Source organism: Oceanobacillus limi (assembly GCF_900111445.1).
Classification (GTDB): domain Bacteria; phylum Bacillota; class Bacilli; order Bacillales; family Amphibacillaceae; genus Ornithinibacillus; species Ornithinibacillus limi.
The window spans coordinates 1-115343 of sequence record NZ_FOHE01000007.1; the positions used below are offsets into that span (position 1 = coordinate 1).

Sequence of the window (115343 nt, forward strand, 5' to 3'; positions counted from 1 at the left end):
GGAATGAGGTTCCTCTCCTTCTTTGATGTGGATCGTGGTTCCGTTAAATGATATATAAACGATCAAATTAGGATTATAGTCTCCTAATACTGAACCTGATACTCGTCTAACATGTGACCGGAGTGTTTAAGTCCAGTCACAATCTCTATTTGGATGAAATCTATTTAATATATCTGTCATGAAGGAACGTCCTCCAACATACGTATATATTAACTAGATTAGAATGGAGGTTCGTGTTATGGGGGAGGCATCGACAATAACAGAAGAGGATATAAAACGATACTATGACTTAAACAATCAAAAAAAAGACATTGAACAAGAAATGAGATATTTAAAGAAAAAATTTCATGAGGTTTTAGATGATTCGTTTGGAAAAGAATCAAAAGGTGAAATCCAGCGAGGAAATTACAAAGTCCAGCGACAAATTCGTTCATCAATTCGGTATGATGATGAAAATACAATTCAAAAGCTTGAGGATTTAAATTTAAATGATTTCATTGTTGAAGTAAGGAGACCAGATACAGAAAAATTGGAATCAGCCATTAATTTAGGACTCGTTGAGGAGAAAGATTTTTCTGATTGTAAAAAATCAAAACTGACGCAAACCATTGTGGTAAAAGAAACCTATTCCAAATAATGGATCCAGAACATCCAAGTAGGCGTGATTTGCATTCGATGATAAACTTTACACCTGTTAATTATGAGCTCAGTAAATCTTCAACTCGGTATGAGAACAGTTTGAAGATGGAGTAGACAAATAGCGGAATGAGGAGTGTAGCTCTTCATTCCGCTAACGGCTCTTAGTTGGATTCCTTTTCCCTTTTCCCCACTATCCTTTCACAATTCGAACTCGTTTGATCGTCCTGCCATCAATACCTAATATGGAAAATGTTAACCCTTCCCTCTCAACAACTTCTCCTTCTTCTGGAAAGTAATTAAATTCTTTTAGTAAATAAGCTGCAAGCACGTCCTCATCTTCTGGGATATCGGTTTGTAACAAAGAATTTAGTCGATGCAATGTAATTTTTCCATTACAAATAATTTCTGTTTCTGTTAGCTTTTCTACAAGAGACTCACCAGCAAGGTCTGTTTCATCTTGAATTTCTAGGCCTATCATTGCTTCAATTATGTCTTCTTGCGTTAATATCCCCTCTGTACCTCCATACTCATCCATCACTATGGCCATATGTTTTTTCTCTTGCATCATTTTGCGAAAAACCATCTCAATGGAATGAAATTCATAAACAATTAATGGATCCATGTCAATAAAGGATTCTAAAGGTTTATTTGGTTCTGTCGACCAGATGATGAGAAACTTCGAATGAAATACACCGACAATACTGTCTAAACCATCTTCAAATACAGGGTATCTTGTGAATGGATGACGGATGACGATATCTCTCACTTCCTCATATGTCGCTTGAAGAGGAAGGGCGATTACATCCACTCTCGGAGTCTTTAATGCATCATTTACATTCAAATTATAAAAATCAAGAACTCCTTTAATCCGATGTGATTCTTCCTGTTTAAACGTACCTTCCGTACCAGCTATGTCAACCATTGCTCTTAGCTCTTCCTTTGATATTGTATTATTTTCTTCATCTCCCCTGGATAGAACTCGAACAATAAGACCTGTCATACCATTCAACAATATGGTAAGAGGTTTAAATAATAAAATTAAGAAACGAATAACCGGATAAATCATATAAGAAATCCGGTCAGGAAATGCTGCAGCAATTGATTTAGGGATAACCTCTGCGAAAATAATAATTACAATTGTTAAAACTGCGGAGGCAACAGCAACATTAAACCCATAATCAATTGCTACCATGGTTACTAAAGTTGGAAGTAATATATTTGCAATGTTATTTCCAATAAGTATCGTTGTAATAAATTCATCTGGCTTCGAAACAATATCCAATAGCTTTTTGGATTTTGTATCATTATTATTTGCTTTCGTTTGCAGCCTCATTTTATTGGTAGCAGTTAAAGCTGTCTCACTACCAGAAAAGAAAAGAGATACAAATAATAGTACGATAATTGCAACAACCACAAGAAAGCTCCTTTCTTAATTTGCCACGATCCCCTATTATTTTCCCCTATATTTCTGTTCCTATGATAAGAAGTATGGTTGAGGAATTAAAAATCCTTTCTGTTTACATGAGATGTATTTTTTCTTGAATTTAAGGTTAAATTATGATTAACGCCTTTCTTTAGGAGGATAGTTTTCATGGAAGGAACAAGCGAATTTGTCGCGAAGTTTAATGAGCGAAAACGAAAAAATGAACAAGTAAAAAGAAGGCAAGCGAGCGCAAACAAAGCGAAAAGACTACCGAACAAACGCCACTAAAGAAGATAAGCCATGGCCATAAACAGAGGCCATGGCTTATCTTCTTTCAATAATCAACAACTATAACCAAAAATTCCCCTGGATAAGAGAAATACACAAGCAAAAAATATAAATAACGGTGCCAGGCACCTTGGTGCCTGGCACCTAAGGGAGGGAATTTGGAATGGATAAGCATCGGGCGCAGGAAATTATGAGTTCTCCGACGATGATTAATGTTTCCTATCATGGAATACCTGTTTATTTACAAGAGGTTCCATTAAATGGCGATAAAGCGAAAGTATTTCCGCTTGATGAAATGCACAACGAACAAGAGGTTGATTTAAACGGTTTATTTGAGGAAGGACCGCATTAAAAAAATGGAGGTAAAGTTAATGATCAAGCAACGAGCTGAAGAAATCGCTCAATCTCCGGATATGAAAAATGTTTCCTACAATGGAAATCAAGTATATATTCAGCATGTAAACGAGCATAGTGACACCGCTCGCGTATTTAACTTGGATAACCCACAACATGAATACGACGCTCAACTTTCAAGGCTATACGAGAAATAAAAGTTAACCTCCTTTTTTGGAGGTTAACTTTAGTAAATATAAATCCATCTAACGAATACTTCGGCCCATTTCCGCTAATGCATAATGTATGCCGTGTTGAAGCGAATAAAAGCATTCGAAACCGGATAATTTCACCCCAGATTGTACCATGACCCTACTCAACGCTGGAGATATTCCAACCAGTATCGTTTGCATCCCAATTATAGATGTAGATGTTCCTAACTTCTCAATTAAACTAACTGTATGCTCGTTAATATCTTCATCCAAGCCTGTTAAATCTAACAGAAGGTAATCTGCGTCATGCTTCGGCAGTTTCTCTAATGTTTTTTGAACAAGCTCTTCTGAACGTTTCTCCTCATATTTCCCTAATAATGGTACGACAACTATCCCATCCAATACCGGGATAATTGGGGAGGATAATTTTGTAATTAGCTCTTCTAATTCCCTCGTTTTATCCTCAACTAGGGCTTCTAATTTCATAATCTCTTCTAATTCTTTTTGTCTTGATAGACGATGGATATTATCGTTTACTGTTATGTCTAAAGGAGCATAATGAACCACGGTTGAATCGTGACCATGTAGTTGGTATTTCTCCACATCGTACCAAATATTTGTGCCGAATAACTCTGTAAATATTCCAGCAAAATGTGCGGGGAGCAATATTCCACCATGATTTTTCCCTTTAGCTATATTTATCTTATGCTCCCAGCTATCCTTTAGATATACCGTGGCTGTACATTCTTCCATATTTAATTTACCAAGTTTGAAGTTGCCCCAACCCGCAGCTGCATATGTATTCGTAATAAGCCTTGCAGCTTCATTAACATCAACATTTTTCATTTTTTGAAAATACTCCCCAACGACAATCCCTTGACGATAACCAGTCGTCTCCAAAACTAAATTGGAAGCCTCTTCACCCGAAATTTCCTCTATTGATTCAATTAACGACCCCATCGCACTTTCGATCCAGAACAATACAGCATCGTCACCTTCAAACTGAAACTTACCATTCTCCATTTCCCAATAAAAGTCTAACCCATCTACTTGAATCCAATTCTTTTTATTGCTCAATCTAAAACACCTCTCAATCGTAAACCTTTCCAATGGGCTATAAATAATTATTTCAAAAATTAGGTTGATTTGCACGGATATAGTATAAAATACCACATGCATTTATTTTCCTTCACTAAAAAAGGAAAACAGCAAAGCGGCGAACCGCTCATCTATTTTCCTTTTTACGCCATCCATTTAGGTGGTGTGTTTTTATCCCAGTATATTTCTCCAATCGTATGGTGATTTTCGAAACCATCTTTACTTACATGATAATGAAAATTAAACCAATAACCTTCCTGCGGACGATTATCCCGTCTCACATGAAATCTAGCAATATCCTTTTTCGTCAGATGATCATAAACATTAAATATTTTCTCACCATATCCCTCTGTAAGCTGTTCGGTAACTGAATAATGTACCAATTGTTCCTCTCCAGCTTCCAACAGGATTGTTTGAAGTGCTTCTTCCATATTCGGCAATATTTGTGTCATAAACTCATTTTCAACTTTTTCAATAATTCGAGGTCCTAATTTAGCTATTGTTTGATCTCTAGCTATCTCGGTCATTGCATCTACATAGTCTCCATCAGCCGAATCAATATGTATATCTAATTGGGTAGAATCCTCTACACTAGAATCTATAGTGGATAGGCCACCATCATTTTCGCTAGGTGATATTACTTCATTACTTTCCTTATCCGCAATTAAATAGGTTGGCGTATAGATACCTAATGTCAAAATTGCTATGAGAACGACAGCTATTTTTCTTATCCAAAGCTTCATCATTTGCTCACCCTTATTAATCTACTTATTAAAATTTTATCATGTTTAGAAAAAATGTCCATAAGATTTTGAAAGTTTCATCAGAGGAATTTAGCTTATCTGTTCAACTACCTTCATTTTATTAAAAGCTCTCATCTGTATTCTACGTTTCTATCATGAAAGAGTTTCAATTTTACAGAACGTTTACATTCTCTATATATTCAATTAATACTAGAATACTATACTTGCAATTGAGAGAGGGGTCACCTCCTTTCCAGAAAAAACATAAACATAGGGAGGACAATTTAATGAAATTTAAAAAGTATCTCATGTTCCTTTTCGTAGCAGCTCTTGCAGTGATGCTAGTAGCTTGTGGAACAGACGCAGAGGAAAGCAATACAGATAGTAACGATACGGAGGAGACAGAAGATACATCTTCAGACAACACTAACGCAAATGAGGAAGAAAATAATGGTTCAGATGAGTTAGAGGGTAGTGTTGTTATTGATGGATCTGGTACTGTTTATCCGTTAATGTCTCGATTAGCGGAAGAATATATGATAAACGAACAACCAAATGTTTCTGTTGAAGTAAGCCGTTCTGGTACAAGTGCTGGTTTTGAAAAATTCCTAGTCGAAGATGGAACAGACTTTAACGATGCTTCTCGTTTCATTAAAGATGAAGAACAAGCTAAAGCAGATGAACTTGGAATTGAAGTAAAAGAGTTAAAAGTTGCTTTAGACGGTTTAACTTTTGTGACACATCCTGATAACGATTGGGCTAAAGAAATGACTCCGGAAGAGCTAAAGAGCATTTTTCTAGCTGAAGGCGGAGTTACAAACTGGTCTGATATCAATCCAGATTGGCCAGACGAAAAAATTAACACGTATGGACCAAATGAAAACCATGGAACATATGAATTTTTCTACGAGTCAATTTTGGAGGAACAAGACTTAGTTGATGATGTTAATTTACAACAAGAATATTCAACTCTAGTAACACTTGTTTCTGAGGATGTTAACGCAATTGGCTTCTTCGGTTTCGGATACTATGTTAATAACCAAGACCAACTAAATGCGGTTCATGTTGACTTTGGGGATGGACCAGTAGAACCATCTCTTGACACAATCGCTGAAGATGGTGACTATGCTGGATTTACTCGCCCAGTATTTACTTACTTAAATGTAAATAACGCAAAAGAAAAACCACAAGTTCTTGACTATGCAATCTATGTTATGGACAACACTATTGATTTTTCTGGAGAAACAGGATTTGCTCCAATCCCAGAAGAAGAAGCACAAACTTTAGTTGATGAACTAGAAGCTCTAAAATAACTAACATTGAAATGTAAATATACCGAATAAGATGAGGGCATGATGCTCTCATCTTATTCTGACTTATATGCTCTGGAAGGAGTGCCTGAATCATGGCATTAAACAGCAAGTTAGCCAAAGAAAATAATGTTCAAGTTAGAGAGATGATTGAGCAAAAGCAAAAAAGCAGAAGTTTTCTTACTATATTTGAGAAAATTATTCCCATACTCCTTTTTCTATTCGCCACGCTATCAATCATAACGACAATTGGAATTATCTATACACTATTAATAGAAACTATTCATTTTTTTAGTGCAGTGCCTATTTGGGATTTTTTCTCAGGGACGAATCTGAAACCGTTAAGCCAAAACCCTGAATTTGGTGTACTTCCATTATTAAATGGAACAATTATTTCATCGCTCATAGCTATGCTGGTTGCCGGTCCAATCGGATTAATGGCTGCAATTTACTTGAGTGAATATGCTTCTGATAAGGTAAGGCGTATCTTAAAGCCCCTTCTAGAAGTACTTGCCGGTATCCCAACCATCGTTTATGGATTTTTTGCTTTTACATTCGTTACTCCAGTCATTCGATCGATTTGGCCTGATGTAGCCGCAACAAACATTCTTAGCCCAGGAATTGTCATGGGGGTTATGATTATTCCGATGATCGCTTCTCTATCAGAAGATGCGATGAACGCTGTCCCAAATTCCATAAGAGAAGGCGCACTGGCTATGGGGGCAACAAAGCTAGAATCAACATTTAAAATCGTCATACCAGCTGCCCTATCAGGAATTATTTCTTCTTTTGTGCTTGGAATCTCCCGAGCTATTGGTGAGACGATGATAGTAACAATAGCAAGTGGAAGCTCAAAGAATTTCACATTCGATATTACACAATCCATGCAAACAATGACGGCATATATTGTTGAGGTTGCTGGGGGAGAAGCGCCTGCAGGATCAACGATTTATTATAGCTTATACGCCGTTGCAATGACTTTATTTGTATTTACACTAATTATGAATTTACTTGCTAGATACATCTCTCGTAAATTTAGGGAGGAATACTAAAATGAAATATGTTGATGCAGAACAAGTCAAAAAACGAATGAATGGTCGAATCATAAAAAACACCATTTTCAAGTCCTCCTTTCTAATCGCTACATTATTTGGGCTAGTTGTACTTACTATATTGATTTATCGTGTTTTTGCAGACGGTATCAGCTGGATAAACTGGGATTTTATTTCAGGAAAGCTTTCTACTGACGCAAATAGAGCAGGTATTATGGGAGCGATACTCGGAACATTTTGGGTTATGGCTGTAGTGGCACCAGTTACGATGATTATTGGAATTGGAACAGCCATTTATCTTGAGTTATATGCTAAGAAGGGTCGCTTGCAAGCTTTTATCCAAACTAATATTGCTAATCTGGCTGGGGTTCCATCAATTGTTTATGGAATTTTAGGTCTTACCATTTTTGTGCGTGCAATGGATTTTGGCAATATTGTACTCGCTGGTGGATTTACCTTATCCCTGCTTGTTCTACCAATCGTGATTGTCGCAGCTCAAGAAGCAATTCGTTCGGTACCAAGTCACTTAAGCGAGGCTTCGTATGGAATGGGCGCTACAAAGTGGCAAACGATCAAAAATATTATCCTTCCTGCAGCTTTACCAGGAATATTAACAGGTGCCATATTGGCTCTTTCACGGGCAATTGGTGAAACAGCTCCATTAACCGTTATCGGAATACCTGCACTATTAATTCCGTTTCCAGGAGGAATTTGGGATAAATTCACTGCGTTACCTATGCAAATCTATTATTGGACATTAGATTCCTCTTTAGTGGAGGAGTATGCAAATTTAGCCGCAGCTACCATTGTTGTCCTCCTATTATTACTATTTCTATTAAACTCAGCAGCAATCATTATTCGTAACAAGTTTCAACACCGATTCTAAAAAAGAATTTTATTATATGAGGAGTGTGTATCATGAGTCTTTCAGTAGCGAAAGAGAAAACGAACTTTAAAATGGATACAAGTGTTGTCCGACCTACAGCAATGCATGAGAATAGAAAAATAGTTTTCGATACAAAGGATTTAAACCTATGGTACGGATCCACCCATGCTCTAAAGGATATTAATCTATCCGTTTATGAAAAAGAAGTTACTGCTATTATTGGACCTTCGGGATGTGGTAAATCAACCTATTTAAAAACGTTAAATCGAATGGTTGAATTAGTACCAAGCGTTCACACATCTGGGATCATAACGTACAATGGCAGAGAAATTTTAAGCAAGAATTTCAAAGTAGAAGAATTGCGAACGAGTGTAGGAATGGTATTCCAGAAGCCAAATCCATTCCCTAAATCCATCTATGACAACATTGCCTATGGACCTAGGATTCATGGTATACGAAACAAGAAGATTCTTGACGAGATTGTTGAGAAAAGTTTACGTGGTGCTTTTATTTGGGATGAAGTGAAAGACCGTTTAAAAGAAAATGCATATGGACTTTCTGGTGGTCAACAACAAAGGCTTTGTATCGCTCGTACTTTAGCGATCGAACCAGATGTGATTCTAATGGATGAACCAACATCTGCACTTGATCCAAAATCCACCCATAAAATTGAAGATTTAATTCAGGAACTTAAACAGGATTACTCTATAATTATTGTTACGCATAATATGCAACAAGCCGCTCGGATATCGGATCGCACGGCATTCTTTTTAAATGGCGAAGTTGTTGAATATGATAAAACGGATACCATTTTCACGAATCCTTCTGACCGTCGAACAGAGGATTATATTTCTGGCCGATTCGGGTAAAACTAATTTTAAACGAAACTCCCTCCCCATTCTATATATTAAAAAGACCAGCTGTTTATTGGCTGGTCTTTTTATGTGTATTATCATTTAATAACACAACACCCCACAAATAATAACGAACTCCATCGCACTACCTAACGGATCAAACAATACACTAACTGTAAACACTCTGGTACTCATCAAATTCAGACAAGTGCCTGGCACCCATTCATTCATTTACATGAAAGGTTTTTGTGTGACTTGTTAATGATTTTGAGATTTCCAGTAACCTTACTCCAAGGGTATGGGTTGATTCCATTTGTTGTACCTGATTTTCACTGCTTGCTAACATCTCTTCTGTACTTGCAAGTGTTTCCTGAGATATGGATACAAAACTTTCGGTCCCTTGTTCTAATCCAGGCAGAATAGCTTCAAGCTGTTTTAACCCAATTTGCATTTCTTGTAACTCATTACTCACGTCGGTAATATTTTGCATTAATTGACCAATAGATTCTTTTGATTCATTCGACACTTCTAATGTTGATCTTGTTTTCGTCAACATAATTTCAAATTCGTTAGCTGCACTGCGTGTCATCGTTTCCATGCTTATTATCGAATCAGTTATTTTAACGGCTGCTTTGGATGATTGCTCGGCTAATTTACCTACTTCTACAGCTACTACTGCAAACCCTTTTCCAGCATCCCCCGCTCGAGCTGCTTCTATCGTTGCATTTAGTGATAATAGTTTTGTTTGTTCAGCTATTCCATGGATGAGACTAGTTAATTCACTAATTGACTTAGAGGTTTCCTGAACCTGATTAACCGTGTGTGTTAAATGGGCAAAATCCTGTTCAAATGTATGAATCGTACGGATCAGTTTTGAGGTATTCTTTTCTCCACTACTGGCAGAAACATTCATTTCTTCTGCATTTACGAACACTTCACCCATGCTAGAAATTAATTCCTCTATCTTTTGCTTCATTTCTCTAAAACTTTCCACATTATTTTCAGAACTACTTGCCGTTTGTTCTGCACCTTGTTTAACAACATGAATAGCATCAATAACATCATGACTAGATTCAAGCGTTCCTCTAGAAGATTGCTGCAATTCTTCACCTGTTGATTCTAATTTCAGTGTAGTTCCTTTTATCTCTTTCAAGATTATTTTCAAATGCTGAACCATTGCATTGTAACTTTTATTTAAAGAAGTAATCTCCGGAATGGTTGTTTGAATAGCTTCCGAATTCCTTAAATCTCCTTCTCGTACTTTTCGCATCGTTTCCCTCAGCTCTTTCAAAGGATTTGTTAAGCTCCTGACAAAAAAATAAATAACAACTGTGCATATGAGAATACTTAGCAAAACAATTCCAACCGTGAAATATGCCATCTGTTTTACTCCACTCATATAGGAAGTAGTAGGTACAAGTAACACATATACACCTTCGATTTCCTCCATCTCTTGAATAGTTAAGGTGTAATCTTCCCCATTAATGTTTTCGTGAATAATGCCATCCTTTAATTCCATAATTGTGGTTACTAAAGAATCAGAAATCGTTGGCAGTGAAGACTTGCTAGTAGAAAACGGGATTACTTCTCGATTACGAATGTAAAAATAATCAGAAGCTATTCCATCTTGATCTAGCTTCTCTTTTTGAGATTTAATATTCATGTCAAGTTGTTGCATAAAATATTCTTCATCACTTACATACGTGAATTTTAGATTACTAGCTATGTATCCCATTAATTCTCCTTCACGAAGTAAACGATTTTCAATGGAATCTATGGTTAACTCTTTGGCTTTCATATAGGATGTGACTCCAACAGCAACAATTGAAACAACTAATAAAAATATAAAGATCACTAACAACCTTGTTCGTAAACTAACACGGTGAAACTTACTCTTATCTATTATTTTATGTAGCAACCTTTGTCCCCCTCCACTATCCGTATAGGGAAATTATACCAACACAATATAAACCAACCGTAAACTGGCTGTGAATAATAATTTACAATGTTAAAAAAGGTGCCAGGCACTTGTCAAAGTTTGACAAGTGCCAGGCACCTTTTTTTGTTATTTTATTGATCTAAATACGAGGTAGAAGTATAGGGAGCCGACTAGATATAGGCCTGCAGTGATACTGAAGACGTGTGCATATCCCCAATAGGCTCCTGAAGCCAGTACAATAGATGTTGATACAGGTCCCATAAAAGCCCAACCAAGCTGGAAGACCATTTGGTTCACTGAGTTGGCTAATCCTTTCATCGAATCATCGACTTTTGACATCACTAAGGAGGCTTGAATTGGATTCCCCGCGTTCATTAATGCTTGCCTAAACAAAAATCCAATTGTTGCTAGCCAAAGATTTTGTGTGTATGCCGTAATCAATAAAAATGGCAATGAAAGAAGCTGTAACGTTACTACCGCTCGGACCTCACCAAGTCTTTTTACAACTAACGGACCAATAAACATCGCAATCGCCGTTGCACCTTGACCTAATGAGATAATAATACCAATAATAGAGTTAGATGCTTCAAATCGATCCGCAAAATATAAATTCAAATAAGGAACAACTAACCCGCTACCAAATCCGATCAATAGTTGTGCAAACGCGAATAAAGCAATCACCTTAAAGCCTGTTTTATTTTTTTCGAAAAATGCCTTTAGGTTAACCTTCTCTTTATTTTCAACAACAACCTTTTGCTTTTCTGTCATTTTCACAATCGGAATAAATGCTAATAGATAAAACATTCCCCCGATAATAAGCGTATACCGGATGCTTAGTAGGTCTGAAGTTACAAGCGCGAATAAATCCGTTAATGTCCCACCCAAAATACTTCCGATGACTTGCGCACCTGTCATAATAGCTGCATGCAAACTAAACAAGTGTACACGTTGCTTTGCTGTTGAATTCTCTGCCAACCACGGAATAGAAGATACTTGTAAAAACGCAACAAATAACCCTGTAGCAAAACCTGCCGCCAATAAGAAAGATTGAAATTCTACAATACTGCGAAAAATTAACACAGAGCCTGATAGAAGCACCCCAAAGATCATGACTTTTTTCCGTCCTAAACGATCACTTAAAATTCCTGCAGGTACAAGAATAATAGCTGTTGCTAGTGCTTGTAAGGAAATAACCTGACCGTTAACATCCTGACTCATTCCTAATTCACGAATATAAAAATTATATATAACCATAAACATTCCCAACCCAATTTGGGAAAAGAGATTTGCTAAAATCGCGAGTTTAATATTTTTATTATAAGTCTTAAACTGATCCGACCATTCTTTGAAGAATAGACTCATCGTTGATCGCCGCCTTTAATATTTCGTGCCCCTAAGTATCTTATTCCTATTTCACCAAAAAGTAAATAGAAAAGTTCTCCCATTTTAATAGGTTTTTTTCATCTATTACAATAGTAATTTCTACTAACTTAAAAATATTCAAGTTTTGATGTATACTTAATAATGGAATACAACAAGTAGCACATACTTGCTTACACATATTCAGAAAGAGAGTGTTATTTATGGGTCGTAAATGGAACAATATTAAAGAAAAGAAAGCGGCAAAGGATAAAAATACGAGCCGTATTTATGCTAAATTCGGTCGTGAAATTTATGTAGCTGCAAAACAAGGAGAACCTGATCCAGAAGCTAATCAAGCATTGAAAATTGTCCTGGAGCGTGCGAAAACATATAATGTTCCTAAGTCAATTATTGATCGTGCGATTGATAAGGCAAAAGGTGGAGATGAGGAGAATTTTGATGAGCTCCGCTATGAAGGCTTCGGTCCAAATGGATCCATGCTAATTGTTGATACGCTTACGAACAATGTAAATCGTACCGCAGCGGATGTTCGTGCTACCTTTGGAAAAAATGGTGGAAACATGGGAGTAAATGGTTCCGTTGCATATATGTTTGATGCAACAGCAGTGTTTGGAATTGAAGGAAAATCAGAAGATGAAATTCTTGAAATATTAATGGAATCTGATGTTGATGCGCGTGATATTTCCCAAGAGGAAGAAGTTGTTATAGTCTACGCAGAGCCTGATCAATTCCACGCCGTACAAGAAGCTTTTAAAAATGCTGGAATTACAGAATTTACAGTTGCTGAGCTAACCATGATTGCCCAAAATGATGTAACCCTTTCCGCGGATGACCAAGAGCAATTTGAAAAACTAGTAGATGCCTTAGAAGATTTAGAGGATGTACAGCAAGTTTACCATAATGTTGATTTAGGATAGAGCAAAGGCGCAAGCATCTGTGTACGAACTGGAACTGCGATTACTAGTTCCACCGAAAACCTTTTGCGCCGCGCTCATCCATAATGGGTGAATCGATTTACTAATCTTATTTATCCTATCTAGAAACGAAAGCAGACCATTCATCAAATGAAGGTCTGCTTTTTTCATATATTAGCCTAATAAATTTTGTATAAATAGTCGGACAACATCAGCACCGCCAATAAACGTCCCTAATGAACTACCAATATTGGCGAAGACAACAACAAGTAGAATTCGCGTTACTTTATTTCGCCAAAATCCTTTTACAGTAAAAGCATCTTCGGTTAGATTCTCAAAGTCCCTTACATTCGGTTTCATTATGTATGCTTGTACAAATCCAGCAAACCATCCTGCTGCTAATAATGGATTGAGAGAGGATATCGGTGCAATGATCAACGCTGTTAGAATAGCCAGTGGATGGCCTAAAGCTATCGCAGTACCTATTGCCGATAATCCCCCATTCCAAATCAACCAACTAAGGGCTTGTTGCATTCCCACCGATGGATTCGATAAAAAGGTGTACAAAATAATTCCTAAAATAATAAATGGAATGGACCAAGCGATTATTTTAGGCTTTTTGGATTTGGGTGGTAGTTGTGTCAGTTTCTTTAGATCATGGTCTCGTTTTATTTCTTCTTTAATTCCTGGAACATGGGCAGCTCCTAAAACAGCAACAACTTTCTTACCAGGCGCTTCTTTAATTTTCTGCGCCAAATACTGATCTCGCTCATCAATTAATGGCTTTTTTAATTTCGGAAATACTTCGGTAAATTCATGAAGCATGGAATCAATCATGTCTTGGGACTTCATCTTTTCCAATTCTTCTTCTGAAATTGTTTCTTTTGTAAAAATACTTCCCACTACCTGTGTAAGTAGCATGGCTTTTCCTTTTAGTCCAATTCCTCTCCAAATACGAGAAAATGTTACTTGAATATTTCGATCCGCCAAAACAAGCTCTGCATCAGCTTCTTTCGCAGACTCAATTCCTTGAATCATTTCTTGCCCAGGGCTAATTCCGAACTGCTTTGCCATTCTTTTCTGAAAGGATGATATGGCTAAATTCATTAATAACAAGGTAGCTTTTTTCTCCTTGATCACCTTAAATATATCCGTATCCTGCCATTTACTTCCTTCAGTTACGGATTTATACCGTTGCTCATCCAATTCTACACAGACCGAATCAGGGTTTTCTGTTTCAATAACTTCCTTGACTTGCTCGGCACTATTTTTCGAAACATGGGCAGTTCCAATCAAGATTAGTTCTTTACCATTTATCTCTAGTCTCGTTATATTTTCCTCCGACATAAACTACCTTCCTTTATATGAACATAACTGCAATTCTTTACATAGAACCGTACTCTATTACCATAATATACTAGAACGAAATAAAATGGAATGATTGGAAACCTTTTTATTACCCTTCCGCAATCTGTAAGTGGTTCATGCGAAACTTAATAAATTGCCTTTCTCGTGTTTCCCTTGGTAAGAACTGGCGAATATCATCAACGTGATAACCAACCTGTAGTCGTTTTTCGTCCATCATGATTGGACTTCTAAGCAACCTTGGATGGTCATGAATGAAAGCTAGTAGTTTTTGTAAAGGCAATGCATCAATGTCTAGGTCTAAATCTTTATATGTTTTTGATCTGGTTGAAATGATTTCTTCGGTTCCTTCAATCGTCATGCGAAGGATTGCCTGTAGTTCATGTACCGTTAATGGTTCTTTAATAATGTTTCTTTCCACAAAATCAATCTCGTGTTTCGTAAACCATTCTTTTGCTTTTCTAGTTGATGAACATGCTGCTCCAAAAATCATTACAGTCATTTTACATTCTCCATTCTATCTATAGATTTGCCCTTTTCATCAAATTCGGTATCTCCCTTATCGCCTTTTTATAAACTCTTTACACCGCTCCACAAAGTTGTCTGGTGATGATTTAACCGTATAGGAAAAGACACCTCTTTTTGTGTGTAAATATAGAAGTCCACCTTCTTGACCTAGCTTTCTATAGGAAACATCCATTATTTCTTGTATAGAAAACTCACGATGCTTCGAAATTATCCGGTCATTGTATAAATAAAGGGTTCGTTCATGTTCAATGTCAATCTGATCCACACTACTTATCCTTCGTTCCATCTTGTAGTAGGTTTGCTCAGCTATAATCTCTTGCATCGAAGACCTCCCAATCCCAATCTAGTTCTTGTTTCCAAACCATTGCTCTCTGTAAATTTGGTCCTCTTCTTTTAAAAACTTTATAAAATGTTCAACTGATCGTAATGGCTGTGTTCGTACACGAGCAATATAATCCTCTTTCCGATCATCTGGTACAATATCACTTTTGTTCATTCGCTTAATAATATAGTCACTACTTTTCTTCTGGATTTCCTTCCGCTGTAGCTTGGCTTCTTTCGATAATGCCATACCAAACGCCCCAAGAACTGCATAGAAGATAAGAACTGCTAGGACGCGTTCTTCGCTTGGAACGAAAAACAAGAGAAAAAACAAATTTATTACGGAAAAGGTGATTAATGGGAATGACCAAAATGCATACTTTGAAACCTTTTTCATAAAAGGGGATAATGTTTCTTCTAACTTTTCAACTTCTTTCCTAACAACAGCCGGCATATCTGTCATGGATAAATTCACTTTACTACCTTCTTTCTTCACTTTTTATTAAGATATTTCTCGATTACCCTTTTGACAGTGCAAAGAATTCAAGAGGAAGACGAAACTTCTCGTTATGAATATCCAATTCTTGTAAATCTTCCTCACTAGATATTTCCTTGTATTGATTCACTTCTTTATGAATCGACTCCATTTTTTCATCTAAATTTTTTGCTGTTTCCGCTGCATCTTTTAGTTCCTGTAACATTGTAGCAGGTACTTCTTTATCGTATTTATAATAAATTTTATGCTCTAAACTCGCCCAAAAATCCATCGCAATCGTTCGGATTTGAATCTCTACATAAATATTTTCTTCTCGATCGGACATAAATATCGGAATCTGAATGATCAAATGGAGACTTCGGTAACCATTTGGTTTTGGATTTTTTATATAATCCTTGCATTCAATTACAGTAATATCTTTTTGTTTCTGAATCATTTTACTAAGTTCATAGATATCGGAAATAAATGAACACGTCACTCGCACTCCAGCAATATCACGAATGTTCTCTTTGATCGCAGTCAAATTAAGATCTAGTCCCTTATGATGTACCTTTCTCAGAATACTCTCCGGTGATTTAACCCGCGATTTTACATGTTCTATCGGATTATAATCGTGTATATATTGAAACTCTTGTTTTAGGATATCTAACTTTGTATTTACTTCTTGTAAAGCAAATTTATACGAGACCATAAATCGGATTAAGTCTGTTTTCAATGCTTTCATTTGCTGCATATCACTTTTTTGTTTGACTTCCATGATGTCATATCCCCTTTTTTTAACAGACAGGTTATCGTCTATTAGCAAAAATCATAATGAATTTTAATAATTGTAGAACGGCAATTAAGGTGCTAGCTAAATAAGTTAATGCAGCTGCATTTAATACCTTTCCTACTCCTCTTTCTTCACGATTCGTGATCATCCCAAGTTCAAGTAGTTTGGTTTTGGCTCTACTGCTGGCATTGTACTCTACTGGAAGAGTTACAAGCTGAAAAAGAACAGCCCCAGCAAATAACACAATACCAATACCAATTAAGTTTCCTAGGTCAAGTAAAAATCCTCCAATTAATAGAAATGGTGCAAATTGCGAACCAATATTAGCAATCGGAAAGATTCGATGACGGAGTACTAACATCGAGTATTGGTTAGCATGCTGGATCGCGTGACCGACCTCATGCGCTGCTACAGCTAATGATGAGATCGAATTACTTCGATATACTGGTTCCGATAAACGAACAGTTTTAGCAGAAGGGTCATAATGATCAGAAAGTGCCCCACGACGAGATAACTCTATTTTAACGTCGGTTAACCCTTCACTATCTAATATTTTACGAGCTACTTCTAGCCCAGTCATTCTCGATGACGCTTGAACCTTTGCACCTTGCTGAAAACTCCCTTTAACTTTCGATTGGGCCCACATGGCCAATATAAAAGCTAGAATGATTAAAAAATCCAATGGATGAAAGAACATCTCGTACTCCTCCTATAATTAAACAAAGACAATCGTTAAGATTAACTTTTACAAGTATTGCCTATCTATATAGCAATTCATTCATCAACTTTTTTCGGTTTATTGCATAATGTTGCATTAATTCCTTTTGCTTGTAATTCATCAATTAATCGAACGATTACTTTCTTATACGTTGTATCCATCAATTTGGTTGCACCTCATTTCAGAGATTCCCTAATTCAATAAAAACACGCATTGAATATCGAGTATCTAAAGTATATAAAATGAATATGAACTGAATATGAATTATCTTCGGTAAACCATGGTTTTACAAGTGGAAAATCTGCTATAAGGTGACTCGTTCTAAAGTTTCCATGAAAAGGTATAAGAGGTGAAGTTTGCCGATGGGCTATCCAAACAATCCACAATGGCGGTCAAAGCACCAGGCGCACACATTAACAAAAAAAACCAAACTTATGATAAGTTTGGCTTTCTTTTGACTAGAACACGTTGGAGCCCAGAGTCAATAATCCTAATGATGAGTTGGTATTTTAACAGAAAAGGTTGATCCAGTTCCTTCCTCACTTTCAACTTCAATTTTGAAACCGTGGATATTCAATATTTTCTTTACGATGGATAGGCCTAAGCCATTTCCTTCTACGGATCGATTTCTTGATTGATCTACTTTGTAAAATCTACTAAATAGTTCTGGAATAGCTCTCTTCGGAATCCCAATGCCATCATCTTTGACGTTTACGCTTATTTCTTCACTGGTAATGCTAATCAACAAATGAATCGTTCCATCAGCATTTGTATACCGGATTGCATTGGTAATTAGATTTAGCCAAACCTGTTCCATTAAATCGGCATCAGCAAATATTTCAACCGGTTCAACATCTAACATGATATTCAGACCTTTTTTCTTCCATTGTGGTTCTGTAGTAAGTACTGCGTTCCGTAACTGTTCATCTAAACGATAGGAAGTTGGGTTGTACGGGTGGTGTTCGGAATCAAGCGAGGCAATCCGCAACAGATTGTCACTAAGTCTAGATAACCTCTCTATCTCTTGATAGATAATATCCAGATACTCTTTTTGATTCTCTACAGGTATAACATCATCCCTTAATGCTTTGGTAAACCCTTTTATCGAGGTTAATGGCGATTGGATTTCGTGTGATACATTACTTACAAAATCATCACGCATTTGGTCTATTTTCTCTAATTCGGATGCCATGTGATTAAAGCTAGTTATAAGCTCTCCAACTTCATCCTGATTTCGATTTCGCTTCTTTTCTACTCGTACGGCAAAATCTCCAGTCGCAACTTTTTTCGCAGCAACCGTTAGTTTACGAATCGGTTGTACTAAATAACGTGATGCAAGTAATATTAGGATACTCCCTACTAGAAGCACCAATAGTAACGAAATAAAAATTCCATGCTGTAAATCATCAAATTCATCCTTATAGTTAATCTGAATAAACATTGCTTGATTTGTGTCGTCAATATCTATCGGAATGCCAACAATACGAATCGGCTCCCTACCATGTTTTAAAATACGTGGTTGCTGTTTCGTTTGATTTAATATACGTTGAATTTCTTTTTCAGGAATACCCGTGGGCGCATGTTGTGACGCATAAAACACGGACGTACCATCCGTTATCAACACATCAAAATCTGTATTATCGAAGGTATCCATTAATTCCGGGATTTTTTCCGTACCTGCAATTTCTACAATGTCTGCAAATCCAGATGTTATTTTTGTTATTTCTTCTTTAAATACATCCTCTTGCTGAAAGGAATACGGCGTAATGAAGTAGGAAACAACGATACTAATAAGAACGACACTAATAAAAATACCAACAATTTTTAAGTATAAGCTTTTTTTGATCAATCCATTACCTCCAAGCGATAGCCTAAACCTCTTACTGTTGTAATAGACAATTCAGAAATAGATCCAAGTTGTTCTCGTAAACGTTTGATATGAACGTCTACTGTCCGTTCATCCCCTTCATAATCGTAACCCCAAATTTTCTCAATAAGCTGATTACGGGTAAATATTTTCCCAGGGGTATTCGCTAACGTAAATAATAGTTCACATTCTTTCTTTTTTAAATGGATCTCATGTTCCTTCGATTCTACAAGTAACCTATCTAGATCGATGGTGATTGAACCAATCTTTAGAGTTGAGTCCGACTGAATATGGTATCTTTTGAGCAATGCCTCAACACGTAGAGTAAGCTCTACCGGATCAAACGGTTTTACGACATAATCGTCCGTACCCGCTCGAAACCCTTTTACTTTGTCTTGGGACTCCCCTTTTGCAGTAACCATAAGAATAGGTATATCTAAAAAAGAACGAATATCCTCTGTTAACTCGTAGCCATCAATATTTGGCATCATCACATCAACTATGGCAAGATCAACATGTTCTTTTTCAAGTAAATCCAATGCTGCTTTCCCATCCTCTGCTTCCAAAACATGATAATTACTATTTTCTAAATATAACCGGATTAACTTTCGAATATGTGCATCATCATCTACGACAAGTATGGTATTCATTTGGTTCCCCCTAGCCTAAAATGGTTTGTTTTTAGTTTATCATTTCCCTAATGTGCTTGCCTTTTTGATGTTTTTTAATTTTGTATTAATCCGATAAATAATTTTTCCAAAAAAAGTGAAACTAAGTTAAAACATCTTAGAAAAGGAGCAATTGAAAATGCAACTTAAAAAATTTGTTTTACCTGTTATGTTCATTATGTTTGTCGTATTAGTAGCATGTACAAACGATGATGCTACCAACGATCGTAACAACGGTGATAATGGTAGGATTTCAAGCATCAGCACCAATTCACCTAATGAGGATTATGCACAAACCCAAAGACCTGATGGTTCTGGACAAGGATACGGCAATAATTTCAGCCCTATAGGAGCAAATACTGGTGATGCGGGGAATAACGAAAGACAAGCACCACAACAACCTAATCGCCAATATCCACCGATCCCGCAGCAACCACAGGAACAGGATCAAGATCAACAACAGCAACAAACACCACAACAAGATCAACAACCACAGCAACAAGAACCAGAAACAAATAGACCTAGCACACAAGGGCAAGGTTTAAATGATTTTGAGCAAGCTGTTGTCGAACTGACAAATGAAGAAAGAAGAAGTGCCGGATTAAATGAATTAGAGGTAGACGCCACATTAAGTGAAACAGCGCGAGCGAAGTCCGAAGACATGCAGGCAAACGACTATTTTTCACATAATAGCCCAACATATGGTTCGCCATTTGATATGATGTCTCAGTTTGGAGTTTCCTACCGATCCGCTGCAGAAAACATCGCTGCAGGGCAACAATCGCCAGAAGCAGTCGTTCAAGCATGGATGAATAGTGAAGGACATCGTGAAAACATTTTAAATGGTGGATTCACCCATATTGGAGTTGGCTTTGAGGACCAAGGAAACAATTGGACACAGATGTTTATTCGAAAATAGTAATGAATAGCTGAGGATAAAAAGTGTATAGTCAAAATAACCGAGTGGTTCAAAATTCTTCTATTACCAGATTTTGAATTCATTCGGTTTTTCTATTGTACTGTTTTTGCAATTTGTTGTTGTCGATTTTTACATAAAATGCGACGTAACATTTTGTTTCGACTTTCCATTACTAATGGATGTAGCTTTAGAATACCGCTACGGCAGAATGCTTCGCTTTCCGCGGGCACGGCCTCAGCCAGGGTACTACTTGAATATGCTTCTTTGTTCCCTTGCGCCGAGGAATTTGCTTCGAAGAGTTACTAGTAGACGTAGGCGCATCTGTACGGGGTCTTCGGACACGTGCTGTTCCCGCAGGATAAGGAATGCTTCGGCAGCTCCATCGCACGCAGAAAATTGGTTTGTATTTTCAAGGAGTTATAATGAACGAAACTAGCCCCTTATCGTAACAACGTGGATTAATTTGGTAATACTGCTTACTATTGAGAAATACCAAATCAGAGCCATAATACGAAAGGAGCTAATATTATGAATGATACCACAAAATATGTAGGTTTAGACGTATCAAAAGACAAAATTGCAGTAGCGGTTGCCGATGAGGGACCATTTAGCTATGAGCTTGGCACCCTTACTAGAAAAGTCTGCATTAATCGATTTAATCGTAAAAGAAAAATAACTTGAAGTCCCAAAATTTATTTTACTAATTTTGGGACTTTTTTTGTGCTTGTTCGTCTTTAATAATACAATCGATTGTAAGAGGATTATTCAAATGAGGTGGAGATATGAACGAAATGCTCGAATCCGCTACTTCCATCCACTCCTTAAATAGAGAGGATGCCATCGAATGGATCATGGAAGAATACGGAGAAGGTCTGAAACGCTTTATCTTTTTCTATGTTAAAAACCGTGCGCAGACTGATGATTTATTTCAAGAAGTACTTCTCACTGTCTACCAAAAGTTGGATACATATGAAGAGCGTGCTTCACTTAAAAACTGGTTATACCGGGTTACCGCAAATAGATGCAAAGATTATCTACGGTCTCCGATCCATAGACTGATCACTTGGAAGGATCAAATGAAGGAAAAAGCCGACGATAGTACACCAGAGCAAGCATACCTATTGGACGAACAAAAGCATACTGTCATTGAAGCGATTATAGAACTGCCAATTAAATATAGGGAAGTACTCATTTTGCAATACTATAAAGAATTTAGCATCCAAGAGATTAGTGATTTATTACATGTGAATCCCTCAACTGTCAAAACAAGAATTAAACGGGCAAAGGAAAAATTAAAATCAACCTTAAAGGAGGAATTTCTCCATGAGTAAATTATCAAAAAAAGACTTTGATAACTACCTTGGAAAGGATGCTTATTATTCCAATCAAGATAAAGAACGTTTTTATAATACTTTACATCAACCTACTGGATATAAAAAACATTGGTTTCCACAGTTGTTAACTGCCGCCTTTTTAATTGGCATATTAATAGTCGGCGTGCAATTTTTAAAAGATGATATTCCATCGCTATCAACCACAAGTAACCCTAATGGACCCGGTTATGACTTGGGAGAAGGGATATTATCTGTCCATTCACAAGATGAAGTGGACTCATTCTATCAAGAAAAAGTTCCTGGATTAAAACAGGCGGAGGAATTAGGTCTTCTAACTACTATTGACGACACCATATCATTAACGAACGATTCCAGTCTTCACATTGAAAAAATATGGTACCACTCTTTGGGCATGGAGATATTTTATAGCATAGATTTACCAGATGCAGATTTATCAAACAAAAAGCTAACAGCACCGGGTATTACGGATTTATGGATAAATGGAGATAGTGATGAAAATATTCCTAAACAATATGTAAGTATTACCGAAGATAGCCTATACCCAAGAGAAGGCGTCATTTATAACGGTCGTTTCTATCACCATATACGGACAAACAAAATATTAGGAAGTGGAGACCGGCAGTTAAACAAGATTGAGCAATCCGTTCAAACAAATTTAACCATTTATCTATTTGATGAAGAAATTACCTTAAACAATATAGAAATCCCAATTTACTATGACAAAGAAAATGATGAGCCAACAATCACAACTAGACTAAGTGAGGGAATCAAGGATGACCTAGTCTCCATAAAATTTAACCGAATGGATATTGGTATCAACTACAATCATATTTACGGGAATATTAATATCCCCGATAAATATAAACTAAATCGAATAACCGGTTCATATCTCAATGAAAAAGATAACCAATACCAGCAAATTCACGGAATACCGAATGAATTCGAACCTGATTCTTTCCGCCTTTCTATACCCGCTTTTGAAACAGTACCAGAAGAGCTAGAACTACGTTTGGGAAGTGTAGTACTTTCGGGAAATGAATCATTCGAATTTTCTTTAGACGTATCAGATTATCAAGATAACCTTTCGAAAACTACAAGCAAAAGATACGGGTATACAGAACCAAGAAAAGTTGGACAAATTCAAGATACAGCTATTTATTTAGAAAGCGCACTATATGATCATCGTGGGATCTTTTTAACACTAAGATATGATCCCTTAAACGAAAACCAAGAGTTATCCCTTTATGCTGATAAACCATCAACACCCAAAATTGACACAAATACATTGGATATGGATCAGCCCTTATTATTTACTGGAACGAATGAAAAAGGAGAAGAAGCTAAATTTGGAGAACGCGGTAAGAATAATGATAATAGTTTCTACATCCTCCTAAAGAAAGATTATGTAATGAATTCGGAAACAATAAATATTAAAGTAGATAACGTACTATATGAGAACAAGATTGATCAATCTTTATTACTTCGAATGCCATCCATGTAACACCTAAGAAGTTGAGTGTAGAAACTTGCTTATCAAGTATTGTTATTCTTTTTGATATAACTATCTTGCATTAATAAATCCCTACCTCAATTAAGAGGTAGGGACCTTTTTCTTAGATACATTTATTTTTTATCCTTCATTGTATCACTACTTCGCATTCCGATACTTAGCAAACATGATCTCACCATAATATTGCTCGTACCCGGCTAATCCTAATTCTTTCGCTGCTTCAAGTTCCGCTTCTCTATCATAAGGAACTCGAACAAATTGAATGGAGTTGGTTTCAAATGTAGCATCTAAAATAGCATAGGAAGCAGTTGTTAAATCAAGGGAATTCCCGACACTTCCAACATTACAAAGTGTCCCAATTTCATATGTTCGTAATAGGGTTGTATGAATATCCCCATAAAAAACAATGTCTGGCTTCGGATCACTATCAGTCGTATGCGTTGCTTCACTATTTTCAAACATAGATAAACACTTTTCCACCGGGTGGTATTCTGGTGCAATTCGTTCAAATTCACTTCTTGGGGAAGCGTGGATGCAACGTACAAGCTGTCCATTCACCTCCATATCAATATGGAAAGGTAAAGAAGCAAGATAGTTGTTATCCTCTTTTGTCAGACGATCCTGAAACCAATGAATAAATTCATTGTCCGTTTCTTCTCGGATAAACACATCCCAATTCCCACGAATAACCTTCTCGCAGTGCTCTTGAATTAACTGAATACATTCAGATCCCCTAGGGCCTTTTCCTACTAAATCACCTAAACAAAAAATTCGGTTAACCCCACGTTTATGTATATCATTTAATACGGCCTTTAGCGCTGTTAAATTACCATGTATATCTGAAATAAGTGCAACCTTGGTCATACTCAATCCCCCTATTTGTTTGTAGTATATATCCTACCAAAAAAATTATAAAAGTTATACAATTATGAAAATATTCTTTCGAAAAGGAGCGGAACATAAAAATACAACCTAGTACTTATTAAATTTTTCGAAAATTCATGGTAAAATCAACTTAGCTGTAGGAAGAGAGGGGAATTCTTGTGAAAAAGGAGCTAAAAATACACGTTTTCATCTCGATCATCGTTTTATTATTCTTTTGTACGTTATCAATTTTTACTGGCAATGGGGATTTTTATGGTGGAGCCTGTTTATGGTGTTTATGGTTAACATCATTACCTATTTCAATATTAGAGGGAAAAAAAGTAGTAAATACAGGGAGGACTTTTTATGAGGAATGTTCGGAGTGCGGAAAAATTCTTATTAATTGGTTATAGCATCGTACTTTTATTTATGCTTTTACATGATTGGGTACCACTTGGTCCCTTAAATGATGTAGAAGCAATAAAGGCAGCTAAGTCATCTGGCGAGTTAGTGACAACAACTTTAATCGGGGTAATACAAATTGTTTTGTTAATGACAATAATACTTATTTATATTGGTAGAAAATACCCTCTATGGATAAAACTCTGGTTAATGATTCACCCTTCTTGCATCTTCATTGGTGCTATCCTATCTTGGTGGGTACCTTATCTGTTTGGAATTGGGGCAGAAGTAAAGGTTGCAGACTATACGCTGATGTTTAGCAACACCCACTCCTTTCTACCAGTAATGAACGGGATTGTTCCAAATACGATTCACCTAATATTTCATCTGTCACTATTTCTTTGTATCTGCATAACAATCTATTTAAATATGACACAGAATAAGATAAAGAAAATTCAAAGGGATTCCATTGCTTAAGACGTGCTTTTACATATATTTCATAAAAAAGTAAATAATATCTCCTTATGAGGTTGTTTATTAGGAGGATTATGATTAATGGAGGAAAAAAGAATTCACCTTACTTCTGGTGAAATAAGTTCGCTATGGACTTCCTGTATGAATGATAGCCTGTCAAAATGCATATTAAGTTTTATGCTAAAACATATTGAAGATCCTGAAATAAAATCAATTGTTCACCTAGCCTACGACTTTTCGTCTTCACATGTTGATAAACTAACTACGATCTTTAAAAAAGAAAACTTCGCACAACCAAATGCTTTTTCCGATGAAGATGTAAATACCGAAGCGCCTTGGCTCTTTACCGACCTTTTCTGTTTATCTTATGTTAATCATATGGCTACCGTTGGCATGGTAGTAAATAGTGGATTTCTTAGTATGAGTACTCGTATGGACATAAGGGAATACTTCACTAAGTGCTTGACTGATGCTACAAACCTTTATAACGAGGCAACCAAAATCGCTGTTGAAAAAGGGGTCAATTCAAGACATCCATATATTGAGGTTCCAAGTGAAACAGATTTTATCAATAGTAAAGACTATTTAAGTGGGCTAAACCCTTTTAACGAAAAACGACCACTTAATTCTGTTGAAATTTCCCACCTTTATTTTAATACAATGACAAACTCCATTGGCATAAAATTATCATTAGCCTTCGCACAAACCTCTCCAACCGTTGAAGTACAGGAGTATTTAGTTCGTCTTAAAGAAGTTGCTAAGAAACACACAAAACTCTTTTCTAATACCCTCCTAAAAGATGATATAGAAACACCTAAACTGCCTGATGTGGGAGTAAGTAGTTCCACGACACAAACCTTTTCTGATAAATTAATAATGTTCCATATGTCTCTTTTGATGACATCTGGAATAGGTAATTATGCAACTGCTGCAGCTGTTAGTCAGCGCCTTGACTTAGCTGTTAATTATGAGCGATTGTCGATCGAAGTAGCAAGACTAGCAAAAACTGGAGCAGATATCATGATTAAGCACAACTGGTTGGAGCAACCACCAGGAACAAAGGACCGAGATAAATTAATAAGAAAAAAACACAATCCGTAGCTCAAAGTAATCCATAAAAGAAAACCGGCATGAAGTTTATAATCATCATGCCGGTTCCTTTTACGGAAAGAAATTTAACTCATCCATATATTTATTCGGATTTATTGATATAGACTTGATGTGGAAATGGTATTTCAATTCCATTTTTGTCAAGCGCTTCTTTTATTGCTTTTCTTAGCTTTCTTTCAACAGCCCATTGTTCCATATTCTTTGTTTTTGCAATAACTCGTAATACGACGTCAGATGAACCTAAAGCTTGTACACCTACTACATCAGGCCACTCTGTGATAACCTCTTCCTGTTGTGCTATCTCATCACAAGCTTGTTGGATCACATTAATAGCTTGATCAATATTGTCATTATAAGATATCCCAATATCAACTAACGCACGCATATTACCTCTCGAATGATTACTAACACTTGTCACCTCACGATTCGGTATATAGTGAAGGGTTCCATCAAATCCTCGAAGTTTGGTTGTTCGTAAGCCAATCTCTTCAATAATACCATCCTGACCAGACATGGTGACATAATCTCCAACATCCATTTGTTTTTCCAAAAGCAGGAAGAAGCCTGTGACAACATCACTTACTAATCCTTGTGCGCCAAAACCAATTGCCAGTCCTACAATTCCAGCTCCAGCTAAAAGTGCTTTGATATCCAGCCCAAACAGCTCAAATACAATTCCTACAACAACGAATAATAGGAAATAAGAAAATATATTTACACTGATGGATTGTAGTGTTTTGTTACGACCGGTCTCCAAATCATTTGTTTTCTTAAAAGCCTTTTGAATCGCCTTTTTCCCAATAGATTTGGCAATAAAATAGATAATTACGATAGCAATTAGACGTAATAATATGGTTCCCCAGTCAATGAGTAATGTCGACAAATCTATTTCTTCTAACCAATTTAACATAATTTCACCTCTTAAAATTTTTCCATTAGTATGGATTAAAATACCCTAAACCAATGATTATTAAACAATAACAGCACCATCATACCAAAATAAGTGAGCTTAATATAATCATTAAGCTCACTTTAAAGAATGTACTATTCTTCTGCTCCCTTTTCTGCCAAAGCATTACGATCAGCAGCTAGTGGCGGCTGTTCAAACCATCCCTGTTCAATCATGATATTTATTCCGTCTTCCGCGTATTTCATTATATCGATAATTAATTTTTCATACTTTAACGCCAAATCTCTCCTTTGCGATACAGCTAATGCTGCACCATAATAACCAGACGCTGCCGATATTAATGTTACAATATGGAAGAGCAATAGTTTATCACTAAAAGGGGATTGGGTAGATTTCGTAACTTCTGAATCCCATTTTTGAGGGTATGGTAAATTACTTTCTGATAAAATAGAAGCCAATAAGTTAAACTGTTTATCACATATTTTTTCTCCACGCTGAATGTACTTGCGAATTTGTTTCGATTGGACAACTTGACTAAACCCTATTTCCAATACAATTTTTACAATATTTTTTTGTAAGTTGTAATAAAGACCACTCAGCTCAATTGCACTCAACGGTCGTTTTCCTCCAAACCAACCGTTAAGAAACCGTTGTTCCTTGACAAAGTCAACCTTCTCATCTGGATGAAAGGTTGGTGGTTTTGTAATAATCCCCTTATCTAACATTACTTTTATAATCATCTTATATAATTTCATCGTATCTGTATTGCATTGAATAAAATAGTCCACTTGATCTTCCCGAGTAGAAGTCCCTACTGCTCCTGCATAGCCTGTCAGACCATGGAGTGTCATAATATGCATGTACACGAGAACAAATGTATCCGAAAACAATGGTGGTGCATCGTAATTCACATCGTCTTTTGTGAAGCCAACCGGAATTGGATAATTTTCCTGCTTATAATAGGTTTTAATTTGAGAAACATGAGACTCTGCTAAATTTAGACTGTATTTTAAAATGTCCTTTGTATCTTTATCCTTCACTGTTTTCAAAAAGTAACGGATAACACAAATGGACATTGTATCATTAATATATTGCGTCCAAAGATTAGCTAGTTCTGCTGAAGTTAATCTTATTCTCTGCTTTTTTCTATTCAAGCTTAAGTCCTCCTAGACTTTGTTCGTACTTGTTCTAGTTTGAACAGGTTTAGGAATTATATACGATTAGAAACTACCTAGTCATTATATTTACTCTACAGGTACAGGAGTCAATTTACTCCGCCTTTCTTGTATATGAAAGCCTATTTCTACTTTTATATTGTCTATATATCACTAAAAATTTATTTTTTTCATTATGATGCGATATTTTTGAACCTACATCGTCTAATAAAGTGAAGTGAATTGATGTCGCGTTTATAGTTGCCTGTCAGTTGTATGCGGGATATAGTTGCGAGTTCAATCAGAGGGGAAGTTTCGTACTATGGATAAAGAAAAAATTATCACAGACTGGTTTTACCAATATAGTGATGAAATGTATAACTTCTTCATCTATCGTCTTGGAAATACAGATGTGGAGGATTTAGTTCAAGAAGTTTTTATTCGTGCTATGAAAGGGATAGAAACTTTTCAAGAAAATTCAAGCCCAAGAACATGGTTATATAGTATAGCAAAAAACTTGGCAGTTGATGAAGTCAGAAGGAGAAATCGTAAGAAGTGGAAATCACTTATACCTTTTAGAGCTCATCATGAACCCAACACAGTGGAGACACCAGAACAGCTGCTACAACTAAAAGAAGAACATAATGAGCTATATGAAGCAATTCTATCCTTAAAAGCTAGCTACAGGGACGTACTAATCATGCGCGGAATTAACGTGTGTTCTGTGCAAGAGACAGCAGAAGCTTTAGGCTGGAGTGAAAGTAAAACACGCTCGACGTATTATCGTTCCAAAAAAGCATTAAAGAAAAGGTTAGGAGGCAAATTCCATGAATAAAGATAATCTGGATAAAGAGCTTGAATCCATGCCACAAACCAAAATAAAACCAGAGCAAAAAAAGAGAATGCTTCATTCTATTTTGCACCAACCAGTTAACCAAAAAAGAAACAATCGATGGAAGAAACATTGGATACTACAAACATTAACAGCTGCAATCGTCATTGGGTTATTTATCGTTGGAATTCAGATTTATCAAGGGGAATCTCCTTTCTTTTCCACAAGCGATGAGGAAGAAATAATAGATTCTAAACCAGAAGAAAATACAGATTGGTCCAACTGGATATCAGCAGAAAGTATAATTGATGTAGATGCCTTTTATCAATCCACTATTCCCGGATTGAGGATAGCTGAAGAATTAAATCAAGTAGTAGAAATCAATCAAAAATATCCGTTAAATAACGATGTTTTCCTCTACATCGATAAAGCCTGGTATCACGAAGATAAAATTCATTTGTTTTATAGCATGGATCTCTCGGATGATGAAATCGTAACAAATAATTTAGAAACTGGAGTTCTTTACGATTTCCTTTTACACAAGGAAAATGACTCCACAATAAAGCTAAAAACAGATTCCCCAAGCCCTTGGAGTGGCGTCGTTTTTAACGATGTGTTCAATAGTAAAGTCTATCGCGTATCAACAATTACGCTGGAGGATGCAAAGCAATTAGCAGGTCGAGAGCAATTAACAACAACCTTCTCAATTGACTTGTATCATAATGAGGTTACGTTACCTGAGATTCAATTACCTGTAGCTTATGGGAATCAGGAAATTTCTTCTTCCTATTTAAAGGAATGGAGAGAAACAATGAACTCCACGATCGTTTTAGAAAGATATGATAAAGGAGCCGATAAAGGGTATATTTACGGTTCGATTGAATCTGAAATGGGGCAGGAAATTGAGAACCTTCATGGTACAATAACATTGAACAACGGGGATAGGATTCCTATAAAAGAAAGAATTATTGACCTTCATGAAAATGAATTTGTAATAGAAATTACTGAATTAACGACAGAAAGTGTATCCATGGAATTCGACTATTTATCTATGATAGAAAAAGAAGACACAATTGATATACCTATTGATGTTTCGGAATATGAAGGAAGTGTTTTTGGTGATCCAGTTGAAGAAACCATGAAGGTAGGAGTTGACAATGTTTATAATACCAACATCATTTTAAGAAGCTTAACCTTTGACGATAAAGGATTGACTGTCGGTATTTCGACTGAAAAAGTTAATTCGAATGGTTCTTCTCAACTCAACATCTCTAGTATTACTCCCGAAAAGCACAATGAGAGGAGTGATTCCCTAAATATCATTTCTGCTGTAGATAATCATGGAGAATCTGCAAAAGAACACGACTTGCTTTCAGCAGAACATCATCAACTTTCTTCTGGTGATGAACTAGAAAATGACATCCTTACATTTGGAATAGCCAAAGGCTTTATAGAAGGTAAAGAAGAGATCACAGCCCATATTCGTAGATTATCAATTGGTGAGGAGTTTGAATGGAATGTAGAGATTCCAAAGCAAGAATAGGTCAAAAAGCTTAAGGTAAATAAGCTTTCCAGAACACCTGGTATAGCCAAGAGTTTTCAAAAAATAATGAGCCTCTCAAAAATGAGGGGCTTATTATTTTTCCCTTGCTACAAACCTTGGTTCATAATTTGAAATAACCTCGAATATTTCATCTCCGGTAATGTAAAGATGATGTTCGACTTCAGGAAAAAGTTCTCGGTTTGCAATAGGATTACTATCAAACTGTTTAATGTAATTAGAGTTCCTCATCTTACAAAAGTACGCAGATTTTTCATCTATTTTCTTATTTGTTTTATCAATTTCTGGCCGGGGTAAATGAATACTGCCACATTCCGTATTATGTCGGAAGCTCCAAACAAAATACTCTAAAGGACATACTTTGTCGGGATCATCATATATAACATCAACCTCATTGCCATGATTATCCTCTAAAGTAATCTTTAGATACTCGTTGTGCCTTAGTATCTCTTTAAAATGCATTCGATGTGTATACTCACTTTTTAATACTGTTGTTGGTTGCCATATTTCCAATACTTGATTGTTATTTTTATGGTGATTAATTAGCTTCTCCTCCTTCGCTTAGTATAAGTACTTAATTTTATTGCTCTTACTATCTATGTATCGATAGCTCAAAATCAAAATCGTAATCATTGTATAATACTCTATCATACGTTACTGATTTATTTTTAACTATCGTGGATTAACTACATTGTATCAAATTAGTGATGACGATGTATTTTATTTTGTAATGAGATTTTTATTATAGACTCACCCTAATCATTGGGTCTCTTCGTAAATGAATGACCAGATTATCATTGGACGTATGATATACAATATTACCTTCTTCTACCCTAAAAAACTCTTTATTTACCTCTTCTTCTGGTATTGTACGTATAGGTGCAACTTCATCTGCAATTTTCTTATCACCTTCTAAATGATAATCAAGTATGGAAACTAAAACAAACTGACTTGGGTACAATTCTCTTACTTCTTGCCATTTCATTTTGATTCCTCCTCTTTTCTTTTATTATACCATCATTTTAGTTATTTTTTGGTAATAAAAATAGAGCTTGATATAAGTGCTCAAGCTCTATTTATCCAACAAAACTTTATACATATAAATTCTAAAGCAACCTCCGATAAACCCTATCCCCATTATAAGAATACACAACCTCTTTATCATCCACAACCGTTTCCATATAAACCTTCCGTCCCCATAGCTTGTGAATATACTGCAACACATTTTCCAAATACTTCAGATCAAGCTCCGTTCCTTCATGATTGTGCTCTAAATAAAGCTCTCCATTTCGCATGTACGTTGAATCAGATGACCTGCCTAAACTAATGTAAAGAAATATATAGGTATATCAATATACGAATTTATATCCCATTTAAAATCGCCATTGAATCTGTTCATATTTAGTCTACTAACCTCAGTCGTTTGCTAAACATGAATAAATTCTTATTTTAACACAAGTTATACATGTTGATTACGATGTTATTTCCTTTACTACAAACCTTTGATATCAAATTTTTAGTGGAATGAAGTTAGCAGTTTTGGTGGATATTTTTCACAATAAAAACAATATTTAAACTATGGGGAAACCAGGATTACAAAATGTGGTTTTTAGTCGATTAATGGATCACAACTTTCCCAATACAAATAATGTATTTATAATGTTAAGGTTTAATTACATAACTAACAGTCACCCAGAATAAAAAATAAATGGGAGGAGACAGAGAGGCATTTCTATTAGTTTGAAAAAATAACACTAGAATACTTGGGAGAATAATTTTGAAGAAAAAAAATGTATTTTTAATCATTGCTTTAGGATTTTTATTTTCATTTCTGCAAACTCCTGTGCAAGCTGAACAAACTAAAGAGAAGAAAGAATTAATTGAGAGAGCAGACAAGTATTTTTCTACTAACCTAAACCAGCTTAAAGGAAAAATAACTGCATTGGAGAAAAGTAAAAAACAAACTGTTACTTTTGAAGACATCAAGGTATTAATTAATAGTTATTACAAAGATAATCCAATGCCTCAAGAAATTGACGAATCGAACTTATCGATGAAGGACATATATCCTGAAGACGTAGCTAGTTCTAAAAACAGAAGGAACACTCTAGTTGTAAACGATATTATGAAAGAAAAAAACATAATAACGTAAATTCAGAGGATGAATTTTTCAAAACCTTTGATACTGAAAACGGTACTATAGATTTGTATTTAGGTAAAGGCGGAATAATGATTTTGGAAAATAAAACAAAATCAATTAATAACATCGGACATACTAATTCCACAGATCAACTGCAAATTATGTCAGAAATTCCATATGAACATACACCGCTAAAAAGCACTACTGCTACTGCATATAACGGTGCAGGTGGAAAATTGTTTACCCTTGAAGCGGAAGGACAATGGCAATTTAATGGTTCAGATGTTCAAGCAACATTTGGAGATGGTGACTTTAAAAGACACTTTTGGGGATCAACATTAAATATAGATGTGGTTAACCGTGGAAGTGAACGACCACTTTTTATAGGTGGCTACAAATATAGTGAAATTTATACAAAGGCATATGTAGAAAGTGTATTTGGAATTAGATGGGCTGGTATTGTTTACAATTCATTTAATGCTGAAGTATATGTAGGTGCAACTCAAACTGGCAATATTTATGGTGCTGCAGTAGCCGATTAATTTATGTTAATTTAACATTTTTTGTTTAAATAAGCGAAATAAAGTATATATTTTATTTCGCTTATTTTCCTTAAGGAAGGGCGAGCAAGAACAATTTCTAACTGAGAACAAGTATTTACTTAAGCGGTGAGAAGAAATTTTATAAATAAGGGTCCGGAATCAAACAATTATTATTTCATTTTTATTACAAAAGAATACTATTATATTGTGTTACTATAGAAATATAAACAAAATAAAGGGAGTTTTATCTTTGCTAGAAATAATTTATCTTACTATAATGATAGTTTTAATCCTGTTATTTATAATTTCATTCACTCTTTTTGTTCGGAGAATGGTTACAAATTCCAAAGCTGAGAAAATTAGCGCTCTAAGAATTGAGGAAAAGTTAGATGAAATTATAAAACTGTTGAAAAAACAAAGCAATTAGTTTATAAATTTTTTTAAGATGGTTGATAGAGAAATAGTTAGTTCATAAGAGAGTATAAGATATTACATTACCTTATACCCTTTTTTTATGGCAACAATTTAACTCGAATACGATTATGTTTTGGTTAATTTCCTGGAGATGACAAAATATGAATATGCTTTATCCATCATTCAAGCTTCTTTAATATGGACGGTGCGTGAAGGAGTTTTTAATACCCTAGAGATCCAACGAGATATAGGTTAAGTTTGCGGATTCGTTCTTCCATTTCCGTGTATTCTTTTCTAGAAGTTAATTCTCTGACTTTAGACTTAAACCTTTGTATCGGGCGTTTTAGATATTTTGACTTTATGGTCTTTTTTACCGAGTTGTCACAGCGTTCCAACAGATTCTCCACGAGTAAGAGTATAAACTTTCCTTCCATCCACCTAGCCTTGTATGGGGTTCGTGTTCCTCGGAGCAGAAGTTTGAAGCCGACTTCCTTTAGCCATGTAGGTCGCTCTAAATAGCCTTGTCTTAAGCTACAGCTACTAATGCCTTCACTGTTCAAGACTTTCACCCTAGGGCCTAGACCCATGCCGGGCACACATGAAAAATAGAGCTTAGTGGCTAGCTATATTTCAATAAAGTTATTGATTATTTTATTTCACATCAACCGCCGATACACCTTATCCCCATTATACGAATACACAACCTCTTTATCATCCACAACCGTTTCCATATAGACCTTCCGCCCCCACAACTGGTAAATATATGGCAACACATTCTCTAAATATTTCAAATCTAACTCCGTTCCTTCATAATTATGCTCCAAATAAAGTTCTCCATTTCGCATGTAATCGCCATTTTCTACTGTGATATATGGAAACCCACCATTTACACGCATGGAAACAAACTGGTCTCTGACATTTTCATAGTATTTTATCTGTTACACGGTAATATTCGCCTTGCTTTTCAAACAGGTACATATCCTCCTGTTTCACGAGGTCTTTCGTTAAATAATTTCGGATAAAAGAAATGTCGGATTCGATTTCACGAACTTCAAAAATCTTTTCCCTTCCAGAACCAGGTTCCACTCCACGTTCTTTCATTTCATCCGTTGGATTGTTGTAACGTTCTTCGATATCTTCAAATATCTTCAGTCCGAGGTAATATGGGTTAATTTGTTGCTTGGACGGCTGCACGACACTAGCGTTAAGTTTAGCAAACTCCACCGTTTCTTCTGAGGTTAGATCCATTTCACGAAGGATACGTTGATGCCAGTAAGATGCCCAGCCTTCTTATCGTGTAGGTGTTATAATAATACAAAATTACTCTATTACAAGAAATTATGAAAATCTCGCAAAAAAATATAAATTTTATCGTCTTATATTATGTAAAAGCTTTTACAAAGTCTTAGAAGGAGTAATTATAGATGAAATCTAATGATAAGAATTTTGTCAAACGCCTCCAAAAAGAAAAGGAGGATGCGCTAGAATATATCGTAAATCAGTATTTACCTCTTGTTAAAGGAATCTCTTTTAAGATACTTGGACCAATTCAAAATGAAGGTCTTTTAGAAGAATGTATTAACGATATATTTCTCTCTATCTGGAATAATGCCAAAAAATTCAAAGGTGATACGAGTAATTTTAAATATTGGGTTGCTACTATTGCTAGATTTAAGGCAATTGATTATTATCGTAGAGCAATTAAAAATAATGAAGTAGAAGCCGACTTTTTAGAATTCCAAGCTGATTTTTCTGTGGAAGAAAAGATTATCCAAGCTGAAAATAAGGAGGAAATTCTAGCATTAATTAATCGTACCCTAGATCCTGTTGACCAGAAAATTATAGTAATGCGATATTTTCTAGATATGGGATCTGAAGAGATTTCCGAGAAGCTTAATTTAACAAAATCAGCAGTTGATAGTAGGATTTTTAGAGGTCGTAAAAAGTTGAATAAACAAGCCAAAAACTATTATTTAGGAGGTAGTTTAGGTGAAAGATATCTATGAACTATTTAATGATATTGAAGTACATGACAATGATAAAAAAATAGAAGTTTCGGATATTGAAAAGAAAAGAGTGTTTAAACAACTAAGTCATAGAATTGTAAAAACAAAAAAGCAAAGTAAATGGAAAAGAGCCCTATCAATAGCAATAGTAACATTTGGAGTAATGTTCTCCGCAATGTTCGGTCTTTCCTTTACAGCTTATGCCGACGATATACCGTTCCTAGGGAATATTTTCAAGTTTTTTAGTAGTGATGGGAATTATGTAGAATATGATAAAAATGCTGAGGAACTGAATTTACTTCAAGAAAGTAATGGGATAAAAATAAGTATAAATGATGCCATATTTGACGGGAAAACCCTCTATATTACCTACATGATTGAAACTCATAAAGACTTAGGTGAAAATCCATGGGTTAACGGGATGCCAGTATTTGGAGATAGTGGAATGAGCAGCAGTCAGAAGATATCAAGAATTGAAGATGGGAAATATATAAGTGTGATGGAAGTTGACCATCTAAGTTCATTTGAGTTAGATGAAATCAATGTTGACTGGCGCATTGAAAGCATATCGACAGAAGCTAATAATCAAGGTACAGTATTTGAAGGAAATTGGGAGTTCCAATTTGATGTAGAAGCAGTTGAAAGACAAAATCTCATGGTAAATGAAACAACAGAAAAAGACGGAATAACATTTACTGCAGATAATATATCCATAACTCCGATGTCATTTATTTTATCTTACAGTTATACTGCGACTTATGAAATCACTAATAATTGGGATAATGTATTTGTCACGGTCGAAGTTAAGGATAATTTAGGGAACAGTTATAAGACATTAAATGGACGAGGATTGGGTGATACAAAAATATTAGTTAGCTCAATTGCCACCTTTGATAAAGTGGACCCAAATGCTAATAAATTAATCTTAACTCCAATCATTGAGCTATCAGATAACGACACGATTGGCTATGATAAAAATGGCAAGCCAATAAAGGCTAATTATCGTTCAATAGACAGTGAAGCAGACTATAAAGAAATACAGCTTGAGGAAATTATTGTTGAATTAAAATAAAATAATCTATAATTTCTATATCTACTACTGATATTTATGAGAAGTCAGATTAATGGGCTTCCATATCAAGCACTTGTAGAGAAAATTTTCGATTTTCTCTACAAGCTTACTTTTATAATACTTGTTATAACAACCTCCGATAAACCTTATCCCCATTATACGAATACACAACCTCTTTATCATCCACAACCGTCTCCATATAAACCTTCCGACCCCACAGATGATAAATATAAGGCAACACATTCTCCAAGTATTTGAGGTCAAGTTCTGTTCCTTCATAAATATGCACTAAATACAACTCACCATTTCGCATATAATCGCCATTTTCAACAGTTATATACGGAAACCCACCATTGACTCTCATTGAAACGAGTTGGTCTCTAACATTTTCATAGTCCTTATCGGTAATCCGGTATACTCTCCCTGTTTTTCAAACAAATACATATCCTCTTGTTGCACGAGGTCCTTTGTTAAGTAATTCCTGATAAAAGATATGTCCGACTCGATTTCACGAACTTCAAAAATCTTTTCCCTTCCAGAACCAGGTTCCACTCCACGTTCTTTCATTTCTTCCGTTGGGTTATTGTACCGTTCTTCGATATCTTCAAATATCTTCAGTCCGAGCTAATAGGGATTTATTTGTTGCTTGGACGGCTGCACGACACTTGCATTCAATTTTGCAAACTCCACCGTTTCTTCTGAAGTCAAGTCCATTTCCCGAAGAATCCGTTGATGCCAAAAACTCGCCCAGCCTTCGTATCGTATAGGTGTTTTTCTTTAACTATTCCAATCCATTGGACGAATTTTAGTGTATCCAAAACCCCGGTTTAAAGGAATAAAGGGTATTGCACTAACAACATTTTTATAGTATCAAAACATTCTTGTTAAAAGAGGATACTGTCATATCATCCTCCAATCATATTTTCAGTAATAGGGGCGGAATTGAATTTATTTCGATTCGTTACCAAGATTTTATGAGTATAGGGAAGTTAGTAATGAATAAGTGGTACAAGCCATCAAATCACATTTTAAAAAGAAAATAATTACTACTAAGTTTGATCTTAAAATTCTTTAAACAAATACACACAACTGGTTTTATCATACTACACATATTGAAAGAGAATGTGCAGATTAGATCATAGAGATTTAAAAATCATCCCCACACTTTATATATTGTGGGGATGATTTGGGTTTAAGGTCTAATGATAATTAACTTTGTATAATTAATCAAATATTAAATCAGAATGTTCTTTTTGTATCTATATGCTTTACATTAGTAAAGTTACATTTTATACACTTCTCTAAAAAGTTAGTCAATATTGAACTATCTTTGGATAATACTATAATCTCTTCAGAATCCACCACACAAACTAACAAATCACATGAAGAGTTTACAAACTCTAACATAGACTTAATTGATTTATTTTCTCCATCTTTATCAAAATAGCAAGAGAACGTTCCAATAATAGGTAAATAATTTGCCAAAGTAACAAACTCTTTCATTTGTGTATTAGTTAGAACTTGAAGTTAATCAAGCTGTTTCAACCTATCATTAATTTTAGTGTCAACTTCCTCAAATAATAATTCAAATTGAGTACCTTTGATCCATGATGAATCTACTTCTAAAATGTCTCCCAATAATCTATCAAATATTTTATTATAAGATATTGGTACATTAAAAGAAATGCCTATTTTACTCACTACAGTACCTCCAATTTATGGGGCTAGTCTTGTTGGAGTATTTCCACTCCAACTCCAGGAATGTCTATGAGGAAACACGTGTCCTACTCCTCCGTGAAAATAATCAATATCCATATCCGCTTTCCCATCTCTATTATAATACCTTCTTTGTTTTACTTTTCCATCAACTATTAAGTCTTTTGAAGAATATGCTGCATCCTTAGTTGGAAGTGAAGAACCACTACTTCTAGAATGTTTAGTAGTTTTTCCACCATTTGTTACAGCTTTACTATACGAATGATAAACTGTACATTCATAAAAGAAAAGTATCTCTTTTCAACGTGTTCGGTTGATGGGGAGTAAAACACTAAAAACACTCTAAAATAATAACAACACAACTAACATATACTTTAACAGTAAATATAAAAGCATCACTTTGTACCCAACTGTAACTTTTCTACTGTAATATATGGAAAAACTCCATTTACCCTCATCGAAACTAACTGATCCCTAACATTTTCATAATCCTTATCGGTAATCCGGTAATACTCACCTTGTTTTTCAAAAAGGTACATATCTTCTTGTTTTACTAGGTCTTTGGTTAAGTAGTTGCGGATAAAGGAAATATCTGATTCTATTTCACGTACTTCAAAGATTTTCTCTCTTCCTTTTCCATGCTCCACACCGCGTTCTTTTATTTCATCGGTAGGGTTGTTATAACGTTCTTCAATGTCTTCAAAGATCTTTAGTCCAAGATAATAGGGGTTTATTTGCTGTTTGGATGGCGCAACAACGCTTACATTCAATTTAGCAAACTCCACCGTTTCTTCTGATGTTAGGTCCATTTCCCGAAGAATCAGTTGATGCCAGTACGCAGCCCAGACTTCATATCGTATAGGTGTTATTTTATCAGTATAAAATCATATAAAAATAAAACACCTAAGATAATAACTTATCTAGGTGTGTTTAATTATTCTTATAGTTTACTTTAAGTGACTTGAAGTCAATGTTCATTCCCGTTTTCAGCATAAAATCCAACCCTACTAAACCATCAAAACCATACATCTCTTGTACCATTCCTAATTGTAAATTAAAATCATCCAACCTTTGATGATCAATACTCAAACCATTTACTTTTTGCTCTATACAGACTTCACCTTTTCCGCCTACGCCATACATTCTCCTCGGTCTACCGTGAGAAAAGTCAATAATTAAGCCTATCTTAGCCATCATATCCGTATCAAAAATTGTAACTGCACAACCAGTATCAATTAATACATTATTAAAAATCATACTTTTCTTTCCATAATCTATTCTTAACTCAGCTATTGGCAACCCCTTCTCTACCCTTATCTTCATGTTCTTCCCCTTATACCAGCAAAAAACTGTTCAATTACTTCAGCATTGTCCTTTGATGTATGAAAGATATACAGTTCTTTTTCAGGGTTTTGTTTATGGATCTTTTTATACTCTTGCCAAGCCTCCATATTATCGTGAAACTCTGATACAACAGCCATTTCATTGACTGTTCTAACATTGTGATCCAATGATGTCTCTAAAGCTTCTACTAGTACAATCTGGTTTGGAAAAGTATTTCGTACTTCAGACCACTTCATAACAGCACCTCCATCATTGATTTAACTATATTATATCAAATTAATTATGGTAAAAGTTAGATATTTAATGTTTGTTTTATTTGATTAGGAGTCACCGCTCGTTACATTAGTGATTAAAAAATAGAGCTTATATTATAATAAGCTCTGAATATCAATTTTAGAGTTATTGTCTTACAACAACCTCCGATAAACCTTATCCCCATTAAACGAATACACAACCTCTTTATCATCAACAACTGTCTCCATATAAACCTTCCGCCCCCATAGCTGGTAAATATAAGGCAACACATTCTCTAGATATTTCAAATCAAGCTCCGTTCCCTCATAACTGTGCTCCAAATACAGCTCACCATTCCGCATATAATCACCATTCTCTACCGTGATATACGGAAACCCACCATTCACGCGCATCGATACAAGCTGGTCTCTGACATTTTGATAGTCTTTATCGGTAACACGATAATACTCCCCTTGCTTTTCAAACAGGTACATATCCTCCTGTTTCACGAGGTCTTTCGTTAAATAATTTCGGATAAAAGATATGTCGGATTCGATTTCACGAACTTCAAATATCTTTTCCCTTCCAGTTCCAGGTTCTACACCTCGTTCTTTCATTTCATCCGTTGGGTTATTGTACCGTTCTTCGATATCTTCAAATATCTTCAGTCCGAGATAATAGGGATTTATTTGCTGTTTGGATGGTTGCACGACACTTGCATTCAATTTTGCAAACTCCACCGTTTCTTCTGAGGTTAGATCCATTTCTCGGAGAATCAGTTGGTGCCAATAAGAAGCCCAGCCTTCGTTCATGATTTTCGTTTCTAGCTGTGGCCAAAAGTAAAGCATTTCTTCTCGCATCATCGTTAAAATATCTCGCTGCCAGTCTTCCAGCTCACGACTGTATTCTTGAATGAAGAGTAATAGATCTTTTTCTGGTTTAGGTGGAAACTTTTTGCGAACCTTTGCCTTTGGTAGCTTTTCAGATTTCACCTTATCTAAATCCCATAAGTCGTCATATGGAGACTTGGCTACTGGCTTATCCTTACTCTCCTCCTCGGTTTCATAAGAAGGTAATTTAGACCGCACAATTGATGGATCGATATGCTCTTGAATGGATAATACAGCATCGAGAAATTTTTCAACTTCCTCTTTCCCGTGAATCATCTCATAGTTGGCTATCCTTTCAGCAGTAGCTGTCATGCTTTCTACCATATCTCTTCTCGTATTCGTAAATCGGATATTATTTTTAAAGAAATCACAATGCGCTAATACATGTGCAATGATGAGTTTATTTTGAATTAGGCTATTTGATTCTAGTAGAAATGCATAGCATGGATCTGAGTTAATCACTAGCTCATAGATTTGGCTTAAGCCTAAGTCATACTGAAGTTTCATTTTATGAAATTGCTTCCCAAAGCTCCAATGAGAAAAACGTGTCGGCATTCCGTATGCGCCAAATGTATAAATAATATCAGCAGGACATATTTCGTAACGCATTGGATAAAAATCCAAACCAAATTCAGATGCAATTTCAGTAATTTCGTCAATTGCCCTAGTAAGTTCCTTTGATTCCTTCAAGGTGGATCCCTCCAAGTTTCCTTTTTATAGCTTATGAATGAAAGTAGAAATGATGAACAAGAAAAAGTACGGATACTTCTAATTTGAGATACATATAATGAACCGAAATAAACAAATCGTAATCATTACTATTTACAAACCGTAATCATTACGATATAATTCGAATTATGAAATCAAAAGGAGCGATAAAATTGAACAAAAAATACCTAGCAGCTTTGTTTGGAATTATGATTATTCCTTTCATATTAGGTGCATGCAACAATACTTCGAGTTCTAATCAAGAAGATTCTGTAACTGATGACCCGTTAAAAATTTATACAACACTATATCCACTTGAAGACTTCGTCAATAAAATTGGAGGCGACTATGTAGAGGTAGAGAGCATTATTCCTCCAGGATCCGATAGCCATACATATGAGCCGACATCAAAAGAAATGGTTGAAATCGCCAAAGCAGATGCATTCATATTTAATGGCTTAGGAATGGAAACATATGCGGAAAAAATTTCCTCTGCATTAGAGGATGAAGATGTCATGATTGTTGAAGCTACTGTTGATATTGAAACAATTGAACATCACCACGAGCATGGTCATGAAGAAGACGAGGCACATGATCACGTGGATGAGAGCGAATCCAGCGACGAAGATCATGATCATAATCACGAGAGTGAGAGCGAATCTAATGACGAAGAGCATGATCATAACCACGAAGATGAAAGTGAGTCTAGCAACGAAGATCATGAAGAGGAAAGCCAAGATGAACATCATGAACATGAACACGGGGACCTAGACCCTCATATATGGTTAGATCCGCACCGAGCAGTTAAACTGGCAGAAAATATCAAAAATGCACTTGTAGAGCTTAACCCTGAAGCATCCGATATTTTCGAACAAAACTATGAAACATTGAAAGCTGATTTAGAAGAACTAGACCATGATTTTCATAGCTTAGTAGAAACTAAAGAAAATCCAGAAATGGTTGTATCCCACGCTGCCTATGGTTACTGGGAAGAATCTTATGGAATTACGCAAATTCCTATTTCCGGTATTTCCTCTAGTGATGAACCATCACAAAAAGATCTTATTGAAATAATTGATTTAGCTACTGAAAAGGAAATTAAATATATCGTTTTTGAACAGAATGTTACACCAAAGGTTGCTGAGGTTATCCGCGAGGAGATTCATGCAGAGGCTATCTCATTACACAATCTTTCCGTATTAACAGATGAAGATATCGAAAATGGCGAAGACTATTTTAGCTTAATGGAAAAAAATTTAGAAGTTCTAGATCAAGTACTACGATAAAAAAAGGCCGAGACTTTCGGCCTTTTTCCTTTAAATCATTACTTTACACATATCATTCGTAAATTCTACAGGATCTTCAATAGGCAATCCTTCAATTAGTAATGCTTGGTTATAAAGTAATGTCGTATATAGTTTTACTTTTTCCTTATCTTGTCCAAATGCTTTCGTTAAGCTTTGGAAAATTTCATGATCCGTGTTAATCTCTAATACTTTGTCCGCTTTAATTTGCTGGTTATCTGGCATCGCATTAATGACTTTTTCCATCTCAATTGAAATTTCACCATCAGCTGATAAGCAAACAGGGTGTGTTTTCAACCTTGTTGACACTTTTACATCCTTAACCTTACCGGAAAGCACTTCTTTCATGTAGTCAAATAACTCTTTATTTTCCTCATCTTTTTTCTCTGCTTCTTTTTTATCTTCTGCATCTATCTCTAAATCGCCACTTGATACAGACTTAAATTCTTTTTCTTGATAGCTTGTCAGCATGCGAATTGCAAACTCATCAATTTCTTCCGTAAAGTACAGGATTTCATAGCCCTTATCTGCAACTAGCTCTGTTTGTGGAAGTTTTTCAATCTTTTCATACGATTCACCTGTTGCATAATAAATATACTTTTGGTCTTCAGGCATTCTAGAAACATATTCCTCTAGCGTTACCAGTTTCTTTTCTTTGGATGAATAAAACATTAACAGGTCTTTTAGTACATCTTTGTTTGCTCCGAACTCATTGTAAACACCAAATTTCAATTGTCTTCCGAAAGCATCGTAAAATTTTTCATATTGCTCACGTTCTTCTCTTTGTAGACTCAATAGCTGACTCTTAATTTTTTTATTGATGTTTTTAGCAATTAGTTTGAGCTGTCTATCGTGCTGTAGCATTTCCCTGGAAATGTTTAAGGATAAATCTTCTGAGTCAACTAAACCTTTTACAAAGCTAAAGTGGTCTGGGACTAAATCAGCACATTTGTCCATGATCAATACACCATTGGAATAGAGTTCTAAACCTTTTTCATAGTCTTGTGAGTAATAATCAAAAGGTCGGTTTTCCGGAATATATAGAATCGCATTATAACGAATGGTGCCATCCACACTTAAGTGAATATGCTTTAATGGTTTATCAAATCCATATCGCTTTTCTTGGTAAAAGCTTTCATAATCTTCATCCGTTAGCTCACTTTTGTTTTTACGCCAAATTGGGACCATGCTATTAATCGTTTGTTCTTCGATAACATCCTCATACTCCTCATCGCTTCCCTCTTTTAGCTGCTGCTCTGTCACATCCATTTTGATTGGATAACGAATAAAATCTGAGTATTTTTTAATAATATTTTGTAAGCGATTCTCATCTAAAAATTCATCATATGATTCATCTTCTGTGTTTTCTTTAATGGTTAAAATAATTTCTGTTCCCACTGTCGATTTGTCTGTTGGCTCAATTGTGTATCCATCTGAACCTTGGGATTCCCATTTGTACGCTTCATCACTACCCAATGTCTTACTAATTACAGTCACATTATCCGCAACCATAAATGCTGCATAAAAACCAACACCAAATTGGCCGATAATATCGTGACCGTCTTTGATCTCATTTTCACTTTTAAATGAGAGAGACCCACTTTTGGCAATTGTTCCAAGGTTTTTTTCCAACTCTTCCTTGGTCATTCCAATTCCAGTATCTGTGATGGTTAAGGTACGTTTATCTTTATTTGGATCCACTTTTATGTAGTAGTCCTCTTGATTGAAGCTTAAATTATCATCCGTTAATGTCTTGTAATATATTTTATCAATCGCATCACTCGCATTGGAAATGAGCTCACGTAAGAAGACCTCTTTCTGTGAATAAATGGAGTTAATCATAAGATCCAATAACCGTTTGGATTCAGCTTTAAATTCTGTTTTTCCCATTCTTAACCTCTCCTTTTTGATTGAATTTAGCAGTCTCATGCCACGAGTGCTAAAGCTATCTTTTTAATATCATAATTTACTTGTTACTGTCAATCATTATACGTCTTAAAGCTAGACAAATATTGCCACAATCCATAACGTGATCCCTTGTATGAATGTTCGTTTCTAGGAGACGCTAACAGTAGGAGGGATAGTATGGAACAGAAATTCCTATCAATCGAAGAACTTAATGATTTATTACAACAATGGAACGGACAAACGATAAAAGTAACCAAGCATGAAATGGATGATCTGGATCAAACGGTACTTCAGTTACAAGACATTTCCTACGCAAGAAATACGCGCCGAATTGATGATTATGTACCAATGCACGCACTCCATTTAAATGGCAATGGAAATATTACAACAGATGCAACCAATAGCACACAAGATTTACCCGCTTCCATGTATGAAATTCCATTACAGGATGACTCGTTATATGAGTTTGATGGGGAAAAGTTTCTAATCAGTACAGACCGTGGTGTTTATAAAATAGAGGTTGTGGAATGAGCCCATTTGTTGCGTATGCTCATAAATTCTTCGATCTGCTCATAAATGGAGCAAATATGATCATAAATCCAGATTTCCGCTCATAAACCATTGTATTTCGATCATAAATTCATTTTTACGCTCATAACCAACATCCACCACGACCACCTACCATAGCAAAACCCCCATAATGGGGGTTTTACACAACAGCTTCTGCTTTTTGAAAAAATTTCTTCATTGCATGGTACACATCTTTCTTTTCTCTCATAATATAATGACGGAACTTCGGATTATCGAATGATTGATAAGCTCGCATTAAAGTAGAAGGACGATTATATAAGTTTACTTCAGCATATCCAAACATATTGGATACATCCATGATCTCATTCACTAACTCAATGCACTTGGGGTTATCTGAGGTAATATTTTCACCGTCAGAAAAATGGAAAGGATATATATTATAGCGGGATGGATTATATTCTTCATCAATTAATTCCAACGCTTTACTATATGCCGATGAACAAATCGTTCCACCGCTTTCACCTTTAGAAAAAAAGTTTTCTTCGGTAACTACTTTCGCTTCCGTATGATGGGCAATAAAGGCAATTTCAACCGACTCATATTTCGTGCGTAAAAATCGGGTCATCCAAAAGAAGAAGCTTCTTGCCATATACTTTTCAAACGTCCCCATCGATGCACTCGTATCCATCATTGCTAATACAACCGCTTTTGATTCTGGTTTTATTTCTTCATTCCACGTTTTAAAACGAAGATCATCATTATAAATTGGTGTTATTTCTGCCTTACCTTCTGTGGCATTGCGCTTTAGCGCCGTTAAGATCGTTCGTTTTTTATCAATATTGCCCATTAGACCTTTTTTTCTGATATCATTGAATTCAATCTTTTCGGTAACAATCTCTGCTTGCTCCTTTTGCTTTAGATCGGGCAGTTCTAGTTCTTTAAATAGGGCTTCTTCCAACTCAGCAAACGACACCTCTGTCTCATAATAATCCTGACCTGGCTGATTACCCGCTTTTTTCCCTTGTCCTTGACCTTTCTTCGCTTTTCCAGGTTCCCGTCCAACGACATCACCAACTTGACTGTCACCATCACCTTGGCCGATATGCTTTTGTTTATTATGATTATAGCGTATCTTATATTCATCCAACGAACGAATAGGAATCTTTACCACATCACGTCCATTCGACATGATAATGTTTTCTTCACTAATTAAATCTGGTAAATTATTTTTAATGGCTTCCTTTACTTTATCCATGTGACGTTGTTGATCTTGAAAGCCTTTGCGATGGAGGGACCAATCTTCCTTGGAGACAACAAAATTCTTACCTTCTTCCTGCAATGCCTTCCCCTCCTATTCATATTTTATACCAAGCTTATAAACTTGATATTTCTTTATCTTATGCAGGAACATGCATAGAATTGCAATCGCTTTTCCTAATTCCGCTTTTTAATAAGCTTAACAACAATCGAATTTCGTTCTATTTGGTAAAAAAACAAGACCAACAGAATGTCAGTCTTGTTTTTTTATCGGTTTAATAAACTTCCTACATAGCGTAATAACTCGTTTGCCGAGACAGAATTATAGCCATATTCATCAATTAGTCGAGCGATTACTTCGTTTATTTTCTTCAGTTGTGATTCATCAGGTGTCTTGGACGATGTTGTAATCTTCACAACATCTTTTAAGTCAGCAAACAGTTTCTTTTGAATTGCTTCTCGCAGGCGTTCATGGGAGTTATAATCAAACTTTTTACCCTTCCGAGCATACGCAGAGATACGAATTAATATTTCTTCTCGGAAGCCCTTTTTCGCATTTTCCGATATCCCAATTTGTTCCTCAATCGATCGCATTAATTTCTCATCTGGATTCATTTCTTCACCGGTGAGTGGATCGCGAATTTTATTCTTATTGCAATAAGCTTCCACATTATCTAAATAATTATCCATTAATGATTTCGCTGACTCTTCATAAGAGTATACAAATGCTTTTTGAACCTCTTTCTTCGCAATTTCATCGTACTCTCTTCTAGCAATAGAAATATAATTCATATACTTCTCTTTATCTTCTTGGGAGATGGATGCGTGTTGGTCTAAGCCATTTTTTAACGAGCGTAATACATCTAACGCATTGATTGAGGCAACCTCTTTACTAATGATGGTAGAGGATATTCGATTGATGACATAACGTGGGTCAATGCCGTGCATCCCCTCATCAGGAAACTCCTTCTTCAGTTCCTCCACATCTGCTTGATGAAACCCTTCTACATCATCCCCGTCGTATAGGCGCATCTTCTTCACCAAATCAACGCCTTGTTTTTTCGATTCCTTTAACCTTGTTAAGATAGAAAAAATCGCAGCAACACGCAATGCATGTGGGGCAATATGCACATGGGCCATGTCACTTTCCTTGATCATTTTTTCATAAATTCTTTCTTCCTCACTTACTTTCAGATTATATGGAATTGGCATGACGATAATCCGTGAATGAAGTGCCTCGTTCTTTTTATTTGATATAAACGAGCGGTACTCTGCTTCGTTGGTGTGCGCAACAATTAATTCATCTGCTGAAATCAGCGCGAATCTTCCTGCCTTAAAATTCCCTTCCTGTGTCAACGATAACAAATGCCATAAAAACTTTTCATCGCATTTAAGCATCTCTTGAAATTCCATCATGCCGCGATTCGCTTTATTTAGCTCACCATCAAACCGGTAGGCGCGCGGATCGGATTCCGACCCATATTCTGCTATGGTTGAAAAATCGATACTTCCTGTTAAATCGGCAATATCCTGGGATTTTGGATCGGAAGGGCTAAAGGTACCAATTCCTACCCGTTTATCCTCAGAGAAAAAGATTCGTTCAACCTTAACATCCTCGATCTGCCCATTATATTCTTTTTCCAATCGCATCGTATTTAATGGAGATAAACTGCCTTCGATACGAATTCCATATTCTTCATAAAAATCTTCTCGCAAATGACTTGGAATTAAGTGTAAAGGATCTTCATGCATTGGACAGCCTTTAATGGCATATACGGCACCTTCATCTGTACGAGAGTATTGTTCTAAACCTCGCTTTAGCATGGTTACAATTGTTGATTTCCCTCCACTAACAGGTCCCATGAGTAACAAAATTCGCTTACGTACATCCAGTCGTTTCGCGGCGGGATGAAAATATTCTTCAACTAGCCTTTCAATTGCTTCTTCTAACCCAAAAATTTCTTCTCCAAAAAAATGATACATTTTTGTGCCATCTCGTTCGGTTAAACCTGAAGCTTTAATCATATTGTACACACGTGAATGTGCTGTTTGGGCAACCTCAGGCCGTTCTTTCACAATATCCAAATATTCCGCGAACGTTCCTTCCCATTGCAAGCGTCTTTCCTCTTCTCGGAAATTCTTAACTTTACCTAGAATGTCCATCGTGTTCCCTCCATATAGGTCGCGGTATTTATACATCCTATGCAGAAGGTCGATTCATGATTCCGACAAGTTGATGAAACATGGAGAATTAAAAAAGCTGAATTACTGGAAATTATAAATGTAGGATATCCCCAACTGGATTTCAAAGGATTTATTTACTGTTTACTTGCATATACGAATGTCATAGATTCTAAGAATAATATCTTGAAAGCAAGTCAAAACTAATAGCATAATTTATACTTACTAGGGGAGAAAACAATGGAGCTTAACATTTGGGAAATAACGATTAAAGTTGCTTTAGGTTTCTTTTTGCTATTTTTCATCACAAAGATTTTAGGGAAAACTACCATTAAACAGTTAACCCCTTTTGATTTCATTACTGCTATTGTGCTTTCCGAATTGCTCGGGAATGGTATCTATGAGGAAAGTGTCAATTTGTTCTATATTTTTTACACCATTATGATATGGGGAGTTTTAATGATCGTTATGGAAAAGATTCTTTTAAAATATAAAGGGTTGCGAAGCTTTTTAGAAGGGAATCCTTCTATTATTATTCGAGATGGTAAAATTGATAGATACCAGTTGAAAAAAAATAGAATGAATATGAATCAATTGCTAAGTTTATTAAGACAAAGCGAAATATTCTCCATACGTGAAGTTGCCTACGCTATCTTGGAAACAAACGGGTCCATAAGTATATTGAAGAAGCATGTGTATCAAAAGGTAACTGTCAAGGATTTAAGCTTAGCCCCTCAACCTACGTATCTAAGCTCCACGTTAATTATGGACGGAGAGGTATTAACTGATAATATTAAAAGCTTAGGATATGATCATTCATGGCTTCTTGAACAATTAGCAACTAAGGGAATTACTCGTATTTCAGATGTTTTGTATGCTGATTGGCTAGCCAATGATGGAATATATATCATACCTTATAAGTCTTATTAGAGAGGAAAGTATGATGAAACACACCAACACACATCAACCTTTACCAGCCGCGTTTTACCATAAACCAACATTAGAGTTAGCGAAAGAATTACTCGGATGCATTCTCGTAAAGGAAACAGAAGAAGGAATTACTTCTGGATATATTGTAGAGACAGAGGCTTATCTTGGTCCAAATGACCGCGCAGCTCATAGTTACCAAAACCGTCGAACCAAACGGACAGAGATCATGTTTGCTAAAGCAGGTACAGTGTATGTCTACCAGATGCATACGCATTGTCTCGTTAATGTAGTGAGCGGTCCACTCGAACAACCGGAAGCGGTACTCATTCGGGCATTAGAACCCCATTCAGGAATAGATATTATGCAACATAGAAGGCCTGTTCAAAAAATAGAAAACCTAACAAACGGACCCGGTAAACTAACAAAGGCGATGGGAATTAATATGGAGGATTACGGAAGATCATTTCATGGATCACCCCTTTTTATTACCCAAGGCTATAAGCCGGAAAACATATCAGCAGGAAAAAGAATTGGAATACCTAACTCCGGTGAAGCAAAGGATTATCCATACCGGTTTTGGATTCAAGGGAACAAGTTTGTATCTAAATAAAGTTTATCATCAATCAATAGGATTTTCTTCATTCCCACTGATATTAGATAAACGAACTGGACATTTAACGTTCAATTGACCCTCCACTTAACCTCCTTGGTTTTACCTTATAAGCATGAAGTGGAGACTGAAGACACCTAGGACGTGCAAGTACCAACAATGCGGCAGGACGCCCGCGTTATTGTCGGCCTGTCCGTTCTATGCGAGATAATTAGATTGATAATTGTTTTCAGACAAAAGAAAAGCCTTTCGTATTGAAAGGTCAACAATTCACACAATATATTGATCTTTTTTTGGGTATGTAAGTTGAACACCTTCCGTTTGACTTTCCAGGATAAACGCTCTTACCTCTTCTGTACTCATCCCTAAGTCTTTCGCCTTTACAATCAATTCTACCCACTCTTGGTCTAACCCCACTGTTTTTATCATAGTACCTCCTAAAATACAATCGTATTTCAGGTAATCCAGCCGTCATTATTGTTACCAACTTTAGACCTGTGACTTTGCGTCCCTATTTTTCAATAGGTTTGCCCTTTTCTGATAAAAAATTTATACCCGCAAAAACGTAAACTTCCCTCCTTAACGAGAAATAAAAGTGAAGAATTTTCTGTTTCTAAAGTATAACAAAAGGGCCATTACAGTACCATTACACCTTCCATTTTGTTGACGCAAACATCATGGTAATTTCTCTTCCAACGCCGTTAACCGTTGATATACGTCGTAATTCTCAGATTGATATTGATAAGCAACTTTCATATAATAGAATGCATCCTTTATCATTCCACGTTGTTCGAAACGTTCTGCAAGAAATATCGACATATCTCCCCACTTTCTTTCGATCCAATACCTTTTATTTAAAAACCATTCTTCATACAATCCCGGTAATGGGTTTTCTGTTATTTGGGATAAAATTTCCTGATATTGTCTCGCTCTTTTATCAAGATCTGTTATATGCTGGGCCGCTTTTATAGCCTCAATATGGTCAACTAAATCAGATTTTATATTGCCTTGTAAATATACGTGTTCTCGTTCTGTCACAAGGAATTTGGTATTCGAATTCGTCTGTAACAAGTGATTTAAATGATGCAAAGCTACCCGCAAGCGATTCCGTGCGTTATTTAAATCAACCTCAGGCCAAAACACATCACATAACTCATCCCGTGTGGATGAATGCTGAAGTAAAAGATAAACGAGAATTTGTTTTGCTTTTCGTTTTCCCCACCCTTCTAAAATACGCTGTTTATTTAAGGAAACTCCAAATCCATTCATAATATTCACTTCTAGTTCATGTTGATCCTCTTCATGGAGCATCCCTCTAATTTCCGTGTATAACTCTGCTGTTAGGTCTTTATGAAATGCACCTTGCTCCTGATGCATTCGTTGTTTTTCAATGAAGTTATGAATCCAATCAGCAGTAATTTTCGGTTGATCCATTTGTACCAAAAATGAAGCATACGGCACAGTATAATACCTTACATTTACATTGAAGTTCAGACTAGCACTATTTAACTCAGGGGGAAATACTTCATCCTCTGAACCGGATAGGATAAGTATTGGTTTTTCTATCTTTTGTAGATTCCTAGTTGCATTCGGTAAGTCATCTGTGTGGAATAAATTAAAATATACAGTAGGAGAAACCTTTTTATAAGCATTGAATATAATTGCTTGTTTTTCTTTTGTTGGAGGATAACAAATCTTATCTATTAGTTCTTTTCCCATTCCTAACATATTATCTTGGCCTTCCACCAATTCCTTGCGTTGACGTACCACTTTACTACCTAGCTTTTTTGGGTAATGGAAGGGAACGCTTAACAAAATTAGCGAACGTAATTGATTGCTTAGTTTCTGTTCCTGTGCTGCATGATAAACACCAATTAAACCACCAAAACCTTGCGCAACAATATGATAGGATTTAATTTCCAATTCAGATAGAAGGAAGGTGAAATCTTTATACAATAGCTCAACAGTCCCCTTTTCATCACCAGAATCACTCTTTCCATGGCCACGCAAATCATAGGTAACGATATCATAATATTTACGCAGATATGGAATGACAAACTCCCATGTATGCATATCTAAACCGATCCCATGGATGAAAATAAGTGTTTCATCTGCAAAAGGATTCTCGGATTGAATCCATTCATAATTGATTCGAATATGACCATGCTTTAAAAAGACCAATTGAATCACCTTCACCTTTCATGATTGATCAATAATGTCCTAGTTATATCTATCTACTTTCGTTAAAAAATGGAAAATTCCTTCCTTACTAGTTTTATTTTACTATTAGGTCGATTTATTTTCTATTACATTGTTAGAAGAATGATATTACGATAAACTTAAGATTAAATACAAGTTTAGTGTGGTGGTTCAATTGTTTAAAATTTTGTTAATAGAAGATGATATGACCTTATTTGAAGAAGTCAAACAACGACTTTCTCAGTGGTCTTATGAAGTAATCGGTATCAGCGATTTTAATAATGTCATTCAAGAATATTCTATTCATAAACCTGACTTAGTCATCATCGATATACAGCTACCAAAATTTGACGGTTTTCATTGGTGTCGAATGATCCGAGCTCATTCCAATGTACCAATTATTTTCTTATCATCGCGAGACCACCCTACAGATATGGTTATGTCGATGCAATTAGGAGCAGATGACTTTGTACAAAAGCCATTCCACTTCGATGTATTAATCGCAAAAATTCAAGCTGTTCTCCGTCGTGTGTACAATTATAATACCGAACAACATACCGAGCTAAAAACCTGGTGCGGAACAACAGTCGATTACATGAAAAATACAGTATCATCTAACACAGCATCAATCGAACTCACAAAAAATGAAATGTTCATATTAAAAATACTGATTGAAAGGAAAAATGAAATTGTAAGCCGTGAAGAACTCATTAAGAGTTTATGGGATGATGAACGGTTTGTTAGTGATAATACGTTAACTGTTAATGTAAATCGCTTACGTAAAAAACTAGAGGATCTTGATATTGGGCAGTATATTGAAACCAAGGTTGGACAAGGGTATATTGCTAAAGAAAAGGACAATCTACATGATTAAGAAATTTTTAATCGAACGAATGAGCTGGATTATTTTCTTTATTGTGTTGCAATTTTTTATTATATTTATTGGTTTTATGGACTCCACCCTTCCAGTCCTGTCCCTATTATATATCGTTTTTCTATCATCCATTGGATTTATCCTGTTTTTAATTGTTCGTTACCAAAAAGAAACGAATTTTTATCGTCGTTTGGAGGACTGGGAACCTTTAGATGACGTATCGCCTATTCCTAATTCCAGTAGTCCTTTAGAAGCGATCGTTGAGAAAAACCTTACAGAGCAAACCGAACATTATAAGCGGGAAATGAGTCAAAATATAACGCACGTCGAACAAGAAAAAGATGATTTGTTATCCTGGATTCACGAAATAAAAACACCACTAACCGCCATGCAATTAATGATGGAACGTGTAGAACAAGAAGATTTGAAATCACAGCTTCAATACGAATGGTTAAGGGTTCATTTATTATTAGATCAACAATTACATCAAAAGCGCATGCCGTTTCTTAATCATGATTTATATATCGAAAGAACAAACTTGGAATCCGTAATCTTTCAGGAAATAAAGGGATTAAAAACATGGTGTATGCAAAGAAAGATCGGGTTCGATGTATCCCTTCATGTTACGCATATACTTACGGACGCAAAGTGGTTCTCCTTCATATTACGTCAACTCATAACGAATGCCGTAAAGTATAGCGAAGCTTCTGATATCGATATTGAAAGCTATACAAAAAAAGGTCTAACAACTCTATCCATACGTGACTATGGACGTGGAATTGACCCAAGAGATTTACAACGTATTTTTGACAAGGGCTTTACATCCACACGGCACCATAACGATAGCGCTTCAACAGGTATGGGGTTATATTTAACGAAAAAAGTTGCCGAATCACTGAAAATTAAAATAGAGGTTCAATCCAAACGAGACGAAGGTACGACGTTCACCCTTACATTTCCTAAAAAAAATGCCTTCGTGGATATAACGAGCATGTGACAAAAATGTCACATGCTTTCCTATTTCTGTTAGACAAATCGAAGGTAAAAGCCATTCATTTTGTCTATGATGGAATTATAAAAGGAGCGTGATGGTAGTGAATATACTCGAAGCAACGAAGTTATATAAAAGTTATGGGAATAAATTTAATAAGCAGGAAGTATTAAAAGGAATTGACATCCAGGTAGAAACAGGTGAATTTTTAAGCATTATGGGAGCATCAGGGTCTGGTAAAACAACGTTACTAAATGTCCTGTCCTCTATCGATCCAAAAACAAAAGGATCCATCAAAATTGAAGGAAAAGAATTTACAAGCATGAAAGAAAAACAGCTTGCGGAATTCAGAAAAAATCATTTGGGTTTTATCTTTCAAGAATATAACCTATTAGATACGCTTACAGTTAAAGAAAATATCCTATTACCGCTTTCGATTAAGAAGGTGTCCAAAAAAGATGCGGATAATCGTTTTAAAGCTATTGCAGGAGAGCTAGGTATTGTGGATATAAAAGACAAATATCCAAACGAAATTTCAGGTGGGCAAAAACAACGAACATCAGCTGCTAGAGCCTTTATCCACGAACCGAGCATTATTTTTGCAGATGAACCAACTGGAGCTCTTGATTCGAAAGCCGCTTCTGACTTACTTCATAAGTTAAGCGATTTAAACCAAAAACGAAACACATCCATTGTAATGGTCACCCACGATCCGGTTGCAGCTAGCTTTAGTAAGCGAGTAATTTTTATAAAAGACGGCCAAATATATACCCAATTAAATAAAGGTGACGAGACCAGACAGTCATTTTTCCAGGATATTATAAAAACACAAGGTGTACTGGGTGGGGTTCATCATGAACATTAATCAGCTCATTTTCCGCAATTTGAAGAAAAACGTTCGAAACTATTATCTATATGTATTTGCGTTAATTTTTAGTGTTGCATTGTATTTCTCCTTTGTTACCTTACAGTATGATCCATCTTTAGATGCGACAAAAGGAACCATTAAAGGAGCAGCAGCTATCAAAGCTGCATCGATTATGTTAATTGTGATCGTAGCTGTTTTCCTTGTCTATGCAAACAACCTATTTATTAAACGGCGGAGTAAAGAAATAGGGTTATTTCAATTAATCGGAATGACAAAGGGACAAATCATAAAAACCCTTGGAATCGAAAACATACTATTGTATTTTGCATCTATGGCTGGTGGAATTTTTATTGGTTTTGCTATGTCTAGATTGGTTATGATGATCTTCCTGAAACTAACAGGGATTGAGGCAGTAGCTTCTCTACGTTTTTCTACAGAAGCACTTATTCAGACACTTATCGTGTTTTCCTGTATTTATATTTTTGTCATGATTATAAATGCGATCTTTATTAAAAGACAAACCATCTTAACTTTATTTCAGGTGCGCACATCAACAGAAAATAAAGTGAAACGATTATCATTTATACAAATTATAATAGGTATGTTAGGGATTGGCTTGATTGCGTTTGGATATTATCTGTCTACCCGATTATTTAGTGGAGACTTTGTTGGTATGAATAGCTTATTTATAGCAATGGCACTTATCCTTGGCTCCGTCATCTTCGGTACGTATTTATTTTATAAGGGATCAATAAGCTTCCTTTTCAATCTAATTCGGAAAAAGAAAAACGGCTACCTAAAGCTAAATGAAGTATTATCCCTTTCATCAATTATGTTTCGTATGAAATCGAACGCTTTATTATTAACTATTATTACGACGGTATCAGCACTTGCTATTGGTTTGCTCGCATTAACCTATATATCTTATTATTCGGCGGAAAAAACAGCAGAACAATCCATTCCGCACCATTTTTCAATTCCAAATGAGGAACATGCAAGCACATTCCAATCAGCACTTGATCAACATCAGATTGACTATAGCACAATTAACGTTGATCTATTGGAATTAGAGGTAGATCTATCGGATATAATTGATTCCATTGATGAACTAAATGTCAATTTTGATCCTGGTGTTACTACAATGATCTTTGTGAGTGATGAAGCTACGGACAATCTAGATGTCTCGCCTAGCGAAACCGTGTTTATCAATTCCAATGATGCAATGCAGCAATTTATATCCTTTAAGGATTCGGGAAACATTGCATTACTAGATTTGGACCATACTATTGAATTAGACTATCTTGGTGTAGAGGAGAAATTTATCCTTCCAACCCGAATTACAGGAGGATTTCCTACAGCGGTTATTGATAATCAAGTTTATCACCAAGTGAAGGAAAATTTAGATCAAGAAGCTCTCGACAACACGGAATTTCCTGTTTACGTTGGGATTGATATTGATCGGTCTGGAGAACTCGAAACAGCTAATGAAATTTTCCAGCAAGATATTAGCAAATGGGCAGCACATGAATCACAAATTGAAAGAAGTCAATCCCAAAAACAAAGTATGGGACTGACCATGTTTATCGTCGGCTTTTTAGGGTTAACATTTTTAATTACTTCTGGCTGTATTCTTTACTTTAAACAGATGGATGAAGGGGATGAAGAAAAACCTAACTATACCATCCTTCGAAAGCTAGGTTTCACACAGTATGACTTATTAAAAGGGATCCAGGTAAAGCAGCTATTCAACTTTGGAATTCCACTAATTGTAGGACTAAGCCATAGTTATTTTGCGGTTGAATCTGGATGGTTCTTCTTCGGAACCGAAATGTGGACACCGATGGTAATCGTTATGTTGCTATACACAGCACTGTATTCTGTATTTGGTATTCTATCGGTTTTCTACTATAAAAAGGTTATTAAGGAATCATTGTAAATCCACAGTCTCTCAAAGGAATTTTGTAACCCTTTGAGAGACACTTTTTTAAGGCTTGATCATGGATAGAAATATATTTTCCAAGTAATATAGCCAAACACTTGATTAGAAGACATCCATAACCTTCATGAATTCCTGAAAATTCCCTCCTATTTCTTCATAAATGATGCGGTAGAGATCATCATCTGTTAATTCAACCATATTTTCTCCATTCGATTCTGTAATAGTAGGATAAGAAACTTGTTCGAGAAGCTCTGTCGTTGATTCTGCTTGTATGGAATAATCCTGTCCTTGATGATTTATATCCAATACGAGACGTTGCTCCATAAGATTGCTATTTAGATTAATACTTTTTTCCTGTGTGATGGTACCACTTTTAAGGGCATCCTCTGTTTCTCCATTCCTTTGAAAACGGATTTCTCGTTCCACTTGTTGTTGATTGGCAGCATCAGAGGAATATTCCGAATTAATTGTTAGGTTCATGTCTATTGGATGTTGATCTTTATCTTCTTTACGTAATGCAAGTTCTATTACTTCCTCTATACCATTTGATTTCTCTATATTTTCTTGAGAAAGTTCTATAGATGCGTTTTGTGTCTCGATGATACCTTCTCGATGTGTTCCATGTGATTTCGTTGTAAATTGGAACCGATTCTCATCTCCATATAACTCCATTTGTCTATCAACAATTTGATCCGCCTCATCTACAAGAATAACGGATTTAAACTTCTCTAGTTCCATACCAGCTAATGCCTGTTTCCATTGGCTAACACGTTTGATAATATCTTCTTTTACTTGAGATTCGTTTATCTTTTCTGGGTCAACGTCTAATTTAATTGCATGTGTAATGTGGATCATTCTCTCTGCAATTATATGCTGAAGCTCATCATCGTCTAAGAACTTCTCCATTAAACCAGTTAGCACCGACTTCACTTCTTCACCAGACATTTCAAGTGTAAGTTCTTTTACTGTCATGGATTCGTATTCCACATTGTTTTCTAATGAGAAATAATCATCTTTTAATTCATCCAAAAGGTAGGTACCGTATTCAAGCTTAATCTGATTTAATTCCCCTTTACTAAGCTCCAAATCCCCCCAATTTAATCTGCTGATATCTAATTCCTCTGGGCCAGCATAGTTTTGATCATACTTGCTAGCAAAATCACCATATTCGTTTACATTCAAATAAAAAAATCGATCATATAAAACTGGAAATTTCACACCTAGTTGTTCACTTGATTGAATTATTTCTGCAGCATTCATCTTAGAATTCTCGTTCTGCAAATGAATGGTATGGTAGCTTACCTCATTTTCTGGATCTCGTATCGAGTGAATATCCATATCTGTTTGGTTAAGAATCGTTAGGAAAAATGCTAATCCCTTATGGTCACTAGTTATTTCTTTCATACTTCCAGTTAGATTTATCTCAGAACTAGATGGACCTGCTAACATGGCCTCTTTAAAACGAAGGGAATCACCATATTTTTCTTTGAAATGTTCCATCGTATCTTCATAGGCATTACGTTCTGTTTGTAAGTATAATTCTTTTGGTTTACTATCCATGCCATATAAACTATATATGACAAAACCACCAATGCTTATAAATATCAAGATAAATAAAATAACCCATTTTGTTTGCTGTTTTATGGGCTTACTTTTCGGATTTGCACCTTTTGCTTCCTCAGTCAATTCTAACCCTCCTATCCTCATACATAATAAACCTAATCCTTATCCATCATAAGCATAAATGCCTACTTCTACAATACCTAGCTTAATCATCGTACAGAAAATGCTTTCATTCACCTAATGCTTCCGTTATAATTTCATATATAATATATTAATTTGGAGTTATTTAACCATGAAAAAATTAGTAGTATGTATTTTTTCCATTACTATTTTCTCACTATTCACCGTTCATTCGGAAATTAGTGCAGAAGAACTTAACACAACCGAAGAAATGATCGCGTTTATTGAAGAACAACCAGGAACGATGTCCTTCTATTACGAGAATATCAACACTGGATATAAAATGTATTACAATCCAGAAAAAGTATATGGTGCTGCTAGTACCGTGAAAATGCCTATGGCACTATATGTAATGGAGCAGGCCGCAAAGGGCAATGTAGATTTAAACGAAGTAAAGGCGTATGAAGGCCGACATTATTCTGGTGGCACGGGAATTATCCAGTACGAAGACGTTGGATCAGAATATACAATTAAAGAGATCGTAGAAAACGCAATGATTCATAGTGACAATGTCGCATACATTATGTTACTAGATCGCTTTGGTAGAGGAAATCTAATTGATTTCATGCATGAGTTAGGTGGGAAATATGCTTATCCAGACATGCAAAATGTTACCACAGCCAAAGATATGGGAATGTATTCAAAAGCACTCTATGAATTTTCAAATGAAGAAGAATTAGGTGCAGAGCTAGTTGAAATACTAAAGAATACGGAGTTTAATGATGCGATTCCTGCTGGAGTTCCAGATTTAGAAGTAGCACATAAAATAGGCTACATTACGAACCAACTCCTCTTTAATGATGTCGGAATTGTTTACGATGAAGATCCATATGTATTAGCCGTAACGACAAAGGGTATTCCATTTGATGATCAACGAGAAACCGTAGCAGAGCTGACAAGCATCATTCATGAGGAACACGAAAAAGTTGTAATGGAGAACTTCTTAGATAATATATTCAATACGTTAACTGGTGAAGGGGAAGAAGAGGGCATAACGGATTGGTATCCAATCGTCAAATCCTTCTCCAACTTTGGAAGGATAACCCCGCTTCTATTTTAACTTTCTTATAAAAAGCGTCGAAGTAAATCACTTTGACGCTTTTTATTTTTCGTTACCTCACGTAGATAGGCTTAGCAGTAACCTAATATGATTAGATCTTTATTACAACCCAACATTCTACAAAACTAGTCCTTTTTTCTAACAAGTTCTGACAAACTTCCGTATACATATCGTATATAATGGTGAAAAAGTTTAGTTGGGAGAAGGGAATATGGAGGCACCTGTAAAAATATATCAAATTAATAATGGAGCTATTAAAACGGACAAGGCTGTTGCTGCAAAGCTTGGACCAGATGACTTGTGCTTTTATCGCTTTATTGGCGGTAATGCAAGTGAAACGGACAACCTTACGAGTGAATTAACCATGTTACGAGAGAAAAAAGCTTTACTAATTGGTGTATTTCGTTTTCCATTTCGTTTTGAAGGTAAAAAACGCTATGAAACGGCATCTAACCAGTATTACCGTATGAAGGAGCTCTGTGATGCGGTCATTTATTTTACAAGTGATGGTCTAATGGAAACGCTCGATCACAATACAACCATTCGCGACGCGCATCAAACCTTTCATGCTATCGAAGAACATACGATGAAAACGTTAAAACAACTAATTGAAGAGACAGGTGAAATGAATATAGACTTTCAAGATATTGAGACGTTTATTAAAGCAAATAAAGGACCTTTATCCTTACACACGATTGAGGAGGATTGCTTTGATGAGCCATTGAAATATGTTATTTTTACACCTTATTTACCAAAAGATTTTACAGATGGAAAGCAGCTTATTATTAATATTGGATACGCTCAAGACGTGGATATGGAAGCTTTTCAGCAAATCAACCTTCGACTACATGACCTTTTTTCGAAAGCAGATTTATTTAAACTCGGCTCCTATTTTATTGACGAGCCTGGCGAACGATTTAAAATAACCTTGCTTGTAAACGGCATTAGTGACCCGGTTACGTTACCTGATAACTACCAACGAATCCCAAAATATAAAGAACTCTTTCGAAAATGGAAGATCCTATCTGAAAAAAGCATTCGAAAGATAAAGACCCCAACAAAAGACGTATAAGTATTCCCCCTTTAACAATACTAATCTTAAATACAACATAGGAAAATAGAAGGAAGCAGGGAGTAAATTGTGGTTGAGACACTGAAGGATCTAGGAACAACACTGATAAGAATCATAACCATCTTGCCTTTATTGTTATTTATGACATTGTTTATGGGGAAACGAGCCATAGGTGAGCTACCGATATTTGATTTTTTAATTGTTTTAACACTTGGTGCCGTCGTTGGAGCAGACATAGCGGATCCCAGTATTCAACATCTTCCAACCGCTCTTGCAATTATATCATTAGCTATATTCCAACGTATCGTAAGCAAGTTAAAGATTTCTAATCGAAGGCTAGGAAAAATGATTACGTTCGAACCTACAGTTGTCATTTACAATGGAAAATTTTTAGATAAAAACATGAAAAAGGTCCGCTACTCCATTGATAATATTCTACAAATGCTTCGCGGAAAAGGCGTTTTTGATATCAATGAAGTGGAGACCGCTGTAATTGAAGCGAATGGTTCATTAAGTGTGCTGAAAAAGCCAAGGAAAAACCCCGTTACAGTCGAAGATATGAACATCCCTAGTAAAACGACTACAATTACATTTCCAATTATTGTAGAAGGAAAAACGTATACATCTATTCTCAACGAATTTAATTTAAACGAAGAATGGTTGAATCAACAGCTTCTGGAAAAAGGTATTAAAAGTAGAGAGGAAGTTTTTTACGCAAGCATTAATCGAAAATTACAACTACACGTCTCCATTACGAATGAATCTACAACAAATACACCTTCATTTAGACATTAGGGGGTTAGTCCCCCTGATATCTGCGTTGAAAACCGCCAACTGCAATAATTACAAGTAAAATTAATGCCAAAAACAATGACTCCGATAACTGGTTTTGCACAAAAAACTGATGAACAACTTCCTCTTTGATGATCATTTCACCAGCAGTCCACGCTAATAAAGCAGCCCCCAAATAAATGATAAATGTAAACCGCTCCATTAGATTCATAATTAACTGACTTGCAAATAAAATGACCGGGATACTAAGGATAATTCCTAGTATAACGAGAAAAATATCACTGTTCGAAGCCGCTACAACTGCAAGTACATTATCTAAACTCATAAGTAGATCAGCAAATATAATTATTATGATCGCATCCTGTAAGGTACTCCCTACCTTTATATTCGCATCCTCATTCTGATCCACTAACAATTTGTAAGCTACTACTAACAAAAGGATACCACCAATTAGATGGATAAAAGGTAGCTTCAATAAATAAATGACTAAAATAGTAAATATAATTCTAAATCCAACAGCACCAACTGTTCCCCATAAAATAGCCTTTTTCTTTAGTTCCTCTGGCAGCTTCCGACTAGCCATTGCTATAACTACTGCGTTATCACCACTTAATATTAAATTGATAAGCAGAATTTTAATCAAAGGCTCGATGAATTCCATTGATGAACTCCTTTCAGCTATATGCTTTCAAGTACTTCCAGCTTGTACAAAAAATGAATGCGCACGTATGTCACTACTAACTAAATGTATGTCCAATATAGACGTGTCATACCAAATTTATTATTCTTGATACACACAACGTGATCATACCTAGTAACAAACATGTCATGGAAGGTAGAAAAATGAAGTTCATTGGTGGATTTTTCTCTTTTAGTAAAACCTAACAATGCGAGCCAATAACGATACAAATCCTAAAAAGGGTGAGATAGAGTTATATGGGGAGGTGTTCACGTTAAGGAAGAATGAGGGGCTAGTTTTCTTTCCTTACCTGATTCTCAATCTGTAATGCAGTAGATAAAATGTGGAGAAAAGTTTCAAAGGTTGAAGAACTATCTAATGAGGTTTCATAGCAGTGGACGACATAACCTGCTATTTCTTTTCTTGCGTCAAAATCAAAATGATAAAAATCCGTAATTGGGAAATATAACCTATCTCCTATAGGAATCAATGTCCCCATTACAATTTCACCTTTCATTGGGGCTACAGCAGATCGATTTAATATCATAACATCTAAGGTTCTAGTTTCCATCATATCTGTTACAACTAAGGATCGGTCACTATGTTTATACCCAATGTGATAAAACTTTGGGACTGCATGATGCCATTCTCTTAGCCATGACTTTATGATAGGTTTTTGATTGCTGGCATTTTCTTTAATATAGAACTCTACATCACTACTTCCCAAATCTTGGTACGCCTGATAAAATACATGCCACCAAAACAAATTATGCTCTAGCGCATTTCTTTTCTCCTCCAGCAGATGATGCTCTTCCATAAAAGGTTTGAACAACGTTATAAAAGCTACATAATTATGTTTTACTACATACCTCGTAAAGTCATTAAATACATCGAGAAGTAGTGTGTTCCTTAACTCATCTGATATAGGATGCTCCTGATGGAATTTCTTTGCATTTGTCTCCGTTTGGGCAAATTCAATCACCTTTCCAACGCTTAACCTGTCTTTCATCATTAAATCAATCCTCCTAAAAAATAGTAAGTAATAGTAGACTATCCAAATACTTACTATTATTAATTCGACAGATTTTCCTATTACCCTTCCCTTTTTGGGACTTTATGTAAAACATTCTAAACCTATACAAGATAAGATGCTTTCTTTTTCTCTAGATTTTGAATTCCTTGTGCCAAAATATTAAACGTAAAAATCGTAAACGTCATTGCAAAAGCAGACCAAAAAGGAATCCAAATTGGTCCTCGAATATCACTAGTTGCTTCCATTAATAACATCGGCCAAGAAATAGATTCATTTCTAATTTCAAACATACCTATTTCTACTTGAATAATATCTTGAGAAATGAATATCCCAATAAACCCTAATTGACCTAATAAAAACATCACCTTTCCAAGGTCAGAAATAATCGAAACCAATAACTTCCCATACAAAAATGGTAAGTAATAGGATTTCAATAACCGAACCGGACCCGCACCTACCGCAATACCACTTAAAATATATTCCTTACGCGTACACTCATCTAATTCCTGCTTTATCGTTTCGGCCGCCCTTCCAACCTCCATAGCAGCGATGATTACGATTAAATAATATGGTCTAGATTCTGTTAATAATAACGGAGGAAGCATCGCTAATAAGATAACCATCACGATTGTTGGTACATATGAAAAAAATCCATTTAACACCTTTAATAATGGGTTTGCACCAAAAACATTCTTATGCGCTAAATAAGCTAATGGTATAGCGAGGAGATAACGAAGTATTGTAATGGTAACGATAATCAATAAGGTTTCTTTTGCCCCCATTGCTAGCAAACTCAATAAGTCTCTACCCTCACGATCGGTTCCTAATAAATGCTCGGAAGAAGGCTCATAAGGAGGTACAGATATTTTCCCATCTGTCATCTTAAAAGGAATTTCCTCTACCCCTTGATTAATAAAAGGAGCATATTGCCCTAAAAAAGTAAACGAGAGAAGCAAAACTAGCATAAGCATTCCGAAGCATAGTAGGAAATTGTGGTTAATAAAATGAAAGACCTTTCTCATCCCTGTTTCCCTTCCTTCGGCAATATGATAAATTTTAAGACGTTTGCACCAACATGTATGAAGAACATGATGAGCAAAAATGGTAACATCAAAGCAAATGCTCGTATATCTTCATTATTGAGAATACTGTATAAAAGTTGATCGCCAGCACCATTATAGTTCGATAACCTCTCGATAATTGGCAGACTGGAAATAATATAAAGCATAACCCATTGGGATTGATTAATGATCGTTGACCAACAGTTCCGTAGGATATGTTTAATTGCTTGAATTCGGCTGAGTCCCTTTGCTAAAACCGTTCGAACATATTCCTGACTCATTTCACTTTCCATGGCAACAACGGTCATTCGAACCATATGCAAAAGTGGAAAAATCATTAATGAGATTAATGGAATAATAAAGCTATACCAGTAGTCACTTCCAAAAAGATGAAATCGAGGTAACCCCGCTTGTATCAATTTTATGAGTAAATATTGAATAGCAATAAATAAGAAAAAGTCTGGAATTGATGAAAGAATACTAGAGAAAAAAGACAAAATCTTTCCCCGCTTTTTACTTCGGTAGTTAAATTGCAACACCCCAACCAATGTGCCGAATAATAGAACGAGGATAAAAGTCGGAATAATGATCTTCAGGCTTCTTCCTAAGTAACGCTGAACCTCTTCCAAAATAGGCGTCCCCGCTAACGTTGTCCCAAACCCTTTTTCCGTTTGAAAGTACGTAACAAACGCTTTCATATTGTCCATATAAAGATCCATTGTAAATGGGTGAGCAGCTTCATATTGCGAGAAACCAATCGCTTCAACTTCCATTTCCCTTGGCAATAATAAAACAAAAATAAAGCCCAATAAAATTAGAATGAATGTGACCAAGCTTTTACATAGATTCCAAACCATAGGAACTCCTTTATTTTTAATTTTGAGAAATTTTGTAATTTAATGATATATTAATTCTTATTATTTTATTTGTCAACATGAAATAGACTATTAGACATAGTAATAATAAACATACTCTAGTCTATATATTTCCTCTGTTAATAACACATTTTCAAAAAATAGATTTATTCGTCCCAAGCATGTCCCCTTCTACTATCATAAAGTAACTATATAAGGGGGTGAAAACATGATCGAAACATTAATGTTTTCTCTAATTGCAGGATTATTTGTCTACGAAATAGTTGTATTAAGAGGTCTAATGAAACGTTCTGTTAACAAAACGCTTAGGACTTTCGTAAAAGATTGGGAACCTCAACCAACCAGTAAAAAAGTGCTAACCGTTCCAAGCCGTTCTTATGCAATGCAAAAATCTACTGAACAAATAAAAGACTAACCAAAACAATCTCCCATCTTTATTAAAGTAGGAAACCTACATCCTACTATTAAACTCCTTTAGACCAGATAACCCACCCAAATCTGACTAGAAAGAAGGTGAGAAATAATATGCTTCAGCTACTGTTATTCATTGCCACTCTAGGAGTATTTCTAATAGGAATGTATCTCGTAAGAACTGGTTTATTCAATTTATCTGCTGACAAACTAAAGCGTTGGTTAGCAAAATTGACTGACTCTCCGTGGAAAGGACTCTTACTAGGAATGGTTGTAACTGCAATCTTACAAAGTAGCTCTGCCGTAACCATTATACTCATTGGATTAGTAGCTGGTAGAATGTTAACCTTCAGTAATTCTATCGGTATCATATTAGGAGCTAACATTGGTACGACTGTTACAACTGAAATTATTACTCTAGATATTAATTACTTGATCATTCCGCTAGCAATTATTGGAGCTATATTCTTACTAATTAAAAAGGATAACTTTAGAAATACAGGTATGGCTTCTCTTGGATTAGCAGGTGTATTTGGGGCAATGTGGAGTTTTAAATCACTGGCAGCTCCACTAGCAGGGTTGGATTATGTTAATCAACTATTCCTTGCTCTTGATAACAACCTTTTCTATGCTGTACTAGCTGGAACCATTGTTTGTGCAGTCCTTCAATCAAGTACAACCACGATTGCAATTACAATGGGATTTATTGCGGCAGGGGCCATGAATTTAGAAACCGCTGTCGCTATTGTCCTAGGTGCTAATATTGGTACTTGCGTTGACGCATGGCTTGCATCGATTGGTGGTGGACGAGAAGCAAGACTTACTGCATGGTCACACATTTGGCTTAATGTATTAGGAGTTATTGCATTCTTCCCATTAATTGGTGTCCTCGCTCATATTGGCACTTTATTAGCAGAACGACCAGATGTACAAATTGCTCATATTAGCGTTATCTTTAATGTTCTAAGCTCATTAATTGCGCTTCCATTTGTCAACAAATTCTCCAACCTAATCGTTAAAATACACGACCGAAATAATCCGAACGCAACCTAAATTCACAAAACCATCTCCTAGCTTAGGAGGTGGTTTTTTATACAGTATGTAAAGAAGCCCATTTTACTAGATAAATAACTTTGGGAAAGGAGGTAATGTTTTGATATTTTTCATTGCATTTCTACAGTTCTTGGCAGGATTAATCTTGGGCACTCTGATATTCCGCTCCGGATTATTTCATTTATCCACAAACACTCTTAAAAAATGGATATCCAACCTAACAGATACCACCTGGAAATGTATTGCTCTGGGTATTCTTATCACAATCATTTTGCAAAATATCTCTTATGTAATCATCCTTATGATGGGTTTAATTACAGCCAAACGAATTTCCTTTAGGCAATCTATTGGGATGATAATTGGGGCTAATATAGGGACTGCACTCATCATTGAGTTCATTACGATTGATCTAGCAATATTTGTCTTCCCCTTAGCAGTCATAGGTGCCGTACTTTGCCTTATGAAGTATAAGAATTTTATTCATATTGGTTATGCACTCATTGGATTTTCACTAATCTTTGGTTCCATGTGGGGACTAAGAACAACAGCGCTTCATATAAACACGTTTCCATATGTAGAGCATTTATTCCTTATTCTCGAACAAAACTTATTGTTTTCTAGTTTTTTTGGCATAGTCATAACCAGTTTTCTACAGTCTTTTACTGCAGTTAGTGGACTAACGTTAAGCTTTCTATTTGTAGATAGTATGCAATTATCTACCGGTATAGCCATCCTATTAGGGGGAGGGATTGGTTCAGTTATTCCTGTATTATTTGCTAGAAAGGGTTTTAGTAAAGAAGCTCGAGTGACAGCCTACGCATTTGCTTGGATAAGCATTCTACATTATGCCATATATTTTCCGTTGATTAACTTATTAACTACTTTAGGAAGTGCCTTATCATCTCAACCACACCTACAGCTAACGCATATTCATCTTGTGGCTACCATAATCGTATCCCTTTTCCTCTTGTTTTTTATCAACCCATTCACGAATCTGGTTTATTCATTTCATTTTAGAAAGGTAAAGAAATAAGTTTAAAGATAAATAGGCTGCTACAATAGATGAGCAGCCTGTTTACTTATTATTTGCTCCCTTAATAGGGTGAACTTCAACGCGGAGTTTGGTTACTCTTCGACTAGCAACTTGATCAACGCAAATGGTTAAATTCTGATAATGAAACGAATCTCCTTCCTTGGGAATTTCCTCCAAATTCTCCATCGTCCAGCCACCTAACGTAAAATACGAGCTTTTTGGTAATGGCACATTTAAAAATGAAGCGAAATCACGTAAATAGTAATTAGAGCTGAAAATATATTGCCTGTCATTTATTTTAGATACCTGGTTTGTTTCCTCCTCATTTTCATCTAATATTTCGCCAACAATCTCCTCTAAAACATCTTCCAACGTTACAATACCAACCGTTCCTCCAAATTCATTTATTACAATGGCAATTGGTATTTTTTCTTTTTGAAGACGAGGTAAAAGCGTTGAAATTTTCATCGATTCTGCTACAAACAATGGCTCCCTTATTAACTCTTTAAGCCTTATATCTTTTGATTTCAATAAATGAGTTAAAAATTCCTTTTCTGTTATAAATCCGATAATATTATCAATACTATTCTCATAAACTGGAATTCTTGAATACCGCTCACGAAAGAATACATCTTTTATCTCTTCAACGGATTGGTTACTGTTAATCGCTACCATGTCCGTACGCGGGGTTAAAATCTCTCGAACAGCCGTTTCATCTAGCTTCATGGACCGATGAATTAATTGTCTTTCTGATTTATCAATAATCCCCTCTTTTTCTCCGATACCTACTATTAACTTTATCTCCTCCTCTGTTATAGAAGGAAGCATTTGATCTTTGGCTATTATCTTTGAAACAACCTCTTTTAAACGTAAAAAGAAATAATTTATAGGCGCGAGTGTTTTGAATAAAACAAATAATATTGACGATATAGCCATAGCATACGTTTCGGCATGTTCTTTAGCTAACGATTTAGGGAGGATTTCCCCAAATATTAGTATCAAAACCGTCATTATAGCTGTATTAATCAGCACACCAGCATTTCCTCCAACTAGATCCGTTGCCATTTTCGCTGAGAAACTTGCAGCTGCTATGTTTACAATATTATTGGCAATTAATATCGTTGAAAGAGTCTTGTCAAAGTTATCATCAAGAACAAGCTTGAGCGCTTTTTCACTACCTCTTTTACCATCATTTACGTACTTTTTTAGCCTTACTTTATTTAAACTTGAATAGGCAGTTTCAGACGATGAAAAAAATCCTGATAGTATGATTAGGACGATTAAAAGAATGAATGAAGTAACCATGATAACGGCACCTCCCTTAGGCCTCTTTGATTAACTAGACTTGTACACGATCTAATTTTCTAGTTCTATCATTACGCGTTTCTTACTTTAAATATGTTTTCATTCCTCCATGAGCGACAGCGTTTGCTCTATGTGAAAGAGCTATTCTATAATCAAGAGATCTAGAGTAACCTTTCAATAGATATATAAAAATAACTATCTCTCTCCTTTTAAGTTTAGGAAAAAGATAGTTTAGAACGAACGGAACTCTAGTTATTCCGTTATAAATTCAATCATATCAATACGTTCAGCAACGGCAACAAAAGTACTATTGGAATCGTTTTTAAATATAGCTAGACCTGTAACACTATCATATTCAACAAATGTTTCTACACCTGATACATCTTCTCCATTCATCATTAATTCTTTTACGCGTGTACCCTCTGGGACTTGTTCCAACAATTTACATAGTGGGTTATTCACGTTAATCCTCCTTTACTCATACTTTCTATAGCATATTTCCATTTAGTAGTTTTTGTATGTGTGTTTATTGAACGATTGAAAAATGTGCATGTGTCAACTTTAGAATTCCTATAGAGAAAAAAACCCTCTATCCATTTGTAGATAGAGGGTTACGGACAAATTCGATTTATGCTTCCACAGGTTTAATAGCTGGTTTCTTTTTCTTCTTTTCTTTCTGTGGCTCTTCATATTTTGTCATCGTGAATCCTGTTATTCCGTAAACCAAGGAAACAAGTGGTGTAATCAGAGCTAAGAAACAGAATGGAAGATACGCAGATACCGGAACACCTAGTGTCGTGGCTGTAAAAATTCCAGCACCAGTCCAAGGCAATATTGCTCCTCCCTGTGTACCGGTATCTTCTAATATTCTTGATAGATTTTCGGGTTTTAAATTCATTCGATCAAAGATTGGTTTCATTAAGGTACCACCCATCACATTGGAAAAGTAAACTGCTCCACCAATCGCAAGTGTTCCATACCCTACAATGATTGTCGTAAATACAAGCGTTCCAGTGTGTTGAATTTTATCGGCGAATGAAGCAATTAATGCTTCTAAAACACCTGATTCCGCAAGCATACCGCCTAAACCTAGAGCAAACAAGAACAGAGCAATCAGCTCAAGCATACTCGTTAATCCTCCGCGTATGAGTAAACTATCAACAACTTCGATCCCAGACTCTACCGTATAACCACTATAAAAACTTGCTATTGTTTCGGACAAACCAAATCCTTGGTATCCAATTGCAACAAGGCCACCTACTACGGAAGCAATGAAGATGGATGGAATAGCCGGTTTCTTTAACATTAATAAGGTAATAAGAACAACTATTGGAATCATAGGTACGAGCCCTAGATTAAATGTTTCGGCTAAATACGACGTCAATGTATTAACACTTTCTGCATTCACCGTACTCGCATTATATTGTAAACCAATAACGGTAAAGATGATCGCTGAAATAATATACGCAGGCACTGTCGTCCAAAGCATATGCTTAATATGCGTAAATAAATCTCCTCCCGTAACAGTTGGCACTAAATTGGTTGTATCCGATAGAGGGGACATTTTATCACCAAAATAAGCACCACTAATAATTGCACCTGCAGTTAAACCAACTGGTACCCCTAGACTTATGCCAACTCCCATCATAGCAATTCCAGCTGTACCAATTGTTCCCCACGAAGTACCTGTAGATAATGCCACAAGAGAACAAAATAGTAAGGTTGTCACTAAAAAGAATTGTGGGGAAATAGCCTCAATTCCGAAATAGATTAATGTAGGGACAGTTCCAGAAACAATCCAAGCACCAATTAATATACCTACAGTAAGTAGGATTAAACCTGGTTGTAACGACCTTCCCATCGAAGTCATCATCGATTTCTCTACCTGTTTATACGTATATCCCAATTTCATCATAAATGGAATCATGGACAACATGCTCATAAGCATCAAAATTTGAATTGGCACATCAAAAACAAGTATACCAATTGAAATAATCAGAATTGCAGTTAATAGCATCGATAGTGCATACATAAAAGACGGTTTTCTAATATTGTCGGTTTCCAACCAACCACTCCTTTATTAATTGTTATGTCTTAGAAAAGATTTAATTTTGGGATCTTACAAAATGGGGCTAAAGAAACGCATAAAGTGGAGACTCCTTTGTTAAATGGTAATTGGGTGGATTCATAGAAGTGGAACACACCTAGAAGGATAAAACCTTCTAATTACCAAGTTGATACTTTTATACTACTATAATTAGAATTGTCAGTAAATTGCGTTATAAACCCATACATTTGTGTTAACTATAGTGACCACGAATTGTTAACGCTTTCACTTGTTCATTCATAGAAATGCTCAGTTATAGATCCAAATCCTTCATAATTGAAAGAGATAAAGTCGACTATTTATGTACTAAAAAGGGAAAGCTCTATAATTGAAGCTGACTATTTTGTGTACTAGAATTAGTAAGTGATAGATACATTCCAATAAAACATACGATATAAGTAGTAGTTACAACATAGTTAGAGGTGAGAAATTTGCACAATAAAGAAAATCTGAAACAAGAAATTTTAGATGCTTTCCACTTTCGACATGCCACAAAAGAGTTTGATCCAAATAAGACAATCTCAGATGAAGACTTTCGTTTTATTTTAGAAACCGGGAGATTATCTCCAAGTTCATTCGGTTTTGAACCATGGCGCTTTGTCGTTGTACAAAACCCGGAGCTGCGTGAAAAAATCAAACAAACATCATGGGGTGCTTTCGGCAAGCTACCCGATGCAAGTCATTTTGTCATTTACTTAGCCCGCACCAAACAAGATACAATCTATAATTCCGACTATTTAAAGGATCATTTACGAAATATAGCTCAGTTCCCAGAGGAAATATTAGATACGTTTTTACAAAGAGTGGAAGCGTTCCAGCGAGAGGATTTTGAATTGCTAGAAGGGGATCGTCCGCTTTTCGATTGGGCGTCCAAACAAACCTATGTTGCTCTTGCAAATATGATGACTGCCGCTGCCCAAATTGGCATTGATTCTTGTCCTATTGAAGGATTTAACATGAAAGAAATGAATCAGCTACTTGAAGAAGAAGGGCTATTAGAAGATGGACATTTCCAAATTTCTGTGATGGCAGCCTTTGGTTATCGTTTGAATGATCCCCGACCAAAAACTCGCAGACCTTTTGAAGATGTTGTAAAGTGGGTTAAATAACTCAAGTAAAGTAAAAGTATCTCTACCAATACTGAGTAGAGATACTTTTTATTTATAATCCTCTAATAATACGAACCATACTTCGACACGTCTTGTCTAGTCCTCTTTATACTTATCTTTCACAATACTTGATCCAATTCCAGCACCAATGATTAAAATCAATGACCCATAGTTCCAAAAGAACGACCCACTAACTAACGTAATATCTAGTGGAGTTAACTTATTTAATAAAAGAATGCCAATTTTTATAACCATAAATATAATACCTAGTAAGAATAATACGTCAAAATATAATTTCATTTTTGGATATGCCAGTTGCTTACTATCATTTATCACTTTTTCTTTCAATTCTTCATCACTACGCAGTAACTCATCGATGGATAGATCTAAAAGATCGCTTAACCGAATAATGATTTCAATGCTTGGATAGTTTTGACCATTTTCCCATTTGGAAGTACTTTGTCAGCTTTTTATTACTCACTCCTCCTAAAGTAAACGAATACCCTAAATAAGAATAACGTTACTATAGGAGTGATAATGATGCCAATTGTAGATGGCACTTCATTTATTTATTCAGTTAAGCAAGGCGATACGCTGTATTCCATCGCCTCGAACATTGGAGGAACTGTTCCTCTTCTAGTTGAATCAAATGCAATTTACCCACCTATTACAGATCTATATTCGATCTTCCCTGGCCAAATTTTAGTAATTTCCACACCAGGTAACAGAAAAGTTAATCACATTGTTCATAGAGGGGAACAACTACATCAGATTGCACAGCGATACGCAACAAGTGTGGATTTACTTCAAGGTATCAATTCTCAAATTCAAAACCCTGATCTTATATATCAAAATCAAACGCTTCACGTCCCAGCTTTTATTTATCTAGTTGAACAAGGGGATACGCTTACGAATATTGCTCAACGCTTTGGCGTTTCACCATCCACATTACTTGAAGCGAACCAAAATCGGCCAGGTATTTCACCTGATATCATTTATCCAGGCTATCAGCTAATTATTCCACTTCCAACGTCAAATAATATCGCTGTTTTTCAACCACTTCCAGGAACACCAATTCAAGAAGGGCTAAATCTTGAAGGATATGCTCGCGCATTTGAAGGTACGATTCACTACCGAATTATCGATCAAAATAATAAAAAGGTAACGGAAGAAAGGTCGACACAAACCACAGAAGGTGCCCCTGCATATGGAAAGTATTCCACCGCCATCACATTCGATCGACAACCGTCCACACAATTGGGTGAGTTATGGGTTTATACACGTAGTGCACGAGATGGAAGCATTCAGGACTTGGTTCAATTATCGGTGATATTTTAATTCTTAAGGTTGGTAAAGGAGTTTCAATTCGGTTATGGTGGAGCTCTTATCATTGGTGATGGAGCGCTCATCAGCGACTGAGGAGTACCCACCTCTGCGATGCGAGCTCCTATCTTGGATTTTTCTTCCATAGTATAGGTCTAAAGTATTATGCGTTTGGATAATTTTCTGATAAAATTATTTTTGGAATATAAAAAGAGGAGAATGAAAATGTCAATCGAAGAACTAAACATCAAAACGCTACGGAAGAAAAACCAAGTGATCTTACTGATGCTAATTATTTCAGTAATTTTGGGAACAGTCGTAGAAATTAGTTTAAACAAATCTCTCCAACTCATCTTAACGATAGCAGTTGGCGGGGGATTATTATGTGCAATTATTGCATTTTTAAATATAACGAAACGACTTTCAAAGCAAGTCCCGTATTTATCAATCGTTGGTTTAGGGTTGTTACTAGGAGCAATTATAATTGTAAGCCCATCAGAAAATAATCTATCATTAATATACTTTTTATTAATTTGTTCCGCTTTATATATGAACCTAATACTCTATGCAATCGGAACTGTTTTTGGTATCGGATTACTTACTTTTGCATTTACTTTTAATGGTGATATCTATTCTTCCGATTTAAGTACCTATTTACTACTTTTTTCCTTAGCAATCATTGTATTATTCTTTCAGCAAAGAATTATGGGAAATCTTGAAAAAAATCTGCGAACCACACAAGTTGCAATGCAAGAAAAGCTAGCACAAGAAGAAACACAACGTAATGTTTTAGCACAAAACTCTGAAGTAATTGCTAATAATATGTATCGTATTGAAGAGCAATCTGAAGCAGAGAAGGTAACAACAAAGGAAATTAATGCTGCACTACAAGAAATTGCTTCTGGTACACAGTCCCAAGGTAATGCAGTTAATGCAATTACCAAGGCCATTGATAGTACTACTAACCAAGTCGTTTCCATGAATGGACGAGTGAAGCAAATTAGTAGCTTCACATCAGAAATGACTGGACAGATTGATGAAGGTCGTTCCCAATCACAAGTATTAAGTGAGCAAATGGATGATTTCAAACAATTTATTACACTAATGGAAAAAGACATGAAACAGCTAAGTGAGAATATTGATACTTCCTTAGGATCTATTCAAGCCATTCAAGAGATAACTGCCCAAACTAATTTACTTGCCTTAAATGCATCCATAGAAGCAGCAAGGGCTGGAGAAGCAGGAAAAGGATTCTCAGTTGTTGCGGAAGAAATTCGAAAGCTTGCGGAAACAACAGATAAAACAGCTGTACATATTTCTACTACATTAAATCAGATCCATTCAAATAACCTTGAAACACAGGAGCAAATGGACACTGTGGCTAATAAAATGGATGAAAACATAGAAGGAACAAAAAATAATCAATTAATCTTTGAATCGATCCAAGATTCCATCTCTCATCTAAAGCAAGAGGTTCATTCATTTGAAACTGTTGCTAAAAATATTGATCAAGAGACAGGATCCATTGAGGGAGCTGTGAACGAATTTGTTACTATTTTAGAACAGGCTTCCGCTTCAATTGAAGAAATTTCTGCCACTGTTCAGTCACAAACAAACAACAAAGAACAACTCGCCCAATTAATTCAGGATACGAATACGGCTACTCAAAATCTTACCAAGCTATTTAATTAACTCGCATTTTGCGAGTTTTTTTTGTGGAGTCATCTATGATACAAACTTTTCCACATTACTCAAACGAAAAAATGGTGTAACTTCATATCACTTTACAATTGATCCACCTTTTAACCGACTATTTTCGTCCCATGAACTTCGCTAATATTTATCGAGTTTGATAGATAATTAAGGTTTTCCTCGGTAACGCCACCACCAGGAAGGATAATGATTCTATCCGCTGCATAGTTTATATATTCCTTTAACCGCACTAAGTTATCTTCAATCCGAGTATCTAATGAACCTCCATGGGTTAAAATACGATCCACCTTATGTTTCACTAACCAATCAATTGCTTTAAACTGGTTTTCAGGAGCTATCTCATCGAATGCCATATGAAAGGTGACCTCTAATCCTTCTGTCAATTCAAGTAAGGAACTCATCGCCTTCTCATCAATCCAATTAGCTTCATTTAAGCATCCTAGTACTATGCCATCCGTGCCTAATTGCTTAAGATGGATAATATCTTGCTTCATTACGTCGATTTCTTCATTGCGATAAATATAATTTCCACCTCTTGGCCTTACCATGGTCATGACCTTAATATTGTGACGATGACAATAGTCAATCGTAACTGCAGCTATACCATGACTAACCGTAGTACCTCCTACAGCCAGATTGTCACAAAGCTCCATTCGATCAGCCCCTTTGGAAATTAACTCAGGAACCTTCGTGAAATTTTCGACACAGACTTCTTTTATCATATATAGCCTCCTTTTATCATTGATCAACTGAGTAGATCGTTTGCCACCCGATCATTTACCAAATCAAGTATTATCCCAAGTATACAAACCGCCTCACATTCTAACTATAACATCTATTAATAGTATACATTCACTATTACAGTCTACTCCGACTTATATTCTTTAATCCCTTCTACAATTGCAGAGGCTACACGATCTTGAAAGGACTCCTTTAACATAGAACTCTCATTTTCAGGGTTCGTTAGATATCCTAGCTCTAGTAAGACTGCTGGCATCTCCGTATCCTTTAATACAAAGAATTCTTCCTTTTTTACTCCACGATCATTAAAGTTGGTTGCTTCAATCACATGGCTATGCATGATATTAGCAAAGGAACGAGAATTACGGTGATAATAATATGTCTCTGTACCAGAAACATTACTGTCCATAAACGTGTTGCCATGAATGGATACATATACATCAGCATTTAGATCATTAGCAAATGTCGGCCTGTACCTACTTTCCTGGGAAATAAAGCTATCATCTGACCTTGTCATATCAACGTTAATGTCTGGATCTTGCTCCAATAGTTCCTTTACCTTCAACGATAGGTTTAAGGTGAAACTTTTCTCATACTGACCACTAACTCCTATCGCTCCAACATCTTTACCTCCATGCCCAGGATCAATCACCACTTTAAAGGTTGCGTTTAAATTTGAATTGTCATCCGAAATCTTATCCTCCGTTTTATGATTACCCTCACCATTACAAGCTGAACAAGCAAGCATAAAAAGTATAATCACTAAAACATAAACTAGTTTTTTTCTCATCGTTTCAACTCTCTCTTTCTCTATTTTATTCCTTTTAAACTCATAAAAAAACACTTACTGATTTCGTACTTAAATAGTACCAATTCAGTAAGTGTTATATTTTCGTTTTTAATAATAAAAATCGTATCTTTTTCTATAAAAATTCCTACAAAATTCTTACGGAGATCCGGGTAAGAAAACAGTAAATCTGATAATTTCATTTTCACTAAAAACGGTTATAGTGCCTTGATGCAGTTCTACAATTTGCTTGGCTATGGCAAGACCTAATCCAGCACCCCCAGTTTGTGTACCGCGAGAAGCATCAAGCCGATAGAACTGTTCAAATATACGGCTTTGCTTTTCCTTTGAAATGGTGTTTCCCTTATTTTCAAAACACACCTCAACATCGTCATTCATCTTCGTGGCAATAATTTTTACGGTACCACCTTCAAAGCTATAATTAATCGCATTGCGGATTAAGTTATCGAAGACCCGTTCCATTTTAGAAACATCACAAATCATTTCAATATTTTCCTCCACCTGTAAGGAGAATTGAAGGTTCTTACTAGCAAGCATTGGATTAAATTCAAATACAATTTGTTCTAACATCCTTGATAAATTAACTCGACTTCGATCGAGCGTTAATTGACTTAGGTTAAAGCGTGTAACCTCAAAGAACTCATTAATCAAATCCTCTAATCGTATCGCTTTCTCTAAAGAGATGGATAAGTATTTCCCACGAAGTTTTTCTGATATTTCCTGTTCATCTCTTAACAAGGATAGGTAACCGATGACTGAGGTAAGTGGCGTTTTCAGATCATGGGCAAGGTAAACAATTAAGTCATTTTTTCGCTGTTCTGCTTCTTTTGCTATTCGAGCGTTGCGAATTCCTTCTTGTTTTACTTGATTCATTTGATCTTCTACCTGCTTTAATGCAACTGGTAGATGTATGAGATCATCATTTGGATCCACCAGCTCATTACTCGCTTCAACAATGGTATCTATATGGTTAAGTGTCTTCCTCCAATGGAAGAGGATAATGATAATAATGCCCATTAACCAAATTATTAATAGAATGGGAATTCTATTGTTATAAATTTGAAGAAGGAACTCATATAGAAAATCACCTTCATACCATGTAAACCTAGTTATAATGTAACTAAGTACTAGTACAGCAAGACCTAATATTACGGTAAACAAGACCGATGTGGTAAACAAGCGTGTAAAAGTAATCTTTGTCAACGTTTGCCCTGACCGACTGTTTTTTTCTTTATTCAATCGTGTAACCTACCCCCCACACCGTTTTAATATATTTCGGTTTTCTCGAAGGTTCGTTCATTTTTTCTCGCAACCTTCCAATATGAGCCATCACTGTATTATTGTTATCAATATATTTTTCGCCCCAAACCGCTTCAAAAAGTTCTTCTGAAGAAACGACTTTCCCTCTGTTCTCACACAGATACCATAAAATTGAAAATTCAATGGGAGTTAATGTTAACTGCTTTCCATTCAGCGTACATTTGCGTGTATCCTTATTGATCGTTAGACCTGCAAAATCATATTCTTTTACTCGCTCTGAATTTTCTCCATCACTTGAATCGAGATTATAACGCTTATAACGCCTTAACTGAGCTTTCGTCCGCGCCACCATTTCTAATGGATTAAACGGCTTTGTAATATAATCATCTGCACCAAGTGTAAGACCATTAATCTTGTCCATGTCTTCCACCTTAGCAGTTAGCATGATAACTGGATAATGATACTTCTCACGGATTTTTTGACATATCATAAATCCACTAACATCTGGAAGCATAATATCTAATATAGCGAGATCATATTGATTAACCGTTATATTTTCGAGGGCTTCTTTCCCTGAATGTATGACCGTGACGGTGTAACCTTCATTGGTTAGATATAGTTTTACTAAGTCTGCAATTTCTAGTTCATCATCTACAACTAAGATATTTGTACTCATCACACTCACCTTTATTATTTCTACTCTTTCACCATAAATTGTATTATAGCGGATTATATCATTTTTTAATAGATTGCAAAGAGACAAAAGGAGCTAGTAAGAGAATGAATTTTGTTACTTACTTGTTAAAGGTACCTATTATAATAAAAAAAGAGTGGTACTTACCAACTTATCGGCAAGTACCACCCTTTTCAATCTCTGATATTTTCACTATCTTAAATTCTCATTTAAGTAGCCCAAATTGATAACACCTTAGGAATTAAGGTCGAAACGATCTGCATTCATCACTTTAACCCATGCAGAGATAAAGTCACGGACAAACTTCTCTTGATTATCTTCTTGAGCATAAACTTCTGCAATAGCACGTAGTTGTGAGTTTGAACCAAAGACTAGATCAACTCTTGTTGCCGTACGTACAACCTCTCCTGTTTGGCGATCTCTTCCTTCATATACGCCACCTTCAGCAGGCTTCCACTCCACGCCCATATCAAGTAGATTTACAAAGAAATCGTTTGTTAGTGTACCGATACGATCTGTGAATACGCCGTGTTGCGTACCACCGTAGTTCGTACCTAATACACGCATACCACCAACAAGTGCAGTCATTTCAGGTGCAGTAAGTTTTAGTAGTTGTGCTTTGTCTACTAAAAGCTCTTCTGGACTTACGCTATATTCTTTCTTCTGATAGTTACGGAAACCATCTGCGTAAGGCTCTAGAACATCAAAGCTCTCTGCATCTGTTTGTTCCTGTGTTGCATCGCCACGTCCTGGAGCAAATGGAACACTTACATCAAAGCCTGCATCTTTAGCAGCTTTTTCAACTGCAGCACTACCACCAAGTACAATTAAGTCGGCAATGCTGACTTTCTTATCTAGATGAGATTGAACCTCTTCTAAAACACCAAGTACTTTTTCAAGTTGTTCCGGTTGGTTCACTTCCCAATCCTTTTGTGGTGCAAGACGGATACGAGCACCATTTGCGCCTCCACGATAATCGGAACCACGGAAGGTACTAGCAGAAGCCCAAGCCGTTGTAACAAGCTCACCAATTGTAAGACCAGAGTCTAAGATCATTACTTTAATCTTTTCTACTTCTTGTTCTGTTAATTCATAATCAACAGCTGGTACAGGATCCTGCCAGATAAGTTCTTCTTCTGGAACTTCTGGTCCCATTAATCTTGTACGAGGTCCCATATCACGGTGTAATAATTTGAACCATGCACGAGCAAATGCATCAGCAAACTCTTCTGGATTCTCATGGAAACGGCGAGAGATTTTTTCATATTCTGGGTCATGACGTAATGCTAAATCTGTTGTAAACATAACCGTCTCAACCTTTTTGGATGAATCTTCTGCATCTGGGGCAAGGTGCTCCTCAGCAGGATCTACTGCAAGCCATTGCCATGCTCCAGCAGGACTCTTCGTTAACCACCATTCATATCCAAACAATAGGTCGAAGTATCCATTATCCCATTTTGTAGGATTAGCAGTCCAAGAACCTTCCAGACCACTTGTAATCGTGTCACGGCCTTTACCACTACCGTGTGAGCTTAACCAGCCTAGTCCTTGCGCCTCAATTGGAGCAGCTTCTGGTTCTGGCCCAACATGAGCAGCATCTCCAGCACCATGTGCTTTACCAAATGTATGTCCACCAGCAATTAGTGCAACGGTTTCTTCATCGTTCATTCCCATACGTCCAAATGTTTCACGAATGTCGTGTGCACTTTTAATCGGATCTGGTTTACCGTCTGGACCTTCCGGGTTTACATAAATAAGTCCCATTTGAACCGCAGCAAGTGGGTTTTCCAGCTCGCGATCGCCAGAGTAACGGTTATTACCTAGCATTTCTGTTTCTGTACCCCAATAGACATCTTCTTCTGGATGCCAGATATCAGCACGTCCACCACCGAAGCCAAATGTCTTTCCACCCATGGATTCGATAGCAACATTACCTGTTAAAAGAATCAAGTCTGCCCAAGAGATTTTGTTTCCATATTTTTGTTTAATTGGCCATAGTAGGCGTCGCGCTTTATCAAGATTTCCATTATCTTCCCAGCTATTAAGGGGCGCAAAACGTTGTGAACCAGTTCCACCGCCTCCTCGGCCGTCACCTTTTCGGTATGTACCTGCAGAGTGCCAAGCCATACGGATAAAGAATGGACCATAATGACCATAGTCAGCCGGCCACCAGTCTTGGCTATTTGTCATTAATTCATGAAGATCTTTCTTCAAAGCATCATAATCTAGTTTATTGAATTCCTCAGCATAGTCGAAATCTTCCCCCATTGGGTTTGATTTCGTGTCATGTTGATGTAAAATATTTAAATTTAATTGGTTTGGCCACCAGTCCTTATTCGTTGTACCACTAGTTTTTTGACTAGTTGTACTACCATGATGATGAAATGGGCACTTTCCAACTTTAGCATTTTCTTTTGCGTCCATACGTTATTCCCCTTCCAAAAAGTAGATTCATAGATAATAATAATTATTATCTTGTTATTTTTATTATATGCGATAACTTCAAAAAATGAAAGTGATTTGATTCATTTCTATTCGTTATTTATCTACTAATATTCCTATTGATCTTTTGGAGTGTTATCTCATCGAGTGAGTAATTCTTTTTATTAACAGATACTCACTCCCAAAATTAATAAAGGCGGTTTGCAATGTAGAAATTTAACGAAATGATTCAAAGTTGACCTAGTGGTAGTGAACTTCATGCAGAAATATCATTTGAAGCCTTGAACTTTGAAGGGAATGCACTTAACCTTGGGGAAACAGTCCTACTTGAAGAAGAAATCCAGGCATTTTCAGAGGTATTAATTCAAAATGGGATAATTATTAGTGCTCTTCATAATCATTGGCTGTTTACAGAACCAAACATTCTTTTATTCACTTCCTATCCGTTGAACCACATTTAAGCTTTGCTTGTAAAGTTGCAGAAGCATTTAAGATTTTCAAATGATGGAACTCCCCTGCACACCTACCTATATACAACGCATAAGATAAGTAGGGTATTAAAAAAGGAGGAAAATCATGTATCCAAACCAACTATATTATGTTCCATATATTAGTAATTTTCACCGGATTGATACACAGCTTTTAAATGATATCCAAAAAGCTGTTAATGCTGAGTATAGTGCTATTGCTTGTTACGAGAAGTTAGCCAGAATGGCACCAACACAAGGTGAAAGGGATCGAATACTAGAAATACAGAAAGATGAAAAACGACATTTAGAAGAGTTTAGTAATATATATAATAATTTAACAGGAAAACAGCCAGCTTATCAAATTATCGAGGAATGTCCAGATAATTATAGAGCAGGTATTGAATTTGCTTTTAAGGATGAACAAGAAGCGGTAGACTTTTATTTAGATATCTCAGATAAAGCACAGGATATTTCAATCAAAGATAGATTTCGACGTGCAGCGTCCGATGAGCAAAATCATGCTGCCTGGTTTTTATATTTTTATTCGAAAGATCCAAAGCGAACAAATACCCATAGACAAATGGAGGATTATGGTGCTAAAGGGGCTTTGGATGCTTCTTCATTGTCCTTGCCACAAATGTTAACCTATGCCCTTCAGGACGAGTATTTGGCCCAAGCAAGATATAATACTATCATCGAAACATTCGGTGACATCCGCACGTTTGTACAAATTAAAGAGGCAGAAATGAGACATATTCAGGCATTATTACCCCTTTTTGAAAACTATAAAGTGCCATTACCTAATGATATTTCACAATCCTATGTCACAACTCCTGAAAATCTAAAGGCGGCATATGCTGCAGGTGTGCAAGCCGAAATTGATAATATATCCATGTACGATAAATTCTTATCAATGAACATCCCTAATGATGTAAGAATTGTCTTTTCACAACTACGTAATGCTTCCGTAAACCATTTAGCTGCATTTGAAAGAGGATTGGCTAGGAATTAATCCTGTTTCCTCATATAATTAGTTGACTATGGTGAACATGGATATCTATTGGCATAATGACGAACCCCTTTCAACTCAAGAGTTCTAAAGGGGTTGTTGTATTGTTATGCTTTGATTCGTTCCATGCTAGAGCGTTTTTTAAGATGATTGTTCTTATTTCCAAACACCTAAGATAAGCCCCATCACCGTAAACGTTAGTACATGATAACCTGCATTAATCAGAAATAACTTTAATGATTTCCGTTCAAATAAATAAGTAAACCCTATTGCTGTTGTAATCCGGAAAAGTCCTGCCATAAATCTTGCTGTGGCACCAATCATAGCATTTCTCTCTGGTCCTAAGAACAATACAAGTACAAAAGATATGGTGAGCGACAATATAAATGACCCACCAAAAATCTTCCCCATATTACCATTCTTTAATTCTTCTTCAGTAAGCCCACTTTCCTTTAGCCAAGGCTTGGCAAATAAAACGGAATACCAAAGGCCACCAATTAGAAACGCCGATAAAGTTGAAATCAAAACTGCTAAGTAGTTAATAGAATCAATTGATTGTTGAAATCCATTTCCTATAGCCTCCTTTATTTTTGTTTCATTATATTAAAGTTAAAGGATGCTGTATTATAAAAAATGGACATCTTTACTCTTTTTATAAAAAGTTATTAGATACAGTCGCTCTATTTTTATATTCTAACGGGGTCATACCTGAAAACCTTTTATATTCCCTATTGAAATGTGATTGATCATAATAATTGAATGTAGATATAATAGGTGAAATATCTTCTTCTGAATAAGTATATAGATAAGAGTAGGCTCTTTCGAAACAGAAAATTTGCCCCAATAGCTTTGGAGTAATTCCAGTTTGATCTTTAAATTAACGATTTAAATGCCTTTGCGTAAAACCTAAGGCTAAAAATTTCACATCAAGACAATTCCCCTAGGTAAGTCTTTTAAAGTAAATTTTTCTTCTAATTCAAGTTGGTATTTGTTAATCTTTCAGAAAACCTATCAATTACATCTTTATATTTATCAAAATCATCTTTGCTTTCAAAGGCATATATATGTTTCATTAAAAATTACCCTCTTGTAATTTATTCATATTCGCGTTTTATCACTAAGCAACTTTTTCCAAATAATGTGTGGTGGAGAACTGAGGATTTATTTTTTTAAATTCTTATTCTCGATAAACTGCTCAAAATCATCGTGAGTATCTTTATTTAAACGATGCTGGTTAAATTTTTCATACTCTTGAATGGCTAACTTATCGGCTACAGACTTTGATATTCTTCCTGCATTTTCAAGAATTTCACGATCATTAAACTGGAGAAAGGCATTAAGTTTATCAATCCAATCGTTCATATGCATTGGCTGTTGTCTTTCCGCTTGGTCTTCAGCATAATCTAAGTACATTGTGACAATACGATTAAGAGATTTAAGTTCCTTTTCTGTTAAGTAATTTTTAGCAACTGTTACATCTCTTTTTCGCACATTATCGCCTTCCCATGCGGTGAGGCCCATATTCTCTTTCTCTGCTTTTGCTCTGTCTACTATAAGTTCAGCCGCTGTTTGACCATGAATTGCAAAGTGTAGTTTATTTTGAACAGTTGCGAAGAATTCTTGTGTGATTTCTGCTTTTGGATCGTAGTCAACAGATGTTGCATAAATATCTGTAATTTTTTGATAGAATCTTTTCTCTGAAGCACGAATATCACGGATCCGTTCAAGTAATTCATCGAAATAATCCTGCCCAAAATTACGCATTTCTTTCAAACGATCGTCATCTATTGTAAAACCTTTGACAAGATATTCATTTAAGCGTTCTGTCGCCCACTTGCGAAATTGTGTACCCCTGTGGGAACGGACACGATAGCCGATAGCGATAATCATTTCGAGGTTGTAGTGTTTTGTCTTATAGTTTTTACCATCTTTCGCAGTTGTCAAGTAATACTTGACAACTGCATTCTCATCTAACTCCTTTTCTTCGAATATATTTTTAATATGGAGACTTATATTCTGCTTAGTCGACTGATATAGTTCCGCAATTGCCTTTTGTGTCATCCAAACAGTTTCATTTTCCAGTCTAACATCGATTTTAGTGTTTCCATCCTCTGTTTGATAGATTAGGATACTAGTTTCATTCTGCATTGTCATCACTTCCTTTTATTATAGAATTTAACTCATGATTTTCCCCTAAACCTTTTAGTATGTACTATTATACCATTTATAATTTGATAACTAAATAAAAATGCGAACGTTTATTCCCGTTATGTGATTTTATATTTTTGTATAAAACACAACCCCTTCAGACTTTTTCAAAAGTTCTAAGGGGCTGTGTTTTATTATTTAATTTGTTTTGATATGGTCTTACTTAACTCAATCTCCACCCTTTGTTTTACCACTATTTATGATACGGTTCAGCGTGGTAATTTAAGAGGCAAAAAATAGGACACTGGGATGTAAAAATTCCAGTGTCTACAATTTTCTAATGACAATTCACTTTATATTTTTCAATTTAAATAAGGCATCATTTGTAATTTAGCAGCTTTATAGTAATTTAATCCATGTTTACGAACTAAACCATCTATTTTTTTCTTATCACCTAACCATCTACACATTAATGGTTGTCTAAAGTAATTTTCATGTATAGCCTCTCTTTTGGGAAATACAAAGCGTTCAAATTGTAAAACACTCTCATTTCCCTTACTTACCCAGCTTAACGATTTTTCTCCGGAAGGAGTTATATTTAATAATTCTTTTAATTTAGGTGAGGGATACACCATAGTATTTCCATATATAAAAACACTAGTTCCTACAAGTTCATTCGTCAAACAGATCCCTGTACTTTCCAAAAACTCTTCTTCAATACTCAACAATTCTTTATCCTCTGAAATACACTGAGAAACTAGTCCACCTGTATTTAGAGATTTAGTTACCGATAAATCCTTAACTAATACGTTATTATTTGATAATTTTGAAGTTTCTGTATAAATAATTCCGTCTCTACTACCAATCGGATACCAAACTACGCCACCTATAACGTACTTATCTTCTGGGACATTTTTTTCTAAAAGCCTCTTTAAATATGGTTTACCCTTGGATATAGAATCCTCATCGATAAACTTTTTTAGTTGATTTTCTATATCCCATTCTTCCTCATAAGTAACCTGTGGTATTTTTGAGATTACCCATGGGTCATCTGCCATTAATAAAGCTTGCGCTTTTATAGACAAAGGAACATTTTCCCAGCGTTTCTTTTTCTCTTCCCCATATAGTATCTTCATATCTAATTCACTATAAGATGGTGGATAAAGCATTGAGTCTCCCGGTCTGGATGCCTTATGTATAAAAGAATCTTGTGGTCTTAGCGTTTTTTCATTCTGTAAAAAATACCTAATATCATCAGGAAAATCATACGTAAGGCTTTCCATAATACTTAAAAATCTTTCTGCTATATGACTTATATTAGATTTATTAAATATGGGAGGATAGTCACTAGGAAGACCATAACTTATCTCTTTTGCTGTGTATTCAACCCCTATTTCTTTTCTATTTCTTATAATTAAAAATAATTGAATCTTTTTAGCTAAGTTATTTGTCTCTTTATACTCCTTTTCAATCCTAGGATATAAAACATTGAATCCTTCAATATTTTCTTGAGACCATCTTTCAGACATTAATAAGAGATATTCTTTCTGTTCATCAGTAAATAATTCCCATGAATCGGATATGAACCTAAATATTTCTGGATACCTTTCAACAAGTAACTGTAAACCTTGCAAACAGACTTCGATTCTATGAATATTCCTAGTTAAAATTTGTTCGATAAGAGTATTAAAGGTTAATTCTGTCATATCTTTTGGAATCAATAAACTGCTTGTTGATGGTTCTACCATTTCAGAACTAAAATTTAAATGTCCACATCCAGTGAGCCAAGTATAATGACATTTTAATTCCTCATCAAACATATACCTTACGAAATCAATCGATAATAAATTACCCACGTGTTGTAATAGAAATTCCATATTAGAGCTACATGTATAATAATGATCATTTTCATCTAGATTTTTTTTATTATACTCAGCCAATAGCCACAAGAAGTCTTGTCCAAGTTCTTTCAAAAGTTTTTCAACAATATTTGTACAACCGGACTGTTCCCAAGCGTAAGTTTCTAGTCTACTTAAAGTAAATTCCGTAAATTTTTCAGCTACATGATTAGAGATTTCACCACGTTTCTCTATTATATCCCATGCAATATTAACAGAAGTCCATCCCATTATTGGGTTCTGTTCATATTCTAAGAAATGAATAATCTCATCTGTTTTCATTTCGAATAGATTTAATTTAAGATCCTCTTCCTCTAATTTTCTCTTCTTACTATATTCATTTTGGTGATTATTCTGATAATAACGCCTGTTATCTTGATTAATAGCGATCTTTGTATGTTCTGGTGATATTTCTGCTAATACACTTTCTATTTTTTCATTCCCTATTTCTTTACCTTTGATTACACATTTTAAATAAATATTTTTTAATCCTATCCTGTCTTCTTGGTTGTACCAAGATAATATTCCGCAGCTTAATATCCAAATAGAAGCTATATTCTCTATATCGGTAGAATTCTCCACTAAATCATTTAGCTGATCATATTGTATATCTAGTGAAAAACGAAACTTTTCATCCTGCTGTCTTAAATTCCAGATATCAGTAATACCACATTTAGCTGCAGCATTAGCACTCTCTTTTTGGATATCATAAGATGCCCTATTGCTTCCTTTTATATCTGCTATATTAGATAATTTATATAATTCTAAGCCTCTAGACTGCCATTCATTAGGATACTTTTCGAATAACTTTTTACAATACTTTAATAATGGCCATAAAGCATATTCCTTATGATCCACATAACTAACGGCATCCCATTTCAACTTTTTATCAATCTCATCCATTAGTTCTGGAATTACGACTTCTCCATATTTTTTAAAGCATTCATGCGTTTCTTCATAATTACTTTCTATAAAGAGTTTTTCTCCATTTTTTCCATAAAGTTCAAATAGATACTCTTGTACTATATCATTTTTTTTATTTTTAATTAAAAAGTCCAATACAATAGCCTTATAATGCATTCCTAATTGATTTCTTTCAAACAAATGCGTTCTTAATAAGTCACATAGATAATCCATTTCAATTGTAGTTAAAAGATTACTTTGATTTAGAGATATATACAACAGTATTTTAAATCCTTCATTAAAATCAAAAGTTCTTACTCCTCTGGTCTCATATTCCATAAAATCTTTATAACTTTTAACTATATGCTCTCTAGTATTCACGTTTTCTTTATGATTAGACTCTCTTATAGCTCTACCTAATAAAAAACCATGGCGAGTCAGATTTCTTAGATAGTTGTAATCTTTATCTTCATCTCTCTTTTCAATCTCCTGAATTAAATTATTTATAATGCCTAATCCAACCAAGATATCCTTATTAAACTCTTGGTATCCTACAATAATGGATAAAAGAACAGCTTTAAAGCTAGTGTCATTTGTAATATATTTTATCTTCTCTAACTTCTTTAAATCTATCATTGGAGGAATCCGGTTATTAATTATTAGAGAAACATGGGCTAATAAGACATCATTTGAGATTTCTCTTTTCTCCGCTATTCTTTCTAAAATCCCATTATACTTTTCAACCTGATTATTAAATATAATATTTTTTAAATTTTTTTCTATACAACGGTAAGAAACCCCGCCATTATAAATAATGTCAAGTGCTTTTTCAGTTTCATTCATTTTAATCAATTTTTCAAAATAAGTGTCATTAAATAATAGATTTGCGTGTATTTCATCATCTGCTTGTTGAACATTATCTATCTTAGTAAATCCCTCGTTGAATTTTACAGACAAATACGCCCAATTAGTTATTATTTCATCTAAAATACCTTGGTCCCATACACTATTATTCTCAGACATAATTGTTCTAATGAATGATGTCGGTGTTAAGTCTTTCATCCATAAATTATAAGTAGAGTTTGCTCTAGAGTAAGATATTGAATCTTCATAAGATAATAAATCAGCACAAAATTTTAACATATTCGAGTAACTATCTAAATTTTCTTGTTTTAACTCAACAGATCTTAATTCATAAGAACTTAATGTCTTCACATACGATTTATCTTGTAGTTTATATTCCTTTTCATAATATTCATAGTAACGAAAATGCTGATACATTGTATTTATGGCAAGGTAAACGCTATGATATTTTTCCCAATCTCTAGATTCTATAGCGGATTGATAAGCCGTGGATGCAAATTCTTGTAGCTTCTTCCTTGACAATCCATTAGCCAATGAATGAATTACAAACTCTACACTAAAAACTTCTGGTATTAAATCCTTTCTCTCAGAACTAATTAACAAGGGTATTGAGTTATTTAAACTCTGTAAACTATAATTATCACGCATGAAATAATCAGCTAATTGAAACGCAATACTTCTATACTTAGCACCACTACTGTTATTTGCCATTAAAAAAACTCTAAAATCATTATGAAACAACGCATATTCATTATTACTAGTTTTCTGTACTAACGGAAAAAGTAATTCTAATAATTCATCCCAGTCTTCTTTATGTAAATCTAAATTTATTGCTTTACTTAATATATTAGTATTAACTCTTCCATTTAATAAAATTATCGCGCTTGCTAAAACTTTATCTGGAAAAGGAAATCCTAAGCTTTTTTTATTTAGATAATCTGTAACATATTTCCATATGTGACTATAATAATTTGTAATATCACCACTTACATATTTTTCATCTAATATCCTTTTAAAGTCTTCAATTGTATCACAATATTTAGCTTCTTCGACTGCAAATGCTACTGATAAATTATTTCCCTGTGTTTTTTCATAGATAAATTCAGATAAAATATTAATATTTATATCGAGATTTATCCCATTTAAATCCAATAACCCTTTAATATCTTCTGTTAACAAAGGTGACATGTGTAAATGTTCCACATTTTCTGTTTCTTTTTTTAACCAGAATGGATATTGTTCGTATAATTGAGTTGGTTGACCTACAATTACAAATACTACACCATCCGGAATTTCATCAGGGCTAAATAAACTTTGCAAAAAAGTTATCTCATTGTTTGCTCTAGCTGCATGATCAATACCATCTATACAAATAACTACCCTTTCACCGGTTTTTTTAGTTAAAAGTTCCGCTAAGCGAATGACTTCTTTTCTCATTTGTTCAACAGTACATAATGCGTTAGTAACTGGAATGTTATATTTATCCAATTCCCCCTTAAAATATCTTCTTAATTGAATTAATAAGTCATTCCATAAAGATTCTGGCCTACATAGACCTGAATCAACATTGTAAAATCTCTGTTCGGGTGAAATAGGTTTAAATGTGTGATACCTAGCCTTAAAAAGATTATGATTTAATTGCAAATAACTTATAAGGCTAGTTTTTCCACTTCCCGGATCACCCGATATCCATACTACCTTATCATCCTTCTCTTTTACGTTTTTAATTACATTATTAGCGAATACTTGGCGACTTTTAAAAAAAGGTGTTGGGTAAGGTAACTCATGTTCTCCATGCTCTCTATCATTATTTAGTGATAAAGCATCATAGACATCTTCAATTGTTACTTTTACTTTTTCTTTCCTTCTAGTAGTTGTCCAAACCCTTAAATTAGAACATAGCTTATCAAATAAACTTCTTGCCACCATTAGATCACATTTAAAAGTGTCTTGTAATGATCTGATTATGGAATTTTCTAATTCCTCTAATGAACCTTCATTACTTCTAACTACTACTGTCTTTAAAAATCCTAATACTAAGGAATCATCACCTATTGATGCTTTAAACTCATTCCACTGAATCTTTAAATCTATATCATCAATTAATCTCTCAATTTCTAATATAGATTTTGATTTTTCCACATATAATTTTATTTCTTGTATAAATTTCTCTAACGAAATAGCCCTATACCTTTCCCCATTAAAGGTCCGAGTTGTTCTATTTATCCCTAATTTTCTATTAGTATATAAAACTGGTGTAATAACCTTACCCTCGTTCTCTCTAGCTTCTTTCCAACCAATAGCTAATGCTTTAATTAAACTCGTCTTGGTGCTTCCACTTTCCCTAGTAGTTGTATCTATTAATTTTGAAAAGGTAAGATTTCCCTTTCCTGTATCTCCGACTTCATGCTTAACTTGAAAGCATACTTCTTCTCCATTACCAATTCCAACAACTACATCATCTATCGTATTATGAATTTCAGATTGAAAAATTACGTATGAAATATTGCTATCTGGATTGATCATTTGTATTATTCTTTCTAAGCCTACGTACCATTCGTACCAGTATGGATCACCAATTCCCGGCGTTGACATTTAATTCCCCCTTTAAAACAATTACCTCATAACTAAACACGCTGAATATTCTAGAGGAAATGTTATGGAGTAAATTACCATTTACTTTATATCTTATCATAAATGACATTTTCAGATTAAATTCATGTATGGATTTAACTACTTACACAAGAAAAAAGTATAAATTTTATTTTATATTTGGCCTTAGAATTTAACACATGTATCGATATACTGTTTTTGAACCTTGTAAGTAACACACTTAGAACCATTCAATTGGGTATGTTTAAGCTGATTACTTGGAAAAGTTAATTACTTAGGACATTTGCTAACCCTAAGTGATACTTTTTATACTCTGACAAAAAGAGAGAGAAATGGAGGTACTTCGAGTAGACAAACAAGATTACAAAATTCACTACAATACTAGGAGGAAGATAAATGAAAGAGAAAATTATTCTTAGAAAAAGTGCAAGGCAAAGGCTAGAGGTAAAAGCCTCGGATCTTGAATACCTTGCCTTTTTGGAACAGCAACGATTGCTTTCCGTTCAACAATTTCATCAAGCGTCTTCAGAATTGTTCAATAATCAATTAAAAGACTACAGTTTTAAAAATTGCATCAGAAAATTTGAAGAATACAATTTTATTCGAAGTCATTTATATAGCAATAAGTTTGAGGGAGAACGTTTTAAATATGTTACCGTGGGTAGTAAAAGCATTGAATTGTTAATTGAAAATGAGTTTCTTGATGGTTCATATAATAAGTCAAAAATATACAAATTGAAATCTTGGGGGCAGTCCCCTACCCAGCTAAAGCTCACCGTGGTGATTTAAAAGGCAAAAACAGGCATTGGTAGACTGATTTTACCAATGCCCTTTTTATTATTGTTTTACTTCTAGTTATTTAAAATATAATGACATTGTTTACGTCCATTTGAATTGTTTAACGTCTGCATTCTCCAACATTTGATAAATGTCATTTACCTTAGATCTTTCTTGTCCATTGAAGCGGTTTTTACAAAAGGTAAAAATCATTCTTGTTTTTGCTCTTGACATTGCAACAAAAAATGTAAATGTTTCATCTTCTGGGGATTTCTCAAAGTTCCAAAAGGCTCCATCTTCTAGTCCCAATAAAACCACAGATTCAAATTCAAGACCTTTACTTTTATGAATTGACATAATTGGAATTGAATAAGTCCCCAGAAAATCATCTATTGCTTTATACCAGACTTTATGCTTTTCATATGAATAAAAAAGAAACTCCGCTGTCTGCTTTACTTTTCTTTCTAAATACTTTCCTTTTCTATACTCAGGATAGCTACTTTTAATCAAATCTAGACCTATCAAAGTTAAAATTTTGTCTAACCATTGCTCTACTACCTTTTTGGTCACTTTTATTGACTCATACTTAATAGTCTTTTTAAATTCAACTATAAAACTATTAATTTCTTTTTCTACTTGATAGGATTCTGTTTCATCATTGCCACGTAAACTTAAAACATTCGATATTAACCTAGACCAAGCTTTAGGGCCACGGTCTGTTGTGGCTAAAGAAAATACATCGATTATATATTTCATAAAATTTTCTGCTAGTAAATCTTGCCATTGATCCTCTATCCTAGAGTGTATTCCTAAATTACTTAATTCATTTATAAGCATGTCACAATACATATCTGCCCGTTGCCTAACTAAAATACCTACATCTCTTCGTTCAAGTTTTTCTTGATCAATCCACGTTTTAATTTCTGTTGCTAATGTTTTTGCTTCTTCAGAGGCATTGGTGAAGTTCCATATTTCGCATATGCCCTCATCCTCATTCTTCCACTTATTAGATGGAGTTATTACTGTTGAACCACCCATCATATCATTTATTATAGATGTTTGAATTCGTACTAAATTAGGAGCAGACCTATGATTTAATACCATTTCGAACTCTTTAGCTTTGAAGTCTAATTTAAATTGATTAAATACTCCATCTAACGCACCAGCCCAACCCATTATCTTTTGTTTAACGTCACCTACAGCGGTCACCGAAGCATTTGAACCCATGAAAGTTGTTCTAACTAAGTCATACTGGATTAATGTTGTATCTTGAAACTCATCTAAAAAAACATGACTATATGTAGCTCTGATTGCTCTTAAAATCTTGGGATTTGACCTAAGTAAATATTCAGCAATTCTTGAAATCATGGGGAAGGTTAGGCTCGAATTTTCTTTCCCATTAATATAGTTTTTCCAAAGTTGATACTTATACCATGATTCTATTGAGTTTATTTTGTCCACTCGTAATGGTAGTCTTTCATTTGCATATGTCTTAGCAAAAAGATCATAATCAAAGTAGTAATTCCACCCATTCTCTTCACTAGGTTCTTCTGCTTCTTCTCTGAGATTAGGTACATCTCTTTTATAAAAATTTACTATTTCATACTCCAATGATGGTCTATAAAATTCAGGTATAGTTAAACGAAATCTATCCATAATTTGCTTAGCAAATGAATCATATGTTAAAGATACAAACCTATTCGCAAACTCTTTTCCGGATCGTTTTTCAACGCGTTCTTTTAAATTCTTAGCTGCATCTCTCTTGAAACTTATAGCTAGTATTCTAGCAGGATATACGCTCGTATTTGTTTCCAACAAATAACAAGCTTTCTGAGCTAATAATTCCGTTTTTCCTGCTCCGGGACCAGCTAACACATAGGCGCTTCCTTCATACCTCACTACTTCCTGTGCAGCTTTTTCTAAAATAACACCGTCTTTTGGAATCCAAGATTCTTTTTTCACATAGTTACTCAGATAAATCACCATCAATAAATGATTTTATTCCCTTCATTAATTTTTTAAGAGGAATTGGTAATTTTTCAATTAATAACTTCGTATCTATATTTTCTAATGCCATAATATGAGTGCCGGGTTTACCTCTGCCTAAGAAAAAGTAATCATACCAAATCATTAATTCTTTCTGTTCATCCGAATAGGTAATTCCTGAGCCGCCCTCAGTTTTTAAAGTTGCCCTAACCCCTTTTTCTAAACGGTCTAGATATTCAATAGAATCCTTCTCTTTATCTACACCTTTAGGACCTCCCTGTTTGGGAACTGTCTTTTTATATGCATCTAGGAAACTTTCAATCATCATGAAATCAATATCTAGTGGAGCCGAATAGTAAACTCCATAGGCTTCTAAAAACTCAACCCATGAATAGAGATTTTCTCTTTCATCTTCCTTTTCTATAGACCATGTATGCATACGAGAGAACTCGTCATCACTTAGCACTCCATTTTGGACAGAAAGTAACTCACGCTTATCATAGCCTAATTGGATCAACTGCTGTAATGCATATTTAATTCGACCCCATCCACCACCATTTCGATCTAAATCTAAATCCAATAGAGTTAGATAAGGGATATTCAACTGATGTAGTAATTTCCAAAAGTGATTTACGTGTCTCCCACCTAACGGAACGATAGAAATATTGCTTTGATCTAAATCGGTATCTAGAAGACTAATTATCTTTGGAAGTATAATCTCTTCACTATCACCTTCCCCTAAAACAACCAATTGTGAAAAATACAGTTCTGGATATGCCATAATAGCAGCTTTTATATATTTATATTCTTCTTCTTTATCTTTGTCAGGAAGAATTATTGAATTTACGATAGTTCTTATTTCTTTTTGATCAATTCTAAAATGAAGAATTGATTGTGGATCGACTCTTTTAATCATCGAAGGGGAGTGGGTAGCAACTAAACCTTGTGCATTATCATTTTCAGAGACGTCAGTTAAAGCTTTCATTATTCGACCAAGTAAATGAGGGGAAATATGATTTTCTGGTTCCTCAACTGCTAACAAGGTCAACACTGGTGGTTGAAGATTATATATTTTTTTATCTTCCTCAGCTTCATCTTGTAAGGCCTCATTCTCAATTTCTAAAAACGAATTTACTAGAGTCAAGTAAAAAATTGAGCGTAATCCATCGCCTAATTGATCCACTTTATATTTGCTTCCTGTTTCAGTTGGTTCAAAATAAACCTCTACTTTTTTTAGAATTGAGTCTAAGTCTGCATGGCTGAAAGCAACCATAGTTGAGCCATAGCGAAAATCATTATGGTATTTTCTCCATTGACTATTAAGTATTTCTCTTAACCGTTTAACACCATTTACTTCGTCAAAAATCCCATCAACTTGCTTCATTTTTTCTTGTATGTCACTATTAATTTCTTTTGGCCAGTTAATTCCTTTTAAAATCCTCCCTAAGATAGTTCCTGATGCATTTTTTAATTGTACGGCCGGGTCTCTTGTTGCAGGTATATAAATCATTTGAATTTGAGAGCGCTCACTGGCTTTAACCGGCTGTAGATCTTCATCTTCTGTTTTGGTTCCAATTGGAGATAAGACATAATATAACCCTTGCTCAATATTTCCTTCAAATGTATTTCCTTCTGATAACTCGGCTTTTAGCCTTATACGCACATAAGGACTTCCACCAACTTTACCCGCAACCATATGATTAAAATGTGGCGGGATAGTAGTTCTTGCCTCTTCAGTATCATTTTCAAGTTCATTAAAATCAATTATAGCTTCTATATAAAGTGAAGATTCACCATGATCTATTGGATTTTCATTAGCAGGTATATGGAAATCAGATCTTTCCAACAAGCGCTCTTTCTGAAAAGGACTAAAAAGTTTTAATAAAGCTTGTATTGCAGAAGTTTTACCACTACTATTCGCTCCAACTAAAACTGACAAGTCTTCTAAATCTAGATTAGTATCAGTTGGTCCAAAGGATCTAAAGTTATTAATAACTAATTTCTTTATTCTCAATTAGTTCAACTCCTCTTCAGTGTTATTAAGTGCAATAATTCTATTCAAATTCTTTGATATTACGTGATTCACTCACTTTCTCTCTAGTTGCTTTAATCTGTCTATATGCGGACTCTGGTAAAGCTTGAAACTGCTCCGGACCTATAATATTCGTGATCACTTTTTTAAACTCTTTATTATTATTGATTCCAACTAATACGCAGTAGGTTGGTTCATCTTCATATACAACCCTCTCCATTAGAAACCTCTTGCGTTGAACCACATCTTTAAATACTTTATTGGATGCATGAAGTAGGAATATTGATATAATAGGTAACTCACGGATCCTATCTTCTGTTTTATAGTTAAGCGCCATATATGGAGTTAATATTGCTTTACGTCTTCTAAACTCTAAAAGTTTCCTACTCCTAGAAGAAAGAAAATCGCTAAGATTACCTCTAGTATTTGAGTCTAATAAAAGAAGGTATCTAGCAGCTCTGATGCACAAATAATCTCTTGTGCCATCCAATAAATTGATGAGTTGTTCCAACATGAACTCCATCTCTTGTTTAGGTTTTGGTGCAGGACCTATTAATAGATCAAGGAAACTTTCCCCTTCTTCGTCCTCAAGATCAGAATTGATTTTTCTTGCCATGTAGTCATCAATTTCGTCTCTATGACTAGCAATATATATTTCGCCTATGTCGTCCTCTTCATTAACTATCTCTCTAATACGCGTAGAATAATCATTATAAGCAAAATACATCCCCAGATGGTCCAATTCATCATTTAGCTTTATATAAGGGTTCCTAATAGCATGACTTCTTTGATATAAATAATTTAAGAACAAACTTGGGGAGTCAAAAAGTTCAGGATACACTCTTAAATCGTTAATGGAAATACACCATACAGGCAGATCACTATTTTGAATAAACTCTGTTTTTTCTATTTGGGATGCTATCTCGTTGAAATCATCCAAAGTAACACAACATGCTTGGATAAATTCACTATTTTCAATAGCATCAATAAGTTTATAGCGCTTTTTACTCTCTTTCTGATAAATTTCTATCTTTCCTGCCCTCATATATTCTTCATAAAGCCGTACAGATTGTTCGTAGGGGTTTTTTGCCAAATCATTCAGTGACTTTTTGTAGGCTTCTTCATCTGAAAAAGGTGAAACCGGTGATAATGCCCCACCCTTCACTTCTATAATTATCATTACATCATCAAAAAGAATAATACCGTCACATTCACACCATTCATTCTTTCCATTTGCACCGACTGGTGCTTTATAAAAAATGTTTTGATACATAATAGCTGTAGGCAAAATAGTTTTAAATAATTTAAAAGGTAATTCCTCTGATAAGTCTTTTTGAATGTCATTTATCTTATTAGAAACACTCTCTTTTTTCCTCCGCACAGCTCTTAAAACCGTTCTGTAAAAGTTATCTATTAAATTATCAACAGAAAAACAATAGTACTTTCCTCCTATACCAATGATGGGTTTATATTTTATAGGGGCCTCCTTTATCATTACTTGTATATCGTCTGCATAAAAGTCATTGCATTCGCCTTGTTGAAGCGAGAGTTCCTTAATAAACTCTACAGGCCACCCTGTAATGCTTTCAACATTAAAATATTCAGCTAAATTTAAAAATACTTCTTCTGACATCTCATCTTCAGGTGAAGCACCACTATCTAACAAAGCTTCCATAAATCCCATAGTACGTAATCGTCTGCTGATTGCTAAAAGACCATCTACTAGATCGACGCTTGTAATTCCAAAGATCTTATTAAAAAGATCTGTATATGGAGACAGCATATCCGTAAAATGAGCTTTTTCAAAATAGGGATACATTGTTCCAGAAACATTCATTTGCATACCTTGTGAATACTTAATTAAATCATCCTTCGGTGCAATGTTTACATAAATAGTGGCAGCAGTATATAAACTATTCAGTTCTTCCATATATTCATTTATTTCATTTTTATCTAAGTATCCAGTTCCTGTGTTTATTTCACTACTTACAATAAGACTTTGTGTAATATCAATCATTTTGTTCTCAAAAGGACTTATATCTCCGTGAACCGAAGCCTCAATATCCCCAAAATGGTTTAAAAACTTTAAAACATGCAACTGAACCATAATTATAAGCGGATCGGCTTTAGAAATTGAGCTTCTAATTTTTATGAGGCTATTCTCTATTTTCTTCTCCAATTCTTTTAAATCCATATATGGCAGAACATTTTCAGACACCTCATCATCCCCTATTCTTAACTTTGTTCAGTTCGCTCTTACTTAAAAACAACTAAAATTTATTACTAGATAACCAAAAAAATCAGTCATTTCCAAAAAGTTTACACACTAACTTCTTTACTAGAAATGACTGACCTATTGATGTACTTAAAATCTACATTCATCTAAACTCTCTTTGCTGAAAAACATATTATTCCCTTAACTATATTTTACCACTCATTATTTAATAGTAAAATATAACAATTTAGAAGATAAATAGCAAAACTTCATAAGTGGAAAGACTATTTATGCATTTCATTGATTTTTTATTTTATGTCTTAGAATTTATTATCTTAGACGCTATACTATTTTTGAACCTTGTAAGTAACACACTTAGAACCATTCAATGGGGTATGTTTATGTTGATTACTTGGAAAAGTTAATTACTTAGGACATTCGCTAACCCTAAGCGATACTTTTTATACTCTGACAATAAGAGAGAAAAATGGAGGAACTTCGAGTAGACAAACAAGATTACAAAATTCACTACAATACTAGGAGGAAAATAAATGAAAGAGGAAATTATTCTTAGAAAAAGTGCAAGGCAAAGGCTAGAGGTAAAAGCCTCGGATCTTGAATACCTTGCCTTTTTGGAACAGCAACGATTGCTTTCCGTTCAACAATTTTATCAAGCATATTCAGCATTGTTCAATAATCGACTCAAAGATTACAGTTTTAAAAATCGCTTACGAAAATTCGAAGAATACAATCTTATTCGAAGTAATTATTATAGCAATGGGTTTGAGGGAGAACGTTTTAAATATGTGACAGTCGGTAGCAAAAGCATTGAATTGTTAATTGAAAATAAATTTCTTGATGGATCATACAATAAGTCAAAAATATACAAATTCAATCAAAAGAAAAATGTCCTTCACTATCTTGCAACACAAAAAGCCGTTATTAATATTTTGACAAAACTAAACGAAAGTCTAATTATTGAATTAAATTCTAAACAGGTTAAGTACGGATTGTTGTATAATGAAAATCTCTTCTCTATTTCACCAGCACACCTTCGTTATGAAGAATGGATTCCAGAATTCAGGAATTTACACCGTCAAAATAAAGGTGCTTTCCATTCGAAAGTTGCTAAATATATGACCCAAAGTAATACTAGTAATCTACGATCAGGAAAAACCATGACAATTGTAAAGCCCGATTGGATTATCAAAGTTGAACCGCGGAAGAAAAGAAAACCTGTTTACCTGAATATTGAACTGGACCTTAGCACAGAGCCAATAGAAACACTGACTGAAAAGGTTTTTAAATATGCTATAGTTGCAGAAAACAACCCTGAAGAACAACATCACTTGTGTATTGTAATTGCTGATAATAGTTTCTCAAACCGTTCACAATTCGGTACTGGAATTAAAAGAACCCAAAATATAATTAAACGATTTAAAGAAGATAAAGCCGTAATGCAGCGAATAAAAGAATCAAGCCTTATTGTAATGGTCCATCCATTATCGAGAATAGAAGAGAAAATTCACCAAAATTTATGTAAATACTCATAGATACGATCTTGAGGTTTTCAACTGAAGGAAAACTTTTTCTAATTAGTCATTCATTTTTGAATGGCTACCTTACATAATCATCTATTCTAATGATAGTTACCATTATTAGATACCTCGTTAACTTCTACTGTCACAATAATTTTCACGATTAGATAACCCCTCTTTCTATAGTAGTAACCATTATCCGTTTCCTAAAACCGTATCTATATATCCCTTCATCCGACAAAATAGAATAATTTATTAAGAATTTATGCAACAATATAAATTACTTTTCACCCCATTTCAATGATCGTTACCATTATTAGATACCACTGTTCCAGCTTTTCAAATCAGCTATCTTCACACTGTAACTTAAAGAATATCAATTAAAATTCACATTAATAGTTACCTCTTATAGTAACCTCAAACAAAGGCTAGAAGAATAATTAATGCTGGCAACATTTTCGGTCAGCGTGGTAAGATATATATGAGGGATTCCCTCTGGACAAATCAAAAAGAACCCGCAACCTTACTAGCGATCAAAGGTTGTGGGTTCTTTTTTAAAATTGATAGAATTTAATCTTTCTTTAGTTTTATGAATTTGCTGCTCTTCATCCTTCTCAAAGTTTTCAGCTCTTAACTTTGCGAAACCAAGTGGATTTCTCTCACAGTGATGATAATAATGTCGCATTTTTCTTTCTTTTTCATCTTTTTCAATTTGCCTTTTATTTTTAACACCTAACACCTTTAATGCTCTGTCTAATGTTTTATATACTGAATATCCAAAAGCTAATGCTCCTACCCAATAACTTTGCCACCCGATAAAAGCAATTATTATAGATAAAAATAACCATGTATAAAAAGTGAAATCTACTAGATTTTTTATTTTTTTCATCTCACTTGCTTTCATTTCGGAACTTTGTTCTTTTTCTTTTCTATGTATAAATGGCAAATCACCATATACTTTTTTTATAAATTGATCACTTAGCTGCTCTTCGGGAATTTCCTCAACAGAAATACTTCCCCACTTCTTTACAATAGTTCCTTTCTCATTGTTTATATAACCCATAAACACTTTATTATCATTTATAGAGATTTTATCACCTTTTCGATCAAAGGACGTGACCATAATTGGTAATGGAAATCTTTTTAGCCACTCAGTTAATTCTTTTTCCTTAATATCAATAATTTCCTCTGTAGTTTTAGGAATGTTAATAAACACCAAATTCAAATGAGCAAAATAATAACTTTTGAGGTTGATAGGATGATATTCTACATAATAAGTCTCTCTATCTTCTTGTATTTCCTCATAAATATATTCTCTCCAATTCTTTCTGATATACGACATCTGGTACACACCTCTAACTTTGTAACGACTTGTTATTCTACATCACTAATAATTCAATCATAAATAATAAAAGAGCCACCGATGATCCCTGTGTGTCACCGGTGGCCTTGCCGTATGTCAGACATACAATTACAGTATATAATTTTTGTATATTAAAGTAAACTTTTGAAAAAAATCATCTTTTAAGCATTTTGGGACGGTAAAATACGCGAAAAACTTAGATGGTAAGTTAGTACCCTTATAGCATTTTTCCCGGATAGGAAAAATAATTGTTTTACACCTTGTCGTAAAAGCTCAATTTCTCTGCTAGTTATTTAATAATGTCCCCTTATTTCATAGCCATTTCCAATTTAGTTCCGTTGCTTTTTATAAATTTAACTATTTTTGTGATATTTTTATTATCCCTGCTGATGCGTGTTGGATCTTTAATAGTCACTTTATTCACTTTGCCTCTCTTAACATCATCTAACAATACTTTTAGCGCAGGTAGTGAATTGGGATTAGTTTTACCACTATAACCTTCATCCTTATAATAAACTGTTCCATCCGCTGCACTCACTTTAAAACTCACTTTTCCATTAGAGGATTTATTACGTACATAGATTGCATTAACTTGATTAGTCATTTAAAATCTTCCTTTCTTATTAGCATTATCCTTAACACTTCCCATTTTCGCCATGGCCACAGTTATATTTGATTTTTCTACATGATTACAAACTCAACTCCTTTTTTATAAACTAGAAAAACCCCCAACAATTAGAACTACACTGTTTCTGTGTAAGTTTATTGTTGGGGGTTTCCCTTTTCCGTTTATTAAGTTATTAATATAATAAATCATGGATTTATAAAATTCAACCCACATATTAAATTTTGTTAAAACGGTTTAGATATAGACCTAAGAAAGTTATATAGCGTCTGTTTCTGCTCTCCATCAAGTCCTGAAATTAAATACATTAAATTTTCCTCAGTATTACCTTCACAGTCTCCTACAGCTTTACGATTATTCCTTCTTTCAAGTTCGAGAAAAAATTGACTTAATGAAATGTTAAATTCCCTACATATTTTTGAAAGAAGCTCTATTGAAATTTCATTCATGCCAGTTTCAATCTTCGATAAAGTCGGTTGTGTAACACCAATTTTTTTTGTGAGTTCAATCATGGTAATTTCCTTACCTTTTCTTATACTTCTAATTAGCTTTCCGATTTCTATTTTATTCATTTTACTACCTCATACAATTTATATTTATATTTATATTTATATTTACTTATCTTTCTATATCGTATCTATTTTTGATTTTACAATCAATATATTTTATTGTATTATTTCTGTACGGGAATATAATATAGGTTTAAGGAATAAAAGAAAGAGAGGGTGCTTGATGGTTAACAAAAGAAATACGGTGGATCGAGATTTTATTATTAATACTAAATTTGAAGAACTTTTTACAAGTGATGAATTTGCAACCCAAACTGAATCGTTATTCAAAGAGGTAAAAGAATTGTTGTCCCCATACACATTACAGTTAAATAAAGACGCTCAGTTGCTTCTATTTGATCAAGTAGATGAAGTAATTTATAACACAGTATATAAACAAGCTAAGCTAGCTTATTACCGGGCATTTAATGAGGCATACTTAGTGAACAAAAATATTATGGAAAATAATTAAAGCGAGGTATATATGTTATGAACCAATTTGAAGGACAAGTCGTAATAGATGTTTCTACTCTGGTAGAAACAGGTACTGATGATATGCAGAATAAAGCACATGAAAATTTCTCCTATGGTGTAATGAATGAAATAATGCTTATATTAGCCAATAAAGGATATATTACAGAATCAATCAGCATGGACTTAAAAGATAACGGAGTTGTGAATGAAAATTTAGTTGAGCATCATCAATCAGTGATAAATAAAGCAAATAAAGATATTGGATGGGTTTATAACAAGTCAAATATCCATACAACCCGATTAGACTAATGCTTTATGGCTTAAAATTTCTCTTAACTAGTTAACTACCATATAGAGCCTTTCTAAATTACTAAAGGATGTATTAATAAAATGTTGGAATTAACTTTTGTTGGAAAAATTCAAAGCTCTTACTTAATGAAATGCACTTATAATGAAGAATACGAAGAGTATGAAGCTTTGTTTCTAAGACCACTTTTTAAATCAGATAAGGAATGGCATTTGATAGAAGTGAAAAGGGTGTATGAAGGTAACTTGCGCTTTGAAGTTAAACTCTCAAATGATCATTTAAAAAGATTAACAAAAAAAGCTATGTTGGAAATTAATGATGCTTTTGAGAGTAATCGATTTATTAGTTTTAATAACAGATCAACATTCATAGATAACCTAAACGGAGAAGAATGTTTGCCTATGTACCATTTAGTAGCGAAAGAATCACAAGAATTTATAGAAACCTATTTAAAATTCTATTGCGAGAATTATTTAAACAGGGAACTCAACAATGCACTCCCAGTTGATGTCATTTTTAATAGAGAATCTGCATCAATACGGTTTCAACTTCCTTTCGCAGAGTTTCCCCCCAGCATTCATATAAACACTGTATTAAAAAACTGGAATAATTCTAAAGAATTTATAGATGAAATATTGAGTTCCCTTAATAACTTTTTTCCATCTAAAAACAAAACCTTTTTCAATTAGAAATTCATAAATCTTAATCATGACTCATATTCTATCAAAAAAAATATTTTTGAGGTGAAATAATGAGATTGTTTAGTTCGAAACGAGCATTCAAAGAGCTAAGTAATGAAGAAGTAAGTAAACTCTTTATAAAAGTAGCAAGGAAGTCTTCTAGGAAAAACGGTATGAAATTAGTAGGAATAAGAACAGTAAAGTAATAAAGAACCCCAAACACACAATAATCATGAAAAGATTTGTGAGGTTTGGGGTTCTTTGGCGAATATACATTTTTTAAAAGAATTTATTAATTATTTGCTCGTTGTCTCTTAAAGATAATTTTGTTCTAACACTTTCTTCAGGCATTGGAAGAGGGAATGTCATCTTTTCAATTCGACTCCCTACACGTCCATTCTTATACTTAGAATCTAAATTTCCAATGCCAATATTTGAAGTAATAATGGTGATCTTTTTTGAATTCATTCTAGTATCTAGAATCTGAGTGAAAATTTCTTCGGACCAATCTGAAACCTTCTCTACACCAAGATCATCAATTAATAGTACCTCTACTTCACCAAAATACTTCAACAATTCATAAGAGTTAGAATTTGAACTCTCAGTAAATGTGTTTTTTATCTCGTTTAGCATATTAACAGAAGTAATATACAATCCAGAGACATTATACTCTCTTATTAGTGCATTTAAGATACTAACAGACAGACGAGTTTTTCCTGATCCTTTTATTTCTCCAGATAAATATATTCCCTTTCCTGCTTCACTAAAATCACAGTAGTTTTCAACAAATTTTATTGCAAAATGTTTGGCAATTTTCGCCTTCTGCACGTTATCCGCTTCATCATATATTTCGTATTCAAAAGAATTAACTGTTGCATCTTGTAGGTCTAGTGGTATTTTGGCAGTATCCAATTTTCGTAATTGTTTCTTCTGTTCCCTGCAAGGACAAGGGTATGCAATAGTTTCACCATCATTAACAACTACGATTAGACCACTCCCATCACACTTTCGCACTACACATTTATCAGAAACTGCTGTCAAGATCTGCTTCCCAATTGCTTCCGAGACTTTTTGTCCAGTCCGGTTCTCTAACTTTTTTAAAATCTCCTCGAATTTGTTGTTTACCTGCTCCATTTTTATAATTACCCTCCAACTTGTTTTTGTTTTGGTTAATTTTGCTTAATATATATTTTTCAACATAGCCAAAAGCCCTTATATTTTTATCTTGGTTTTCCTTAAAACAGGTAGATATTAACTTAAACAATTCATTCGAATTTAAATTCAGTCTAACAACCCGTTCGATTGCTTCAATATCATTACTAGTCAACTGTTTTCTACTATTAAATTTCAAGAAATGCGCTCCAATGTTTTCTACATAAGTTGAAGTATTGTATGAATAAGAATTGCTTGAAGTAATCTCTGGTATAGCTCCTATATTTCGCATGCTCTGATCCGTATGATACAGTTTCAAATCTGTCGTTTTTTCCTTCGAGTCTTTATTTTGCAGGTTAGTACCCATAACTTTGCAATGATATTCCCAATCTATTAGTGAGTCATAATCAAGACGGTATCCTAACTCTATTAAATCCCTCAATATCTTATTAGTGTTCGGGCGATACTGAAATGTCTTATCATATTTAACTTTGGGATTGTTTCTTTCCAATAAATAGCCCCTCGAAACGATTACACTAATATGACGTCTAATTGTTGTAGCATCTACCTTTAGTAGTATTTCATTCGATAGTTCTTCTGCTTTTTTATAAATCCAGCCGTTCTTCACTTGGTCTGCCTTATTTATATCAATTTCTTTTTCACTAAAATACTGTTCTTCCTCATAAAACGATATATAATCATGCCGCCTCACTACCCAGTAAAGCATTTGGTTTAAGATAAGTGCTTTCTTTGCACATCCTAATAACTCAACTAATTCTTCTTTAATTACTGCTCTTTTCCAGATTTCTTTCTTTATTTTCATCACATCCTTTCAAAAGAATATAAAAAAGTCCCCAATACTTAACACAAATAGCATGTTTAAGAAAATGGGGACTTCCCTTTTTGAATTTAATTTAATTGACTTCTACTCTCCATAATGGAGATTTTTAACTCTTTTATGGATCCACTCCTTCCATTTATTTTTGAACATTATACTTTTGAGTTTATATATTTCTAGCCTTATTTTAAATTTTTTAAGAAAAAATTTAAAATATTACTTGGATACATGTTATTTAACTATATCTTTCTATAAATAAACTCCCATTAAAGAATCAATAACTTTAATAAATTTTTTCTAAAGTAATGATAACCCATCTTATCAATACCTAGATTAATGACGAAAAAAGTGGAAAGTACATAGTCTAAGAAACAGTGGGCATTTTCTTAAAGAGCCGCTTAGTTATAAAATTCTCACAACAGAAAGTATAATTTTATATGATTGCAGACGATTTGTAAGGAGGATGAAAGTAAAAGTAAAACATGAGCAACGATTATGAACTTCAAACAAAACAGTCAAATGAACTATCTACTCATTTCCAAGAACTTCAAAGTGAAGCACGCGAATATCTTACAAACTCAAAAGCCAACAATACGAAAAGAGCCTATGGATCTGATTGAAAACAATTTGAAGAATGGTGTCAGTTACATTCTGTTTCGTAATTACCAGCTGAATCAGAAACGCTCGTATATTACATAACAATGCTTGGAAAAATCAAAAAGGCCTCAACAATTAAACGAAAAATGGCCGCAATCTCTCAACGTCACGAAACTGCCGGGTATTCAAGTCCAACCAAGACCACCCTCGTTCGAAATGTATGGGAGGGACTGCAACGAAAGATCGGCATTAAAGAAGAAGGTAGGGAAGCGCTTTGGCTTCATGAATTGCGTCAAGTAATAGAACACCTTCCAAACAATAAATTGATTGGGATTCGGAACCGCGCCTTACTTGTTATTGGTTGGGCAGGAGCCTTACGACGAAGTGAATTAGTAGGTGTAAATATTGAGGATATATCCGAAACACGAGACGGATTGATACTCCACTTAAATCGAAGTAAAACAGATCAGAAAGGTGAAGGACATGATGTTGCCTTACCTTTTGGTTCGAACCCGCTTACGTGTCCAGTTCGTAGTTTTGAGGATTGGGTATCAGCTGCTGACATTAAAGAGGGACCTGTGTTTAGACGTATCGACAGACATGAAAATATCATGGATAGATTATCGGCTCAATCTGTGCGGCTAATTGTAAAGAAATGTTGTGAAGACGTTGGCTTAGATCCAAAGCGTTATGGGGCGCACAGTTTAAGGTCAGGATTCTGTTCGCAAGCCGCTCGTTTTGGCAAAGCGGAACATCAAATTATGAAGCGGACGAGGCATAAGAGAAGCAATTCGCTACAACGTTATATAAAAAAGGCAACTTATTTGAGGATAATGCTGCATCGGGGATTGGACTTTAATAAAAATCCTATAAATAACATGAAGACCGGCCAAAACTTATATATGCATGGCCGGTTTAGTATTAATTGAACATCTGTTGCATAAATCCTTTCTTTTGTTTCAGTAATAAAGATAATTTCTCCTCTTCTTTCTCAAGCTTTTTATCAATACCTGATAAAAGAATTATTATCTTCTGTTGTTCACCAACCGAAGGAATTTCTATATTCATTTTTAACAATTCCGTTTTAGACAAGTTAAATCTCGTAGATCCTTGTGCTAAGAGTGTAATTTTCCTTCTATATTCTGCGGAACGTAATAAATAAACTAGAAATTCAGGTAAGACACTTTCATCATTTAATCTATAACCAAAACAAAAGCTGTTTAAATAGATATTCTGTTCTTCAGCCCCCCAATAAGAAGCCATCCCTACTTCATTTGGTACTTCTGAAGAAGTTGTAAATAAAATATCACCTTTTAAAACTTGATTTTGTTTCTTACCATCACTTAGGTCTACTTTTTCAATCCCTGTTGTTTTGGCTTTTACATTTGCATATACATTCTTATAAGTAATATATAGGCCTGAACCAACTCCAAAATCCTTACTGGACTTTCCACTCAATCCTGTATAAGTTGTACCTATGGACTTTAGGGGTTTGTGTCTCCACTTCGGAAACAACTCCCCATTCTCATTTTTAAATCTAAGCTTCTGTAAAAAAATTTTCTGCATCATACCTTTTTTGAATAACTTCACTTGTTCAATCTTTTCTTCTTGTTTTTTTATTCTCTTTTCAAGAAAAGAAAAGAAAGAAGATATTTTATTTTGTTCTTCCATTGTGGGAATTCTTACTGGTAAATCTGCAATATCATTTTGTCCTATAGTTGTCATTGTACCTGTCTTGGCTCTACTCATAAAAAATTTTCTTGCTACTCTAGATAGACAATACAACTTTAAAAAATATGGGTTTACCAAATTAATATTGGGACGTACTCTCATAATATGATCATCGAATACCAGTTTTGAATCTGAATCTATATTAATATTACAATGAGCTATTCCCTCTAATTTCAAAGAACTTCGTGTGAAAAAAATATCTCCTTTCAAAACTTTATATTTATTAAACACCGACTCAGAAATATCTACATATTCTAATAAATCAGTCTTGATATAATCCTCATCATATAAATTAACGACATTAATAAATTTTACATCTAACTCATTTCTTCCGGGACGGTTTGTCATTCCATTCTTTATGCCATCAGTACTTAAACTTATTAAATCTTTAACAATAGGAGTATCTTGATATTCTTTAAAGCGTAATAGTTCCACTTCCTTATCTATATTAATTATCTTTTTATTTACCATAAGATTCTACTCCTAATTCTTTGAAATATTTAGCAAGTTCTGCATCTATCTCTTCAATCTCATTATCAATTTCATATAAACGCTTCTGAACTGCAGAAGTCTCAATTGGCTCTTCTTCTTCAAATGTATCAACATAGCGTGGGATATTGAGATTATAGTCATTCTCTTTTATTTCCTCTAATGGCGCAGCATGAGAATATTTTTCAATCGTTTCTCGCTTAATATACGTATCAACAATCTTAGCTACATTCTCATCCCGTAAATAGTTTTGATTTTTCCCTTTTTCAAAATCATTAGATGCATCAATAAATATCACATTGTCATCTGCTTCACGACACTTCTTAAACACTAAAATACACGTAGGGATAGATGTACCGTAGAAAACATTAGCTGGAAGTCCAATTACAGCATCTAAGTAATTCTTCTCTTCAATTAGGTACTTTCGAATAACACCCTCTGCAGCACCACGAAACAAAACTCCATGCGGCAATACTACTGCCATTGTTCCATTATCATCTAACTGATGTATCATATGCTGTACAAATGCATAATCTGCTTTTGATTTTGGAGCTAGTTTACCATAAGCACTAAAGCGCTCATCATCCAAAAACTTAGAATCTCCACTCCATTTAGCACTATATGGAGGATTTGCCACTACCGCTTCAAAACGCATATCTGCATGATGTGGTTCTTTAAGTGTATTATCATTCTTGATATCAAAATTTTGATAAGATACATCATGAAGTAACATATTCATTCGAGCTAAGTTATACGTTGTAGCCGTCAATTCCTGACCATAAAATTTTCGTACATTTGCCTCTTTTGCAACACGTAAAAGTAATGAACCAGATCCACACGTTGGGTCGTAAACACTCTTTATATCTGACTTTCCTACCGTCACAATTTTGGCAAGAATTCTTGAAACCTGTTGAGGTGTATAGAACTCTCCAGCTTTTTTCCCAGCACTTGCTGCAAATTGAGAGATCATGTACTCATAAGCATCACCTAGCACATCTATATCTACATCATCATGAAGGAATGGTATATCATTGATACTTGCCATAATTTTTGCAATTAGCCTTGAACGTGACTTTACATCACGACCTAGTTTTGAAGATGCTAAGTCCATATCATCAAACAAGTTCTGAAAGTCTTCTTGGCTATCTGCTCCAAGCGTTGACTCAGTAATTGTGTTAACAGCTTTTTGCAACATTTCTGTATCAAACTTACCTTGATCACCTTTACCAATCTCTTTAATCATATTTGAAAATAGATATTCTGGTTCGATTACATAACCAATTTGTTGAATCAGCTCTTCTGCCAAGGCCCCTCGCATTTCTTCATCCTTCCAAGCTTCTTCAAACGATATTTCATCTTCTTCTAATAATTTAGTAACACGGTATTCAGTCTTTTCTGATAAATAGCGATAGAAGATTAACCCAAGAATATAATTTTTAAATTCATTTGCTTCCATTTGTCCTCGCAAATCATTTGCCATGTTCCAAAGCTTTTTATGTAACTCAGCCTGATGCTGACGTTGCTTTTCAGTTAATGTCATTTAATTTCCTCCTTGAGATAATTGATTGATAATTGTTTAACCAGTAGTTCTTCTAAATGCAGTCTTTCATTAATCAAACGTCTTTTTCGGTCAATTATTCTATTCATATTTCCTATCATTTGTTGCTTGTTATATGCTGGTAGTTCCATTTTTAACTCTCTTAACATTTTAATAGAAAGAGCTGACACCACCGTTCCTTGTGTAGCAATTCTTAATTGTTTCCTACATGAAGGATGTTCATTAATAAACCATTGTAAGTATGTTACATCTAACCTATTATCTATAGGTTCAATAATGGCAAAATTAGATGGTACTAACTTATCTACATATTCCTTTCGGACAGCTACAGCTTGATGAGACTGTAGATTAATAAGCACCATACCCTCTTTAGTCATAGGGAATTCATGATACCTTTCCTTTAGGACATAAACCTCTTGAGGCTTTTCTTTACTTCGATAGTATTCTTCACCAAGGCTTTCATTCATCTCTTTCATAGTGTATAGAGACATTTTTATTGAGTCGTCAGAAGGATGTTCTTTTATACGTGATAGAATCGATCCTTGTGATACTTCTGCATAATCTTGTAATAACAATAAACCACCTCCACTTCTTGTTATTTTTAAAAATAACACTATAAAAAGAACTTTTTTAAGCATAATAAAAAACAGCAGAAAAAGCAAGTTTTTTCTGCTATTTTTAAAAATAACACTATAAATAACGAGTTGTATGCTCAGTTATAAACTCAGCAATGTTTTTTTGAAGTCTCTTTTTCTTCATAAAAGGAAGTTTAATTGTGTCACTAATTTCTTGATTATCAATAATTCCGCTATATTCATATTCTTCTATAAAATACTGAAGTTTTTCTTCAGCAATATTAAACTCTTCTGATGCTTTTTCAATTTCTTTTGAACGCTCTTCCTGTTCAAATTTATTATAAGAATCGTCAACCGAATCCTGATTTGTCATAGTTGGTACGACTTTACGTAAGAAATTCTTGATTAGATCTACTTTTAAACGTAACTCTTCATTATCCGCTCGTTCAAGTTCTTCTTCTATTTCTCTGACAGATTTCTCTCGTTCCTTTTCATCATCAAAATTGATGTTTCTAATTAAGTTCATTATATAACTAACATTTATCCGATCAGTATGCATCAACTCAATAGAGAAATCTACATTAGCTAAAATTGACTCTTTAGAATCACTTTTCTTAACTTCATCATATATTCTAAGATACTTACTCTTATAATCCTGATAAGTTTGTTCTCCAATACCTAGTTTGTCTGGATCAAATTCAAAGTCCGTAAACGTCTGGAGTTTAACTAAGTTTCTAGTTAATTCACGGAAACTAACAATAAACTTATGCTTATCCTCTTCTCTTTCTAATTCATCAACAGATTCAGGCGATGCTGCAAGTTCCTGAACTTTAGCAAGTGCTGATCTAAACTGTTCGAGATAATCCTCATAACTTTTCATTAATACATCGTCAACACTATCTGTCTTTGAATATAAACGTATTGCTTCATCCGTATTTTCTTTAAGATTTCTATAATTAACGATATTTCCATATGGTTTTGTGGCTTTGTCCACTCGATTAGTTCGTGAATATGCCTGAACTAGTGTATGATATTTTAGGTTTCGATCTACGTAAAGTGTATTTAACTTTTTACTATCAAACCCTGTCAAGAACATATCAACGACAAGAAGAATATCTATTTGAGCTGTTTTAACACCTTTAGAAACATCTTTAAAATAACTAGGAAACTTATCCGTTGAAAAGTTCTTATCAAACATCTTATTATAATCCTTCATCATACGCTCTAGAGCATCTCGAGAATGTTCTTCACGTCCCTCACTATCTTCGTTAGGATCAAAAGTAAAGATTCCAGCAATCTTTAAGTTATGATCTAACTTTTTAAATATATCATAATACTTAATAAGCATTGGAATGCTCTGAACAGTGAATAATCCAGTATATCCCTTACTTTTAGCCCTTCTTTCATGAGTATCTATAATATTCTCGGCAACTAATTCTAACCGGTCCTCATGTAGCCAAATTTCATCTGTTTCTATTCCTTGCACACGCGTCTTATCATCATTATCAACATCTACATCAACGGTTTTAATGTATTCGACTGAAAATCCTAATACATTTCCATCGTGAATAGCATCTTTAATTAGATATGTGTGCAAACACTTTTCGAATAAATCTGCGGTTACTCTTCCATCTTGACTCTTATTTTCCTCAAAGCGAGGTGTACCAGTAAAACCAAAGTACTGTGCTTGTTGAAAATGTTTTGATATCTCCTTATGCATTTCACCAAATTGACTGCGATGGCACTCATCGATGATAAATATTACACGTTCATTTCGATACTGATCCATAATTTTTTCATACCTTTTATTCTTAACTGCGTTAGACATCTTTTGAATTGTGGTCAAAATAAGTGGTTTTGTCATATCTGATATTTGTTCTACAAGTTTATCTGTTTTATCTGTTTCATCCACCGAATCCGGCTCAAATTTATTAAACTCTTCCATTGTTTGTGAATCTAAATCCTTACGATCTACTAAAAAGAACACTTTCTTTATATCTGGTTCATTAGCAAGAATTTGACTAGCCTTAAACGAAGTAAGGGTTTTACCCGAGCCAGTGGTATGCCACGTATAGCCATTATTTCTTGTTTCTGTAGCACGTTTTATTAAAGCTTCGACCGCAAAAACTTGATAAGGTCTCATCACCATCAAATTCTTTTCAGTTTCATTCAACACCATAAAACGAGCAACCATCTTTGCTAAATGACATTTTTCTAGGAAACTTTCTGTAAAGTCATTCAGATTAGTTATTCGATTGTTTTCTGCATCAGACCAATAGAATGTATGTCCAAATAATATATCTGCATCAGAGTTAGCAAAATATTTTGTGTCAACGCCATTACTTACCACAAATAACTGCAGAAAACGAAACAACCCTTTAAAAGAATGCTTTCGATAGCGTTGAATTTGATTAAATGCTTCCTTGAAATCTAAACCCCTACGTTTTAACTCTACTTGAACGATAGGTAAACCATTAATAAGTATGGTGACATCGTAACGATTCTTATACTTGCCTTCCATTGTTGTTTGATTTGTAACTTGAAAGATATTTTTGCACCATTCTCTTGTATTAAAAAGCTCTAAATAAACTTCTGTTCCATCATCACGTTGAAACACCTGTTTATCACGTAAAAGCTTTGCTGTTTCAAAAATGCTCTTCCCACTAATTTGAGTTAAGAAACGACTAAACTCTTCGTCTGTCAATGGATCTTCTTTTAACTTCTTTTTATTAAATTTATTCAATTGTTCCCTAAAGTTATGTATAAGTTCACTTTCATTGTTTACAGTTACTTTTTCATATTGTTGTCGAACAAGCTGTTCAATCATATTTTTTTCCAGTTGTGCCTCTGATTGATATGCCACTCTTAACTCCCCCTTAACTAAGGCGAAAACTTCAAAGTATATTAATTATCTATATTTTAACAGTTTATAGCACGAAAAGAAATTTGAACATTAAGGTGTGAGTTATCTGAATATTAAAACTTCTTTTCACCTCTTAAAATATTAAAATTTTCAAAGTAAACTATTTCAAATTTAGGTGATTGGCCAACCCAAAATTTTATTTTCATTAGATAAAAAGCTAGCATTTATCTACTTTATTTTAATTTCAATAGAGGTGAAAAAAATGAAGAAAGAAAACAAATTTGACTATAATGCTCACTATGAATCTATATTAGCAATCGAAGAAGATTCAGGTAAAATCAAAGCCTCCGATTTTTTAGAATTCTTGTCTGACCTCATTATTAAATACTCCAATGACCTTGAGATGAAATTATTACAGGGGAAAGAGGGTACATCAAATGAAAAATAATAAGAAGTCTAAACATCGATTAAAAAGAGCATTCGGATATGCAAGGAGAAGTCCGAGAAAGCAATTGGAGGATACTTCAATTGAAAAACAAACTGAAGAAATAATAAAGTATTGTGAAAGAAATGGCATTGAACTGGTAGATATTTATACAGATGATCTTAAATCAGCTAAAAGTTTTGATGGAAGAGATGCTTTTAAAGAAATGTATAACAGAACAATAAGCAAAAAGGAAAATATAGACTATATAATTGTTCTTAAACAGGACCGCATTTCGCGTGATACTTTAGATACTTTATATATAATGAAGCGACTAAATTCACTAGATAAGCATCTTATTTCAATAGCAGACAATATAAATACGGAAGACCCTAAAGCAGAAATACTTGTTCATATAATGTCATTAGTAGCTCAATTGGAGCGTGAATTCATAGCGTTTAGAACTAACTCAGGTATGGAGAAAAAAGCTGAAGATGGTTACTTTTTAGGGGGAAAAGTATTTGGTTATAAAACTAAAGATAAAGAATTGATAATAGACCCCGACGAGGCTAAAATAGTAAAATATATTTTTGAAAAATATGCTTTTAATAAGTGGGGGTATAAAAAAATTGCTTCAAAACTTAACATCCAAGGGGTTCAAACCAAGTATAACAATGAGTGGACTATTAACTCCGTGAAAACCATATTACAAAATCAAATTTATATTGGTAACACGAAATGGAGAGAAGAATATAAAAAAGGACAACACAGTCCAATAATTGAAATGTCATTAT

109 protein-coding genes, 5 pseudogenes and 1 riboswitch (1 of these 115 running past the window's edge) are annotated in these 115343 nt (G+C 34.8%); of the genes and pseudogenes, 51 read left to right on the forward strand and 63 right to left on the reverse strand.

Features of this window, described 5'->3' with window-relative positions:
* Window positions 1–238 precede the first annotated feature (238 nt).
* Window positions 239–637, forward strand: a complete 399-nt coding sequence (locus BMX40_RS09010) for a hypothetical protein (protein ID WP_090869024.1) — start codon at window positions 239–241, stop codon at window positions 635–637.
* Between the two features lie 192 nt (window positions 638–829).
* Here BMX40_RS09010 and BMX40_RS09015 read toward each other — a convergent pair whose 3' ends face one another.
* A complete protein-coding gene (locus BMX40_RS09015; RefSeq protein ID WP_090869025.1) occupies window positions 830–2053 on the reverse strand; it encodes a hemolysin family protein in 1224 nt (407 codons plus the stop codon).
* Window positions 2054–2230: 177 nt separating this feature from the next.
* Between BMX40_RS09015 and BMX40_RS09020 the strand changes: the two genes are divergently transcribed.
* The 3 genes from BMX40_RS09020 to BMX40_RS09030 all read left to right on the forward strand — a co-directional run bounded on the left by BMX40_RS09020 (window position 2231) and on the right by BMX40_RS09030 (window position 2901).
* The gene (locus BMX40_RS09020; RefSeq protein ID WP_090869027.1) at window positions 2231–2350 is read left to right on the forward strand and encodes a DUF4023 family protein; all 120 of its coding nucleotides are present in this window, start codon (window positions 2231–2233) and stop codon (window positions 2348–2350) included.
* A gap of 163 nt (window positions 2351–2513) precedes the next feature.
* The gene (locus BMX40_RS09025) at window positions 2514–2702 is read left to right on the forward strand and encodes an H-type small acid-soluble spore protein (protein WP_090869029.1); all 189 of its coding nucleotides are present in this window, start codon (window positions 2514–2516) and stop codon (window positions 2700–2702) included.
* A gap of 19 nt (window positions 2703–2721) precedes the next feature.
* Complete coding sequence (locus BMX40_RS09030) at window positions 2722–2901, forward strand: H-type small acid-soluble spore protein (protein ID WP_090869030.1); 180 nt, start codon at window positions 2722–2724, stop codon at window positions 2899–2901.
* A gap of 48 nt (window positions 2902–2949) precedes the next feature.
* Here BMX40_RS09030 and BMX40_RS09035 read toward each other — a convergent pair whose 3' ends face one another.
* Together BMX40_RS09035 and BMX40_RS09040 are read right to left on the reverse strand one after the other, a co-directional pair.
* The gene (locus BMX40_RS09035) at window positions 2950–3972 is read right to left on the reverse strand and encodes an STAS domain-containing protein (protein WP_090869032.1); all 1023 of its coding nucleotides are present in this window, start codon (window positions 3970–3972) and stop codon (window positions 2950–2952) included.
* Window positions 3973–4136: 164 nt separating this feature from the next.
* Window positions 4137–4736 carry a YpjP family protein gene (locus tag BMX40_RS09040; protein WP_090869034.1) on the reverse strand — a complete coding sequence of 200 codons (600 nt, stop codon included), beginning with the start codon at window positions 4734–4736 and terminating at the stop codon, window positions 4137–4139.
* 287 nt (window positions 4737–5023) lie between these two features.
* Here BMX40_RS09040 and BMX40_RS09045 point away from each other — a divergent pair, with 287 nt between their 5' ends.
* From BMX40_RS09045 to pstB, 4 genes are all read left to right on the forward strand, one after another.
* A complete protein-coding gene (locus BMX40_RS09045; RefSeq protein WP_090869036.1) occupies window positions 5024–6049 on the forward strand; it encodes a PstS family phosphate ABC transporter substrate-binding protein in 1026 nt (341 codons plus the stop codon).
* A gap of 92 nt (window positions 6050–6141) precedes the next feature.
* Window positions 6142–7098 carry a phosphate ABC transporter permease subunit PstC gene (pstC, locus tag BMX40_RS09050; protein WP_090869038.1) on the forward strand — a complete coding sequence of 319 codons (957 nt, stop codon included), beginning with the start codon at window positions 6142–6144 and terminating at the stop codon, window positions 7096–7098.
* Between the two features lies 1 nt (window position 7099).
* Entirely contained in the window at window positions 7100–7984 is an 885-nt protein-coding gene (pstA, locus tag BMX40_RS09055) for a phosphate ABC transporter permease PstA (protein WP_090869040.1), read from the forward strand.
* A gap of 32 nt (window positions 7985–8016) precedes the next feature.
* Window positions 8017–8853, forward strand: a complete 837-nt coding sequence (gene pstB, locus BMX40_RS09060; RefSeq protein WP_090869042.1) for a phosphate ABC transporter ATP-binding protein PstB — start codon at window positions 8017–8019, stop codon at window positions 8851–8853.
* Window positions 8854–9061: 208 nt separating this feature from the next.
* Here the strand turns inward: pstB and BMX40_RS09065 are convergent, their stop codons facing one another.
* Window positions 9062–10756: a methyl-accepting chemotaxis protein gene (locus tag BMX40_RS09065; RefSeq protein ID WP_244513459.1), complete on the reverse strand. Its 1695-nt coding sequence runs from the start codon at window positions 10754–10756 to the stop codon at window positions 9062–9064.
* A 147-nt stretch (window positions 10757–10903) separates the two neighbouring features.
* The gene (locus BMX40_RS09070) at window positions 10904–12139 is read right to left on the reverse strand and encodes an MFS transporter (RefSeq protein WP_090869043.1); all 1236 of its coding nucleotides are present in this window, start codon (window positions 12137–12139) and stop codon (window positions 10904–10906) included.
* 221 nt (window positions 12140–12360) lie between these two features.
* Here BMX40_RS09070 and BMX40_RS09075 point away from each other — a divergent pair, with 221 nt between their 5' ends.
* Complete coding sequence (locus BMX40_RS09075; RefSeq protein WP_090869045.1) at window positions 12361–13077, forward strand: YebC/PmpR family DNA-binding transcriptional regulator; 717 nt, start codon at window positions 12361–12363, stop codon at window positions 13075–13077.
* A gap of 171 nt (window positions 13078–13248) precedes the next feature.
* On the opposite strand, the gene BMX40_RS09080 is transcribed toward BMX40_RS09075, so the two are convergent.
* The 8 genes from BMX40_RS09080 to BMX40_RS09115 all read right to left on the reverse strand — a co-directional run bounded on the left by BMX40_RS09080 (window position 13249) and on the right by BMX40_RS09115 (window position 19791).
* Window positions 13249–14421: a TraB/GumN family protein gene (locus tag BMX40_RS09080; protein ID WP_090869047.1), complete on the reverse strand. Its 1173-nt coding sequence runs from the start codon at window positions 14419–14421 to the stop codon at window positions 13249–13251.
* Between the two features lie 109 nt (window positions 14422–14530).
* Complete coding sequence (spx, locus tag BMX40_RS09085; protein WP_090869049.1) at window positions 14531–14941, reverse strand: transcriptional regulator Spx; 411 nt, start codon at window positions 14939–14941, stop codon at window positions 14531–14533.
* A gap of 57 nt (window positions 14942–14998) precedes the next feature.
* Entirely contained in the window at window positions 14999–15289 is a 291-nt protein-coding gene (locus BMX40_RS09090; protein WP_090869051.1) for a hypothetical protein, read from the reverse strand.
* 21 nt (window positions 15290–15310) lie between these two features.
* Window positions 15311–15784, reverse strand: coding sequence for a DUF5392 family protein (locus BMX40_RS09095; protein ID WP_244513461.1), 474 nt, complete (start codon window positions 15782–15784; stop codon window positions 15311–15313).
* A 22-nt stretch (window positions 15785–15806) separates the two neighbouring features.
* A complete protein-coding gene (locus BMX40_RS09100) occupies window positions 15807–16541 on the reverse strand; it encodes a GTP pyrophosphokinase (RefSeq protein ID WP_090869054.1) in 735 nt (244 codons plus the stop codon).
* A 31-nt stretch (window positions 16542–16572) separates the two neighbouring features.
* Entirely contained in the window at window positions 16573–17253 is a 681-nt protein-coding gene (locus BMX40_RS09105) for a zinc metallopeptidase (protein ID WP_090869056.1), read from the reverse strand.
* Window positions 17254–17764: 511 nt separating this feature from the next.
* On the reverse strand, window positions 17765–19123 hold the full coding sequence (locus tag BMX40_RS09110; RefSeq protein WP_090869058.1) for a sensor histidine kinase: 1359 nt from the start codon (window positions 19121–19123) through the stop codon (window positions 17765–17767).
* Window positions 19120–19791, reverse strand: a complete 672-nt coding sequence (locus BMX40_RS09115; protein ID WP_090869060.1) for a response regulator transcription factor — start codon at window positions 19789–19791, stop codon at window positions 19120–19122. Before BMX40_RS09115 ends, BMX40_RS09110 begins: the two co-directional genes overlap by 4 nt.
* A gap of 157 nt (window positions 19792–19948) precedes the next feature.
* Here BMX40_RS09115 and BMX40_RS09120 point away from each other — a divergent pair, with 157 nt between their 5' ends.
* From BMX40_RS09120 to BMX40_RS09130, 4 genes are all read left to right on the forward strand, one after another.
* Window positions 19949–20728: a CAP domain-containing protein gene (locus BMX40_RS09120; protein ID WP_244513462.1), complete on the forward strand. Its 780-nt coding sequence runs from the start codon at window positions 19949–19951 to the stop codon at window positions 20726–20728.
* Between the two features lie 528 nt (window positions 20729–21256).
* Window positions 21257–21409, forward strand: coding sequence for a hypothetical protein (locus tag BMX40_RS20205; RefSeq protein ID WP_170840728.1), 153 nt, complete (start codon window positions 21257–21259; stop codon window positions 21407–21409).
* Window positions 21410–21510: 101 nt separating this feature from the next.
* Complete coding sequence (locus tag BMX40_RS09125) at window positions 21511–22059, forward strand: sigma-70 family RNA polymerase sigma factor (protein ID WP_090869062.1); 549 nt, start codon at window positions 21511–21513, stop codon at window positions 22057–22059.
* On the forward strand, window positions 22052–23584 hold the full coding sequence (locus BMX40_RS09130) for a hypothetical protein (RefSeq protein ID WP_090869064.1): 1533 nt from the start codon (window positions 22052–22054) through the stop codon (window positions 23582–23584). The genes BMX40_RS09125 and BMX40_RS09130 overlap by 8 nt, the downstream gene beginning before the upstream one ends.
* A 147-nt stretch (window positions 23585–23731) precedes the next feature.
* Here BMX40_RS09130 and BMX40_RS09135 read toward each other — a convergent pair whose 3' ends face one another.
* On the reverse strand, window positions 23732–24457 hold the full coding sequence (locus tag BMX40_RS09135) for a metallophosphoesterase family protein (protein ID WP_090869066.1): 726 nt from the start codon (window positions 24455–24457) through the stop codon (window positions 23732–23734).
* Window positions 24458–24823: 366 nt separating this feature from the next.
* Here BMX40_RS09135 and BMX40_RS09140 point away from each other — a divergent pair, with 366 nt between their 5' ends.
* Both BMX40_RS09140 and BMX40_RS09145 read left to right on the forward strand, forming a co-directional pair.
* Window positions 24824–25336: a hypothetical protein gene (locus BMX40_RS09140; RefSeq protein ID WP_090869068.1), complete on the forward strand. Its 513-nt coding sequence runs from the start codon at window positions 24824–24826 to the stop codon at window positions 25334–25336.
* A gap of 78 nt (window positions 25337–25414) precedes the next feature.
* Window positions 25415–26434: a DUF3231 family protein gene (locus tag BMX40_RS09145; protein WP_090869070.1), complete on the forward strand. Its 1020-nt coding sequence runs from the start codon at window positions 25415–25417 to the stop codon at window positions 26432–26434.
* 91 nt (window positions 26435–26525) lie between these two features.
* Here the strand turns inward: BMX40_RS09145 and BMX40_RS09150 are convergent, their stop codons facing one another.
* Together BMX40_RS09150 and BMX40_RS09155 are read right to left on the reverse strand one after the other, a co-directional pair.
* Window positions 26526–27353, reverse strand: coding sequence for a mechanosensitive ion channel family protein (locus tag BMX40_RS09150; protein WP_090869072.1), 828 nt, complete (start codon window positions 27351–27353; stop codon window positions 26526–26528).
* 134 nt (window positions 27354–27487) lie between these two features.
* Window positions 27488–28507: a DUF3231 family protein gene (locus BMX40_RS09155; protein ID WP_090869074.1), complete on the reverse strand. Its 1020-nt coding sequence runs from the start codon at window positions 28505–28507 to the stop codon at window positions 27488–27490.
* Between the two features lie 322 nt (window positions 28508–28829).
* On the opposite strand from BMX40_RS09155, the gene BMX40_RS09160 reads away from it, so the two are divergent.
* Window positions 28830–29342, forward strand: a complete 513-nt coding sequence (locus BMX40_RS09160) for an RNA polymerase sigma factor (protein ID WP_090869076.1) — start codon at window positions 28830–28832, stop codon at window positions 29340–29342.
* Window positions 29335–30882 (forward strand): hypothetical protein, encoded by a 1548-nt coding sequence (locus BMX40_RS09165; RefSeq protein WP_090869078.1) that lies wholly within the window; start codon window positions 29335–29337, stop codon window positions 30880–30882. The genes BMX40_RS09160 and BMX40_RS09165 overlap by 8 nt, the downstream gene beginning before the upstream one ends.
* A 93-nt stretch (window positions 30883–30975) precedes the next feature.
* Here BMX40_RS09165 and BMX40_RS09170 read toward each other — a convergent pair whose 3' ends face one another.
* From BMX40_RS09170 to BMX40_RS09180, 3 genes are all read right to left on the reverse strand, one after another.
* The gene (locus BMX40_RS09170; protein WP_170840729.1) at window positions 30976–31413 is read right to left on the reverse strand and encodes a hypothetical protein; all 438 of its coding nucleotides are present in this window, start codon (window positions 31411–31413) and stop codon (window positions 30976–30978) included.
* Between the two features lie 229 nt (window positions 31414–31642).
* Window positions 31643–31885, reverse strand: a complete 243-nt coding sequence (locus BMX40_RS09175; protein WP_090869082.1) for a hypothetical protein — start codon at window positions 31883–31885, stop codon at window positions 31643–31645.
* Window positions 31886–32006: 121 nt separating this feature from the next.
* Entirely contained in the window at window positions 32007–32195 is a 189-nt protein-coding gene (locus BMX40_RS09180) for a hypothetical protein (RefSeq protein WP_090869084.1), read from the reverse strand.
* 482 nt (window positions 32196–32677) lie between these two features.
* On the opposite strand from BMX40_RS09180, the gene BMX40_RS09185 reads away from it, so the two are divergent.
* From BMX40_RS09185 to BMX40_RS09195, 3 genes are all read left to right on the forward strand, one after another.
* Window positions 32678–33052 carry a hypothetical protein gene (locus BMX40_RS09185; RefSeq protein ID WP_090869086.1) on the forward strand — a complete coding sequence of 125 codons (375 nt, stop codon included), beginning with the start codon at window positions 32678–32680 and terminating at the stop codon, window positions 33050–33052.
* An 83-nt stretch (window positions 33053–33135) separates the two neighbouring features.
* On the forward strand, window positions 33136–33582 hold the full coding sequence (locus BMX40_RS09190; RefSeq protein WP_139177928.1) for a hypothetical protein: 447 nt from the start codon (window positions 33136–33138) through the stop codon (window positions 33580–33582).
* Between the two features lie 250 nt (window positions 33583–33832).
* Window positions 33833–34009, forward strand: a complete 177-nt coding sequence (locus tag BMX40_RS09195; protein WP_268801949.1) for a DUF4083 family protein — start codon at window positions 33833–33835, stop codon at window positions 34007–34009.
* A 208-nt stretch (window positions 34010–34217) separates the two neighbouring features.
* Here the strand turns inward: BMX40_RS09195 and BMX40_RS20920 are convergent, their stop codons facing one another.
* Both BMX40_RS20920 and BMX40_RS09205 read right to left on the reverse strand, forming a co-directional pair.
* Complete coding sequence (locus BMX40_RS20920) at window positions 34218–34583, reverse strand: group II intron maturase-specific domain-containing protein (protein WP_139177929.1); 366 nt, start codon at window positions 34581–34583, stop codon at window positions 34218–34220.
* 69 nt (window positions 34584–34652) lie between these two features.
* Window positions 34653–35286, reverse strand: a pseudogene (locus tag BMX40_RS09205) (SpoVR family protein); the annotation flags it as partial.
* 134 nt (window positions 35287–35420) lie between these two features.
* On the opposite strand from BMX40_RS09205, the gene BMX40_RS09210 reads away from it, so the two are divergent.
* Both BMX40_RS09210 and BMX40_RS09215 read left to right on the forward strand, forming a co-directional pair.
* Complete coding sequence (locus BMX40_RS09210) at window positions 35421–36002, forward strand: sigma-70 family RNA polymerase sigma factor (protein WP_090869092.1); 582 nt, start codon at window positions 35421–35423, stop codon at window positions 36000–36002.
* Window positions 35986–37074 (forward strand): DUF4179 domain-containing protein, encoded by a 1089-nt coding sequence (locus tag BMX40_RS09215; protein WP_090869094.1) that lies wholly within the window; start codon window positions 35986–35988, stop codon window positions 37072–37074. Before BMX40_RS09210 ends, BMX40_RS09215 begins: the two co-directional genes overlap by 17 nt.
* Before the next feature lie 124 nt (window positions 37075–37198).
* Here BMX40_RS09215 and BMX40_RS09220 read toward each other — a convergent pair.
* The 7 genes and pseudogenes from BMX40_RS09220 to BMX40_RS09245 form a co-directional block, all read right to left on the reverse strand.
* Window positions 37199–37848: pseudogene (locus BMX40_RS09220) on the reverse strand (SpoVR family protein); the annotation flags it as partial.
* A 465-nt stretch (window positions 37849–38313) separates the two neighbouring features.
* A pseudogene (locus BMX40_RS20925) lies at window positions 38314–38586 on the reverse strand (DUF2691 family protein); the annotation flags it as partial.
* 15 nt (window positions 38587–38601) lie between these two features.
* Window positions 38602–38775: a hypothetical protein gene (locus tag BMX40_RS20210; RefSeq protein WP_170840730.1), complete on the reverse strand. Its 174-nt coding sequence runs from the start codon at window positions 38773–38775 to the stop codon at window positions 38602–38604.
* A gap of 434 nt (window positions 38776–39209) precedes the next feature.
* Window positions 39210–39662 (reverse strand): annotated as a pseudogene (locus BMX40_RS09230) (SpoVR family protein); the annotation flags it as partial.
* A 58-nt stretch (window positions 39663–39720) separates the two neighbouring features.
* On the reverse strand, window positions 39721–40113 hold the full coding sequence (locus tag BMX40_RS09235) for a pepsin/retropepsin-like aspartic protease family protein (protein WP_090869101.1): 393 nt from the start codon (window positions 40111–40113) through the stop codon (window positions 39721–39723).
* Window positions 40110–40370 (reverse strand): hypothetical protein, encoded by a 261-nt coding sequence (locus BMX40_RS09240; protein ID WP_090869103.1) that lies wholly within the window; start codon window positions 40368–40370, stop codon window positions 40110–40112. The genes BMX40_RS09235 and BMX40_RS09240 overlap by 4 nt, the downstream gene beginning before the upstream one ends.
* Before the next feature lie 171 nt (window positions 40371–40541).
* On the reverse strand, window positions 40542–41948 hold the full coding sequence (locus BMX40_RS09245; protein WP_090869105.1) for a SpoVR family protein: 1407 nt from the start codon (window positions 41946–41948) through the stop codon (window positions 40542–40544).
* Between the two features lie 191 nt (window positions 41949–42139).
* On the opposite strand from BMX40_RS09245, the gene BMX40_RS09250 reads away from it, so the two are divergent.
* Complete coding sequence (locus tag BMX40_RS09250; RefSeq protein WP_342028677.1) at window positions 42140–43252, forward strand: metal ABC transporter solute-binding protein, Zn/Mn family; 1113 nt, start codon at window positions 42140–42142, stop codon at window positions 43250–43252.
* 30 nt (window positions 43253–43282) lie between these two features.
* On the opposite strand, the gene htpG is transcribed toward BMX40_RS09250, so the two are convergent.
* Complete coding sequence (htpG, locus tag BMX40_RS09255) at window positions 43283–45160, reverse strand: molecular chaperone HtpG (protein ID WP_090869110.1); 1878 nt, start codon at window positions 45158–45160, stop codon at window positions 43283–43285.
* A 195-nt stretch (window positions 45161–45355) separates the two neighbouring features.
* Here htpG and ymzB point away from each other — a divergent pair, with 195 nt between their 5' ends.
* Window positions 45356–45709: a protein YmzB gene (ymzB, locus tag BMX40_RS09260; RefSeq protein WP_090869113.1), complete on the forward strand. Its 354-nt coding sequence runs from the start codon at window positions 45356–45358 to the stop codon at window positions 45707–45709.
* Window positions 45710–45887: 178 nt separating this feature from the next.
* Here ymzB and yhbH read toward each other — a convergent pair whose 3' ends face one another.
* Together yhbH and BMX40_RS09270 are read right to left on the reverse strand one after the other, a co-directional pair.
* Window positions 45888–47048: a sporulation protein YhbH gene (gene yhbH / locus BMX40_RS09265; RefSeq protein WP_090869115.1), complete on the reverse strand. Its 1161-nt coding sequence runs from the start codon at window positions 47046–47048 to the stop codon at window positions 45888–45890.
* A 185-nt stretch (window positions 47049–47233) separates the two neighbouring features.
* On the reverse strand, window positions 47234–49129 hold the full coding sequence (locus tag BMX40_RS09270; protein ID WP_090869117.1) for a PrkA family serine protein kinase: 1896 nt from the start codon (window positions 49127–49129) through the stop codon (window positions 47234–47236).
* Between the two features lie 258 nt (window positions 49130–49387).
* Between BMX40_RS09270 and BMX40_RS09275 the strand changes: the two genes are divergently transcribed.
* Together BMX40_RS09275 and BMX40_RS09280 are read left to right on the forward strand one after the other, a co-directional pair.
* A complete protein-coding gene (locus BMX40_RS09275; RefSeq protein WP_090869119.1) occupies window positions 49388–50077 on the forward strand; it encodes a YetF domain-containing protein in 690 nt (229 codons plus the stop codon).
* Between the two features lie 13 nt (window positions 50078–50090).
* Window positions 50091–50687: a DNA-3-methyladenine glycosylase gene (locus tag BMX40_RS09280; protein ID WP_090869121.1), complete on the forward strand. Its 597-nt coding sequence runs from the start codon at window positions 50091–50093 to the stop codon at window positions 50685–50687.
* 270 nt (window positions 50688–50957) lie between these two features.
* Here the strand turns inward: BMX40_RS09280 and BMX40_RS09285 are convergent, their stop codons facing one another.
* Window positions 50958–51116 carry an anti-repressor SinI family protein gene (locus tag BMX40_RS09285; protein WP_090869123.1) on the reverse strand — a complete coding sequence of 53 codons (159 nt, stop codon included), beginning with the start codon at window positions 51114–51116 and terminating at the stop codon, window positions 50958–50960.
* Between the two features lie 26 nt (window positions 51117–51142).
* A riboswitch (cyclic di-GMP riboswitch) is annotated at window positions 51143–51229 on the reverse strand.
* A gap of 133 nt (window positions 51230–51362) precedes the next feature.
* Window positions 51363–52883 carry an alpha/beta hydrolase gene (locus tag BMX40_RS09290; RefSeq protein ID WP_170840731.1) on the reverse strand — a complete coding sequence of 507 codons (1521 nt, stop codon included), beginning with the start codon at window positions 52881–52883 and terminating at the stop codon, window positions 51363–51365.
* A 178-nt stretch (window positions 52884–53061) separates the two neighbouring features.
* On the opposite strand from BMX40_RS09290, the gene BMX40_RS09295 reads away from it, so the two are divergent.
* The 4 genes from BMX40_RS09295 (at window position 53062) to BMX40_RS09310 (ending at window position 57555) form a co-directional block, all read left to right on the forward strand.
* The gene (locus BMX40_RS09295; protein ID WP_090869127.1) at window positions 53062–53760 is read left to right on the forward strand and encodes a response regulator transcription factor; all 699 of its coding nucleotides are present in this window, start codon (window positions 53062–53064) and stop codon (window positions 53758–53760) included.
* On the forward strand, window positions 53753–54757 hold the full coding sequence (locus BMX40_RS09300; RefSeq protein ID WP_090869129.1) for a sensor histidine kinase: 1005 nt from the start codon (window positions 53753–53755) through the stop codon (window positions 54755–54757). Before BMX40_RS09295 ends, BMX40_RS09300 begins: the two co-directional genes overlap by 8 nt.
* 97 nt (window positions 54758–54854) lie before the next feature.
* Window positions 54855–55616, forward strand: coding sequence for an ABC transporter ATP-binding protein (locus BMX40_RS09305; protein WP_090869131.1), 762 nt, complete (start codon window positions 54855–54857; stop codon window positions 55614–55616).
* Window positions 55606–57555: an FtsX-like permease family protein gene (locus BMX40_RS09310; RefSeq protein WP_090869133.1), complete on the forward strand. Its 1950-nt coding sequence runs from the start codon at window positions 55606–55608 to the stop codon at window positions 57553–57555. The genes BMX40_RS09305 and BMX40_RS09310 overlap by 11 nt, the downstream gene beginning before the upstream one ends.
* 105 nt (window positions 57556–57660) lie before the next feature.
* Here the strand turns inward: BMX40_RS09310 and BMX40_RS09315 are convergent, their stop codons facing one another.
* Window positions 57661–59244 (reverse strand): DUF6583 family protein, encoded by a 1584-nt coding sequence (locus BMX40_RS09315; protein WP_090869135.1) that lies wholly within the window; start codon window positions 59242–59244, stop codon window positions 57661–57663.
* A 169-nt stretch (window positions 59245–59413) separates the two neighbouring features.
* Here BMX40_RS09315 and BMX40_RS09320 point away from each other — a divergent pair, with 169 nt between their 5' ends.
* The 3 genes from BMX40_RS09320 (at window position 59414) to BMX40_RS09330 (ending at window position 62228) form a co-directional block, all read left to right on the forward strand.
* Window positions 59414–60361 carry a serine hydrolase gene (locus tag BMX40_RS09320; protein WP_090869137.1) on the forward strand — a complete coding sequence of 316 codons (948 nt, stop codon included), beginning with the start codon at window positions 59414–59416 and terminating at the stop codon, window positions 60359–60361.
* Between the two features lie 211 nt (window positions 60362–60572).
* Window positions 60573–61433 (forward strand): FtsZ/tubulin family protein, encoded by an 861-nt coding sequence (locus tag BMX40_RS09325; protein WP_090869139.1) that lies wholly within the window; start codon window positions 60573–60575, stop codon window positions 61431–61433.
* Window positions 61434–61502: 69 nt separating this feature from the next.
* Window positions 61503–62228, forward strand: a complete 726-nt coding sequence (locus BMX40_RS09330; RefSeq protein ID WP_090869140.1) for a DUF421 domain-containing protein — start codon at window positions 61503–61505, stop codon at window positions 62226–62228.
* Between the two features lie 4 nt (window positions 62229–62232).
* On the opposite strand, the gene BMX40_RS09335 is transcribed toward BMX40_RS09330, so the two are convergent.
* The 4 genes from BMX40_RS09335 to BMX40_RS09350 form a co-directional block, all read right to left on the reverse strand.
* On the reverse strand, window positions 62233–62886 hold the full coding sequence (locus tag BMX40_RS09335; RefSeq protein ID WP_090869142.1) for a TerC family protein: 654 nt from the start codon (window positions 62884–62886) through the stop codon (window positions 62233–62235).
* A gap of 310 nt (window positions 62887–63196) precedes the next feature.
* Window positions 63197–63916 (reverse strand): hypothetical protein, encoded by a 720-nt coding sequence (locus tag BMX40_RS09340; RefSeq protein ID WP_090869144.1) that lies wholly within the window; start codon window positions 63914–63916, stop codon window positions 63197–63199.
* A gap of 122 nt (window positions 63917–64038) precedes the next feature.
* Window positions 64039–64908 (reverse strand): peptide ABC transporter permease, encoded by an 870-nt coding sequence (locus BMX40_RS09345; protein ID WP_244513464.1) that lies wholly within the window; start codon window positions 64906–64908, stop codon window positions 64039–64041.
* Between the two features lie 47 nt (window positions 64909–64955).
* Complete coding sequence (locus BMX40_RS09350; protein ID WP_090869148.1) at window positions 64956–65855, reverse strand: ABC transporter permease subunit; 900 nt, start codon at window positions 65853–65855, stop codon at window positions 64956–64958.
* 226 nt (window positions 65856–66081) lie between these two features.
* On the opposite strand from BMX40_RS09350, the gene BMX40_RS09355 reads away from it, so the two are divergent.
* The 3 genes from BMX40_RS09355 (at window position 66082) to BMX40_RS09365 (ending at window position 68370) form a co-directional block, all read left to right on the forward strand.
* Window positions 66082–66288, forward strand: a complete 207-nt coding sequence (locus tag BMX40_RS09355; RefSeq protein ID WP_090869151.1) for a hypothetical protein — start codon at window positions 66082–66084, stop codon at window positions 66286–66288.
* Window positions 66289–66398: 110 nt separating this feature from the next.
* Window positions 66399–67337: a Na/Pi symporter gene (locus tag BMX40_RS09360; protein ID WP_090869153.1), complete on the forward strand. Its 939-nt coding sequence runs from the start codon at window positions 66399–66401 to the stop codon at window positions 67335–67337.
* A gap of 130 nt (window positions 67338–67467) precedes the next feature.
* Window positions 67468–68370: a Na/Pi symporter gene (locus BMX40_RS09365; RefSeq protein ID WP_280139670.1), complete on the forward strand. Its 903-nt coding sequence runs from the start codon at window positions 67468–67470 to the stop codon at window positions 68368–68370.
* A 42-nt stretch (window positions 68371–68412) separates the two neighbouring features.
* Here the strand turns inward: BMX40_RS09365 and BMX40_RS09370 are convergent, their stop codons facing one another.
* The 3 genes from BMX40_RS09370 to nhaC form a co-directional block, all read right to left on the reverse strand.
* On the reverse strand, window positions 68413–69675 hold the full coding sequence (locus BMX40_RS09370; RefSeq protein WP_090869158.1) for a hemolysin family protein: 1263 nt from the start codon (window positions 69673–69675) through the stop codon (window positions 68413–68415).
* Window positions 69676–69927: 252 nt separating this feature from the next.
* Window positions 69928–70137, reverse strand: a complete 210-nt coding sequence (locus tag BMX40_RS09375; RefSeq protein WP_090869160.1) for a hypothetical protein — start codon at window positions 70135–70137, stop codon at window positions 69928–69930.
* Between the two features lie 166 nt (window positions 70138–70303).
* Window positions 70304–71740 (reverse strand): Na+/H+ antiporter NhaC, encoded by a 1437-nt coding sequence (nhaC, locus tag BMX40_RS09380; RefSeq protein ID WP_244513465.1) that lies wholly within the window; start codon window positions 71738–71740, stop codon window positions 70304–70306.
* A gap of 473 nt (window positions 71741–72213) precedes the next feature.
* Here nhaC and BMX40_RS09385 point away from each other — a divergent pair, with 473 nt between their 5' ends.
* Window positions 72214–72891 (forward strand): NAD(P)H-dependent oxidoreductase, encoded by a 678-nt coding sequence (locus BMX40_RS09385; RefSeq protein ID WP_090869162.1) that lies wholly within the window; start codon window positions 72214–72216, stop codon window positions 72889–72891.
* Between the two features lie 96 nt (window positions 72892–72987).
* Here the strand turns inward: BMX40_RS09385 and BMX40_RS20670 are convergent, their stop codons facing one another.
* Window positions 72988–73191 (reverse strand): DNA-binding protein, encoded by a 204-nt coding sequence (locus BMX40_RS20670; RefSeq protein ID WP_244513466.1) that lies wholly within the window; start codon window positions 73189–73191, stop codon window positions 72988–72990.
* 240 nt (window positions 73192–73431) lie between these two features.
* On the opposite strand from BMX40_RS20670, the gene BMX40_RS09395 reads away from it, so the two are divergent.
* Both BMX40_RS09395 and BMX40_RS09400 read left to right on the forward strand, forming a co-directional pair.
* Entirely contained in the window at window positions 73432–74229 is a 798-nt protein-coding gene (locus BMX40_RS09395) for a LysM peptidoglycan-binding domain-containing protein (protein WP_090869164.1), read from the forward strand.
* Window positions 74230–74439: 210 nt separating this feature from the next.
* A complete protein-coding gene (locus tag BMX40_RS09400; protein WP_170840733.1) occupies window positions 74440–75906 on the forward strand; it encodes a methyl-accepting chemotaxis protein in 1467 nt (488 codons plus the stop codon).
* A gap of 110 nt (window positions 75907–76016) precedes the next feature.
* Here BMX40_RS09400 and BMX40_RS09405 read toward each other — a convergent pair whose 3' ends face one another.
* From BMX40_RS09405 to katG, 5 genes are all read right to left on the reverse strand, one after another.
* The gene (locus BMX40_RS09405) at window positions 76017–76649 is read right to left on the reverse strand and encodes a copper homeostasis protein CutC (RefSeq protein ID WP_090869169.1); all 633 of its coding nucleotides are present in this window, start codon (window positions 76647–76649) and stop codon (window positions 76017–76019) included.
* 143 nt (window positions 76650–76792) lie between these two features.
* The gene (locus BMX40_RS09410) at window positions 76793–77458 is read right to left on the reverse strand and encodes an N-acetylmuramoyl-L-alanine amidase family protein (protein WP_090869171.1); all 666 of its coding nucleotides are present in this window, start codon (window positions 77456–77458) and stop codon (window positions 76793–76795) included.
* A 156-nt stretch (window positions 77459–77614) separates the two neighbouring features.
* The gene (locus BMX40_RS20930) at window positions 77615–78715 is read right to left on the reverse strand and encodes a sensor histidine kinase (RefSeq protein ID WP_425287852.1); all 1101 of its coding nucleotides are present in this window, start codon (window positions 78713–78715) and stop codon (window positions 77615–77617) included.
* A complete protein-coding gene (gene vanR, locus BMX40_RS09420; protein WP_090869173.1) occupies window positions 78708–79412 on the reverse strand; it encodes a VanR-ABDEGLN family response regulator transcription factor in 705 nt (234 codons plus the stop codon). Before vanR ends, BMX40_RS20930 begins: the two co-directional genes overlap by 8 nt.
* 252 nt (window positions 79413–79664) lie before the next feature.
* Window positions 79665–81854 carry a catalase/peroxidase HPI gene (gene katG / locus BMX40_RS09425; protein ID WP_090869175.1) on the reverse strand — a complete coding sequence of 730 codons (2190 nt, stop codon included), beginning with the start codon at window positions 81852–81854 and terminating at the stop codon, window positions 79665–79667.
* Between the two features lie 299 nt (window positions 81855–82153).
* Here katG and BMX40_RS09430 point away from each other — a divergent pair, with 299 nt between their 5' ends.
* Window positions 82154–82333 carry a DUF1259 domain-containing protein gene (locus tag BMX40_RS09430; protein WP_244513467.1) on the forward strand — a complete coding sequence of 60 codons (180 nt, stop codon included), beginning with the start codon at window positions 82154–82156 and terminating at the stop codon, window positions 82331–82333.
* A 115-nt stretch (window positions 82334–82448) separates the two neighbouring features.
* Complete coding sequence (locus BMX40_RS09435; RefSeq protein WP_090869178.1) at window positions 82449–83354, forward strand: ferritin family protein; 906 nt, start codon at window positions 82449–82451, stop codon at window positions 83352–83354.
* 153 nt (window positions 83355–83507) lie between these two features.
* Here BMX40_RS09435 and BMX40_RS09440 read toward each other — a convergent pair whose 3' ends face one another.
* The 4 genes and pseudogenes from BMX40_RS09440 to BMX40_RS09455 form a co-directional block, all read right to left on the reverse strand.
* On the reverse strand, window positions 83508–83876 hold the full coding sequence (locus BMX40_RS09440; protein WP_211753619.1) for a DUF1761 domain-containing protein: 369 nt from the start codon (window positions 83874–83876) through the stop codon (window positions 83508–83510).
* A 127-nt stretch (window positions 83877–84003) separates the two neighbouring features.
* Window positions 84004–84216 (reverse strand): annotated as a pseudogene (locus BMX40_RS20935) (helix-turn-helix domain-containing protein); the annotation flags it as partial.
* Between the two features lie 296 nt (window positions 84217–84512).
* Window positions 84513–85499 (reverse strand): virulence RhuM family protein, encoded by a 987-nt coding sequence (locus BMX40_RS09450; protein ID WP_090869184.1) that lies wholly within the window; start codon window positions 85497–85499, stop codon window positions 84513–84515.
* A 362-nt stretch (window positions 85500–85861) separates the two neighbouring features.
* Window positions 85862–91759 (reverse strand): ATP-binding protein, encoded by a 5898-nt coding sequence (locus tag BMX40_RS09455; RefSeq protein WP_090869186.1) that lies wholly within the window; start codon window positions 91757–91759, stop codon window positions 85862–85864.
* A 414-nt stretch (window positions 91760–92173) separates the two neighbouring features.
* Between BMX40_RS09455 and BMX40_RS09460 the strand changes: the two genes are divergently transcribed.
* The gene (locus BMX40_RS09460; RefSeq protein ID WP_090869188.1) at window positions 92174–92566 is read left to right on the forward strand and encodes a hypothetical protein; all 393 of its coding nucleotides are present in this window, start codon (window positions 92174–92176) and stop codon (window positions 92564–92566) included.
* A 90-nt stretch (window positions 92567–92656) separates the two neighbouring features.
* On the opposite strand, the gene BMX40_RS09465 is transcribed toward BMX40_RS09460, so the two are convergent.
* Genes BMX40_RS09465 through BMX40_RS09475 form a run of 3 tightly spaced genes read right to left on the reverse strand, consistent with a single transcriptional unit; the run spans window position 92657 to window position 98790 of the window.
* Window positions 92657–94516, reverse strand: a complete 1860-nt coding sequence (locus BMX40_RS09465; protein ID WP_170840735.1) for a UvrD-helicase domain-containing protein — start codon at window positions 94514–94516, stop codon at window positions 92657–92659.
* 4 nt (window positions 94517–94520) lie between these two features.
* Entirely contained in the window at window positions 94521–96554 is a 2034-nt protein-coding gene (locus BMX40_RS09470; protein WP_090869192.1) for an ATP-dependent nuclease, read from the reverse strand.
* A gap of 40 nt (window positions 96555–96594) precedes the next feature.
* Window positions 96595–98790 (reverse strand): hypothetical protein, encoded by a 2196-nt coding sequence (locus BMX40_RS09475; protein WP_090869194.1) that lies wholly within the window; start codon window positions 98788–98790, stop codon window positions 96595–96597.
* A 548-nt stretch (window positions 98791–99338) separates the two neighbouring features.
* On the opposite strand from BMX40_RS09475, the gene BMX40_RS09480 reads away from it, so the two are divergent.
* Complete coding sequence (locus BMX40_RS09480) at window positions 99339–100340, forward strand: replication-relaxation family protein (protein ID WP_090869196.1); 1002 nt, start codon at window positions 99339–99341, stop codon at window positions 100338–100340.
* 511 nt (window positions 100341–100851) lie between these two features.
* Here BMX40_RS09480 and BMX40_RS09485 read toward each other — a convergent pair.
* From BMX40_RS09485 to BMX40_RS09495, 3 genes are all read right to left on the reverse strand, one after another.
* Window positions 100852–101667 carry a hypothetical protein gene (locus tag BMX40_RS09485; protein WP_090869198.1) on the reverse strand — a complete coding sequence of 272 codons (816 nt, stop codon included), beginning with the start codon at window positions 101665–101667 and terminating at the stop codon, window positions 100852–100854.
* A gap of 328 nt (window positions 101668–101995) precedes the next feature.
* Window positions 101996–102292, reverse strand: coding sequence for a recombinase family protein (locus BMX40_RS09490; RefSeq protein ID WP_090869200.1), 297 nt, complete (start codon window positions 102290–102292; stop codon window positions 101996–101998).
* Between the two features lie 248 nt (window positions 102293–102540).
* A complete protein-coding gene (locus BMX40_RS09495; RefSeq protein WP_090869202.1) occupies window positions 102541–102885 on the reverse strand; it encodes a helix-turn-helix domain-containing protein in 345 nt (114 codons plus the stop codon).
* A gap of 160 nt (window positions 102886–103045) precedes the next feature.
* Here BMX40_RS09495 and BMX40_RS09500 point away from each other — a divergent pair, with 160 nt between their 5' ends.
* The 4 genes from BMX40_RS09500 to BMX40_RS20775 all read left to right on the forward strand — a co-directional run bounded on the left by BMX40_RS09500 (window position 103046) and on the right by BMX40_RS20775 (window position 104528).
* Window positions 103046–103333, forward strand: coding sequence for a hypothetical protein (locus BMX40_RS09500; protein ID WP_090869204.1), 288 nt, complete (start codon window positions 103046–103048; stop codon window positions 103331–103333).
* Between the two features lie 17 nt (window positions 103334–103350).
* A complete protein-coding gene (locus BMX40_RS09505) occupies window positions 103351–103644 on the forward strand; it encodes a hypothetical protein (protein ID WP_090869206.1) in 294 nt (97 codons plus the stop codon).
* An 81-nt stretch (window positions 103645–103725) separates the two neighbouring features.
* The gene (locus BMX40_RS09510; RefSeq protein WP_090869208.1) at window positions 103726–104331 is read left to right on the forward strand and encodes a hypothetical protein; all 606 of its coding nucleotides are present in this window, start codon (window positions 103726–103728) and stop codon (window positions 104329–104331) included.
* Window positions 104332–104393: 62 nt separating this feature from the next.
* The gene (locus BMX40_RS20775) at window positions 104394–104528 is read left to right on the forward strand and encodes a hypothetical protein (protein WP_280139669.1); all 135 of its coding nucleotides are present in this window, start codon (window positions 104394–104396) and stop codon (window positions 104526–104528) included.
* Between the two features lie 73 nt (window positions 104529–104601).
* Here the strand turns inward: BMX40_RS20775 and BMX40_RS09515 are convergent, their stop codons facing one another.
* Both BMX40_RS09515 and BMX40_RS09520 read right to left on the reverse strand, forming a co-directional pair.
* On the reverse strand, window positions 104602–105363 hold the full coding sequence (locus BMX40_RS09515) for an ATP-binding protein (RefSeq protein WP_170840736.1): 762 nt from the start codon (window positions 105361–105363) through the stop codon (window positions 104602–104604).
* Entirely contained in the window at window positions 105347–106297 is a 951-nt protein-coding gene (locus tag BMX40_RS09520) for a hypothetical protein (protein WP_090869212.1), read from the reverse strand. Before BMX40_RS09520 ends, BMX40_RS09515 begins: the two co-directional genes overlap by 17 nt.
* A 497-nt stretch (window positions 106298–106794) precedes the next feature.
* Here BMX40_RS09520 and BMX40_RS20215 point away from each other — a divergent pair, with 497 nt between their 5' ends.
* Complete coding sequence (locus BMX40_RS20215) at window positions 106795–106932, forward strand: hypothetical protein (protein WP_170840737.1); 138 nt, start codon at window positions 106795–106797, stop codon at window positions 106930–106932.
* Between the two features lie 81 nt (window positions 106933–107013).
* Window positions 107014–107838 carry a site-specific integrase gene (locus tag BMX40_RS09530; RefSeq protein ID WP_090869217.1) on the forward strand — a complete coding sequence of 275 codons (825 nt, stop codon included), beginning with the start codon at window positions 107014–107016 and terminating at the stop codon, window positions 107836–107838.
* On the opposite strand, the gene BMX40_RS09535 is transcribed toward BMX40_RS09530, so the two are convergent.
* From BMX40_RS09535 to BMX40_RS09550, 4 genes are read right to left on the reverse strand one after another with little or no spacing between them, the layout of a single operon-like run.
* Complete coding sequence (locus BMX40_RS09535) at window positions 107831–109111, reverse strand: restriction endonuclease subunit S (protein WP_090869219.1); 1281 nt, start codon at window positions 109109–109111, stop codon at window positions 107831–107833. The two genes, BMX40_RS09530 and BMX40_RS09535, sit on opposite strands and share 8 nt — an antisense overlap.
* Window positions 109101–110669 (reverse strand): type I restriction-modification system subunit M, encoded by a 1569-nt coding sequence (locus BMX40_RS09540; protein WP_090869221.1) that lies wholly within the window; start codon window positions 110667–110669, stop codon window positions 109101–109103. Before BMX40_RS09540 ends, BMX40_RS09535 begins: the two co-directional genes overlap by 11 nt.
* Window positions 110666–111325 carry a restriction endonuclease subunit S domain-containing protein gene (locus BMX40_RS09545; RefSeq protein WP_170840738.1) on the reverse strand — a complete coding sequence of 220 codons (660 nt, stop codon included), beginning with the start codon at window positions 111323–111325 and terminating at the stop codon, window positions 110666–110668. Before BMX40_RS09545 ends, BMX40_RS09540 begins: the two co-directional genes overlap by 4 nt.
* Before the next feature lie 52 nt (window positions 111326–111377).
* Entirely contained in the window at window positions 111378–114125 is a 2748-nt protein-coding gene (locus tag BMX40_RS09550) for a type I restriction endonuclease subunit R (RefSeq protein WP_090869225.1), read from the reverse strand.
* 262 nt (window positions 114126–114387) lie between these two features.
* On the opposite strand from BMX40_RS09550, the gene BMX40_RS09555 reads away from it, so the two are divergent.
* Together BMX40_RS09555 and BMX40_RS09560 are read left to right on the forward strand one after the other, a co-directional pair.
* Window positions 114388–114573 (forward strand): hypothetical protein, encoded by a 186-nt coding sequence (locus BMX40_RS09555; RefSeq protein WP_090869227.1) that lies wholly within the window; start codon window positions 114388–114390, stop codon window positions 114571–114573.
* Window positions 114563–115343, forward strand: partial view of a recombinase family protein gene (locus BMX40_RS09560; protein WP_090869229.1) — the 5' portion only. 734 nt of this gene lie beyond the right edge of the window; the window shows 781 of its 1515 coding nt (coding positions 1–781); the start codon lies at window positions 114563–114565; its stop codon lies off the right edge, out of view. The genes BMX40_RS09555 and BMX40_RS09560 overlap by 11 nt, the downstream gene beginning before the upstream one ends.

Coding starts and splice junctions, on each gene's coding strand:
- BMX40_RS09010 (WP_090869024.1), top strand. CDS start 239: ATGGGGGAGGCATCGACAATAACAGAAGAGGATATAAAACGATACTAT.
- BMX40_RS09020 (WP_090869027.1), top strand. CDS start 2,231: ATGGAAGGAACAAGCGAATTTGTCGCGAAGTTTAATGAGCGAAAACGA.
- BMX40_RS09025 (WP_090869029.1), top strand. CDS start 2,514: ATGGATAAGCATCGGGCGCAGGAAATTATGAGTTCTCCGACGATGATT.
- BMX40_RS09030 (WP_090869030.1), top strand. CDS start 2,722: ATGATCAAGCAACGAGCTGAAGAAATCGCTCAATCTCCGGATATGAAA.
- BMX40_RS09040 (WP_090869034.1), bottom strand. CDS start 4,736: ATGAAGCTTTGGATAAGAAAAATAGCTGTCGTTCTCATAGCAATTTTG.
- BMX40_RS09045 (WP_090869036.1), top strand. CDS start 5,024: ATGAAATTTAAAAAGTATCTCATGTTCCTTTTCGTAGCAGCTCTTGCA.
- pstC (WP_090869038.1), top strand. CDS start 6,142: ATGGCATTAAACAGCAAGTTAGCCAAAGAAAATAATGTTCAAGTTAGA.
- pstA (WP_090869040.1), top strand. CDS start 7,100: ATGAAATATGTTGATGCAGAACAAGTCAAAAAACGAATGAATGGTCGA.
- pstB (WP_090869042.1), top strand. CDS start 8,017: ATGAGTCTTTCAGTAGCGAAAGAGAAAACGAACTTTAAAATGGATACA.
- BMX40_RS09070 (WP_090869043.1), bottom strand. CDS start 12,139: ATGAGTCTATTCTTCAAAGAATGGTCGGATCAGTTTAAGACTTATAAT.
- BMX40_RS09075 (WP_090869045.1), top strand. CDS start 12,361: ATGGGTCGTAAATGGAACAATATTAAAGAAAAGAAAGCGGCAAAGGAT.
- BMX40_RS09080 (WP_090869047.1), bottom strand. CDS start 14,421: ATGTCGGAGGAAAATATAACGAGACTAGAGATAAATGGTAAAGAACTA.
- spx (WP_090869049.1), bottom strand. CDS start 14,941: ATGACTGTAATGATTTTTGGAGCAGCATGTTCATCAACTAGAAAAGCA.
- BMX40_RS09090 (WP_090869051.1), bottom strand. CDS start 15,289: ATGCAAGAGATTATAGCTGAGCAAACCTACTACAAGATGGAACGAAGG.
- BMX40_RS09100 (WP_090869054.1), bottom strand. CDS start 16,541: ATGGAAGTCAAACAAAAAAGTGATATGCAGCAAATGAAAGCATTGAAA.
- BMX40_RS09105 (WP_090869056.1), bottom strand. CDS start 17,253: ATGTTCTTTCATCCATTGGATTTTTTAATCATTCTAGCTTTTATATTG.
- BMX40_RS09115 (WP_090869060.1), bottom strand. CDS start 19,791: ATGAATACCATACTTGTCGTAGATGATGATGCACATATTCGAAAGTTA.
- BMX40_RS09120 (WP_244513462.1), top strand. CDS start 19,949: ATGCAACTTAAAAAATTTGTTTTACCTGTTATGTTCATTATGTTTGTC.
- BMX40_RS20205 (WP_170840728.1), top strand. CDS start 21,257: ATGAATGATACCACAAAATATGTAGGTTTAGACGTATCAAAAGACAAA.
- BMX40_RS09125 (WP_090869062.1), top strand. CDS start 21,511: ATGAACGAAATGCTCGAATCCGCTACTTCCATCCACTCCTTAAATAGA.
- BMX40_RS09130 (WP_090869064.1), top strand. CDS start 22,052: ATGAGTAAATTATCAAAAAAAGACTTTGATAACTACCTTGGAAAGGAT.
- BMX40_RS09135 (WP_090869066.1), bottom strand. CDS start 24,457: ATGACCAAGGTTGCACTTATTTCAGATATACATGGTAATTTAACAGCG.
- BMX40_RS09140 (WP_090869068.1), top strand. CDS start 24,824: ATGAGGAATGTTCGGAGTGCGGAAAAATTCTTATTAATTGGTTATAGC.
- BMX40_RS09145 (WP_090869070.1), top strand. CDS start 25,415: ATGGAGGAAAAAAGAATTCACCTTACTTCTGGTGAAATAAGTTCGCTA.
- BMX40_RS09150 (WP_090869072.1), bottom strand. CDS start 27,353: ATGTTAAATTGGTTAGAAGAAATAGATTTGTCGACATTACTCATTGAC.
- BMX40_RS09160 (WP_090869076.1), top strand. CDS start 28,830: ATGGATAAAGAAAAAATTATCACAGACTGGTTTTACCAATATAGTGAT.
- BMX40_RS09165 (WP_090869078.1), top strand. CDS start 29,335: ATGAATAAAGATAATCTGGATAAAGAGCTTGAATCCATGCCACAAACC.
- BMX40_RS09175 (WP_090869082.1), bottom strand. CDS start 31,885: ATGAAATGGCAAGAAGTAAGAGAATTGTACCCAAGTCAGTTTGTTTTA.
- BMX40_RS09180 (WP_090869084.1), bottom strand. CDS start 32,195: ATGCGAAATGGAGAGCTTTATTTAGAGCACAATCATGAAGGAACGGAG.
- BMX40_RS20920 (WP_139177929.1), bottom strand. CDS start 34,583: ATGGGTCTAGGCCCTAGGGTGAAAGTCTTGAACAGTGAAGGCATTAGT.
- BMX40_RS09210 (WP_090869092.1), top strand. CDS start 35,421: ATGAAATCTAATGATAAGAATTTTGTCAAACGCCTCCAAAAAGAAAAG.
- BMX40_RS09235 (WP_090869101.1), bottom strand. CDS start 40,113: ATGAAGATAAGGGTAGAGAAGGGGTTGCCAATAGCTGAGTTAAGAATA.
- BMX40_RS09240 (WP_090869103.1), bottom strand. CDS start 40,370: ATGAAGTGGTCTGAAGTACGAAATACTTTTCCAAACCAGATTGTACTA.
- htpG (WP_090869110.1), bottom strand. CDS start 45,160: ATGGGAAAAACAGAATTTAAAGCTGAATCCAAACGGTTATTGGATCTT.
- ymzB (WP_090869113.1), top strand. CDS start 45,356: ATGGAACAGAAATTCCTATCAATCGAAGAACTTAATGATTTATTACAA.
- BMX40_RS09270 (WP_090869117.1), bottom strand. CDS start 49,129: ATGGACATTCTAGGTAAAGTTAAGAATTTCCGAGAAGAGGAAAGACGC.
- BMX40_RS09275 (WP_090869119.1), top strand. CDS start 49,388: ATGGAGCTTAACATTTGGGAAATAACGATTAAAGTTGCTTTAGGTTTC.
- BMX40_RS09280 (WP_090869121.1), top strand. CDS start 50,091: ATGAAACACACCAACACACATCAACCTTTACCAGCCGCGTTTTACCAT.
- BMX40_RS09285 (WP_090869123.1), bottom strand. CDS start 51,116: ATGATAAAAACAGTGGGGTTAGACCAAGAGTGGGTAGAATTGATTGTA.
- BMX40_RS09300 (WP_090869129.1), top strand. CDS start 53,753: ATGATTAAGAAATTTTTAATCGAACGAATGAGCTGGATTATTTTCTTT.
- BMX40_RS09310 (WP_090869133.1), top strand. CDS start 55,606: ATGAACATTAATCAGCTCATTTTCCGCAATTTGAAGAAAAACGTTCGA.
- BMX40_RS09320 (WP_090869137.1), top strand. CDS start 59,414: ATGAAAAAATTAGTAGTATGTATTTTTTCCATTACTATTTTCTCACTA.
- BMX40_RS09325 (WP_090869139.1), top strand. CDS start 60,573: ATGGAGGCACCTGTAAAAATATATCAAATTAATAATGGAGCTATTAAA.
- BMX40_RS09335 (WP_090869142.1), bottom strand. CDS start 62,886: ATGGAATTCATCGAGCCTTTGATTAAAATTCTGCTTATCAATTTAATA.
- BMX40_RS09340 (WP_090869144.1), bottom strand. CDS start 63,916: ATGATGAAAGACAGGTTAAGCGTTGGAAAGGTGATTGAATTTGCCCAA.
- BMX40_RS09345 (WP_244513464.1), bottom strand. CDS start 64,908: ATGCTTATGCTAGTTTTGCTTCTCTCGTTTACTTTTTTAGGGCAATAT.
- BMX40_RS09350 (WP_090869148.1), bottom strand. CDS start 65,855: ATGGTTTGGAATCTATGTAAAAGCTTGGTCACATTCATTCTAATTTTA.
- BMX40_RS09355 (WP_090869151.1), top strand. CDS start 66,082: ATGATCGAAACATTAATGTTTTCTCTAATTGCAGGATTATTTGTCTAC.
- BMX40_RS09360 (WP_090869153.1), top strand. CDS start 66,399: ATGCTTCAGCTACTGTTATTCATTGCCACTCTAGGAGTATTTCTAATA.
- BMX40_RS09370 (WP_090869158.1), bottom strand. CDS start 69,675: ATGGTTACTTCATTCATTCTTTTAATCGTCCTAATCATACTATCAGGA.
- BMX40_RS20670 (WP_244513466.1), bottom strand. CDS start 73,191: ATGAAATTATATTTTGACGTATTATTCTTACTAGGTATTATATTTATG.
- BMX40_RS09395 (WP_090869164.1), top strand. CDS start 73,432: ATGCCAATTGTAGATGGCACTTCATTTATTTATTCAGTTAAGCAAGGC.
- BMX40_RS09400 (WP_170840733.1), top strand. CDS start 74,440: ATGTCAATCGAAGAACTAAACATCAAAACGCTACGGAAGAAAAACCAA.
- BMX40_RS09405 (WP_090869169.1), bottom strand. CDS start 76,649: ATGATAAAAGAAGTCTGTGTCGAAAATTTCACGAAGGTTCCTGAGTTA.
- BMX40_RS09410 (WP_090869171.1), bottom strand. CDS start 77,458: ATGAGAAAAAAACTAGTTTATGTTTTAGTGATTATACTTTTTATGCTT.
- vanR (WP_090869173.1), bottom strand. CDS start 79,412: ATGAGTACAAATATCTTAGTTGTAGATGATGAACTAGAAATTGCAGAC.
- katG (WP_090869175.1), bottom strand. CDS start 81,854: ATGGACGCAAAAGAAAATGCTAAAGTTGGAAAGTGCCCATTTCATCAT.
- BMX40_RS09435 (WP_090869178.1), top strand. CDS start 82,449: ATGTATCCAAACCAACTATATTATGTTCCATATATTAGTAATTTTCAC.
- BMX40_RS09450 (WP_090869184.1), bottom strand. CDS start 85,499: ATGCAGAATGAAACTAGTATCCTAATCTATCAAACAGAGGATGGAAAC.
- BMX40_RS09455 (WP_090869186.1), bottom strand. CDS start 91,759: ATGTCAACGCCGGGAATTGGTGATCCATACTGGTACGAATGGTACGTA.
- BMX40_RS09460 (WP_090869188.1), top strand. CDS start 92,174: ATGAAAGAGAAAATTATTCTTAGAAAAAGTGCAAGGCAAAGGCTAGAG.
- BMX40_RS09480 (WP_090869196.1), top strand. CDS start 99,339: ATGAAAGAGGAAATTATTCTTAGAAAAAGTGCAAGGCAAAGGCTAGAG.
- BMX40_RS09485 (WP_090869198.1), bottom strand. CDS start 101,667: ATGTCGTATATCAGAAAGAATTGGAGAGAATATATTTATGAGGAAATA.
- BMX40_RS09490 (WP_090869200.1), bottom strand. CDS start 102,292: ATGACTAATCAAGTTAATGCAATCTATGTACGTAATAAATCCTCTAAT.
- BMX40_RS09495 (WP_090869202.1), bottom strand. CDS start 102,885: ATGAATAAAATAGAAATCGGAAAGCTAATTAGAAGTATAAGAAAAGGT.
- BMX40_RS09500 (WP_090869204.1), top strand. CDS start 103,046: ATGGTTAACAAAAGAAATACGGTGGATCGAGATTTTATTATTAATACT.
- BMX40_RS09505 (WP_090869206.1), top strand. CDS start 103,351: ATGAACCAATTTGAAGGACAAGTCGTAATAGATGTTTCTACTCTGGTA.
- BMX40_RS09510 (WP_090869208.1), top strand. CDS start 103,726: ATGTTGGAATTAACTTTTGTTGGAAAAATTCAAAGCTCTTACTTAATG.
- BMX40_RS20775 (WP_280139669.1), top strand. CDS start 104,394: ATGAGATTGTTTAGTTCGAAACGAGCATTCAAAGAGCTAAGTAATGAA.
- BMX40_RS09520 (WP_090869212.1), bottom strand. CDS start 106,297: ATGAAAATAAAGAAAGAAATCTGGAAAAGAGCAGTAATTAAAGAAGAA.
- BMX40_RS20215 (WP_170840737.1), top strand. CDS start 106,795: ATGAGCAACGATTATGAACTTCAAACAAAACAGTCAAATGAACTATCT.
- BMX40_RS09530 (WP_090869217.1), top strand. CDS start 107,014: ATGCTTGGAAAAATCAAAAAGGCCTCAACAATTAAACGAAAAATGGCC.
- BMX40_RS09535 (WP_090869219.1), bottom strand. CDS start 109,111: ATGGTAAATAAAAAGATAATTAATATAGATAAGGAAGTGGAACTATTA.
- BMX40_RS09540 (WP_090869221.1), bottom strand. CDS start 110,669: ATGACATTAACTGAAAAGCAACGTCAGCATCAGGCTGAGTTACATAAA.
- BMX40_RS09545 (WP_170840738.1), bottom strand. CDS start 111,325: ATGCTTAAAAAAGTTCTTTTTATAGTGTTATTTTTAAAAATAACAAGA.
- BMX40_RS09555 (WP_090869227.1), top strand. CDS start 114,388: ATGAAGAAAGAAAACAAATTTGACTATAATGCTCACTATGAATCTATA.